Here is a 111423-nt window from a genome sequence, read left to right as displayed (position 1 = left end):
GAGAAGGCCAAGACCGAGCTGAGTTCGGTGACCCAGACGCAGGTCAGCCTGCCGTTCATCACCGCCGACGCCTCGGGCCCCAAGCACCTGACCGACTCGATCATGCGGTCCACCTTCGAGCAGATCACCGCTGACCTGGTGGAGCGTTGCCTGGGTCCGGTGCAGCAGGCGATGGCCGACGCCAAGGTCGGCGAGAGCGACATCGACGAGGTGATCCTCGTCGGCGGTTCCACCCGCATCCCCGCCGTCCAGGCCTTGGTCCGCCGGCTGACCGGCGGCAAGGAGCCCAACATGAGCGTCAACCCCGACGAGGTCGTGGCGCTGGGCGCCGCGATCCAGGCCGGGGTGCTCAAGGGCGAGGTCAAGGACGTGCTGCTGCTCGACGTCACACCCCTGTCGCTGGGCCTGGAGACACGCGGTGGAGTCATGACGAAGATCATCGAGCGGAACACCACCATCCCGGTGCGCCGCAGCGAGACCTTCTCCACCGCCGAGGACAACCAGCCGGCCGTCGACGTGGTGGTCCTCCAGGGCGAGCGCGAGCGGGCCGCCGACAACCGTGTGCTGGGCCGGTTCCAGCTCACCGACATCCGCCCGGCGCCGCGGGGCGAACCGCAGATCGAGGTCACCTTCGACATCGACGCCAACGGCATCCTCAACGTCAAGGCCCGCGACCGGGACACCGGCAAGGAACAGGGCATCACCATCAGCGAGAGCTCCAACCTGGACCGCAGTGAGGTCGAACGCATGGTCCAGGAGGCCGAGCGCAACCAGGGCCAGGACCAGGCACTGCGCGAGGCAGTCGACGCCCGCAACGAACTCGACGCCGTCGCCTACCAGGTCGAGAAGCGTCTCGCCGAACTGGGCGACGCGGCGCCCGCGCACGAGAAGGCACGCGCCGAGATGCTCGTGTCCGACGCCCGGGCAGCGGTCAAGGAAGAGGCGGGCGTGGAGCGCGTGCGGCCCCTGACCTCCGAACTCCAGCAGGTGCTCGCCGGGCTGGCGGCCCACCAGGGCGGCTCCGCCACGGGCGGCGGCCCCGGCCAGGACACGGCGGCGGACGGTCCCCCGAGCGGCAGCGGCAGCGGCGGTGACGATGACGTCATAGACGCCGAGTTCGACAAGGGCTGAGGCACGCCATGCCCAGCCACCCCCAGGAACCCGGCCGGGCCGCCTCGGATCCGGGCGCACAGGTCCCGCAAGGCGCCGGACCCGGTCCTCGCGGGGACCTGCCCCCGCCGGAGCCGCCCCGGCCCGAGGCGGCGGACGGCGGACCGGGGCCCGACGCCGCCGGCCCCGCGTCTGCCGAGGACGAGTACACGACCGCGATCCAGGAACTGGAGGACCGCTGGCGGCGCGCGCTCGCCGACCTCGACAACCTTCGCAAGCGTCACGCCAGGGAACTGGAGCGCGAGCGGATGGTCGAACGGTCCCGCACGGCGGCCGCCTTCCTGCCCGTCCTCGACAACCTCGACCTCGCCCTGACCCACGCGGGCGCCGATCCGGGCCCGATCGTGGCGGGCGTCCGGGCGGTACGCGACCAGGCGGTGAACGTCCTCGAACTGCTCGGCTACCCGCGGCACGCGGAGACCGGGGTCCCCTTCGACCCGGCCCGGCACGAGGTGGTCGGCGTCGTCCAGGACCCCGACGCCGCACCGGGCACCGTCGTAGAGGTGCTGCGCCCCGGCTACGGGGACGGCGAACGGCAGCTCAGGCCCGCTGCCGTGACCGTCGCGAAGCGGGAGTGACCGGCCATGGCACAGGACTTCTACGAGGTGCTGGGCGTGCCGCGGACCGCGAGCCAGGACGAGATCCAGCAGGCGTATCGCAAGCTCGCCCGCAAGTACCACCCCGACGTCAACAAGGACCCCGGGGCGGAGGAACGCTTCAAGGACCTCAACGAGGCGCACAGCGTCCTGTCCGATCCCAGGAGCCGGGCCCGCTACGACCGCTTCGGCGAGGACTTCCGCCAGATCCCCGAGGACTTCGACGAACGGGTGGCGGCCGGAGCGGGCGGCGGCTTCCGCGGCCGGAGGACCGCGGGCGCGGGCGGCCCCCGGGTCCGCTACAGCACCGGCTTCGGCGACGACCTCGGGGCGGAGGGCATCGACATCGAGGACCTGTTCGGCTCCATGTTCGGAGCCGGCGCCGCCCGAGGCGGTGTCCCCGGAGCGGACCAGGAGGCCGAACTGCCGCTCACCGTCGAGGAGGCGTACCGGGGCGGCCGTCGCACCGTCACCCTGGCGGGCCCCGCCGGGCAGCCGCGGCGTTACGAGGTCGACGTGCCGGCGGGCGTCACCGACGGTCAGCGCATCCGGCTGGCGGGTGAGGGTGGTCAGGGCCGCGGAGACGCAGCCGCCGGCGATCTGTACCTGCGGGTGCGCGTCCAGCCCCACCCCCGGTTCCGGCTGGACGGCCGTGACGTGCACGTCCAGGTCCCGGTCACCCCCTGGGAGGCGGCCCTGGGTGCGACCGTGCCGGTGCCCACGCCCGGCGGCGGCACGGCGAAGGTCACGGTCCCCGCGGGCTCGTCCAGCGGTCGGCGGCTCCGGCTGCGCGGCGAGGGCATGCCGAACCCGCGGGGCGCGAACGGCGACCTGTACGCCGAACTCCGCGTCATGGTGCCGCCCAAGCTCAGCGAACGGGAGCGCGAGCTGTTCGAGGAGCTCGCCGCCACTTCCTCGTTCGACCCCAGGAGGACGCGATGAACGACCGACCCGCGGGAGCGGGAGGCATCGGCCGGACCGGTGTGGGCGGCCGTCCGGCAGGAACGGGCACCGACATCACCGCCTCGACGGCTGTCCGGTACGCGCTCGTCCCCGTGCCCAGGCTCTCCCTGGCCACCGTGGCCCGTCGCTCGGGCATCCACCCCGAGCTGATTCGCCGGTTCGTCGCCCTCGGCCTGGTCGACGCCGAGCGCGACTCCGCGGGGCACCTGGTGTTCGATCCCACGGCCCCGGCGGTGCTGGCCCGTGTCCAGCGGCTGCGCACCGGGCTCTGCCTCAACTACGCATCCATCGGCCTGGTGCTCGATCTGCTGGACCGCATCAGCCTGCTCGAATCAGCCCTGCGCGGCCGCGGCACGAGGAGGGAAACACCCCCATGGACATGAACCGTCTCACCCAGAAGTCCCAGGAAGCCCTCCAGGAGGCCCAGAGCGTGGCCGTCGGCATGGGGCAGACCGAGGTCGACGGGGAACACCTGCTGCTCGCGCTTCTCGATCAGGAGGACGGTCTCGTCCCACGGCTGCTGCAACAGGCCGGCGCCGAGCCGGAGGAACTGCGCGCCGCCGTGCGCGGGGAACTCTCCCGCCGCCCGAAGGTCACCGGCCCCGGCGCGGCCCCCGGCCAGGTCTTCGTCACCCAGCGCCTGTCCCGCCTGCTCGACGCCGCCGAACGCGAGGCCAAACGCCTCAAGGACGAGTACGTGTCCGTGGAGCACCTCCTTCTCGCCCTGGCAGAGGAGGGCTCGGCGACCGCCGCAGGACGCCTGCTCAAGGAGCGCGGCGTGACCCGGGACTCGTTCCTGGGCGTCCTCACCCAGGTCCGCGGCAACCAGCGCGTCACCTCCGCCAACCCCGAAGTGGCCTACGAGGCACTGGAGAAGTACGGCCGCGATCTCGTCATCGAAGCCCGGTCCGGACGGCTGGACCCGGTCATCGGCCGGGACGCCGAGATCCGCCGCGTCACCCAGATCCTCAGCCGCAAGACCAAGAACAACCCCGTCCTCATCGGCGATCCCGGCGTCGGCAAGACCGCCATCGTCGAGGGCCTGGCCCAGCGCATCGTCCGCGGCGACGTCCCCGAAGGACTGCGCGACAAGACGGTGTTCGCCCTCGACATGGGCTCCCTGGTCGCCGGCGCCAAGTACCGCGGCGAGTTCGAGGAACGCCTCAAGGCCGTGCTGTCCGAGGTGAAGGCCGCCCAGGGGCGCATCCTGCTCTTCGTCGACGAACTGCACACCGTCGTCGGCGCGGGCGCCGCCGAAGGGGCCATGGACGCGGGCAACATGCTCAAGCCGATGCTCGCGCGCGGCGAACTCCACATGATCGGCGCCACCACCCTCGACGAGTACCGCAAGCACATCGAGAAGGACGCCGCCCTCGAACGCCGCTTCCAGCAGGTCCTGGTCGAGGAGCCGAGCGTGGAGGACACCATCTCCATCCTGCGCGGACTGCGCGAACGCCTGGAGGTCTTCCACGGCGTGAAGATCCAGGACACCGCACTGGTCTCCGCGGCCACCCTCAGCCACCGCTACATCACCGACCGGTTCCTGCCCGACAAGGCCATCGACCTCGTCGACGAGGCGTGCGCCCGGCTGCGCACCGAGATCGACTCCATGCCCGCCGAACTCGACGAGATCACCCGCCGGGTGACCCGCCTGGAGATCGAGGACGCGGCCCTGTCCAAGGAGACCGACGCCGCCAGCAGAGCCCGCCTGGAGGAACTGCGCAGGGAACTGGCCGACCTGCGCGGCGAGGCCGACGCCAAGCACGCCCAGTGGGAGGCCGAACGGCAGGCCATCCGACGGGTGCAGGACCTGCGCCAGGAACTGGAGCAGGTCCGCCACGAGGCGGAGGAGGCCGAACGCGTCTACGACCTCAACCGTGCCGCCGAACTCCGCTACGGCCGCCTCCAGGACCTGGAGCGCCGACTGGAGGCCGAGGAGGAGCAACTGGCCGCCAAACAAGGGCAGAACCGGCTGCTGCGCGAGGTCGTCACCGAGGAGGAGATCGCCGAGATCGTGGCCGCCTGGACCGGCGTCCCCGTCGCCCGTCTCCAGGAGGGCGAACGCGAGAAGCTGCTGCGCCTCGACGAGATCCTGCGGGAGCGGGTCATCGGCCAGGACGAGGCCGTCAAACTCGTCGCCGACGCCATCATCCGCGCCCGCTCCGGCATCCGCGACCCGCGCCGTCCCATCGGCTCGTTCATCTTCCTCGGCCCCACCGGTGTCGGGAAGACCGAACTGGCCAAGACCCTCGCCGCCGCCCTGTTCGACTCCGAGGAGAACATGGTCCGCCTCGACATGAGCGAGTACCAGGAGCGGCACACCGTCAGCCGGCTCATGGGGGCCCCGCCCGGATACGTCGGCTACGAGGAAGGCGGCCAGCTCACCGAGGCCGTACGCCGCAAGCCGTACTCGGTCGTCCTGTTCGACGAGATCGAGAAGGCGCACACCGATGTCTTCAACACCCTCCTCCAGGTCCTCGACGACGGCCGCATCACCGACTCCCATGGCCGTACTGTCGACTTCCGCAACACCGTGATCATCATGACGTCGAACATCGGCTCCGAGCACCTCCTGGACGGCGCCACCGCCGACGGCGAGATCAAGCCGGACGCCCGCGCCCTGGTGACGGGCGAGCTGCGGGGGCACTTCCGCCCGGAGTTCCTCAACCGCGTCGACGACATCGTGCTGTTCAAGCCGCTCGGCGAGCGGCAGATCGAGCGGATCGTGGAGCTTCAGTTCGACGAACTCCGCCGCCGCCTCGCCGAACGTCGTATCGCCGTCGAACTCACCGAAGCCGCACGTGAGGTGATCGCCCACCAGGGCTACGACCCGGTCTACGGGGCCCGGCCGCTGCGCCGGTACATCTCCCACGAGGTCGAGACGATGGTCGGACGCGCCCTGCTGCGCGGGGACGTCCAGGACGGCGCGACGGTCCGCGTCGACGCCGAACACGGAGAGCTGGTGGTCACCTACGACCGGCCCGAGGACGTGAAGGGAGCGCGGGCGGCATGAACACCACGCAGGCGACGACCGTCAGTTGCCCGAACTGCGGGCGCGTCAACCGGGTGCCCGCGGCCGCTGAGGGCAGCCCCAGGTGCGGCCACTGCAAGCAGCCCCTGCCGTGGATGGTGGACGCGGGCGACGACGACTTCACCGAGGTCGCCGAGCGGGCCGACATCCCCGTCGTGGTCGACCTGTGGGCCACCTGGTGCGGCCCCTGCCGCATGGTCAGCCCGGCACTGGAGAAGGTCGCCACCGATCTCGCCGGCCGCATCAAACTCGTCAAGGTCGACACGGACAAGAACCCACGGCTGTCCCGGCGTTTCGAGGTCCAGGCCGTACCGACACTGCTGGTCCTCGACCGGGGCGAGACGGTCGCCCGGCAGGCGGGGGCGGCACCCGCCCCCGCTCTGCGCCGGTGGGTGGAACAGTCGATCACCACCCCGAAAGGGTGATCCGGATGACCCTGCACGCAGACCCCCACCTCGCGCTCGTCCGGCCGGTGCAGCCGCTGACCCCGGAAGGGTGTCAGGAGTGTCTGATGACCGGCTCCCCGTGGGTCCACCTCAGGCTCTGCCTGACCTGCGGGCACGTCGGCTGCTGCGACTCCTCGCCGAACAGGCACGCGCGCAGGCACGCCGCCGCCGAAGCCCATCCGATCGTGCAATCCTTCCAGCCCGGCGAGGAATGGCGCTGGTGCTACGTCCACGAGGCGTTCGTCTGATGTCCGGCGACCGGCCGCCGCCCGGCGAGGAACCGATACCGGAGATATCGGAGATATCGGAGAAACCAGAGAAAGCGGACGAGGTCGCCTTCTGGGAGACCCCTGACCTCTACGGCGCGTACCCGCGCCTCACGGAGGACCAGACAGCACGTCTCGCGGAGCACGGGCGACGGCGGACCATGGTCCCGGACGAGGTGCTGATCCAGGAGGGCGAGCCCTGCGAGGCGTTCTTCGTCGTCCTCGGCGGATCCGTCGCCGTCGTCGAGAACCACGGCACACCCGAGGAGCACGTGCTGCGCGTGCACGGCCCCGGTCGCTTCATCGGCGAACTCGGCCTGCTGCACGGACAAGTGGCCTTCTACACCGCTGTCGCCAGGGAACCCGGCGAGGTCCTCGTCGTCTCCCTGGACCGGCTGCGCCACCTGGTGTCCCAGGACCCCGCCATCGGGGACACCGTGCTGCGCGCCTGTCTGTGCCGTCGCGCGCTGCTCGTCGGACAGGGCGCCGGCTTCCGCATCATCGGCTCGCGCTACTCGCCCGACACCAGACGGCTGCGCGAGTTCGCCGTCCGCAACCGGCTGCCGCACCGCTGGATCGACCTGGAGACCGACGGGGAGGCCGAGGAACTGCTGCGCCGCTTCGGCGTCGGCCCGGAGGAGACACCACTCGTCATCTGGCGGGACACCACCCTGCTGCGCAACCCCAGCAACGCGGAACTGGCCCGGCTCATCGGCCTGCCGTCACTGCCGGGCGGAAACCGTCACGGCGACGTCCTCATCGTGGGCTCCGGGCCCGCCGGCCTCGCCGCCGCGGTCTACGCCGCCTCCGAGGGCCTGAGCACCACCGTGGTGGAGGCGATGGCAACCGGCGGCCAGGCCGGCACGTCGTCCCGCATCGAGAACCTGCTCGGCTTCCCGTCCGGCATCTCCGGCGCCGAACTCACCGAACGCGCCGTGCTCCAGGCCGACAAGTTCGGCGCAGGGATCAGCCTTCCGCTGGAGGCGACCGGCCTCCACGCCAAGGACGAGGACCACTACGTGGTGGCGTTCGCCGACGGCGGCGAGATCGCCGCCCGCGCCGTCGTCCTGGCCATGGGTGCCCGCTACCGCCGGCTCCAGGTACCCGGCATCGCACGCCTGGAGGGAACGAGCGTGCACTACTCGGCGACCGTCTACGAGGCCCAGCAGTGCCGCACCGACCCGGTGGCCGTCGTCGGCGGAGGCAACTCGGCGGGCCAGGCGGTGCTGTTCCTCGCCGGGTACGCGCCGAAGGTGTACCTGCTGGTCCGAGGAGGCGACCTCGGGGCGAGCATGTCCCGTTACCTGGTCGACCAGGTCGAGCGCCATCCGCGGGTGGAGGTCATGCTGCACACCGAGGTCACCGAGGTCATCGGCCGGGAAGTCCTGGAGGAGCTCGACGTGGTCGACAACCGCACGGGCGTGCACCGCCGCCTCGGGGCACGGAGCCTGTTCGTCTTCACCGGCGCCGAACCGCACACCGAGTGGCTCGCAGGCACCGTCGCCCTCGACTCCCGCGGCTTCGTCGTCACCGGTCCGGAGGCCCAGGAAGCCTGCGCCCACCCCGAGGTGTGGCACGGCCGCGGCCGCTCGTGCATGACCCTGGAGGCCGGCCTGCCCGGGGTCTTCGCGGTGGGGGACGTCCGCAGCGGCTCGGTGAAGAGGGTGGCCTCCGCGGCCGGCGAGGGCGCGATGGCCATCCACTCCGTGCACCGGCACCTGGGACACGCGGCCGTACCCGGCACCCCGGGCACCCCGACGGTCACGGGCCGCTCGGACGTCTCCCCGCGGCTGCGGCACAGGGAGTCCGCGTGGCTCGCGTGAAGACCGACTCCCAGAGGGATTTCCGGGCGGAGGCGAGATTCCTCACCATGACGCCGTCGCGTGTCCGTATGTAGAGTGCAGACCGCCCTTGACCTGCAAAAGCAGGCAGGGAGCCGTCTTTCAGGAGTTCGACATGCTGCGCACCATGTTCAAGTCCAAGATCCACCGTGCCACCGTCACCCAGGCCGACCTGCACTACGTGGGATCGGTGACCATCGACGCGGATCTTCTCGACGCCGCCGATCTGCTGCCCGGTGAGCTCGTCCACATCGTCGACATCACCAACGGCGCCCGGTTGGAGACGTACGTCATCGAAGGCGAGCGCGGTTCCGGTGTCATCGGGATCAACGGGGCCGCCGCCCATCTCGTGCATCCCGGAGATCTGGTGATCATCATCAGTTACGCTCAGGTGACCGACGCCGAGGCGCGGGCACTCGAACCCCGGGTCGTGCACGTGGACCGGGACAACCGCATCATCGCGCTCGGGGCCGATCCGTCCGAGCCGGTGCCGGGGTCGGACCAGGAGCGCAGCCCGCAGGCGGTGTCGGTCTGACCCGCCCCACGACCTTCGGACCAGGAGCGTGCCCATGAGCGACATCGAGATCCGCGACGACCGACAGGCCGGGCGCCTGGAGGCGTTCGGTTCCGGGGGAGGCGAAGTCGTGGGCCACATCCAGTACTTCGTCCTCGAGTCTCCCGAGCGCGCCCTGGTCCCGGTCCACACCATCGTCGAGCCGGCCCACGAGGGACAGGGCATCGCCGGCTCCCTGGCCCGCGAGCTGTACGCCATCGCGGCCCGCGAGGGTGTACCCGTGGCCCCGCTGTGCCCGTACGTCGTCAAGTGGGCCGAGCGCCACCCCGACGAGGCCCCCGCCGCGGACCCGGACCTGCTCCGAGCCGCGAAGGACTGGCTGAAGGCGAACCCCGAGGGCTTCTGAGGGCCACGGCCCCCATGGGGCGGTGACGTGGCCGACTCCCGTGCCGAGGACCGCGGCTCCGGTCGCCTCATGGGGCGCGGCCCTGCCTCTCCGGCACTCCCGCCGGCCCGTCGGCCGCGGCCCGCTTGGTCCGCGAGCGGGGTCCTGCCGCCTGTGGCGTCGAAGCCGCACCGACGTCGAGCGGTTGTCTCGCCGCTTCGTGAGCATCGCCGCTCCGCCGCTCCGCCGCTCCGCCGGCCCGCCGTGCATCAGCACCCCGGCCCGAACCCCGCCCCACCACCCGGCCCCCACCCCTCACACTCCCGAGTGACTGCCAGGAAGGCTCGCGGGTACGTGGGGAGTAGTCCAGAGACGGCGGCACACGAAACCGTGCCGGCGTCGACCGACTGGCTGGAGGACCTGATGACCAACCCGTACCCCGACCCCGTCCCCCCGGGTCCCACCCCGGGCCCCGGGCCGGTCCCCACACCGGGTCCCGCCCCGGAACCCCCGTCACCCCCGAGCCCGACCCCGACCCCGGGCCCCGGGCCGAGCCCGGCTCCCGACCCGGCGCCGTCCCCGGTCCCGCCGGGCCCCGACCCCGTTCCGCCCGGCCCCGAGCCCGTGCCGAACCCCGAGCCGGGACCGCCGCTCAGCTGACGGAGACCACGGACAAGAGGGGGACCACCGCCAGGTGGTCCCCCTCTCTCGTCCGCGCGATGCTCAGCCCGTCACCTCGGACCGGTCCCCGCCCCACAGCGTGTGGAACGAGCCGTCGCGGTCCGTGCGCCGGTAGGTGTGCGCACCGAAGAAGTCACGCTGCCCCTGCGTGAGGGCCGCGGGCAGCCGCTCGGCGCGCAGCGCGTCGTAGTAGGCCAGCGCCGCCGAGAACCCGGGCACCGGAACCCCCTGCCGCGTCGCCGCGATGATCACGTCACGCCAGTCGTCCTGCGCGTCGGCGATCTCCTGCGCGAACGTGTCGTCGGAGAGCAGGCTCGGCAGGTCCGCGCGGGTGTCGTACGCCGAGCGGATCCGGTCCAGGAAGGCCGCCCGGATGATGCAGCCACCGCGCCAGATCGCGGAGACGGCGCCCAGGTCGATGTCCCAGTCGTACTCCTCACGCGCGGCCGCGATCTCGTGGAAGCCCTGCGTGTACGACACGATCTTCGAGGCGTACAGCGCCTGCTCGACCCGGTCCGCGAAGGCACCCGCCTCGGACTCGGACAGGGGCGACGCCTTGGGCCCGGCGAGTCCACGGGACGCCTCCCGCAGCTCCGCGTGGCCGGACAGCGAGCGCGCGAAGACGGCCTCCGCGATACCGGAGACCGGGACACCCAGGTCCAGCGCGATCTGCACGGTCCAGCGGCCCGTGCCCTTCTGCTCGGCCTGGTCCACCACGACGTCCACGAACGGCTTGCCGGTCGCCGCGTCCACGTGGGAGAGCACCTCGGCGGTGATCTCGATCAGGTACGAGTCGAGCCGACCCGTGTTCCAGGTGCGGAAGATGTCGGCGATCTGGGCGGGGGAGTACCCGGCGACATCGCGCAGCAGCTGGTACGCCTCGCCGATCAGCTGCATGTCGGCGTACTCGATGCCGTTGTGCACCATCTTCACGAAGTGCCCGGCCCCGTCGGGACCGACGTGGGTCACGCACGGCGAGCCGTCCGCCGCCTTCGCGGAGATCTTCTCCAGCATCGGGCCGAGCGAGTCGTACGACTCCTTCGGGCCGCCCGGCATGATGCTCGGGCCGTTGAGCGCGCCCTCCTCGCCGCCGGAGACGCCCATGCCGACGAAGTGGATGCCCTGCTCCCGCAGTTCACGCTCCCGGCGCCGGGTGTCCGCGAAGTGGGCGTTGCCGCCGTCGATGATCATGTCGCCGGGCTCGAGCAGCGGTGCGAACTCCTGGATCACCGCGTCGGTCGGCTCCCCGGCCTTCACCATGATGACCAGCCGGCGCGGCCGCTCCAGGGCCGCCACGAACTCCTTGGCGGTCTCGGCCGCGATGAAGTCGCCCTCGCTCCCGAACTCCTCGACCAGGGCGTGCGTACGCGACGCGGTCCGGTTGTGCAGGGCGACCGTATAGCCGTTGCGGGCGAAGTTGCGGGCCAGGTTGCGGCCCATGACCGCGAGGCCCGTGACGCCGATCTGCGCTGTAGTGCTCATACGGTGTGGCTCCTAAAGCATCCGTTATCGGTGGTGCCGGTCGTCCGACCAGTATCGACCCTGGCCATCCTGACGTGCCGGTACGGCGTGCGCACGTCCGGGGTGTGCAGCGTTACGCAGGCACATACGCACGGAACCCCCCACCCGCCTCAGCCGTCTCCCAACTCGGCGGGGAAGCCGCCCGCTTGAGCCGCGGCTCGGCTGGTTGCCGTCTTGTCATGGCCTGTTCGCCGCGCTTACTTTTGCCCCTCCTGGCGCAGGACCCATGTCGTAGGGGGAGGCCTCCATGGCCGTACGAGGCCGGCACCGCCGGTACCAGCCCAACAGGATCAACCGCGCCTCGCTCACCGTCACGGCGGGCGGGGTCGGGATCGCGGTCCCGCTCATCGGCACCGGCACGGCCCACGCGGCCGACGTGGACACCTGGAACAAGGTCGCCGCGTGCGAGTCCAGCAACAACTGGAGCATCAACACCGGCAACGGCTACTACGGCGGGCTCCAGTTCACCCGGTCCACCTGGGAGGCGTACGGCGGCACGCGCTACGCGGCCCGTGCGGATCTGGCCACCAAGGAGCAGCAGATCGCGGTGGCCGAGAAGGTGCTGGACGGACAGGGGCCGGGCGCCTGGCCGACGTGCTCGGTGCGGGCCGGGCTGACCCGGGGCGGCGGCACCCCGGACATCGAGCCCCTCGGCGAGACGTCGGCCGCCGTGCGCGACGTCCGGCCGCAGACCACCCCGCAGTCCCGCGCCGGTACCGCCCGGATGTACACCGTGGTCCGCGGCGACTCGCTCTCCGGGATCGCCGACGCCCACAAGGTCCGCGGCGGCTGGCGGCAGCTCTACGACACCAACCGGCAGACCGTCGGGGCCGATCCCGACCTCATCCTGCCCGGGCAGCGGCTGAAGCTGCGGGCCCCCGCCGGTACGACCACCACCGCCGACCCCGTCTCCTCCAAGAAGACGTCCTCCAAGAAGGCGTCCCCCTCGAAGGCGTCCCCCTCGCGGACCACGGAGAAGAGGGAGAAGACCGAGGAGAAGGCGCACGGCACCGGGCTGGTCGCCCCTGTGAACGCCTCCCTCGGAACCCCCTACCACAAGGCGGGTTCCGCCTGGTCGAAGGGCTACCACACCGGTGTCGACTTCGCGGTGCCCACCGGGACCACGGTGAAGGCGGTCGCGGCCGGCAAGGTGGTCGCCTCCGGCTGGGGCGGCTCCTTCGGCTACCAGGTGGTCATCCGGCACGGCGACGGCCGCTACACCCAGTACGCCCACCTGTCCGCGATCTCCGTGAAGGCCGGGCAGACGGTCGGCGCCGGACAGCGCATCGGCCGCTCCGGGTCCACCGGCAACAGCACGGGCCCGCATCTGCACTTCGAGGTGCGCAGCGGGCCCGGCTTCGGTTCCGACATCGACCCGGTGGCGTACCTCCGGGCCGGCGGCGTCAGGATTTGACCCGGGTGCGGTGCCGGTCGAGCACGGGCACCGGGATGTATGCGGCGCCGTAGAACGGGCCGTAGTACGTCGGCGGTTCGGCGCCCGGCACCGGATGCCCGCCCGACGGGCCGTCCGCCAGGACCGCCTTCGGGGCCGCGGGGGCCGGCACGAGCAGCTCCTCGCGCAGGGCGGCGACCTGTTCGACGAGCACGCCCTCGCGCACCAGCGCGTCGGCCGGTGCCTCCGCCGGTGACTCGGCGGGCGCGGGCAGGAACACCTTGTCCTGCCCGGCCGCCACGGGCTCCGCCTCGGCGTGGGTGCGCTGGATCCGCTCCGTGGTGAGCAGGATCAGACCGCCGGCCGCCACCACACCGCAGCTCAGGGCGAGCGCGGTGCCGGTGGTGCCGTAGCGGAAGGTCTCGCCGAACATCGTGATGCCGACCGCGGCCGCCACCACCGGGTTCACGACCGTCAGGGTGGCCAGCGGCGCCGCGAGGCCCGCACCGCGGTAGGAGGCCTGCGACAGCATCAGACCGGCCGTGGCCAGCGCGCCGATCGCGGCCAGCGAGGGCAGGTCCGCCGTCGCGATGCCGCCGCTCCAGTCCACGGCGACCGTCTTGGTGAACACCGAGGACATGCCGAACGCTATGCCCGACGCGGTCGCCAGCAGCACACTGCGCACCACCGGGTGCCGGTGCGCGGCCCGGCCCGCGATCATCAGCGCGACCACCGCGGCGGCCGTGACCAGCGCGGCGAACACCCGCTGGGTGGTGCCCAGCGACTGCGCGTCGGACGCGCCCACCAGGGAGAGCAGACCGGCCAGACCGACCGTCGCCATGATCGCGCCCCGCCAGGCGGTGGCCCCGGCCCTGCGGCCCACGAACAGCGCGGCCATCGGCAGCGCGAACACGATCGTCAGGGCGCCCAGCGGCTGGACCAGGCTCAGGGGACCGTACGCGAGCGCCACCACGTGCAGCAGTCCGCCCAGGCCGTTCAGCGCGACCGCCGCCCACCAGCTCGGCCGGCGCAGCGGCGCGTACTGCTCGTCGGGGTGCGACACGGCGACCTGCTCCTGCACGATCGCGCCGCCCGCGTAGGCGACGGCGGAGACGAGGGACAGAAGCACGGACAACGCGAGGGCACTCATGAGCAGCTCCTCTGCGTGAGGCGTGGGCGGTGTGCCCGGCGCGACGAACGGTCGTCTTCCATGACCAACACGATGCCCGTAAAAGTTCTTCCCGTCGTCGTACCTGAGCAGGCAATGGGTCCTACTGCCGATGGAGTACAAAACGGTCCGTGTCCTCCCCTGGGCGGGTGACACGGGGTGGAGGGCCCCTGCTGGGTACCCCTAGGGGCCTTGGTACTACTGCTGGTCGTGGACCTCGACCCGGAACTCGCGGCGCTGCGACCGCTCGGCGCCTTCTTCGTCCTACGCACGATCGGCGACCCCGCCGCGACCCCGCGCCCGGCGCTGCCGACCCTCGCACAAGTCTACGAGAACGTGTCGTCGGATGTTTACGGAAATGTGCTGACTTTTCGTATCCGGAAGGTCGCCGACGCCCTGGACGCCCCCGAGCCCCGGATCGCGGCCTCCATCGCCCACCTGGGCCTCGCGGCCCGACTGTGGTCCGTGGCGCTGGGCTGCGCGGTGGTCTACGGCCGGATTCCCGACCTGTCGCCCGGGCGCCTGCTCTGGGACCCCGACGGCAGCGCGCCCGACGACCTCCGGCTCGCTCCCCAGGGACTGGGGGAGTCCCTGCCGGGCGACGCACGGACCCTCGCCGACGTCGTCCTGCACGGCCACCTCGAACCCCTCGCGGCCGCCCTGCGCACCCCGTACCGGCCGGCCGGCGGACTGCTGTGGGGCAACGCGGCCTCGGCGCTCGTCGGAGCCGTCCGGCAGCTGGGCCCCCACGGCACCGGCGCCCGCGCCCTCGCGGCCGAGCTCCTCGCCCATCCGCTGCTCGAAGGCACCCTCGACCCCCGCACCCTCCGCCGGCGCAGCTGCTGTCTGTACTACAGGTTGCCGGGAGGCGGCGTGTGCGGTGACTGTTGCTTCACACGAGCCCCGCGCTCTTCCCCGCGCGGCACATCTGGGTGACCATGAAAGCCGACCAGCCGCAAAGACAGGGGGTTCCGGGTGCGAGTGGGCCTGCTGACCCGGGAGTACCCGCCGGACGTGTACGGCGGCGCGGGTGTCCATGTCGAGTTCCTCGCCCGGGAGTTGAGGTCCCTCGTCGACCTGGACGTGCACTGCTGGGGCGAGGGCCGCGCCGACGGCGTGATCCGGCACCGGCCCTGGTCCGGGCTGGACGCCGCCAACGACGCGCTGCGCACCTTCTCCGTGGACCTGTCCATGGCGGCCGGCCTCGAGGACCGTGAACTGGTCCACTCGCACACTTGGTACGCGAACCTCGCCGGTCACCTCGGCAAGCTGCTGCACGGCATCCCGCACGTGATGACCGCCCACTCCCTGGAGCCGCTGCGGCCCTGGAAGGCCGAACAGCTCGGCGGCGGGTACGCCCTGTCCAGCTGGGCGGAGCGCACCGCGATCGAGACCGCCGACGCGGTGATCGCCGTGTCCGGGGCGATGCGCGAGGACATCCTCGGCTGCTACCCGGAGCTGGATCCGGCCAAGGTCCACATCGTGCACAACGGCATCGACACCGCCCTGTACCGGCCGGACCACGGCACCGACGTACTGGACCGCATAGGGCTGGACCGCGACCGTCCCTTCGTGCTGTTCGTCGGCCGCATCACCCGCCAGAAGGGCGTGCCGCACCTGCTGCGCGCGGTACGGGACATCGACCCGGCGGCGCAGGTCGTGCTGTGTGCGGGCGCCCCGGACACGCCCGAGATCGACCGGGAGTTCCGCGAGCTCTTCGAGGAGCTGAGCCGGGTCCGCGAGGGTGTGCACTGGATCCCGCAGATGCTGCCGCGCCCCGAGGTGATCCAGCTCCTCACCCATGCCGCCGTGTTCGTCTGCCCCTCGGTGTACGAACCCCTGGGGATCGTCAACCTGGAGGCGATGGCCTGCGGGACCCCCGTGGTCGCCTCACAGGTCGGCGGGATCCCCGAGGTCGTGGACGATGGAAGGACCGGTCTGCTCGTTCCTGTCGACGACGCGTTCGAGCCGGCCCTCGCGCGGGCACTCGACTCCGTGATCGGAGATCCGGAGACGGCCCGCCGGATGGGCGAGGCGGGCCGGGAGCGCGCGGTGGGCGAGTTCGGCTGGGACGCCGTCGCCCGGCGCACGGTCCGGCTCTACGAGGAGATCGTCAAACAGGCGTACTAAGCCCCGCACAAGGGCAGGCATGGTTCAAACCAGGGTGAGGGGAGCGGCCATGCGTCGTGGTGGACCTTCGGTGCTCGGCATCGTACTGGCGGGCGGAGAAGGCAAACGCCTCATGCCCCTGACCACTGACCGCGCGAAACCGGCGGTCACGTTCGGAGGCACGTACCGCCTCGTCGACTTCGTGCTCTCCAACCTCGTCAACGGCGACATCCTGCGCATCTGCGTGCTCACGCAGTACAAGTCGCACTCGCTGGACCGGCACATCACCACCACCTGGCGGATGTCGAGCCTGCTCGGCAACTACATCACGCCGGTGCCCGCCCAGCAGCGCCTCGGTCCGCGCTGGTACCTGGGCAGCGCGGACGCGATCCTCCAGTCCCTGAACCTGATCTACGACGAGCGGCCGGAGTACGTCGCGGTCTTCGGCGCCGACCACGTGTACCGGATGGACCCGCGCCAGATGCTCACGCAGCACATCGAGTCCGGTGCGGGCGTCACGGTGGCCGGGATCCGGGTCCCGCGCTCGGAGTCCTCGTCGTTCGGGGTGATCTCCCCGGGCTCGGACGGCCTCACGGTGGAGCGCTTCCTGGAGAAGCCCGCCGATCCGCCCGGTCTCGCGGACGACCCGGAGACCGTGTTCGCCTCGATGGGCAACTACATCTTCACCACCAAGGCCCTGATCGAGGCGCTCCAGCGGGACTACGAGGACGAGAACTCCGTCCACGACATGGGCGGCTCGATCCTCCCGCAGCTCACCGACCGCGGCGAGGCCCAGCTCTACGACTTCAGCGCCAACCACGTCCCCGGCGAGACCAGCCGCGACCGCGGCTACTGGCGGGACGTGGGCACCATGGACGCCTACTACGACGCCCACATGGACCTGATCGCCGAGCGCCCCGCCTTCAACCTCTACAACCGGCAGTGGCCCATCTACACCCACTCCGGCCAGCTCTCCCCGGCCCGGTTCAACGCGGGCGGCATCGCGAGCGAGTCCATCATCAGCGCCGGCTGCCTCATCCGCGGCCAGGTCACCCGCTCTGTCCTGTCGCCCGGCGTCCTGGTCGACCCGGGCGCGGTGGTCCAGGGCTCGGTGCTGCACGACAACGTCAAGATCGGCCGGGGTGCGGTGGTCCGGGGCGCGGTCATCGACAAGAACGTCGAGGTCCCGCCGGGCGCCACGATCGGAGTGAACCCGGAGCGGGACGCGGAGCTGTACACGGTGTCCAAGGGCGGGGTGATCGCCCTGGGGAAGGGCCAGCTGGTGTCATAGGCGGATGCGGAGCAGCAGCGAGGTGACGGTCCGCGCGGTGGGGCAGGCCGACGCGGACGACGTCCTCCGCCTGCTCCGCGCCTTCACCACGAGCCACGTCCCGGAACCGGGCCGCTTCACGTCGGTCACCTTCCCCGCGGTCCTCGCATCCGCGGCGGCCGGCAGGGCCGAGTTCCTGGCGGCCGAGGAGGGCGGGCGCGTGGTCGGGTACGTGTACGCCGTCCGGGTGCCCACGTTGTTCGCCGGGGGCACGGTCCTCGAACTCCTGGAACTCACCGTCGCAGCGGACCGGCGCGGCCGTGGGCTCGGCTCACGGCTGGTCCGCGCGGCGCTGGAGGCCGCCGAGCGGGCCGCCGACGCGGAGGTGTGCGTGCCGACGCGCAGGGCCGCCGCCTTCTACCGCCGACTGGGCTTCACCGAGACGGCCACCTACCTCAAGCGGACCCCCGGCGGCTGAGCGCTGTGCTGTAACCGGCGGCCGATCGCATCCGCCACTTGTGTCCCACCTCATCGATCCATGCCTGTGAAACGGCGGTGAGCGGGTCCCGAAACACAGGAGCGCCCACCACCGGATGTATCAACGTCGGAAGAAGATCAGCGAGTACCTGAGCGAGTTCGGGAGCGGATTCCCTGTTGGCAGCTGTGGTGGCGAGCACCTGGGGCGTCACGTCGCAGCTGAGTTCCGCGAGCGAGACCACCTCGCCGCGTCCTACCTCTAACTGGCCTGCCCCCGTGTCCACACAGCCGGCTACACGACGCCCCTCGTCGGCACACAGATCCGCCATGAGAAGACCGCCGGGTGGCGCGCGGAATGCCGCCGCGCCTGGGGTCCGTTGCGAAAGTCGATCTTGGCCCTGAAATGGGTTAGAGAGACAGCGATCGATCGACCGATCTGTCAGTTGGCCGGATAGAACTGCGCGTACCAGCGGCGCAGCGCCTTGATGCCCTTCTCGTGCGGAAGCAGGACCGGGCGCGCCTGGTGGATTTTGTGGTCCCAGATTCCGACCTCATCGCGGACCTCGCCCAAAGCCTCCGTGCGGAAGACGAGCTTGGCCAGAGGGGTGAGAAACGGCAGCCGGGCCGGTTTGCGGATGTAGTACAGCATCCGCAGTTCGCTGGTGCGGTCATCGACGGGAGTGCTGAGGGCGACGGCGGTCACCGACAGTACGGGGCCATGGGTACGAACCACCATGACGCCGGGCCCGTACATGAACGCGTCGAAGGTGTTGTCGATGACCCGGCCGAGGACGCGGCGCGAGATCCGGCCCCTGACCTCGGCGAACGGGCCTTCCGCCCGCCAGTCCTGGACAGGGGGCTCGCTCTGGCCGTGGATGAAGTGGAAGTGGGACTCATCGACGATGTTCTCGCGCATCTCCTGGATGTGGATCCGTGCCCGGCAGGTGTCATCGATGGGCGCGGCGAACTCTTTCGATCCTGTCTCGGGGATCTCCGGCACCTCCCACGACGGCTCGCCCGGCCCGGCGTGGACGAAGACCAGCCCGCTGTGCTCGCGGACCGGGAACCCGTCGAGGGAGACCTTGGGAGTGCGCACCGCGAACGGTGCCTCCACACACCGGCCGTCGGCATCGAACCGCCACCCGTGGAACGGACACTCCACCGTGCCGGCCACGAGCCTTCCGCCCGCGCCGAGATGCGCGCCGTAGTGCGGGCAGTGCGCGTCCCGTACAGCAGCCCGGCCGTCGGCTCCCCGGAAGGCGATGAGCGCCCGCCCGAAATAGTGCAGGCTGACGACCTTGCCCGGCCGCAGTTCGCGGCTCCGCAGCACGGCGTACCAGCCGTACGGCACGGTCGGCATCGGATACTGGTCGGCTCGGGGATCGCGCGGCAGGGCGGCGAGTTTGTCATGACTGCGACGTAAAGGCATGCGCAGATGCTAGGGGGTGTTTCTAACGTCCGGTGCGGTGCCCGCGGTGTTCGGTGCGTGCCGGGCGCCGTGGGTGCTGAGCGGGACTTTCGAGACACCGCCCGGAGCGCCTGCCTCCAGCGCCACAGAGACCGGGGCGCCCGCCCTTCTCGCCGACCGAATCCACTGCATCGCGCTGTGGGGGCAGGGCGGTTACCTCGTCCGGGAAGTCGCCCGATCAGTCAACCGCGTCCGCGCCGTCGTCCAGCCAGGCCGTGCCGTGGACCAGCCAGCCGAGCCCGCGCACCTCAAGGTTGTCCCGCAATCTCTGGCCGGTGCTTCCAGAAGGCGCCTTATGGTGCGACGGCGGGCATGCCTCTTGGGTCGGGGGGTGTAGTTGCCTCGCTCGGCGTGTCCAGCCATGCACTGATGCGGGTGAGCGCGTATTCCACGGTGGCGCGCGGGGCGCCGGAGGCTTCCAGTGAGGTGCGGGCCACGGCGGCGAGTTGGTGGTCGGTGAGGGATAGTGCGGTGCGGGCTGTTTCGTATTCCTGCAGCAGTCCCGGACCGAACAGCAGAGGGTCGTCGGCGTTGAGGGTGCACTGGACGCCTGCTTGTAGCAGCAGCGGTAGGGGGTGCGCTGACAGGGAGGTGACGACCCCGAGGGCAACGTTTGAGGTGGGGCAGACGTCGAGGACGATGCCTTCCGCGGCCAGGCGGGCAAGAAGAGGCGGGTCTTCGATGGCCCGTACTCCGTGGGCGATCCGTCGGGCGCCGAGTACGTCGAGTGCGGCGCGCACGCCGGCCGGGCCGGCGAGTTCCCCTGCGTGCGGGGCGGGAATAAGCCCGGCATCGCGGGCGATGGCGAACGCCTCGGCGAACGGCTCAGGGCCATGGCGGGCCTCGTCTCCGGCCAGGCCGAAGGAAACCACCCCGTTCTCTGATCGTCTTGCCGCGAGGCGGGCGGTCTCGACCGCTTGCGACGGGTCCGCGTTGCGCCGGGCGAACATCAGGATGCCGAAGCCGACGCCCAGCCGGGCGCCCGTGCGGCGGCCCTCGTCTATCACCTCGTCCAGCAGGTCGAGTGCGGCGTCCGGATCGTCCTCGTAGGTCAGGGGGTTAAGGTGCGGCTCGATCCAGACCGCTCCGTCCGCGGCAGCGTCCTCGACCACCTCGCGTACCAGCCGCAGCAGGTTCCTGCGCGGGCCCTCGCGCACCAGCCGGGCAGCGGCCCCATACAGGGCTCCGAAGTCCTCGAACGAGGTGAAGCCACCTGAATCCGGTGGTCTTTCGCCACGTTCGCCCGCCAGTTCCGCGAGCGTGGCAGGACGCATCGCACCTTCGAGATGAAGATGGAGATGGGCCTTCGGCAGACGGTCCAGGCTTCGCATGGCGCCTCACTCTATGGCCGCCCCCGGCACGGCTGTTGGGAGATGCCACCATCACGGCGTGAGCCTGGCCGACAAGAAGCTCGGCAAGCGTAGGCGTCCGAAAATGAAGCCGTGGTCTGTGCGCGAGTGCAGCACTTCATCCTCGGTCTGGAGGGGGACCGCTGGGAGGCTCGCTCGGCCCGAGGCCGACCGAGGTCGGCGGGTTGCGGTGGGAGTACCTGGATCTGAGGCTCGCCACTCTGGAGATCGCCGTAACCCGGACGATGGCCGGCAACCGGAAGGTCGTGGAGAAGGACGCGAAGACAGAGGCGGGCGAGAGGGTCCTGCCGGTGCCGCTGCCGCTCACGTTCCCGCTGAAAAAGCTCCGTCATCAGCAGATCCCGGAGAAGCTCGCCGCAGGTGAGGCCTACGAGGACACCGGCTGGGCCGTGGTCGACGAGCTCGGCCGGCCGGTCAACACGCGGCAACTGCGCGAACAGGTGTACCGCCTTATGGCGGAACTCAACAGGCGTCAGTTCTGCCTCTGCGGTGCGCGGCACTCATGCTTGAGCTACCTCAAGAACAACGGGGTCCCGGACCACATCCTCGCGGCGGTGCACGGTGACATTTTGTGAGAGAGGCGGACCTCACGAGCCGCCGACTGGGTCGCCGGCCAGGGCGTATGGCGAAACCCGTAGATAACCTGCTGTTAACTGTGCGTAGCTTGATCGTACTTGACCGTAATCGCCGGAGGGCGATTGACTGCTGGTCCACCCGTCGTCGACGCGAGGCAAGCCATTGACTTCAGACCTGCTCGCCCCTCTCGACCTGGCGTTCTGGAACATGGAAACCGCCGAGCACCCGATGCACCTGGGAGCCCTCGGCGTCTTCACGGCGCACTCACCCACCGCGGGCGCCCACGCGGCCGATCTGCTCGCGGTCCGGGCCGCCGCCGTGCCCGGCCTGAGGATGCGCATCCGGGACGCGTGGCCGCTCGGCCTCCCCTACGCCTTCGGGGGCGCCGCGCGCGTGCCCGACCCCGACTTCGACCCGCTCCGGCACGTCCTGCTGCACGCTCCCACCTCCGACTTCCACACCGAGGCGGGCCGGCTCATGCAGCGGCCGCTCGACCGTGACCGCCCGCCCTGGGAGGCACACGTGCTGCCGGGCGAGGACGGTGTCTCCTTCGCCGTGCTCTTCAAGTTCCACCACGCCCTGGCCGACGGACTGCGCGCGCTGACGCTCGCCGCCGCCGTCCTGGACCCGATGGACCTGCCCGAGCGCAGGCCACGCCCCGAGGAGCCGGCCAAGAGCCTGCTGCCGGACGTCCGCAAACTGCCGGGCCTCGTCCGGGGCGCCGTCTCCGATCTCGGCCGCGCCCTCGACATCGGCGCCTGCGTCGCCCTGTCCTCCGTGGCCGTGCGCTCCTCCCAGGCGCTCACCGCAGAGCCGAGCGGCACCCGCCGCACCGCGGGAGTCGTCGTCGACCTCGACGACGTGCACCACGTCCGCAAGTCCCGCGGCGGCACCGTCAACGACGTCCTGATCGCCGTCGTCGCGGGCGCCCTGCGCCGCTGGCTGGACGAACGCGGCGACGGCAGTGCGGGCGTGGCACCCCGCGCGCTGATCCCCGTCTCCAAGCGCCGTCCGCGTACCGCGCACCCACAGGGCAACCGGCTCTCCGGCTACCTGATACGGCTTCCGGTCTGCGACCCCGACCCGCTGGGCCGCCTCGACACGGTCCGCAGGGCCATGGACCGCAACAAGGACGCGGGCTCCAACCGGGGCGCGGGCGCGGTCGCCCTGCTCGCCGACCACGTCCCGGCCCTGGGCCACCGGCTCGGCGGCCCGCTGGTCAGCCAGGGCGCCCGGCTCTGGTTCGACATCCTGGTCACCAGCGTGCCCCTGCCGAGCATCGGCCTGAAGCTCGGCGGCAACCCGGTCACGGAGGTCTACCCCTTCGCCCCGCTCGCCCGCGGCCAGTCCCTCGCCGTCGCGATCTCGACGTACCGGGGACAGGTCCACTACGGCCTGGTCGCGGACGCGGAAGCGGTGCCCGACCTGGACCTGCTCGCCCGGTCCCTGTCCGAGGAGGTGGCCGGACTCCTGTCCGCCTGCGGCTCTTGATCGTTTCCGGATTGCGGGCCCGGCCCGGCGCTGAAGTAAAATTCCGCGTTCGACCAGTGGACGCGGCCCGGGTGCCGCACGGGTGACCAGGGAAACGGCAGCGCGATGACGGTGACAGACGACGGCTCGGCGACCACGCACGAGCCCGGTGACGAGGTCGTGCACGGCCCCGGCATCGACCCGGAGCGGCTGGCCGTCTGCCTGAGCGTGCTCGACGAACTCGACAAGCTGGACGTCGACCACCCCGACGCGATCGCCGTGCGCCGGGCCACCGCCGGGATCTACCGCACCGTCAAGCAGCGCCGCCGGCAGGAGCGCCGGGCTGCCAAGACCGCGCACGACAAGGCGGTCACGGAGGCCACGGCGACCGGCTCCGCCCAGCGCATCGACGACGAGACCGAGGGCATCCTGCCGTCGTCGATCACCGAGGAGGGCAGGATCGCGGGGATACTCCAGCGCCCCCGCTCCTGCTACACCTGCAAGACCCGGTACGTCGAGGTCGACTACTTCTACCACCAGCTCTGTCCGGACTGCGCCGCCCTGAACCGGGCCAAGCGCGACGTCCGCGCCGACCTCACCGGCAAGCGCGCCCTGCTCACCGGCGGCCGCGCCAAGATCGGCATGTACATCGCGCTGAGGCTGCTGCGCGACGGCGCCCACACCACGATCACCACGCGGTTCCCGAAGGACGCCATCCGCCGCTTCAAGGCCATGGACGACTCCGCCGACTGGCTGCACCGGCTGGAGGTCGTCGGCATCGACCTGCGCGACCCGGCCCAGTCCGTGGCCCTCGCGGAGCAGGTCGCCGAGGCTGGCCCGCTCGACATCCTCGTCAACAACGCGACCCAGACCGTACGGCGGCTGCCGTCCGCGTACGCGGCCCTGGTCGAGGGCGAGAGCGCCCCGCTGCCCGCCGGCGAGCTCCCCTCCCACCACGTCATCGGCGCCTTCGGCTCCGGCGCGGTCGACGGGCTGGCCTCGCTGCCCGCCGGCATCTCCGGCATCGACGCCCAGCAGGTCGCCGACCTCGCCCTGGTCGCGGGCAACGCCAGCGTGGCCCGGCACCTCGACGGCACCGCCATCGACGCGGGCGGCCTGGTCCCGGACGTCGTCGACAGCAACACCTGGGTCCAGACCATCGACCAGATCTCCCCGGTGGAGCTCCTGGAGACCCAGCTCTGCAACTACACCTCGCCGTTCATCCTGATCAGCGCCCTGCGCCCGGCCATGGCCGACGCGGCGAAGAAGGCGCGCAGCGGCCGTGCCTACGTCGTGAACGTCTCCGCGATGGAGGGTGTCTTCGGCCGCGGCTACAAGGGCGCGGGCCACCCCAACACCAACGCCGCCAAGGCAGCGATGAACATGGTCACCCGCACCAGCGCGCAGGAGATGTTCCAGAGCGACGGCATCCTCATGACCTCGGTCGACACCGGCTGGATCACCGACGAGCGCCCCCACTACGACAAGCTCCGCCTCGCCGAGGAGGGCTTCCACGCACCCCTCGACCTGGTCGACGGCGCGGCCCGCGTCTACGACCCGATCGTGCGCGGCGAGGACGGCGAGGACGTCTACGGGGTCTTCCTGAAGGACTACGCGCCCGGCAAGTGGTGAGCCGCGGCCGCCGTCGGCCCTGACGTGTGGGCCGACGGCGGCGGGGAACCCGGACCACGGTCAGTTCCCTGCCAGGAGTTGTCATGGCACGTCCACACAGCATCGATCCGCGGGCGTTCGACGACCCGCGCAACCGTTACCCGACCGACGAGGAGTTCTACGCGAGCGACCGCCCGGTCCAGCGCGAGCTCCCCGAGGACCGGCCCCGCGGCGGTGCCTCCGACCGGCTCAGGCACCCGTGGAGCTGGGGCATGATCGCGCTCGTCGTCTTCGTGTGCCTGATCGTCCTCGTGGGCATCGCCCTGTTCCCGTGACTCCCTCATGAGCGCGGCGGGGCGGACGACCGCAGCCGGTCATGGACGGCGTACCCGCCCGGGCGCGCCGCCCGCACCCGGGTGCCCCCGTCCACCAGCAGATCCGCCCCGGTGATCCACCCGGCGGCGTCGGACGCCAGCCACACCACGGCCCGCGCCACGTCCTCGGGCTCGCCGATCCGCCCGAGCGGCAGCTCGACGGGCCCCTGCTCCCACACGAACCGCGCCATCTCGGTGCGGACGAGCCCGGGGGAGACGGAGTTGACCCGCACCCGGGGAGCCAGCTCGCCCGCCAGCTGCTGGGTGAGATGCAGCAGCGCCGCCTTGCTGGTGCCGTAGGCGCCGACGTTCGGCCCGACATGCGCGGCACCCTCCGTGCAGATGTTCACCACCGAGCCGCCGTGCTCCCGCAGCCATGCCCGCCACGCCTCGCGCACCAGCCGCAGTGGAGCCTCCACGTTGACGGTGAACGCCTCGCGCCACGCGTCCGGGTCGACCTCCATGAGGGGGCCGTACGGCTGGTTCGTCGCCGCGTTGTTGACCAGCACGTCGAGACGGCCGAACTCGCGCAGGACGAGGTCCACGGCCGCGCGCGGATGGTCCGGATCGGCGACGCTGCCCGCCAGCCCGATGCCGCCCAGTTCGCCGGCGGCCCTGCGGACGTCCTCCCGGTCCCTGGCCGTGACGCACACCAGCGCCCCGGCTTCGGCCAGTTGCCGCGCGACCTCGAACCCGATCCCGCGGGTGCCGCCGGTCACCAGGGCTGCCCTGCCGTTGAGTCCGTACGACGACGTCATCGCCGTACCGTCTCATGACGAACCGTCAGTCGACAGACTCCAGGCGGGAGTTGTGTGCGGCGACCAGTTCCAGGACGGCCCGCCAGTCCTCCAGGACGCCCGCGTCGAAACGGGCCGTCAGGCCGTCCTCGCCGGCCAGCCGGAGCAGGTCGTCGTCGGTGGTGGGGCCGTGGTGGCGCAGCAGCCGGTGGACCCGGTCGCCGAGCAGGCCGCGGAACGCCTCGGCCGCCGGTCCGAGGCCCAGCAGCAGGCCGGCCACCTGGAGCTCCTTGTCGGCGGGCCGGCTGCGACGCAGCAGCGCGGCGGTCCGCAGGGCGTGTTCGCTGCCGCAGGCGTGCAGCAGATCCATCAGCTCGTCGACACTGCGCAGTTCCATACGTCAGACCTCCCGCCGGGCCGGCCGTTGCCACGGGCCAGCACAGCATGGGCGCCTTGCGATTCGGCCAACGGGACCTGAACTGCGCGACCGCGGGGCTCGCAGGCCCGGACGATCCCTAGGCCGAACGGGTGACTTCAGGAAGGGGTATTGAATGACAAATCGGCCGGAAAAAGGCCGAAAGAACACAGTCGAATTGCAATGGTTACACCTTGTTTTCGGCCCCTATCGAGCGCGCCCCCGCTCATCTGGTTAGTCTGTAGCGGACGGACGGCAGCACGGGGTCCCACCCACACCCACAGTCCGTCCCGGGACAAGCCGTTCACCATGGCCTGCTCTCACCTGAGTTGCCGGCGCCACCGCGTCCGAACCCGATCTCGACCCAGACCCGAGCGGACGTCCAGGCACCGGACCGTAGGTTGACAGGTACCCGTCCCGAGGGTGAGCCCGACACATAAGGAGTGCGCGGTGACACCGGAGAAGACGAATCGCGAACAGCGCCCCAAGGAACGCCCGGAGCGCGCGGGCCGACGGCCCGGGGACATCGGCAGTCTCGACGTGTGGGCGCGCTCCGCCCCCATCCGTCTCGCGGGGTACGAGGACGACCTCGCCGAGCCCCACATCCTGCCCAGCGTGGACTGACCGCAGGACCCTCGCGATCGCCGACGGCATGGGCGTGGAAGACTCGCGCCCATGCTGATCAGAGAAGCCGCGGCCGACGACTGGCCGCGGATCTGGCCTTTCTGGCACCGGATCGTGGCCGCCGGCGAGACCTACGCCTGGGACCCCGGCACCTCCGAGGAAGCCGCCCGCGCCCTGTGGATGAACCCGGCCAAGCGCGTCTTCGTCGTCGAGGACGAGACCGGCGCGATCGTCGCCTCGGCCTACGTCACCCCCAACTACGGCGGTCCCGCGGCCCGGATCGCCAACGCCGGCTTCATGGTCGACCCCGACCGGAGCGGCCGCGGCTACGGCCGTGCCCTCGCCGAGCACATCCTGGCGGCCGCCGCGGCCGACGGCTACCGGGGCATGGTGTTCAACGCCGTCGTCGAGACCAACCCCGCCGTAAGGCTCTGGACCTCGCTCGGCTTCACCGTCCTCGGCACCGTCCCGGACGCCTTCGAACACCCCCGGCACGGCCGGGTCGGCCTGCACATCATGCACAGGGCTCTCTGAGGTCACCTGACACGGGCGGGCCGGCCACGGAGGTATACAACCGGGCGGCCACACTGTTGCCTTGGTGGTACGACAGGTGCCGGACCCCCTCCCGGTCCGAAAGCCCAGGAGTGATCACGGAGTTCAGGCCAGGGAGGGCGGGGCCGCACGGCGAACGATGTGGCCCCGCCCCGGGTGGCACCGGTCAGTCGACCGGCGCGGTCCGCCGCCACGGCTGCCGTCGCTCCAGCTCCTCCGCCACCTCCAGCAGCACGGTCTCCGACCCGGGCCGCGCCACCAGTTGTACGGCGGTGGGGGCGCCCGAGGGCAGGGTGCCGAGCGGGACCGACATGGCCGGCCAGCCGGTGAGGTTCCACGGCGGAGTGAGCGGCGAGTAGGCGGTGTTGGCGAGGACGTTGCGCAGCCAGCCCCGCTCGTGCCAGGCCTCCGCCTTGGGGGAGCGGCGGGCCAGCGCCGGGAGCAGCAGGACGTCGTGCTCGGCGAAGAACGGCTCGAGCCGGTCGCGCAGTGCCTGCCGTGCCTTCCCCGTCCGCACGCCCCCGACGAAGCGCCGGCCGATCGCCGCGTGCACCCGGGTGCGCCGGGCCAGCAGCCGCGGATCCAGCCCCTGCGCGTCCACCGACGTGCCCGCCGTCCAGGTGGCCAGCGAGGTGACGCCCAGCGACATCGGGTACGGCGGGTCGGCGCGCCGCACCTGGTGCCCCGCCTTGATCAGCAGTCCGGCCGCCTCCCGGACCGCGTCCTTGTAGGGCGCCGCGACGGTGACCCCGGCGAGCGGGCTGCGCAGGGACACGGCCACGTCGAGGGCGGCGGGCGCGACCCGGCGTGCGAACTCGGTGTCGGCGATGACCGAGAGCAGCAGGCGGGCGTCCTCGACGGTGGTCGCGAGCGGGCCGTTCTCGGACATGCCGAACCAGTCGCCGTCGCTGATGCCCGCCGGGACCACCCCGAAGCCCGGCTTCAGGGTGACCAGGCCGCAGTTGGCCGCCGGGATGCGCAGCGAGCCCATGCCGTCGTTGCCGAGGGCGAGCGGGACGAGTCCGGCGGCGACCGCGGTCGCGCTGCCGCCGGAAGAGCCGCCCGCCGTGCGCGAGGTGTCCCACGGGTTGCGGGAGGTGCCGTGGACGCCCTCCGTGGTGCCGAAGACGCACAGTTCCGGCACGTTCGTCAGGCCCACCACCACCGCGCCGGCCGCCCGCAGCCGGGCCACCACGAGATGGTCGGCCTCGGCCGGGGTGTCCGGGGTCGCGGCGGTGCCGACGCGGTTGCTCTCGCCCCGCACGGAGAGGTTGTCCTTGACCGCCACCGGTACCCCGGCCAGGGGCAGTTCGCCGAGGTCGTCCCGGGAACCCACCTCGTCGGCCTCCGCGAGCGCCGCCTCGGCCCGCACCACCCGGAACGCCCCGAGGCGCCCGTCCAGTTTCCCGATCCGGTCGAGGTGTTCGGCCACCACCTCGCGCGGGGTGACCCGCTTCTCGCGGACGGCGGCGGCGATCTCGGCGGCGGTGCGGCCGACCCAGCTGGTCACGTGCGCTCCTCGGGCTACTGGCGAGTACGTGAGGAGAACTCTGCCGTGCGGCGGACCTCACGTCGAGAGCGCTCGCGCGGTTCGCCGTAGGGCGTTCGGCACAGGTGCCGTGTGAGGAGGACCCGCACCCACGGGCCCTGTGTCACGCCCCGAGCTGTGCCCGCAGCCACTGCTCCACCTCGCCCACGTGCGCGGCCGCCGCCGCCCGGGCCGCCTCCGGGTCGTGGGCGACCAGGGCGCGGTGGATCGCCGCGTGCTCGCGCCGGGTGCGGGCGAAGGCGCCCTCCTCCTGGTAGCCGCGCCAGACCCGGGCCCGGAAGGTGCGGGAGGACAGGCCGTCCAGGATCGCCGCCATCGTCTCGTTGCCGGCCGCTCCCGCGATCTCGCGGTGGAAGGCGAGGTCGTGGGCGAGGATCTCCTCCGGGTCCTCGGTGGCGTTCATCGCGGTGAGGTGCTTCTCGACCTCGGCCAGCTGGTCGGGCGTGATCCGGGCGGCGGCCAGCGCGGTCGCCGTCGACTCCAGGATGCGCCGGACCTCCAGGAGCTCCACCAGACGCGGTCCCCGGGACAGGTCGGCGACCACACCGAAGGTCTCCAGCAGGTCGCCGGCCTCCAGCTGGGTGACGTAGATGCCCGAACCGTGCCGGGCCTCCAGCACGCCCATGACGGTCAGCGCGCGGATCGCCTCGCGCATCGAACTGCGCGAGATGCCCAGCTGGGCCGCCAGATCCCGTTCGGTCGGCAGCCGCTGGCCCGGCTCCAGCCTGCCCTCGCCGATCATCGCCTTGATCTGCTCGATGGCGCGCTGCGTCACGGTGCCCTTCTGCGGGGCTGTCTCGTCCACGCCATTCCTCCACTCGCCGGATGCGCCGCAGTCTAACCGGCCGGGTGGTCGGACCACTATGGCGGAGATGCGGGAAAAAGTGGCCTCGGAGGGTATTGCAGAGGCTGATTGGTCTGATAAATATGCCGTCATCTGCTCGACCACGCTCAACGAGGAGCCATCAGATGCCAGGCAGAACAGCGGGGAAGCGCACCAGGGTCCGGATCATCGGCGCGGTGGCCGTGGCCGCGAGCGCCTCACTGGCGCTCGCCGCGTGCGGCAGCACCAAGGACACCGCGGGCAGCACCGGTGAGGGCGGCGGCACCGGCAAGGTGGGCGTGGTCCTGCCGCTGCTGACCTCGCCGTTCTGGCAGTCGTACAACGACTACGTGCCCAGGATGGCCACGTCGCAGGGGGTGGACGCGCTGAAGACGGTCAACTCCAACAGCGATCCCTCCCAGCAGATCACCGACATCAACAACGAGCTGAACCAGGGAGTCAAGGGCCTGGTCGTGGCCCCGCTGGACAGCGCCGCCATCGAAGCCGGCCTCGACCAGGCGGAACGCAAGGGCGTCCCGGTCGTCGCGGTCGACGTGGCCCCCGACAAGGGCAAGGTCGCCATGGTCGTCCGGGCGAACAACGTGTCGTACGGCGAGAAGGCCTGCCAGTACCTCGGTGAGCACATCACCTCCGGCAAGGTCGTGCAGATCATGGGCGACCTGGCCTCCGTCAACGGCCGTGACCGCTCCGAGGCCTTCCGGGCCTGCGTGAAGAAGAACTTCCCGAAGCTGAAGGTCCTGGAGATCCCCGCCAAGTGGGAGTCCGACACGGCCGCCTCGCAGCTCAGCACCCTCCTGAACGCCAATCCCGACCTCAAGGGCATCTACATGCAGGCCGGCGGCGTCTACCTCGCGCCGACGCTCCAGACGCTCAAGTCCAAGGGGATGCTGAAGAAGGCGGGCACCGCGGGCCACATCGCGATCGTCTCCAACGACGGCATCCCGCAGGAGTTCGACGCCATCCGCAAGGGCGAGATCGACGCGACCGTCTCCCAGCCCGCCGACCTGTACGCCCGGTACGGCATGTACTACATCAAGGCGGCGATGGAGGGGAAGACCTTCAAGCCCGGCCCGACCGACCACGACTCCACGATCGTCAAGCTGCCCAACGGCCTCCTCGAGGACCAGCTGCCCGCGCCCCTGGTCACCAAGGACAACGTCGACGACCCGAAGCTGTGGGGCAACACGGTCAAATGAGCATCCCACTCGTCGAAGCCCAGGGGGTCGTCAAGCGGTACGGCCCCACGACCGCCCTCGCCGACGGCCGGCTCACCGTCCTGCCCGGCGAGTCCCACGCCCTCGTCGGCCGCAACGGCGCGGGCAAGTCCACCCTCGTCAGCATCCTCACCGGCCTCCAGGCCCCCGACGAGGGCACCGTCCGCTTCGACGGCGAGCCCGCACCCCCGCTCGCCGACCGGGACGCCTGGCGCAGCAAGGTCGCCTGCGTCTACCAGAAACCCACCGTCGTACCGGAGTTGACGGTCGCCGAGAACCTCTTCATCAACCGGCAGCCCCTCAAGCGCAGTCTCATCAGCTGGCGGGCGCTGCGCGCGCAGGCCGCCGAACTCCTCGACACCTGGGACGTACGCGTCGACCCGGACGCCCGCACCGCCGACCTCAAGGTCGAGGACCGGCAAATGGTCGAGATCGCACGGGCGTTGAGCTTCGGCGCCCGCTTCATTGTCCTCGACGAGCCGACCGCGCAGCTCGACAACCGGGAGATCGAGCGGCTCTTCGACCGGATGCGCGCGCTCCAGGACTCCGGTGTCACCTTCCTGTTCATCTCGCACCACCTCCAGGAGGTGTACGAGGTGTGCCAGACCGTCACCGTCCTCAGGGACGCCCGCTGGATCACCACGGCGCCCGTGGCCGACATGCCCCGGGCCGCCCTGGTCGAGGCGATGGCCGGCGAGACCGTCGCCGAACAGCAACAGGCCGTGCGCGCACGGGAGACCGACGCCCCCGTCCTCCTCGACGCCCGTGGCCTGACCTCCGACGCCTACCAGGACATCGACCTCACCGTCCGCCGCGGGGAGGTCGTCGGCCTCGCCGGCATCAGCGGCAGCGGCAAGATCGAGCTGGCCGAGACCTTCACCGGACTGCACATCCCCTCCGGCGGCACGGCCCGACTCGACGGCACGCCGCTGCCGTTCGGCGACGTGCAGGCCTCGCTCAAGGCCGGCGTGGGCTTCGTGCCGCGCGACCGGCACGCCCAGGGCCTGGTCTTCGGCATGACCATCGGCGACAACGCCACCCTCAGCGTCCTGGACCGGCTCGGCCGCCGAGGCTTCGTGCGCACCCAGCGCAAACGCGGCTTCGCCACCGAGCTCATCGACCGCCTCGACATCCACGCCGAGGGACCCGACCAGCCCGTCTCCGACCTGTCCGGCGGCAACGCGCAGAAGGTCGTCATGGCCCGCGCCCTCGCCTCCGACCCCCGGCTGCTGGTCCTCATCAACCCGACCGCGGGCGTCGACGTCAAGTCGAAGGAATCCCTGCTCTCACGCGTGGACACCGCCCGCGAGGACGGCACCGCGGTCCTCGTCGTCTCCGACGAACTCGACGACCTGCGGCGCTGCGACCGCGTACTCGTCCTCTTCCACGGCCGCGTGGTCGCCGAGCACCCGGCGGGCTGGCGCGACCACGAGCTGATCGCCTCCATAGAAGGAGTGGACCATGGCTGACACCAAGGCCCGCCCGCTCGCGCCCGCACGCGCTCTCACCCCCGGCACGGCCCGGACGGTGCTGCTGCGCCGAGCCCGCGAACTCGCCCTCGTCCCTGCCCTGTTGCTCCTGATGGTGCTCGGCGCGTTCGTCAACGACTCGTTCCTCACCGAACGCAACCTGATCTCGATCCTCGGCGCCTCCGCGGCCCTTGCGATGGTCGTCCTGGCCGAGTCCCTCGTGCTGATCACCGGCAAGTTCGACCTGTCCCTGGAGTCGGTCGTCGGTATCGCGCCCGCCGTCGGGGCGCTTCTCGTCCTGCCGGCCGCCCAGTCCGGCTGGGGGTCCGAGTTCCCGGCCGCCCTCGCCCTGGCGGCGGTCCTCGTGGCCGGCGCGGTGGTGGGCGCCTTCAACGGCGTCCTGGTCGTGAAGTTCAAGCTCAACGCGTTCATCGTGACGCTCGCGATGCTGATCGTGCTGCGCGGACTGCTCGTCGGCGCGACCAAGGGCAAGACCCTCTTCGGCATGCCGGACAGCTTCTACTCCCTGGCCACCACCACCTTCCTGACCATCCCGATGTCGGTGTGGCTCGCCGCCGTCGCCTTCGCCGTCGCCGGCCTGGTGCTCAAGTACCACCGCGTCGGCCGCGCCCTGTACGCCATCGGCGGCAACGCCGACGCGGCCCGCGCCGCCGGCATCCGGGTCGAGCGCGTGATGCTCGGCGTGTTCGTCGTCGCCGGTGTGCTCGCCGCCGTCGGCGGCATCATGCAGACCGGGTACGTCGGCGCGATCAGCGCCAACCAGGGCCAGAACATGATCTTCACCGTGTTCGCGGCCGCGGTCATCGGCGGCATCAGCCTCGACGGCGGCAAGGGCACCATGTTCGGCGCCCTGACCGGTGTGCTCCTGCTGGGTGTCGTACAGAACCTGCTCACCCTCGCCCAGGTGCCGTCCTTCTGGATCCAGGCCATCTACGGCGGAATCATCCTGGTCGCCCTCATGATCGCCCGTGTCACGACGGGCCGGGCCCAGGACTGACCCCCCGCACCCAACCGAAAGGCACTCCGTGTCCCCGACCACCGGCCGCATCACCGCGGTAGACACCTACGACATCCGCTTCCCCACCTCGCGGGAGCTCGACGGCTCCGACGCGATGAACCCGGACCCCGACTACTCGGCGGCCTACGTCGTGCTGCGCACCGACGCGTCCGACCGGCACGAGGGGCACGGCTTCACCTTCACCATCGGGCGTGGCAACGATGTCCAGGTCGCCGCGATCCAGGCGCTGCGCGGCCATGTGGTCGGACGGTCCGTCGACGACCTGTGCGCGGACCCGGGCACGTTGTACCGCGACCTCGTCGGCGACAGTCAACTGCGCTGGCTCGGGCCCGAGAAGGGCGTGATGCACATGGCGATCGGCGCGGTCGTCAACGCCGTGTGGGACCTGGCGGCCAAGCGCGCCGACAAGCCCCTGTGGCGGCTGCTCGCCGAGAGCGATCCCGAGTGGCTGGTCCGTCAGATCGACTTCCGGTACCTCACGGACGCGCTGACCCCAGAGGAGGCGCTGGAGATTCTCCGCCGGGGCCGGGAAGGAGCAGCCCGGAGAAGCGAGACCCTTCTCGAGAAGGGCTACCCCGCCTACACCACGTCCCCCGGCTGGCTCGGCTACGACGACGAGAAGCTCACCCGGCTCGCCGCCCAGGCCGTCGCCGACGGCTTCCGGCAGATCAAGCTGAAGGTCGGCGCGGACCTGGACGACGACGTACGGCGCTGCCGGGTCGCCCGCCGGGTCGTCGGCCCCGACATCCGCATGGCGATCGACGCCAACCAGCGCTGGGACGTCGACGAGGCGATCCGCTGGACCCGGGCCCTCGCCGAGTTCGACCCGTACTGGATCGAGGAGCCCACCAGCCCCGACGACGTCCTCGGCCACGCGGCCGTCCGCAGGGCCGTCGCCCCGGTCAAGGTCGCCACCGGCGAGCACGTCCAGAACCGGGTCGTCTTCAAGCAGCTCCTCCAGGCCGGGGCCGTGGACGTCGTCCAGATCGACGCGGCCCGGGTCGGCGGCGTCAACGAGAACCTCGCCGTCCTGCTGCTCGCCGCCAAGTTCGGCGTCCCGGTCTGCCCGCACGCGGGCGGCGTCGGCCTGTGCGAACTCGTCCAGCACCTCTCGATGTTCGACTACGTGGCCGTCACCGGCACCACCGAGGACCGGGTCATCGAGTACGTCGACCATCTGCACGACCACTTCCAGGACCCCGTGGTGATCAGGGACGGCCACTACACGGCACCCACCGCCCCCGGTCTCTCCGCCGAGATGTACCCGGAGTCCATCGCGCGTTACACGTTCCCGGACGGCGCGTTCTGGGCAGAAGATCTCGCCGACGACACACAGAAGAAGGGGCAGGCGGCATGAGCGACTTCGAGGGTCTCAAGGCCCTGGTGACCGGCGGGGCCTCCGGCATCGGCCGGGCCACAGCCGAACTCCTGGCCGCGCGCGGTGCGCAGGTCGCCGTCCTCGACCTGGATCCGTCCTCGGTCGGCAAGCCCCTGCTGGCCTACCGCGCCGACGTCACCGACGACGCATCCGTGCGCGCGGCCGTCGCGGCCGCCGCCGCCGACCTCGGCGGCCTCGACGTCCTGGTCAACAACGCGGGCATCGGCGCCCAGGGCACCGTCGCCGACAACGACGACGCGGAATGGCACCGCGTGTACGACGTCAACGTGGTCGGCATGGTCCGGGTGACCCGCGCCGCCCTGCCCCATCTGCGGGGGTCCGCGCACCCGGCGATCGTGAACACCTCCTCCATCGCGGCCACCGCGGGCCTGCCGCAGCGGGCGCTGTACAGCGCGACCAAGGGTGCCGTGCAGGCCCTGACCCTCGCGATGGCCGCCGACCACGTCCGTGAGGGCATCCGCGTGAACTGCGTCAACCCCGGCACGGTGGACACCCCGTGGGTCGGCCGCCTGCTCGCGAGCGCCGCCGACCCGGCCGCCGAACGCGCCGCACTGGAGGCCCGTCAGCCCACCGGCCGACTCGTCTCGGCAGACGAGGTCGCCGGGGCCGTCGCCTACCTGGCGAGCCCCCTGTCCGGCGCCACCACCGGCACCTCGCTGGCCGTCGACGGCGGCATGCAGGGCCTGCGGCTGCGCCCGGTGGGCCAGTGAGCACCCTCGGCCGCAGCGCAGTCGCGGTCAGCCGACTGGCCTTCGGCGGGGCGGCCGTCGGCAACCTCTTCACCGAGGTGAGCGACGAGCAGGCCCACGAGGCGGTGACCGCCGCCTGGGAGCGCGGCATCCGCTACTTCGACACCGCCCCGCACTACGGCCTAGGCCTGTCGGAACAGCGGCTGGGCGAGGCCCTGAAGGCGTACCCGCGCACGGAGTTCACCCTCTCCACCAAGGTCGGCCGCCGCCTGGAGCCCTCCGGTGCGGGCGGCGACGACCTCGCCAACGGCTTCGCGGTCCCGGCGGCACGGCGCCGCGTCTGGGACTTCAGCGAGGACGGCGTACGACGCACCCTCGAGGCGAGCCTCGAACGGCTGGGCCTGGACCGGGTGGACGTCGTCTACCTGCACGACCCAGACGACCATGCCGAATCGGCCTTCCGGGAGGGCTACCCGGCCCTGGAGAAGCTCCGCTCGGAGGGTGTGGTCGGGGCGATCGGCGCCGGGATGAACCAGGTCGAGATGCTCACCCGCTTCGTCCGCGACACCGACGTGGACGTGGTGCTGTGCGCGGGCCGCTACACCCTGCTCGACCGGAGCGCGCTCGGCGGACTCCTGCCCGCGGCCGTCGAGCGGGGCGTGTCGGTGGTCGTCGGGGGCGCCTTCAACTCCGGTCTGCTGGCCGATCCGCAGCCGGGAGCCACGTACAACTACACCGCGGCGCCGGCCGAGTTGCTGGACAAGGCACTGCGCATGAAGGAGATCGCCGGCCGGCACGGCATCAGCCTGCGGGCCGCCGCCCTCGCCTTCTGCGCGGCCCACCCGGCCGTCGCGAGCGTCCTGGTGGGCGCCCGCTCGGCGGCCGAAGTGCACGACTGCGCCGACCAGTTCGCGGTGCCGGTGCCGGAGGCCTTCTGGCAGGAACTGCGGGACACCGGACTACTGGAGGACCACGCATGAGAGTCGCCCTGCACACCACGGTCCGCGCGGACCGCGTCGACGAGTACGAGGCCGCCCACCGCGAGGTCCCCGTCGAACTCACCGACGCCATCCGCGCGGCCGGGGCCTCCTCCTGGACGATCTGGCGCAGCGGCACCGACCTCTTCCACGTCCTGGAGTGCGAGGACTACGGCCGTCTCCTCGCCGAACTGGAGAAGCTGCCGGTGAACGTCACCTGGCAGGCCCGGATGGCGGAACTCCTCGACGTGGTGCACGACTACTCGGACGAGGGCGCGGCCGCCGGCCTGCCGGTGGTGTGGGAGCTTCCGTGACGGTCGTGGACGCCCGCCACCACGTGGGGGACCTGGCGGTGCGCGACCAGGACCGGATCGCCGCGGACAGCGCGCTGCGAGGACCTTCACCGTCGAGGGCTCCTTCCTCAAGGGCGTCCGCCATCAGGCCCAGGGCGAACCGGACCCGCGCTGGCTGCTGCGCCCCTACGCCGAAACGGTCCTGGACGCCTTCGGCCCGGACCGCGTGATGTACGGCTCGGACTGGCCGGTGTGCACGTCGGCGGCGACCTATGACGATGTCCTGGTCACCGCCCGGGAGCTGATCGGTCCGGGCGCTGCCGACCAGGTCCTCGCCGCCACCGCCACTCGCGTCTACGGGCTCTGAGCCGTCCCCGCCACCCGCGTCTACGGCCTCTGAGCCACCGCCGCCAGCCGTGTCGGGGGCAGGAAATCCCGTACATACGTCCGCTCCCAGTACGCCCCCGTCTCCCTCCGCTCCCGCCACGTCGTGAACCGGTAGCGGAACAGGCGGGCGCGGACGTAGCGGGGCGGGGCGTCGGCCGGGAACGGGGAGCGGTGCAGGAGCCGCAGGGTGGCGGGGTCGTTCTCCAGGAGCCGTTCGACCAGGGTGCCGAACCACGCGTCGGCGTAGGCGGGGGAGAGCGCCGCGAACCACATCATCCAGTCCAGGCGCAGATGGTAGGGCGCGAACTGGCGCGGCCGGCGGTGCGGATCACCCGGCTTGCCCTTGAACTCGTACTCCTTCCACTCCGAGTCCCGGCGCGGTACGTCGTCCGTCGTGCCCTCCACGATCACCTCGTGGCGGATCCGGCTGACGCTGCCGAACGCGCCGTAGGTGTTGACCAGATGGAGCGGGTCGAAGGAGCGGTTCATGATCTGTCCGCGGGAGAGCATGTTGCGGACGGGGTGGTAGCTCAGGCCGAGGAGAAGTGCGGCGACGGCGATGACCACGACCTCGTACCAGAGCGGCGCGTCGGGCACCTCCGGTGCTTCGCCCGGGAGGTGCAGCGCCGGTACCGCCAGCACGACCGTGATCCAGTTCAGCCAGGCGAAGTTGCCCGAGAGCACCAGCCACAGCTGGGTCACGATCATCAGCGAGGCGGCGGCCGTGGCGATCGGCTGCGGGGCGAACAGGAGGAACGGCACGGCGAGTTGCGTGACGTGGTTCGCGGCCGCCTCCACCCGGTGCAGGGGGCGGGGGAGATGGTGGAACCACCAGCTCAGCGGGCCCGGCATCGGCTGGGTCTCGTGGTGGTGGTAGAGACAGGTGAGCTTGCGCCAGCAGGCGTCACCCCGCATCTTGATCAGCCCGGCGCCGAACTCGACCCGGAACAGGATCCAGCGCAGCAGGAACAACACCACGATGGGTGGGGCGACTTCGTCGTTGCCGAGGAACACCGCGAGGAATCCGACCTCCAGCAACAGCGACTCCCAGCCGAAGCCGTACCAGGTCTGGCCCACGTTGACGATCGAGAGGTACAGCAGCCACGGCACGAGCCAGAGCAGCATCCCGGCCCACAGCGGCAGCCACGAGTCGAGCCCCGCCGCGAGCGCGAGGGCCACTCCGCAGCCCGTCCCCGCGCAGCCCGCGAAGAACCGGTCCGAGTAGTGCAGTCGGAACAGGCTCGGCGCCTTCCGGAAGGGCACCCGGGCGACGAAACGCCGGACCGGCAGCATGCCGCGTTCCCCGATGAGCGCCCTGAACTGGAGGGCCGCCGTCAGGAACGCGACGAAGTACAGCCCGGCCAGAGCCCGCTGGAAGACCAGCCGGCTCAGCCAGTAGTCGGGTGCGGTGAACCAGTCCACGCGTGTCGCTCCTGCCTCCATTGTCCGCCGGACCCCCATGGTGACCCTCCGTGTACCTCCTCTCCCGCCTGCGCAACCCGAACGCCTGCGCGAGGCGGCGCGGGGAAGGTGCCACGACGGCCCCCTCCGGCCCGGCAGCCCGGACGAGCGCGTCCTCGACAGCCTCGCCGCCCCGGTCGAATAATCGGGCGATTCCTGGCAAGGTGGGCCCATGGTTGATCGGGGAGCGAGCGCCCTGGCACTCCCGGACGACTGGCCCGCCCACCCGGATCCGATCCTGGCGCTCAACCGCATGGGCAGCTTCGACTGGGACCTCGACAGCGGTCTGCTCCACATGGACGCCCAGGCCCACGAGGTCTTCGACGTGCGCCCCGACGAATACGACGGCAACCCGATGAGCCTCGCCGTACGGGTGCCCAGGGCCGAGGCGCACCGGCTCGACGTCCTGGTCGCCCAGGCGATCAAGGACGGCAGCGAGAACTACGGCACCTACTTCCGGCTGCGCTGCCGCGACGGCTCCCTGCGCTGGACGCACACCCAGGGCTACATCCGACGGGACGAGACGGGCCGTCCACGCCGGATCATCGGCATCGTGCGCGACGCCACCCAGGAGATGGGCGAGCTGGAGGCACGCCGGGAACAGGCCGCCCAGGACGAGGCCCTGCGCCGCCAGACCAACGTCGTACAGCTCACCACCGCCGCCCTGGCCCACGCCCGGACCGTCCAGGACGTCATCGACGTGCTCAAGGACACCCACGGCCTCACCCACCTCGGCGCCACCAGCCTGGTCATGGGGCTCGTCGAGGCGGGCCGGATCCGGCTGATCGCCGAGGGCCCGGCCGGCAGCTTCGTGCCCGGCACCGACATCACCCGGATCGACGAGCCGTACCCGATGAGCGAGGCCGTTCGCACCCTCACCCCGCGGTTCATCGAGTCGCCGGAGGAGTTCGCCGACCGCTACCCGATCCTGTGGCCGCACATCACCGGCCTCAACATCACCTCCGCCGCCTACCTCCCGCTCATCGCCGAGGCCCGTCCCATCGGCGCCATGGGCCTGCTCTACAGCGACCGCCACGGCTTCACCCCCGAAGACCGCAACGTCCTCATCGCCCTCGGCAGCAGCATCGCCCAGAGCCTGATGCGGGCCATGCTCTACGAGCAGGAGAAGGACCTCGCCACCGGCCTCCAGCAGGCCATGCTGCCCCGCACCATCCCCAGCGTCCCCGGCACCGACGTCGCCGTCCGCTACCGCGCCGCCTCCGCCGAGGGCTCGCTCGGCCGGGACATCGGCGGCGACTGGTACGACCTGATCCCGCTGCCCGGCGGCCGGGTCGGCGCCGTCATCGGGGACGTCCAGGGCCACGACACGCACGCGGCGGCCGTCATGGGCCAGCTGCGGATCGTCCTGAGGGCCTACGCCGCCGAGGGCCACACCCCGGCCACCGTGATGGCCCGGGCCTCCGTCTTCCTCCACGAACTCGACACCGACCGCTTCGCGACCTGCCTGTACGCCGAGGCCGACCTGGACACCGGAGTGGTCCAGGTGGTCCGGGCGGGCCACATCGACCCGCTCGTCCGGCAGGCCGGGGGCGGCTGCCGCCGGGTGACCGTGGACGGGGGGCTGCCGCTCGGCCTGTCCGCCGAGTTCGGGCAGCTCGACTACCCCGTGGCCACCCTCGAACTCGAACCGGGGGACACCCTGCTGCTGTGCACCGACGGACTGGTCGAAACACCGGGCACCGACCTCGACGACGGCATGCGGACCCTCACCGGACTCATCGCCATGGGCCCCGAGGACGTGTGGGAACTCGCCGACAAGCTCATCGACGTGGCCGAGGAACGCGGCGGTGACGACGACGTGGCGCTGCTCCTGCTGCGCCGCCGCGCCGCGGACGCCTCGCAGTCCGGCGGCCGGCTCCGGCAGCATGTGGCGTCCGGGGACCCCGAGGCCCTCATGCAGGCCCGGCACATGATCCGGGCCGCGGTCGCCGCCTGGGGCGCGCGGGAGCGCTCCGACGAGATCGAACTGGTCGCCGACGAGCTGATCACCAACGCCCTGATGCACACCGAGGGCTCCGCGATCGTCACCCTGCGGGCGCTGACCGGCCCCGACCGGCGGATGCGCGTCGAGGTGGAGGACTCCTCCAGCGCCCTGCCGCGGCGCCGGGACGCGGGCGAGTCGGGGGTCTCCGGCCGCGGGCTGCTCCTGGTCGACCTGCTCAGCGACGTGTGGGGCGTGGAGGCGCGGGGCCGCGGCAAGTGCGTGTGGTGCGAGTTCGTCGTACGGGACCGGGGCTGACCTGACCCCCGCCGTCACCGGTGGCACTCTGGACGTATGCCGGAACTCCCCGAGGTCGAAGCGCTCAAGGACTTCCTCACCGAGAACCTGGTCGGCCACGAGATCGTGCGCGTGCTGCCGGTCGCCATCAGCGTTCTGAAGACGTACGACCCCCCGCCCACCGCCGTCGAGGGCCGCGAGGTCGTCGCCGTGCACCGCCACGGCAAGTTCCTCGACCTGGAGACCGACGGCGGCCCGCACTTCGTCACCCATCTGGCCCGGGCGGGCTGGCTGCACTGGAAGGACCGGCTCCCGAGCGGCATGCCCCGCCCCGGAAAGGGCCCCCTCGCCCTGCGCGTGGCCCTGGAGACCGGTGCCGGCTTCGACCTGACGGAGGCGGGCACCCAGAAACGGCTCGCGGTGTACGTCGTGGCCGACCCGCAGGAGGTCCCCGGCATCGCCCGGCTCGGCCCCGATCCCCTCGCCGACGACTTCGACGAGGCCCGTCTGGCGGCACTGCTGAAGGGGGAACGGCGGCAGATCAAGGGCGCCCTGCGCGACCAGGGCCTGATCGCGGGGGTCGGCAACGCGTACAGCGACGAGATCCTGCACGCCGCGAAAATGTCCCCCTTCAAGCCCACCGCGACCCTCACCGCCGAGGAGACCGGCAGGCTCCACGAGGCGCTGCGGACCACCCTCACCGAGGCGGTCGAGCGTTCCCGGGGTGTCGCGGCGGGGCGTCTGAAGGCGGAGAAGAAGTCGGGCCTGCGGGTCCACGGCCGCACCGGTGAACCCTGTCCCGTGTGCGGCGACACCATCCGCGAGGTCTCCTTCAGTGATTCCTCGCTCCAGTACTGCCCGACCTGCCAGACCGGCGGCAAGCCGCTCGCGGACCGCAGACTGTCCCGGCTGCTGAAGTGACCTGAACTCACTCCGGCCGGGCGTCCGTCAGCTGGGGTCGAGGGTCACCAGGTGCTCGCCGCCCGCCGTGCGGACCTCGTAGCGGTCGATCTGGTCGGCGTGGAAGGTGGAGCTGCCCATCATGGTGTTGTCCCCGGAGGCGTGCCCGGTGGCGTTCCAGCCGGTCACGGTCTCCTCCGTGCCGTCGCGGCTGATCGCGACGAGGTGACAGGAGCGGGGGCCGGACTCGTCCTTGACCTTCAGCTCCACCGCGGTGCCCCAGTCCTCGTCCTCGGTGACGACCTGGGCCCACACACCGGACTTGGTGTCGGTGGCCTCGACGCTGGTGGTCCGCGGGGCGGCCTCGGCCTGTGAGGAGTCGCCGCCGGCCGTCAGGGCCAGCGTGGGGCCGCCCACGGCCAGGACCACCGAAGCGGCCAGGGCGAACACCAGCCGCCTGCGGCGCGCCCGCTGCCGGGTGGCGACCTCGCCGAGGAGCCGGTTGAGCAGCTGGGGGCCCGGCTGCGCCATCGGGTGCACGACCCGGGGCGTCGCCCGGCGGTACAGCATCATCTGCCGGGTCACCGGACCGAACTCCGTCACGTGTGCCGCGCACCGGGGGCACTCCATGAGGTGGTCCTCGAAGCGGAAGGCCTCCGCCTCGTCCAGCACGCCGAGCGCGTACGCGCCGACGTCGCGATGCCTCTCCAAGGACCTCATGCGGAAACCTCGTGCCGTTGGGTGTGGGTGGGGTTACTCGTTGCTCCCACCGGTACGCACCAGCCCGCCGAATCACTCAAGGCGTACGCAGAATCGTGACCAAGGGATTCGGAGCGGTCGGCCCCGCGGATTGGTCCGAATCGAAAAGAATCCGGAACGCCTAGAACAGGTGGATGGCCAGGTGGCCGAGCGGCAGGCCCAGTTGCCACGCGGGCGTCCAGACCTTCGGCCCCTCGTCCTCACCGAGCCCCGCCCCGCCGCCCGGAACGGCGTTGAGATCGGGGGCGAGCAGTTCGGTCTCCTCCAGCCAGCGCCAGGCCGACGCCGCGAGTTCCAGGTCCGGCACCGGCTCGCCGGAGGCCACCGCGTCGGCGGTCAGCGCGGCCATCCGTTCACAGACCCAGTCCTGCCACGGCTGGTCGTACGCGGTCAGCGACAGCCAGTTCTCCAGCTGGGAGACCACCTGGATGCCGGAGAGCTCCTTCTCGGTGTCGGCGAGGAACACGGTCAGCGCGAGCGCGTCCCGCCCGGCCCGGAACTCGAAGGACGTCGGCGGCATCAGATCGCCTGAACGCAGCAGCTCGTCGGCGATGTACTCGGCGTACAACCAGGCCATGGGGACGACGAGTTCGCCGCCGCCGGTGCCGTCCGTGCTCTGTTGACCTCTGTGCAGCATCCTTGCCTGCCTTCCTCCGGTGCGTGCGCGTCGCCCGTCGCCGGGCCTCTGCGAGAGGCCCATCCGGAACACGGATGAGGACAGCCGATTACTCAACCGGGGTCCTCAGCAAGGCGCTTTACGGAGGTTTGACTTTCCCGTTGGTTTCACCGCAGGTCGGCCGCGTATCCCGGAAGCACCCGGCGCAGGGCGCGCAGCGCGTAGTACGCGCGGGACTTCACCGTACCGGGCGGGATTCCGAGGATTTCGGCGGCTTCCGCCACACTTGCCCCCTGGAAGTACACCAGCACCAGGACTTCACGGTGTTCCGGAGTGAGTGTCTTCACAGCCTCGCGTACGTCGAGGGCGGCGGCCGCGCGCTCCGCGTGGTCGGCGCACACGCGCGCGTTCTCCAGCACCGCGTCGCCGACCTCGGCCGGACGCGCCTGCCGGGCCCGCCGTGCGTCGATCGCCAGCCGCCGTCCCACCGTCAGGAGCCAGGGCCGTACGGAGTCGAAGTCGTCGGCGCGCAACGCCTCGGGATGCTGCCAGGCGCGGACGAGGGTCTCCTGCACGAGGTCCTCGGCGCGTTGCCGGTCGCCGTCACTGAGCCGGAGCAGAAGCGCGAAGAGGGGTCGGCCGTGCTCCCGCTGCAGTGCGGCGAGCTCGTGCTCGGCGGTCGTCCCGTTCGTGAGCGTGGTCCCGGCCGTCATGGCCGTATGGCACCTCAGTGCGGGGCCGGGGGACAGGCCACGCACAAGGATCTGCGGCGGACGGTCGATCGCGTCGACGAACGGTTCGATGAACGGTTCGTTCCGCCCTCTGTCCGGCCCCGGACGGGTCAAGAAGACCGTCAGGCCGTTTGCGGACACAGGCCAGTTCATACCTATTCGTCAGTAAATATGACCTCGATGGGGTGAGCTGATGATTGCACGCAGACAGCAGGTTGCCCTGGCCCTGACCGTCCTTCTCGCCGGAGGAGCGGCCTGCCAGGCGCACGACCACGCGGCATCCGGGCGTCCCGCCCCGGCCGCCGCCGCACCGCGCGGCTTCACGCTCGTCGCCTCCGGCGACGTCCTGCCGCACAGCTCGATCATCGACCGGGCCCGTTTCGACGCGGGCGGCAACGGCTACGACTTCCGCCCGATGCTGGCCGGGATCCGGTCCGTCGTCTCCCGCGCGGATCTGGCGCTGTGTCACATGGAGACCGTCTACGGCGCGAACGGGGACTACACCGGCTACCCGACCTTCAAGTCCCCGCCCGAGGTGGCCCAGGCGCTCGCCGCCACCGGCTACGACGGCTGCTCGACCGCTTCCAACCACAGCCTCGACGACGGCGCCGACGGCATCCGCCGTACCCTCGACGCGCTCGACCGCGCGGGCGTACGGCACGCCGGATCGGCCCGCGACGAGGCGGAGGCGCGCACGGTCACCGTGCTGCGCGCCGGGGCGGCCAAGGTCGCCCACCTCGCCTACACCTACGACACCAACGGATTCCCGATGCCCCAGGGGCAGCCCTGGGCGGTCAACCTGATGGACGAGAACAAGATCCTCGCGGACGCCCGGGCCGCCCGGAAGGCGGGCGCCGACGTGGTCGTCGTATCGTTGCACTGGGGCACCGAATGGCAGGACGCGCCCGACGAGCAGCAGAAGGCGCTGGCCCGCGACCTCACCGCGGCCCGCGCCGGCCAACGCCCCGACATCGACCTGATCCTCGGCACCCACGCGCATGTCCCGCAGGCGTACGAGAAGGTCAACGGCACCTGGGTGGTCTACGGCATGGGCGACCAGATCGCCGGCGAGATGTTCAACCACGAGGGCGCCCAGGACCCGCGCGGCAACCAGTCCACCCTCGGCCGCTTCACCTTCGCCCCGCCGGCCCGGCCGGGTGGGCGCTGGCGGGTCACCAGGGCGGAGTTCGTGCCGCAGATGTTCGACGTGGACGCGGGGCGGGTGGTGAACCTGAACCGCGCGATCGCGCAGGGCGCCGATCTGGACGGCGTGCGCGACCGCATCCGGGAGGTGGTGCTGAGCCGGGGCGCGGCGAAGGCGGGGCTCACCATGGGGCAGTAGGTCAGTCCATGTCCACGTGGTCGAAGGTCTTCAGCATCTGCTTCAACACGCGTACGCACGAACGGAGTTCGGCGTCGGTCAGCTCGCCGCCGCCGACCTGCCGGTTGAGGGCGTGCTCGCGCGCCAGGATCGCGGTGATGACGTCCGTGCCCTCGTCCGTGATCCGGATCAGTGAAGACCGCTGGTGTGCGGGGTTGGGTGTGGCCTCCGTCCAGCCCCGCTCGATCGCGTCATTGGTCATGCGCTGCACGAACTGCCGGGTCAGCGCCATGATCCGGGCCATCTGAGGAACCGTCATGGGTCCGTACCTGTGCAGCAGGACGAGGACGGACCGCACGCCGACGGACACTCCGCCGATCGCCTCGTCCTGCTCCAGCTTGCGCAGGCCGCGCCGGTAGAGCGCGCCGACGAGGTCGAACACCTCGGAGACGCGGTGGCCGAGTTCGTCGGGCGGCAGGGGTGCGTCGATGTCGTTCACCCGCTCATCATGCCCCGGGTCATCATGACAACCAGGTTGTCAAAATCATCCGAAGGTGACACCTTGGTTGTCATGACGGTTGCTTCGGAACTGACCTTCTTCCCGTCCACCGACGGGGACATCGCCTACCTCGACACCGGAAGCGGTGACCTCGTGGTCCTGCTGCACGCCGGCTATGTCGACCACCGCCTCTTCGAGGCCCAGATCCCGGCCCTCGCCGCCGGGCACCGCGTGGTCGCCGTGGACATCCGCGGCCACGGCTGGACCGCCAACGCGACCGAGCCCTTCCGCTGGGCGGACGACCTCGCCTGTCTGCTGCGGCACCTGGACGCGGGCCCCGCGGTCCTGGCCGGCGTCTCGATGGGCGGGGCGGTCGCGGGGGACACCGCGATGGAATACCCGGAACTGGTCCGGGGGATCGTCCTGAGCGGGGCCACCGTCAGCGACTTCCAGTACACCCACGAGACCACCCGGCGGGTCGTCGCCGAGTCCCAGCGGACGCTGCACTCGGGCGACATCGACGGCTGGCTGAAGGTGTTCCTCGGCTCCGCGGCCGGCCCCTTCCGCTCGGCGGAGGACCTGGACCCGCGCATCCTCGACCACCTGCGCGAGATGGCCCTGCACACCATCGCCAAGCACACCCCGGGCGAGCAGAACTGGCATGTGCCCATGACGGACACCTGGGCCCGGGTGCCCAGGATCGACGTCCCGGTGCTCACCGTCAACGGCACACTGGACTCACCGGACCTGCTCGCCGACGCCGAGCGCTTCGCGAACACCGCCCGCAACGGCCGCTCGGTCCTGGTGGAGGGCACCTCGCACTTCCCCAACCTGGAGAAGCCCGAGGAGTTCAACGCGATCCTGCTGGACTTCCTGCGCGAGCTCTGACGCTCCGCCGGTGCCGACCGCCTCGCCGTGCCGTACGACACGGCGAGGAAGGAGACGAGGACTGCGGGCCCCGTCGTACCGTTCGCCACCGTCCCGGCCGGAGGGAAGGCGCCCGCACCGATGAGGCCGCCTACGCCGATTGCGGTCAGCCTCCACAGCCCGAGCGACCGTTCCAGGCCGGTGCGGGCGCCGGATTCCGTCTCCTCGCCGCCTTCGGTCGGTTTGCGGCGGAGAACCCCCTCGCCCATCCGGAACCGGGCCGTGCGCCTCACCTCTTCGCGTTCGGAGAACGGGTGGCGGCAGATCATGACGACCCCGGGACGCCTGGGGCGGAAGACACCGCGCAGATACGTGGCGGAAGCAAGTGAACTGAACGGCCGTTCAGTTCGTGGGTCGGAGTAGTTTGCCCAGCAACCACTGAGCGGAGTTCTCGGAGGTTCCAGAATGACCACTGACCCACAGGCCCCGGCGCCCCTGCGGACGTTCCGGCTGCCGGCCGCCGTCGACGGCACGGACGCCGACCGGGCCCTCGGCCGGGAGCTCGTCGCCGCCTGGCAGTCCGACGGCATCTTCCAGGTCCACGCCACCCCCGCCCAGCAGGAAGCCACCGACAGGGCACTGGAGGCATCCCGGGCCTTCTGCCGCAGACCCCTCGAGGAGAAGGCAGGGTACGTCTCGGACCTCACCTACAGCGGCTACGTGGCCTCCGGCGAGGAGGAGACGGCGGGGGAGCGGGACGGCTCGGAGATCTTCACGGTGTGCCCCGACATCCCGGCCGACGACCCCCGCGTCATCGACCAATGGCCCTGCCACGGCCCGGCACCCTGGCCCTCACCCGGCTACGCCCGCGCCATGAAGGACTACATGACGGCCGTCGGCGAGGTGGGCCACCGCCTGCTCCGGCTCACGGCTCTCGGCCTCGGCCTGGGCGACCCCGACCACTTCACCCGGCTCACCGCGGACGGCTGGCACCACATGCGGGTCCTGCGGTTCCCGCCCGCCGGCGCCGGCTCCGAACGCGGCATCGGCGCCCACACCGACTACGGCCTGCTCGTCATCGCGGCCCAGGACGACGTCGGCGGCCTCTACGTCCGGCCACCCGTCCCCGGCGAGGAACGCGGCCGCAACTGGCTGCCCGGCGAGTCCATGGCCGGCCGTCACGAACACGAGGAGCCGTGGACCTACGTCACCCCGGTCCCGGCCGTCCTCACCGTCTTCCCCGGCGACATCATGCAGTTCATGACCGGTGGCGCCCTCCTGTCGACCCCGCACAAGGTCCGGCTGGCCGACCGCGAGCGCTACACCCTCGCCTATTTCCACGAACCGGCCTTCAACGCGGTGGCCCGACCGCTCGACACCGCGGACCCCACCGAGTACATCCACTACGGCACCCACTTCACCCGGATGTTCATGCGCTGCTATCCGGAGCGCGTGACCACCACCCGCATCGAGACGGAGGGCCGGCTGAAGGTGCTGGACCGGCTGCGCGAGGAGGCCCTGACCTGAACCGGCCTGCGTGCGCCCGACCTGGGAGACCTCCCACCGGGCTGCCGCCCCGCCCCGCCCCGACCCCGGCTACGGCACCACCGTCACCGGCCACCGCCCCGCCTTCACCAGACGCACCGCGACCGAACCGACGATCCGGTGCCCGGCCTGCTCCGAGGCGCCCACCACGACCGCGTCGGCCTTGAGTTCGTCCGCGGCCTTCGTCAGCCCGCTGTAGGGGTCGCCACGGAAGGTGTGGAACTCCCAGCGCACATCGAATATCCCCTTGTTCTGCTCGGTCGCCTGCCGGATCTGGGCGACCAGGTCCTCGGCGATCTCGTCCGTCGTCTCGGCCACCGGAGCACCGAGCGCCGCGCCCGACGCGAGCACCGGCTGGACGTACACGACGGCGAGCAGCGCGTGCTGCCGCCGGGCCAGACCTCCGGCGTACGCGGCGGCGCGGAGCGAGGAATCGGAGCCGTCCACGCCGACCACGATCACCTTGGGCCCGTCCGTGCCCCGTTCGAACTGGTGCGAATGCTGTTCCGTCACGGCTGCGAGGCTATCGGAAGCCGCAGGTCCGGACGGCCGGCGGTACCGGCCACAACGGGTGTGCGGACGCGGCCTTGTCGGGTGTGCGGACGCGGCCGAACGGGGCACCCGTGGGGGCGGGCGCGACCGGGCCGCCGCCGGACCCGCCGCCGCCCTCGGCACCCGGCCTCGACGGAGGGGACGAGGCCGGGGCCGACACACCCTCCAGGGGCCTGCCCTGACACACCCTCCAAGGGCCCGCCCTGACGCGCCGTCATGGCCGGCAGGGGTGTTTCCGCTGGGCCGGGCGGGTGCTTTCGTGCCGCCGCACCGGTGTTGCTGAGGTGCGTCGGCGCTCCGCCGGGCGACTGATGAGTCATGACGAAGGATCAGTTGCTCACACGACTGTCGGCGACGAAGGCGGCGGTCCTCACCCGGCGCCGGGCCCTGGTGGCCGGAGTCGCCGCGGCAGGAGCCGCCGGTACGGCCGGGGTGTTCGCGGCGATCGGCGACGAGAAGCCGGTCCGGCCGGCCCTCCCCGCCGCCGGCCCGCCGGCCGCGGCCCGTCCGCTCCAGCCCTCGGCCTACCGCCTCCAGCCCCTCACCGGGTACGGCCCGCCGCAGGCCGCGCCCCACCGCACACCCGTACGCCACGAGCCGATGCTGAAGGTGTCCGGACGCGGCCGGACCATGGTGCTGACCTTCGACGACGGACCCGACCCCCGCTACACCCCGCACATCCTGGACACCCTGGCCGAGTACGACGTCCGCGCGATGTTCTTCGTGTGCGGCGAGATGGCGGTGGACAACAAGGACCTGCTGGCCCGGATGGCCGACGAGGGACACGTCGTCGGCAACCACACCTGGTCGCACCCGCTGCTCACCCGGCTGACCCGCTCCCGTATCCGCTCCGAGATGGAACGCACCTGCGATGTCATCGAGGACGGTTACGGCGAGCGGCCCGAGTGGTTCCGCGCCCCCTACGGCGCCTGGAACCGCGCCGCCTTCCAACTCGGCGCGGAACTCGGCATGGACCCCCTCGCCTGGACGGTCGACACCCTCGACTGGACCAGACCCGGCACCCGCAGGATCGTCGGCCGGGTGGAGAACGGCGCCGCCCCCGGCGTCGTGGTGCTCTCGCACGACGCCGGGGGCGACCGCACCCAGAGTGTCCGGGCGCTGCGCGACTATCTCCCGCGGCTGCTCGACTCGGGCTATCACATCACCGTTCCGCGACGGCAGTACGCGTAACGGTGGCGCTTGTCGGATGACGCGGCCCGCCCGGCCGGGGAACGCTCAGCGGACCTCGGCCAGGCGGGCGAACGCGACGACGTTCCCGGCATAACCGCTCTGCTTCGAGAAACCGCCCCCGCAGGTGATGACCCGCAATTCCGGGGTGCCCTTGGAACCGTAGACGCGGTCGCCGGGGAAATTGCTCTTCTCGAAGACCTCGATGCCGTAGATCTCGAAGATCGCCGTCTTTCCGTCCTTGCGCCTGATCTCGATGCGATTTCCCTTCTTGAGGGCCCCGAGTCCGTAGAACACGGCGGGGCCCTGTTTGTTGTCGACATGGCCGACGACGACGGCGGTGCCCTTCTCGCCGGGGGAGACCGCGCCGGTGAACCAGCCGGCCAGGTTCGGGTCCTCCGGCGGCGGTGCGGCGACCCAGCCGTCCGGGTCCAGGCCGACCGGCAGCACCGGCGCGTCCACCCGGATCGCCGGGATCAGGACCCGGTCGGGCGCGGCGAACGGCAGAGCGGCGGGGGAGTTGCCGAACGTGCTGCCGTGCGCCCGGGTGTCCGCCGCGGCCGCCGAGGCGGGCTGGGGCGGGCCGACGTCGAATTCCCCCGAACCGTTCCGGATGAGCGCGAGGCCGGTCAGCAGAACAAGCGCTATCACGCCCCAGGGAGCGCGCTTCTTCCGCTGCTCCTCCACTTCGGCCAGATCGGCCAGCTCGGACGCAGACATTGACTTCCCCTCTCGACGCGGCCGTCGCCACGTCATTCGCGCATACGAGAACGCTAAGTGCCGCGCGCGCAACCGGCGACGGGGCGGAGGCGAACGGGTGGCCCCCGAATGCGGGTGGTGCGCCATCCGAGTTGCCGTGAACAGGAATTTTCTGACGGTCCGTGACCTGCGGAGATATCCGATTGTGCGCTTTTCGTTCGGCGTGTTGGCTCACCAGGACGGACCATTGTCGAAATGCGGGGCGGCGCAAGGCATCTGAGGGTCTGTCTGGGAGGCGCTTTCTCGCCGATCAACCGGGGACCGTTCCCCGGGCGTCTCCCGCGGAGGATCACATGCGTACCACTCGTGCCCTGGCGGCCGCCGGCGCCGCCGTCGCGGTTCTCGGTCTCGCCACCCCGGCCGCCGTCGCCAAGGACGGCATGAACCTGAGCCCCAGCAACGTCGTCGCGCTGCCCAACGTCATCGCCCGGGGCGGTCAGCTCACCATCACCGTCAACAACTGCACCGGCCCGGCCACCGCCAGCTCGGACGCCTTCCCGACGACCACGCTGCGCGTGGGGCAGGGCAACGTGGCGACGGGACGGGCGACCGTCAACCAGAACGCGCGGACGGGGTCGCACAGCATCAGCGTCGTGTGCCGGAACGGCACCGTCATCAACCCCACGGCCTTCACCGTCATCGGCGGTGTCCGCGGTGGTCTCGGTGGCAGCAGCTCCACCGGCGCCACCCCGACCGACGTGGCCATCGGCGGCGGCCTCGTGGCGCTGGCGGTCATCGGCGGCGGCGTGTTCTGGATGCGCCGCAGGTCGGAGCGGCACATCTGAGCCCGGCCGCCTTCGGAGCCCGCTGATCCCCACCCCCTTCGGAGATCACCGCCCCTCCGCCCCGCCTCGCTTCCGAGTGCGGGGCGGCGGGCTTTGAGGCGTGGGGCGGGGGCTGCCGGCGGACTCGCGGCCTTCAGGTGTGGTGGCGGACTCGTGGCCTTTCAGGTGTGGTGGGTGGCGCAGTCAGGCTTCCTCGCGGGCCGGAGGCCGGGGCGGCCAGGCCCCCGCGCGCCGGGGAGCGGTCACGCGCTGTCCTCGCTGCTGCCGCGGCGGCGGGAGAGGTGGTAGGCCGTGCCGACCGAGCCCACGATGAGCGCGGCGCCCATGCCGATCTGCTTGAGGTCGAACCCGGCGAGGCTGCCGCCCTCACCGGCCTGGACCCCCCGGCCCGGGTAGAGCGGCACCGGTGTGGGCTCGACCGGCCGGACCCCGGCGATGGTCAGGGACGTGGATCCGCTGACGCCGTCACAGGTGAAGGTCACCCGGTGGACCGCCCCGGGCCGCGCGTCCCAGTCGACGACGGCCGTCGCCTGGCTCCGGTGCGAGGGGATGGTGATGGTGTCGAAGACCGCCGAGGTGACCGTCGCCGAGCCCTTGCAGCCGCCGTGGTCCCGTTCCAGCAGCAGCGTCACCTGCCCGCCCGGCGCGACGGTCGAGGGCAGCACGCTGAACCCGAAGGGCGTGATGTTGTTGTCGCTCTTCGCCACGGCGGCCGGTGCGGCGAAGGTCAGGGCGGCCAGGCCCAGCAGTGCGGCCGAAGCGACGCGTATCGCGCGCATGGTGGTTCCTCCGGTCCCCGAGGAGCAGCTGCGGACCTTTTCCGCCTACGTCTGACATGCACCTCGATGACCGAAACGCTAGGAACACGTGTACGTCCGCGCGATCCCGGTCGCGCCGAATGGGGCACAGCACTGGGCCGGTCAGGGGACACCGACGGCGTGTCGCATGCCGAGCGCCCCCGACCGGCCCGTGGTGAGCGTCAGCCCTTGACGCCCGGGAAGAGCGAGAGGAACGGCTCGGCCGAGGCCGTGATGCCCCGGCTGTAGGGGGCGTCGAAGTCCCAGATCAGGAAGAGCAGGAAGGCGATCAGCGCCGAGAACAGCCCGGCGAGGACCAGCTCACGCGCCGTACGCCTGATCTGGAGCGCGAACACCATCCCGATGGTGATCGCCGCCCCGCCCAGCAGCCCGAACCACACCACCCCGGGCATGGTGGGCTCGACCGAGTCCGCGCGCGCGTTGCGGGCCTGGTCCACGGCGGCCACCTGGTCGACGAGCGGCTGGTAGGCCTGGGCCTCGAAGTCGGTCGCCGGCTGGTAGGAGGTGACGTCCGTGCGGATCCGGTCGAGCAGCTCGGTGCCGCGCGCGGTCGTCCGGTCGTGGTCGGCCATCTCCTTCCACTCGACGGTGACGACGTGTCCGACATAGGCGTTGACATCGGCCCGAATGCGGTCACGGACACCGGCCGGATACACCTGGACCCGCTCCGAGATCTCGTGCAGCGCCTGCGCCTCCGCCTGGACGTGGTCCTGTGCGGAGCTGCGGGCCTCCCACACCCCCGCGATGGCCAGACCCAGCACGATGGCGTAGACCACCCCGATCCACATCGTCATGTACTCGATGACGTCCGGGGTCTCGCTGGGATCCTCGTCCACGGGTGCCGCCTTGTGGCGGATGAGCGTGATGGCGACCACCACGGCGCACGCCGCCAGCATCGCGAGGATGAGAACAAGCCATTCCGGCAAGGGATGCCTCCAGGATCGGCACTAGCGGGGCCGCAGGGCGGCCACGGCGACCACCGCGGGCGCGGTGATGAGCAGGACGTAGATCACGGGCGAGGTCGTGCTGTGCGTGGTCCGGTCGGGCGCCTTCGCGTGGTGGTACGCCGGATAGGTCACCGGGCTCGCGGAGGGACCCGGGGCCGGCTTCGGCGGCGTCCGTGTCGGGGTCGGGGTGGGAGTCGGGGTCGGGGCGGGCTCGGGGGGCGGGGTGGGCCGCGGCCGCGGTGGGGCCGGCTGCGCGGCCGGTGCGGGCGGCGGAGGCGGGGGCTTCGGCGCCGGGGGCTCGGGGGCCGGGGGCGGCGGTGGGGTCGGCTTCGGCGGCCTCCGGGTCGGAGGCGGCGTCGGCGTCGGGTCGGGGGAGGGTGTCGGAGTGCAAGGAGGCTCGGGGGGAGTCGGGGTCGGGGTGGGCGGCGGCGGTTTCGGTTTCGGGCACGGCGGCAGGGTGGGCCAGTTCAGGCTCCCGGCGACCGCCACGACCTCGGCGCCGTCGGGGCCGACGGAGGCGTAGGCGCAGGCATCCGCCTCGGCCACCCCGGCCGTCGGGGCGACGAGCGCCCACGTCAATGCCAGCAGGGCCAACACCCGTATGGCGGAGGCAGATTGGGGCGATTCGGGTCGATGCACGACGGAGATCATGAGGCCTGTCACGCCGCCTCACGCGCGGGCGCGAAGAGATTGCTCCGAAGGAGGGAAAAAGGCCACCCGATGTTTGAATCCGGGACGTTCGTGCGTCCGATCAGGCGTACGTCTGTGCGGGCTGAGGAGGGTGTGGTCACAGCGTCCGGAAAGAAATTTGCGGAACGGTTGAACACAACCCCTGCCCCGATGCGTACCCATTGTCGTGCGGCGGCGCAGCAGGGCGCTGCAACACCCTTTTTAATTATGGGGAGTTGACGATGAAGACCTCCTGGCGGAACGCCTCACTCGTGGCAAGCGCCGCGGCGGTGCTCGCCCTCACGACGGCGTGCGGTCAGGACAGCGGCGCCTCGTCCGTGGGGAGCCAGCAGAATGTCGGCGCCACCGCGGCCGCGGGCGGTTACGGCGGCCTGGGCTCCGGTATCGGGACCGGCACCGAGACCAGCCCCAGCGCGAGCTCGACCTCCGCGGTCGGCCAGGGCAACCTGGGCGCCCAGTCGGCCTCGGCCGGCAAGTTGCAGGTGTCCGCGAACCCCGAGCTCGGGGACGTGCTGACCGATGCCACCGGCCTCACCCTCTACCGCTTCGACGAGGACACCGCCGAGCCGCCGAAGTCGAACTGCAACGGCGACTGCGCGACGGCCTGGCCGCCGGTGCCCGCGGACGACGCCTCGGCCGGTGCCGGCATCGACAAGGCGCTGCTCGGCGAGGTCACCCGCGCCGACGGCAGCAAGCAGCTGACCATCGGCGGCTGGCCTGCCTACCGTTACGCCAAGGACACCAAGGCCGGCGACCTGACCGGTCAGGGCGTGGGCGGCAAGTGGTACGCGCTGGCGCCCACCGGCAAGAAGGCGTCCGTCGCGAGCCTTCCCGGACTGTCCACCCGCAACGACCCCAACCTGGGCGAGATCGTCGTCGACAAGAACGGCATGACGGTCTACCGCTTCGCCAAGGACAAGGCGTGGCCCAAGCCGGTCTCGAACTGCAACGGCGCCTGCCTGGAGAAGTGGCCGGTCGTGGGCCCGGTGCAGGCGAACGACACCAAGGGCGTCCAGAAGAAGGGCCTCATGAACTTCACCCGCGGCGACGGTGTGAGGCAGCAGACGGTCAACTGCTCGCCGATCTACACCTTCTCGGGCGACAAGGAGCCCGGCGACACCAACGGCCAGGGCGTCGGCGGCACGTGGTACGCCGTCCGTCCGAACGGAGAGATGGTCGGCGTCTCCGACAAGTGACGGCCCTCTCACCAGGGCCTCGCCCGACCACCGGTCCGACCCCTCCGCGCCGCATGGAGGGGTCGGACCGGTTTCCCGTCATTCTCCCCAACTCCCCGCGAGTCGGCGCCCGCTCCGGAACTCTCCGGAGTGCGGCGCCTACGTTTCGTGGTGATGCGGCGGCCGTGCACCGGCGGCACGTGCCGCAGGCAGTGACCGGGAACGGATGGTCAATTTCCGTTTCCACTCGCTCCATTGGCGGGCGATCAGTAGCCTCAGCTCGAACACCGGATCGCCTACGCCTTGGAGAGATACATGGAGCGTCCCGCCTGGGCTCCCCGGAGCATCGACATCTCGGTGCCTAGCGTGGCGCGCATCTACGACTTCTACCTGGGCGGTTCGCACAACTTCGAGGCCGACCGGGCGGCGGCCCGCAAGGCCATGGAGCATGTACCGGGACTGCCGAAGATCATGCAGGCGAACCGGGCGTTCATGCGGCGGGCGGTGCGGTTCGCGGTCGAGCAGGGCATCACCCAGTTCCTCGACATCGGCTCCGGCATCCCCACCTTCGGCAACGTCCACGAGGTCGCCCAGAGCGCCAGCCCCGGCGCCCGCGTCGTCTACGTCGACCACGATCCGGTGGCCGTCGCGCACAGCCGGGCGGTCATCGCGGAGAACCCCGACGCGGGCGTCGTCGCGGCCGACCTCCGCAAGCCGCAGGAGATCCTCGACAGCCCCGAGGTCCAGCGGCTGCTCGACCTGAAGCGTCCGGTGGCGCTGCTCCTCGTTGCCATACTGCACTTCGTGGAAGACGCGGACGACCCCTACAAGGCGGTGGCCGAACTGCGCGACGCGCTCGCGCCCGGCAGCCTGCTGGTGCTGACGCACGCCGCGTTCGAGGGGATCCCGCTGTCGCAGGAGCAGGTGCAGGGCGCGGTGGACGTGTACAAGGACATCCGCAACCCGCTGATCATGCGTTCGCACAACGAGATCGCACGGTTCTTCGAGGGGTACGACATGGTGGAACCCGGGCTGGTGCCGATGCCGCGGTGGCGGCCGGAGTCGGAGAACTGGGACCCCGACGCAGAGGATCCCTGGGCTTTCTCGCAGTTCGGCGGCGTGGGGCGGACGGCGTGAGCGCGGAGCCGGACGGGCCGGAGGACAGACTGCGCCGGTTCGCCACGATCTGGAGCCGGGCCGTGTTCCCGGTGACCTCGACCTCGCTGACCCGCGTGGAGTTCGAGGAACAACTGCTGCCGCTGGCACGCCGGTTGAGCCAGGCGCTGCTGGCCAGGGTTGTCGACACGGACGAGGGCCGGGCGGTGGGCGCCGCCCTCGTCGCCGCGCACTGCACCGACCCCGACGCGCTGACCCGCTCCCTGGACTGCGTCGACGCCTATCTGGTCCTGTACTGCGGCGGCGACGGCGACCGGGAGGACCTGCGCAGCCGGTCCGCCCGACTCCAGCACGCGATGGCCGCCGGATTCGCCCAGGCGCTGCGCGAGCGCACCCTGGCCGAGCAGGAAGCCATCGCGCAGGCCGCCCTGGAGGCCCAGGGCGTGGTGGCCCAGGCGCTGCACGCGACCGAGGCCCGCTTCCGCGCGGTGTTCGAAGGCGCGGCCATAGGGATCGGCATCGCGGACCTCGACGGTCACGTCCTCCAGGTCAACGACGCGCTGCTGCGCATGTTCGGCATCACCGACCAGACGATGCGCGGCCGCAACGTCCGGGAGTGGATCCATCCCGAGGACGCACCGCAGACCTGGACGCTCTACGACGAGCTCGTCCGCGGCGAGCGCGAGCACTACCACGTCGAAAAGGCATTCTCCCGCCCCGACGGCACGGTCCTGTGGACCAATCTGACGGTCTCCCTGCTGCGGGACGCCGACGGCACCCCGCAGTACCAGCTCGCCCTCATGGAGGACACCACCGAGCGCCGGCTGCTCAACCTCCGGCTGCGCTACGAGGCCACCCACGACGCCCTCACCGGGCTGCCCAACCGCACCCTGTTCTTCGAGCGCCTGGAGAAGGCCCTGAGCGCCGGCGAGGGCCAGCGGTTCGGCCTGTGCTACCTCGACCTCGACGGGTTCAAGACCATCAACGACAGCCTCGGCCACGCGGCCGGCGACCGGCTGCTCGTCGAGGTCGCCGACCGGTTGCAGTCCTGCGCGACCGCGCCGGGCGAGATGGTGGCCCGGCTCGGCGGCGACGAGTTCGTGGCGCTGACCACCGGCCCCGACACCGAGAGCGAGGTCGACGAGCTCGCCACGCGCATCATGAACGTCCTGCTCGCCCCGGTCCGCATCGACGGCCGGGAGCTGACCGTGCGGGGCAGCATCGGCATCGTCGAGGGCCCGGCGGGGGAGCGGGGCCCGGCGGAGGTGCTGCGCAGCGCCGACATCACGATGTACCGGGCCAAGTCGGCGGGCGGCAACCGCTTCGAGCTGGCCGACCCGGAGGCCGACGCCCGCGCGATCACCCGGCACGGTCTGACCACGCAGCTGCCGGCGGCCCTGGAACGCGGCGAGTTCTTCATCGAGTACCAGCCGCTGGTCCACCTCGGCGACGGCAGTGTGCGCGGCGCCGAGGCGCTGGTGCGCTGGCTGCACCCGCAGCACGGCGTCCTCGGCCCGGACCGGTTCATCCCGCTCGCCGAGCACACCGGGCTGATCGTGCCGCTCGGCCGCTGGGTCCTGGAGCAGTCGGTGCGCCAGGCCCGGGAATGGCGAGAACGCTACGGCGAGGACACGGCGGGCGGTCCGCTCCGGATCAACGTCAACCTGTCGCCGTGCCAGCTCACCCACCCCGGCCTGGTCCAGGACACCGTGGACATCCTGGAGCGCACGGGTGTCGCTCCGGACGCCCTCTGCCTGGAGGTCACCGAGTCGGCCCTCATCGGCGCCGACGACGACCTGCTCAAGCCGCTGCGCCGACTCGCCGAGATGGGCGTCGACATCGCCCTGGACGACTTCGGCACCGGCTACTCGAACCTGGCGAACCTGCGCCGCCTCCCGGTCAGCGTCCTCAAGCTGGACCGCTCCTTCACGCAGAGCATGCAGCAGTTCCCCGCCGACCCCGTCGACCTCAAGATCGTCGAGGGAATCGTCTCGCTCGCCCACGGTCTGAACCTCGCGGTGACCGTCGAGGGCGTCGAAACCGGCGCCCAGGCCGAGCAGTTGCGGATACTGGGCTGCGACACCGCCCAGGGCTGGTACTACGCCCGCCCGGGCCCGCCGGAGCGCCTGCACGAGCTGGCGCTGGTGGACGCGACGGGCTGAGCCCAGCCCGGCTCCTAGGGCAGCGGAAGCGACCGCAGCGAACCGTGGGTGCGGGCCATCACCACGACGTGGCCCGTGTCCCCGCCCGGCACGACGAGTTGGGGATGTTCACCGTCCCTGGTCTGCGCGTACGCCGGTGACATGCGGGGCGCGGCGCTTCCGGTGCCGTGCGGGCCGGCGTGCAGGTCGATCGTGAGCACGCGGCCCCGCGCGGCGAAGTCGTTGACGGGAGTGAAGGTCACGAACCGCCCCCCGGCCACGCCGGCGCCGTCCGTCCTGGTGGCGTACGTGCTCCACAGCCTGCGGTCGTTCACGAGGTCGTACGCGTACCAGTCACCCGCGCTGGTGTCCTCGGCGCCGGCCTCGTACAGCACCAGGATCCCGTCGTCGGAGATCACTCCCTGCACGGGCTTGTCGATCGTTTTCCGCGGGGTCGGCAGCGCTTTCAGCGTCGCCGGATCCAGGCGCCGCATGGGCGGGAAGACGTCCCCGGCCGAGAACGGGCTGCCGGTGCAGACCAGGTAGTGGCCGCCGGTGACGAGGTGCCGGCACTCGACGCCCGCGGGACTGCTCGCCACGGTGGCGCCGGTGCGGGCGTCGCGGGCGGTGACCCGGGTGACGCCGTCGGCCGTGTAGACGCGGCCCCGGAAGGCGGCGAGGGGCTCGCCGGTGCTCCAGGCGACGTTCCGGTGCCAGAGAGGCGTGCCGTCGGAAGCGCGGACGGCGTCGAGGACGGCGCCGGTGCGAACGTAGGGCTCCGGTGCGTGCAGGGCGTAGACGATCCCGTCCGTGGCGGCGAGGGCGACGTAGGCGCGGCCGGCGGGCAGTCGACGGGTCCACGCCTGCTCACCCGTCCGCAGGTCCGCCGCGCGGAGCACACCCCCGACCCCGGCCACGGCCCGTGCGTCGGCCGCGTCGACGAGAAGCCGGGCGGTCCTGGCGTGGGCGTCGCCGGGCACCGTCCAGGTGACCCGGCCGTCGGCCCGCGAACGCCCCACGAGTGCACCGGTGTCGGTCGCACACACCACCTGGTGCGTGGTCGCGCCGCAACTGCCGTGGGCCTCCGGGCGGGTGACGGACGCCGTCCACGCCCGCCACGGGCCCGAGACCGACGTCGAGGTCGTCTCCACCGTCGGCCCCGAGGCGCGGGACGACGGGACGGCCGGGCTCTTCGGTCCGCCGGACGCGGCGCACCCCACCAGCACCAGCAGTGCAGCGCCCACCGCAACGATCCGGCGCTTCATCCCCGCCCACCCCCGTCCGGGAAACCCTCATGCTACGACCGCTCACCGCTCCAGCAGCATCCGCTGCAACTCCCGTGCCGCCCGCGGCGGAGCCACATCGCTGCGGTGGGCCAGCGCGATCGTCCGGTGCAGGCCCGGCCGGGCGAGAGGGGTGACCCGCAGCCCGCGGCCCGCCCGTGTGGCGACCATGCGCGGTACGACGGCCACGCCCAGCCCCGCCCGCACGAAGCCGAGCACCGCGTCCATCTCGCCGCCCTCCACCGCGAAGTCCGGCTCGAACCCCTCGGCACGGCACGCGGCCACGGTCAGTTCGCGCAGGTCGTAGCCGTGCCGGAACATCACCAGGGGCGCGCTCTCCAGATCGGCGACGCGGACCGTACGGCGACCGGGACCGCCCGGCGCCGGCCCCTCCGGCGAGGAGACCACGACCAGGTCCTCGCGCAGCAGCTCCACCGTGGTCAGCGCCGGGGACGGCGTGGGCAGCGGCAGGACCACCAGGGCCAGGTCGAGGGCACCGCGCGCGAGCAGCCGTACGAGGTCGTGGGAACCGCCCTCCTCGATCATCAGCCGGATGCCCGGATAGCGGTCGTGGAAGGCACGCAGCACGTCCGGCAGCAGACCGGTGCACAGGCTCGGGGTCGCGCCCAGCCGGATCCGGCCGCCGCGCAGCTGCACCAGCTCCTGCACCTCGTGCCGGGCGGTGTCCGCGTCGGCCAGGATGCGACGGGCCAGCGGCAGCAGCGCCTCGCCCGCGTCGGTGAGCGTGATGTTGCCGCGGGCGCGCAGGAAGAGATCCGCTCCCAGCTCCCGCTCCAGCGCCCTGATCTGCTGGGACAGCGAGGGCTGGGCGACATGGACCGTCTCGGCGGCACGGGTGAAGTGGCGGGTCTCGGCGACCGCCACGAAGTACTGGAGCTGCTGGAACTGCACCCTCGTACGATAGCCGCTGACTATGGAATCAAGCCGGACCATGTCTTGGACCGATCGGGACGGACGGTTCTAACGTCTTGACCCATGGCTCTGGCAACGCGGACGGACCGACGGCCGTCCATGGCACGCACCGTGTGGGACAGCTCCGTCGGCAAGAAGACCGTGATGGCCGTCAGCGGGCTGATCATGCTGCTGTACCTGGTCGTCCACATGATCGGCAACCTGAAGATCTTCTTCGGCGCGGGCGAGTTCAACCACTACGCGCACTGGCTGCGCACGGTCGGCGAGCCGTTCATGCACTACGAGTGGACCCTCTGGCTGATCCGCGTGGTGCTCGTCGTCGCCGTGGTCGCGCACGCCACGTCCGCCTACCAGCTCAGCCGACGTGACCTCCGGGCCCGGCCCGGCAAGTACGTCCACAAGAAGGCGCGGGCGAGCTACGCGACCCGCACCATGCGCTGGGGCGGGATCATCCTCGCCCTGTTCATCGTGTGGCACATCCTCGACCTGACGACCGGCACCGTGCACTCCGGCGGCTTCCAGGAGGGCCACCCGTACCAGAACGTCGTGGACACCTTCTCCACCTGGTACGGCAACGTCATCTACATCGTCGCGATGTTCGCCCTCGGCCTGCACGTCCGGCACGGCTTCTGGAGTGCCGCCCAGACCCTCGGCGTCGGCAGCCGCAGCCGCGACCGCGCCCTCAAGGCCGTCGCGAACGTCCTCGCACTGCTGCTCACGGCCGGCTTCATCGCCGTACCCGTGGGCGTCATGACCGGAGTGGTGAGCTGAACATGACGTACACCGACTACGTGACCGGCGAATCCGTCGTCGACACCAAGGCCCCGCAAGGTCCCGTCAACGAGCGCTGGGACAAACGCCGGTTCGAGGCCAAGCTGGTCAACCCCGCCAACCGGCGCAAGCACACCGTCATTGTCGTCGGCACGGGACTCGCGGGCGGCTCGGCCGGTGCCACGCTCGCCGAACAGGGCTACCACGTCGTCCAGTTCTGCTACCAGGACTCGCCGCGCCGCGCCCACTCCATCGCCGCGCAGGGCGGCATCAACGCGGCCAAGAACTACCGCAACGACGGCGACTCGATCCACCGCCTGTTCTACGACACCGTCAAGGGCGGCGACTTCAGGGCCCGTGAGTCCAACGTCCACCGGCTCGCGCAGATCTCCGTCGAGATCATCGACCAGTGCGTGGCGCAGGGCGTCCCCTTCGCGCGGGAGTACGGCGGTCTGCTCGACACCCGCTCCTTCGGCGGGGTGCAGGTCTCGCGGACCTTCTACGCCCGCGGCCAGACCGGCCAGCAACTGCTGCTCGGCGCCTACCAGGCCCTCAGCCGGCAGATCGCCGCCGGGAACATCGAGATGCATCCGCGCACCGAGATGCTCGACCTGATCGTCGTCGACGGGAAGGCCCGCGGGATCGTGGCGCGGGACCTCGTCAGCGGGCGCATCGACACGTACTTCGCGGACGCCGTGGTCCTGGCCTCCGGCGGCTACGGCAACGTCTTCTACCTGTCGACGAACGCCATGAACTCCAACGCGACGGCGATCTGGCGGGCCCACCGCCGGGGCGCCCTGTTCGCCAACCCCTGCTTCACGCAGATCCATCCGACGTGCATCCCGCGCACCGGCGACCACCAGTCCAAGCTGACGCTGATGAGCGAGTCGCTGCGCAACGACGGCCGGATCTGGGTGCCGAAGGCCAAGGGCGACGACCGGCCGCCGAACCGGATCCCCGAGGAGGAGCGCGACTACTACCTGGAGCGCATCTACCCCTCCTTCGGCAACCTCGTCCCGCGGGACATCGCCTCCCGCGCCGCGAAGAACGTCTGCGACGAGGGGCGCGGGGTCGGCCCCGGCGGACAGGGCGTCTACCTCGACTTCGCCGACGCCGTCCGGCGCATGGGACGGTCGGCCGTCGAGGCCAAGTACGGCAACCTCTTCGACATGTACCAGCGGATCACCGACGAGGATCCGTACGAGGTGCCGATGCGGATCTACCCGGCCGTGCACTACACGATGGGCGGACTGTGGGTCGACTACGACCTCCAGACCACGATCCCCGGCCTGTTCGCGATCGGCGAGGCCAACTTCTCCGACCACGGGGCGAACCGCCTCGGCGCCTCGGCACTGATGCAGGGCCTGGCCGACGGCTACTTCGTCCTCCCGGCGACCATCAACGACTACCTCGCCCGCAACCCGCACCAGGACGCGGTCACTGACGAACACCCCGCCGTCCAGGAGGCGTTGGCCGAGACCGAGGACCGCGTCAACCTGCTCCTCGCCGTCGGCGGAGACCGCACGCCCGACTCCTTCCACCGCGAACTCGGTGAAATCATGTGGGAGTTCTGCGGGATGGCCCGCACGGACGCCGGTCTGCGCAAGGCGCTGGAGCGCATCCCGCAGATCCGTGAGGAGTTCTGGCGGCGCATCAAGGTGCCGGGCACCGGCGAGGAGTTCAACCAGTCGCTGGAGAAGGCGAACCGGATCGTCGACTACCTCGAACTCGCCGAGCTGATGTGCCTCGACGCGCTGCACCGCGCCGAGTCCTGCGGCGGCCACTTCCGCGAGGAGTCCCAGACCCCGGACGGTGAAGCGGCCCGTAAGGACGACGAGTTCGGCTACGCGGCGGCCTGGGAGTTCACCGGCACCGGCGAGGCTCCCGTCCTGCACAAGGAAGACCTGGTCTTCGAGTACGTCCACCCCACCCAGCGGAGCTACGCATGAAGCTCACCCTGCGCGTCTGGCGGCAGAAGAACGCCGACGCCGACGGAGCGATGTCCACGTACGAGGTGGACGGCATCTCGTCCGACATGTCCTTCCTGGAGATGCTGGACACCCTCAACGAGGAGCTCATCCTGCGCGGTGAGGACCCCGTCGCCTTCGACCACGACTGCCGCGAGGGCATCTGCGGCGCGTGCTCGCTGGTCATCAACGGCGACGCGCACGGACCCGAGCGGACCACCACCTGTCAGCTGCACATGCGGTCCTTCTCCGACGGCGACACGATCGACATCGAGCCGTGGCGGGCCTCCGCCTTCCCGGTGATCAAGGACCTGGTCGTGGACCGGTCGGCCTTCGACCGGATCATCCAGGCCGGCGGCTACATCACGGCGCCCACGGGAGCGGCTCCCGAGGCCCATGCCACGCCGGTGCCCAAGCCCGACGCGGACTCCGCCTTCGAGCACGCCGAGTGCATCGGCTGCGGGGCGTGCGTCGCGGCCTGCCCCAACGGGGCCGCGATGCTCTTCACCTCGGCCAAGGTGAACCACCTGAACGTGCTCCCGCAGGGAGCGCCGGAGCGAGAGACCAGGGTCCTCGACATGGTGGAGCAGATGGACGCGGAGGGCTTCGGCGGCTGCACCCTGACCGGCGAGTGCGCGACGGCCTGCCCCAAGGGGATTCCGCTGATGTCCATCACGAGCATGAACAAGGAGTGGCTCCGGGCGACCAGGAAGGCCGCCAGGCGCTGAGAGACGTTCGCCGATCAGTGCGGACGGGTGGGGCCGGGCGTGGTGCTCGTGCCCGGCCCCACCACGCCTGACCGCTCTCCGGCCATCGGCCCGACACCGTCCCGTCGGTGGAGCCGGACGTCCCGGACACCTTGTCCGAGGCGTTCAGACTCCGCACATCCACGCTCCGGCAACCGGTCACGCAGGCGCCAACCGGCCTCGGGAGAACAGGGACAGCGGCACCGCTCGCCGCCTCCGCCTGTGACCTGGAGAGTGCCATGACCGGCGTTTCCACCCTGGACCGTCCCCCGCAGAGCGTCGCCCCCACCCGCTACACCGTCGGCCTGGCCCGCGACGAGGACGACGTACGGGCCGCGCAGCGGCTGCGGCACGACGTGTTCGCCGGCGAGATGGGGGCCCTCCTGACCACTCCGCAACCCGGCCTCGACATCGACGGCTTCGACGCCCACTGCGACCACCTGCTCGTCCGCGACACCCTGACCGGGCAGGTCGTCGGCACTTACCGGCTGCTGCCCCCGGAGCGGGCGGCGATCGCCGGACGCCTGTACTCCGAGGCCGAGTTCGACCTGACGCCGCTCGACGCGATCCGCCCCGGGCTCGTCGAGGTGGGCCGTTCCTGCGTGCACCCCGACCACCGTGACGGCGCGGTCATCGGCCTCATCTGGGCCGGGATCGCCCGCTACATGGTGGACCGCGGACACGAATGGCTCGCCGGCTGCTGCTCGATCCCGCTCGCCGACGGCGGTGCGCTCGCGACCGGCACCTGGGACCGGGTGAGCTCCAAGTACCTGGCTCCCGAGGAGTTCCGGGTAGGGCCCCTGCTGCCCTGGGAGCCGACGGGCGCGGCGCCCGCCGGGCACACCGAGCTGCCCCCGCTGCTGCGCGGCTACCTCCGCCTCGGCGCCTGGGTGTGCGGCCGGCCCGCCCACGACCCGGACTTCGGGGTCGCCGACCTGTTCGTGCTGCTCTCGATGCGCCGGGTCAACGCCCGCTATCTGCGGCACTTCCTCTCGCTCGTCCCGGCCTGATGAGCGTCTGGCTGCCCAGCGCGCCCTGCACCCCCGGGGCGTGCCTGGAGCGGACGGGGCCGGTCACGGCCCTGCCCCGTGCCGCGGGGCGGCTGCTCGCCGTGACGGCCCTGCTGCTCGCCGGGATCGCGCTGCTGCCGGCCGGACGGCTGATCCCGGCCGGCGCGGTCAGGTGGTGGTGCCGGGCGGTGGTGCGGGCCTCGGGCGTCCGGGTCCGCGTGTCCGGCGCCGCCGTACCCACCGGCGGGGTGCTCCTGGTCGCCAACCACATCTCCTGGCTGGACATCCCGCTGCTGGCCGCCGTACGCCCCGCCCGCATGCTCGCCAAGTCGGAGATCCGGCGGTGGCCGGTGGCGGGATGGCTGACGGCCCGCAGCGGGGCCCTGTTCATCGAGCGGGACCGGCTGCGGGCCCTCCCGGACACGGTCGCAGGCATCGCCGGCGCACTGCGCGGGGGCGCCGCGGTGGCCGTCTTCCCCGAGGGCAGCACCTGGTGCGGCCGCGCCCAGGGCCACTTCCGCCGCGCGGTGTTCCAGGCGGCCCTGGACGCCGGGGTCCCGGTGCAGCCGGTGCGCCTGCGGTACCGGGTCAGCGGGGGAGAGGCCAGCACGGCCCCCGCCTTCATCGGGGACGACTCCCTGCTCACCTCGGTGTGGCGGGTGGTGTCGGCACGGGGGCTGGTGGCCGAGGTGGGAGTCCCGGAGCCGGTGGCACCGGGCTGCCACACCGACCGAAGGACGCTGGCCGCGACCGCGCAGGCGCAGGTGTGGGGCGAACACACGGCGGAGAGGCACCCGGTGGAGCCCTGCGGTGAGAACGGCCCGCTCCCCGCGCAGGCGGCCCGGGACGTCGTACGGCCCCGTCGTCCGCGTCGCCGCCTCCCGCTGCTCGCCACTCAGCCGCCCGGCGTCAGCGCCCGCGCCAGATAGGGCGCCGTGGCACTCCCCGCAGCCCCCGCCACCGCTTCCGGCACCCCCGTCGCCACGATCCGTCCGCCCGCGTCCCCACCGCCCGGGCCCAGGTCGATCACCCAGTCCGCCCCGGCCACGACCGACATGTCGTGCTCGACGACGATCACCGTGTGCCCGGCGTCCACGAGGCCGTGCAACTGGCGCATCAGCACCTCGACATCGGCCGGGTGGAGTCCGGTGGTGGGTTCGTCGAGAAGGTAGACGGTGTGCGCGCGGTGCACGCGCTGGAGTTCGCTCGCCAGCTTGATGCGCTGGGCCTCGCCGCCGGAGAGCTCGGTGGCGGGCTGCCCCAGCCGCAGGTAGCCGAGGCCGACGTCCAGGAGGGTGGCGAGACTGCGGGCCACGGGCGGGGAGTCCGCGAAGAAGTCCGCGGCCGACTCCACCGTGAGGTCGAGCACCTCGGCGATGGTCCGCCCCCGGTAGGTCACTTCGAGCGTCCCGGGGTTGTAGCGGGCCCCGCCGCAGTCCGGGCAGGGCGCGTACGTGCTCGGCAGGAAGAGCAGCTCCACACTGACGAACCCCTCGCCCTGGCAGGTCTCGCAGCGTCCTCCCGCCACGTTGAAGGAGAACCGGCTCACACCGAAGCCGCGTTCGCGTGCCCCCTCGGTCCCGGCGAACACCTTGCGCACGACGTCGAACAGGCCCGTGTAGGTCGCCAGGTTGGAGCGCGGGGTCCGGCCGATCGGCTTCTGGTCGACGGAGACCACCCGGCCCACCCCGGACGGCTCGTCCGTGATCTCGCCGACCAGCGTGGACTTGCCCGACCCCGACACCCCGGTCACCGCCGTGAACACACCCAGGGGGAACTCGGCCGTGACCCCGCGCAGGTTGTGCCGGGTGACCGGGCCGACCTTCAAGTGGCCACGGGGCTCACGGACTTGACGCGTCGGGGCGGGTGAGCGGTGGAACAGGTACCGTGCCGTGGCCGACTCCTCGACCGCCGCGAGATCCGCCACCGGCCCGCTGTGCAGCACCCGACCGCCGTGCTCGCCCGCCAGCGGTCCGACGTCCACCAGCCAGTCCGCGCCGCGCATCACGTCCAGGTGGTGCTCCACCACGAACACCGAGTTGCCGGCCGCCTTCAGCCGGGCCAGCACGGTGAGCAGCGCTTCGGTGTCCGCGGGGTGCAGTCCGGCGGAGGGTTCGTCGAGGACGTAGACGACTCCGAACAGCCCGGACCGCAACTGGGTGGCGAGGCGCAGCCGTTGGAGTTCGCCGGCGGACAGGGTGGGGGTGGCGCGATCCAGGCTGAGGTAGCCGAGACCGAGCTCGACCACGGGCGCGATACGGGACCTGAGGTCCTCGGTGAGGACCCGCGCGGGTTCGCCGTCGGCGACCAGGGAGGCGGCCAGCTCGGTCAGCGGCAGGGCCGCCAGGTCGGCGATGGTACGGCCCGCGAAGGTGACCGCCAGGGCCTCCGGGCGCAGCCGGCTGCCGCCGCAGACCGGGCAGGGCGAGGCGACCAGGAACCGCTCCGCCTTCGCCCTGAGGGTCTGGCTCCTGGAGTCCGCGAAGGTCTTCAGGACATAGCGGCGGGCGCTCATGTACGTGCCCTGGTAGGGGCGTTGGATCCGGTCCGCGTCCCGCACCGGGTGCACGGTCACCACCGGCTGCTCGTCCGTGAACAGGATCCACTCCCGCTGCTCCGCGGGCAGCTCGCGCCACGGCCGGTCCACGTCGTAGCCCAGCGTGTCGAGGATGTCCCGCAGGTTCTTGCCCTGCCAGGCGCCGGGCCAGGCGGCGATGGCGCCCTCCCGGATCGACAGCGACGGATCGGGCACCAGTGACTGCTCGGTCGTCCGGTGCACCCGGCCGAGCCCGTGGCACTCCGGGCAGGCGCCGACGGCCGTGTTCGGGGAGAAGGAGTCCGAGTCGAGCCGCTCGGCCCCCGGCGGGTAGTCCCCGGCGCGGGAGAACAGCATCCGCAGGGAGTTCGAGAGGTTGGTGACCGTGCCGACCGAGGAACGGGACGTCGGCGCGGCCCGCCGCTGCTGGAGCGAGACCGCGGGCGGCAGCCCGGTGATCTCCCCGACCTTCGGCGCCCCCACCTGGTGGATCAGCCGACGCGCGTAGGGCGCCACCGACTCGAAGTACCGCCGCTGGGCCTCCGCGTAGATCGTCCCGAACGCCAGCGACGACTTCCCCGACCCGGACACCCCCGTGAACACCGCCAGCACATCCCGCGGGACGTCGACGTCCACCCCCTGGAGATTGTGCTCACGGGCACCGCGCACGCGGACGTAAGGGTCGTGGGGGCCACTTCGGTCGTACATGAGAACGACTCTAACCGGAGGTGATCGACGCCAGCCTTCGGTAGGAGTCCAGCAGGGCCGAGCGGTCGTATGTGCTGGTCGTGACCAGGATCTCCTGCGCCCCTGTCTCCTTCAGCACGGTCTCCAGCTCGTGGGCGACCTGCTCCTCGGTGCCCGCGATGTGGCCCGTGAGCCCCGACTCGTAGAAGCCGCGCTCCTTCGCCGTCATCGTGAGGCTCTCGACGCGCTCGACGGGCGGCAGGGGCGGGAAGGTGCCGTGGGTGCGGGAGTACGCCATCGACCACGCCTCCGGGATCAGCAGGCGCCGCGCCTCCTCCTCGGTGGCGGCGACCGCGACCGTGCCGGAGACGACGACGTACGGCTCCCGCGCCCAGGGGGAGGGGCGGAAGTGCGCGCGGTAGTGGTCGATGCCGCGCCGCATCTTCTCGCGGTTTCTCAGGTCACCGATGACCATCGGCAGGCCCGCGCCGGCCGCGATCCCGGCGCCCTCGCCCATGGCCAGCACGAAGGGCGGCACGGTCAGGCCCTCCGCGGGCCGGGCCCGCACTCGCGTCGGCGAGGTGCCGCGGAACCAGCCCAGCAGCTCCTGAAGCTGTGCGGCGAAGTCGTCGGCGTCGTCCTTGCCGCGTCCCAGCGCCTTGCGCACGCCGTCGGTGAAGCCGACCGAGCGGCCCAGGCCCATGTCGATCCGGCCGGGGAAGAGCGACTCCAGCACCCCGAACTGCTCGGCGACGACCAGCGGTTGGTGGTTCGGCAGCATCACCCCGCCGGTGCCGACCCGGATCGAGTCGGTGGCCGAGGCCACGGCGGCCGCGAGAACCGTCGGCGCGGAACCCGCCACACCCGGCACGCCGTGGTGCTCCGAGACCCAGAACCGGTGGTAGCCGAGTCCCTCCAGCTCCCGCGCCAGCCGCACGGTGTCCTGGAGCGCCTGCGCGTTCGTGCCGCCCTCGCGGGTGCGGGAGCGGTCGAGGACGGAGAAGCGGGTGGCGGCGATCAGGGAGCTCACACAGGGTTCAACGCGTGACGGAGTCCGGCATTCCCGGCCCGGTCCGCCGGAAAACCGGGTGACCCGCATCCGCGCAGGTCAGCACAATGGCCGGGTGACCGTCCAGAACATCCTGCTCTCCGGCATCGTCGGCTCGACCGCGTACGGACTCGCCCGCGAGGGCTCCGACACGGACCGGCTCGGCATGTTCGCCGCGCCCACCGCGTCCCTGCTCGGCCTGCACACGCCGCGGGAGTCCCACGTGACCACGGCCCCGGACCGCACCCTGCACGAGGCGGCGAAGTGGTGCCGGCTCGCCCTCGGCGGCAACCCGACCGTGATGGAGCTGGTGTGGCTGCCGGACGAGCTGTACGAGGTGCGCACCCCGCTCGGTGACGAACTCATCGGCATGCGCGGGGCGTTCCTGAGCGCGCAGCGGGTCAGGGACGCCTATCTCGGGTACGCCGCCCAGCAGTTCAGGAAACTGGAGAGCCGCGCGGGCGACCACCGCACCGCCAAGCACGCCCGGCACCTGAAGCGGCTCTGCCACCAGGGCCTGGAGCTGTACACCAGCGGACGGCTCACCGTACGGGTCGAGGACCCCGAGGAGTACCACCGCTTCGGGGACTCCGTCGCCGCCGATCCCTCCTGCGCGCGGTCGCTGCTCGCCCACTACGAGCACGCCTTCGCCGAGACCCGCAGCGCGCTGCCCGACCGGCCGGACGAGACGCCGGTCGAGGCGTGGCTGCTGCGTGTGCGCGCGGAGTTCTACGCCACGGCGGCGTGAGCGCGCAGCAGGCCGCGCTCGTACGCCTTGACGAGGTTCTGCGGGACGAGACGGGTCACCCCGTCGACGGTGACCGGCACCAGCTGGGCGGTGGTGGCCTTCCACTGCGAGCGGCGGTGGCGGGTGTTGCTGCGGGACATCTTCCGCTTGGGGACAGCCATGACGGGATCCTCCTCGGTGCCGGGATGAGCATCGAGGACGCTACATGAAAATGGATCCCATTAACAGTCAGCGGCGGCGCCGGGACCGGACCCTCGCCTCCCGGGGCGGCTCGATGAACTGGAGCTCCAGCGTCAGCGGCGGCTCGGCGACCCCGGGGCCGCCCGCCGCCGCCCACCGAACGACCTCCTCGGTGGCCTCGTCGTCCGTCACGAACCCGATCCACGCAGCCTTGGCGCCCGCCCGGCGCCCGGCGGCGGACGGCCGTACGACGATCACGTTCGCCTGGTCGCAGGGGCCCAGGCAGTCGGTCGTCCGGACCTGGAAGCCGTGCTCGGCGGCCCCCGCCCGCAACAGCTCCAGCTGCCAGGCGTGGTCGGTGCCGGGGTTCTTGCGGGCGTCCCCGCAGCAGCAGCCCCGGCACACGACGAGCGTGCAGGGGGCGGAGCCGGTCAGGAACGTACGGGGCGTCGAGGACATGGGAGAAGCATGCGGCCTGCACCGATCACGGGGTGCGGGCGGGGTGGCCGGAACTCCGGTCGCAGGGGCGACCGTCGGCGGTGAGCAGGAGGGCGGCCGGGGCTAGGGTGAGTCTGTGACCGACCGTGACAGGCGCCCCGTCGCCGTGTTCGACCTCGACAACACCCTGGCCGACACCGCCCACCGGCAGCGGTTCCTGGAGCGCAGGCCGCGCGACTGGGACGCCTTCTTCGCCGCCGCGCCCGAGGACCCGCCGATCCCGGAGGGCATCGCGCTGGTGCTGGCCAGTGCCGAGGAGTGCGAGATCGTCTACCTCACCGGCCGCCCCGAGCGCTGCCGCCGTGACACGCTCGCCTGGCTCGTCGCGCAGGGGCTGCCCGAGGGGCGGGTGCACATGCGGCGCAACGACGACCGGCGGCCCGCCCGGCTCACCAAGCTGGAGACCCTCAAGCGCCTCGCGCGGACCCGGGAGATCCGGGTGCTGGTCGACGACGACGAACTGGTCTGCGCGGACGCGGAACGGGCCGGGTTCTCCGTCGTACGGGCACGCTGGACCGCCCCTTCCGCGGCGCTGAAGTCGGCGCAGGAGCGGGAGGGGCGGACCTGAGCGCCGTCAGTCGGATTCCTCGAGGCGGAAACCGACCTTGAGGCCGACCTGCCAGTGCTGGACCTGTCCGTCCTCGATCTGCCCCCGCACCTGGGTCACCTCGAACCAGTCCAGGTTGCGCAAGGTCTGCGAGGCGCGGCTGATGCCGTTGCGGATCGCCTGGTCCACGCCGTCGGGCGAGGTGCCCACGATCTCGGTGACCCGGTAGGTGTGGTTCGACATACGGATGCTCCTCTCCGCCGTGACAGCGGCGTCACGCGTCACTCCACGGTGCCCCAGCCCGCGCGGTAACGCGAGCGGTCCGGGGGTTGGGGCGGGCGCGGGTGCGTTGTGGCTTGCCGCGCAGGGTCGGACACGGACCCAGCCATGTCGGCGGGACCCACAGGCACCCTTCGTCGCCGACCGGCACCTGCGGGTCCCCTTCCTCGCCGACCGCTACCGCACCACGCTCAGCGACAGCGCGAACCGGCCCTCGCCGTCCGTCCACCAGTGCGCCAACTCCAGCCCGGCGGCGGAGAGTTCGTCGCGGACGCCCTCCTTGCGGAACTTCGCCGAGATCTCGGTGTGCAGCTCCTCGCCCTCCGCGAAGTCCACGGCCAGGTCGAGCGCGGGCACCTTCACGGTCTGGTCCGTGCGGGACCGCAGCCGCATCTCGATCCACTCGTTCCCGGCGTCCCACAGGGCCACGTGGTCGAAGGCGCCGGGATCGAAGTCGGCGTCCAGTTCACGGTTGACGACCGTCAGGACGTTCTTGTTGAACGCGGCCGTCACCCCGGCCGCGTCGTCGTACGCCCGGACCAGCACGTCCTCGTCCTTGACCAGGTCCGTGCCGAGCAGCAGCGCGTCACCCGGCGAGAGCAGGGCGCGCACCGAGGAGAGGAACGCGGCGCGCTCGACCGGCAGCAGATTGCCGATCGTGCCGCCGAGGAAGGCCAGCAGGCGCGGACCCGGCGTGCCGGGCAGGGCCAGACCGGCCGTGAAGTCGGCGATCAGCGCGTGCACGCTCAGCCCGGGCCGCTGGGCGATGAGCGCGTGCCCGGCCTGGGTGAGCGCGCTCTCGCTGACGTCGACCGGGACGTACGTGTGCAGCCCGGTCAGCGCGTCGAGCAGGTACCGGGTCTTCTCCGAGGAGCCCGAGCCCAGCTCGACCAGGGTGCGGGCACCGGTCGCCGCGGCGATCTCACCGGACCGCGCGACGAGGATCTCCCGTTCGGCGCGGGTCGGGTAGTACTCGGGCAACTCGGTGATCCGCTCGAAGAGTTCACTGCCGTGGGCGTCGTAGAACCACTTCGGCGGCAGGGTCTTGGGCGTGTGCGTCAGGCCCTTGAGGACGTCGGCGCGCAGGGCGGCCTCGGTGGCGTCCTCGGGCAGGGTGCGGGTCAGAAGGAACGGACTCACGTGCGGGGCTCCTTGAGTGGTTCCAGGGACTTCAGTGGGGTCAGCAGGACGTCGGTGCGGCTCGCCGCGAGCAGCGTCCGGTCGGGGACCTCCTGCCAGTGCGGATCGTCGTCGTACGGCTCGGAGGCGACGACCGTGCCGAGGCCGGGCCGCTGGAGGTACCAGAGGGTGTCGCCCCAGGCGGTCGCGGCGATGGACTCGCCGTTGGTCAGCAGCAGGTTGAGCCGGGAGCCGGGGGCCGCCTCGGCGACCTCCAGGACCGTGTCGGCGAGCGCCTGTCCCTCCTCGTCGCCGCCGCGCAGCCGGTTCAGCACCAGGGCCCACACGAACGCCGAGTCGTTGCGGGCCTCCATCGACAGCAGGTCCGCCGGGGGCAGGGTCCCGGTCAGGGGCGCCAGGGAGTCCGGCCAGCCCTTCACCGCGCCGTTGTGGCTGAACAGCCAGGGCCCGGAGGAGTACGGCGCCGCGGCGGCCTCGGCGTCGGCTCCCGCCAGTGTCGCGTCCCGTACGGCGGCCAGCATCGCCGGACTGCGCACCACCCGGGCGAGGTCGGCGAACGACAGGTCGGCCCAGATGGGCCCGGCCCGCCGGTACCGTGCCGGGACCGGGTCGCCCTCGGCGTACCAACCGACCCCGAAACCATCGGCGTTGACCGTGCCGTACCGCTGTCGGCGCGGCGCCCAGGACTGCCGGTACAGGCTGTGCGGGGGCTCCACGAGGAGCCGGCCGAGCGGCTCCCCGGGTCCCAGGTAGGCCAGATGACGGCACATCAGACGGATTCCGCGGAACGGGCGGTGCGGAAGCCGGAGAAGATCTGCCGCCGGATCGGGTAGTCCCAGTTGCGGAACGTGCCCCGGCAGGCGACCGCGTCCACCGCGAACGAGCCGCCGCGCAGCACCTTGTGGTCGGGGCCGAAGAACACCTCCGAGTACTCCTTGTACGGGAACGCCTGGAACCCCGGGTAGGCCTCGAAGTCGCTCGCCGTCCACTCCCACACGTCACCGATCAACTGCCGCACCCCGAGCGGCGACTCGCCCTCCGGGTAGCTGCCGGCCGGGGCGGGGCGCAGGTGCCGCTGGCCCAGGTTGGCGTGCTCGGGCCGAGGGTCGGCGTCGCCCCACGGGTAGCGTGTCGAGCGGTTCCCGGCCGGGTCGTGGCGAGCCGCCTTCTCCCACTCCGCCTCGGTGGGCAGCCGCCGTCCGGCCCAGCGGGCGTAGGCGTCGGCCTCGTGCCAGGACACGTGGACGACTGGCTCGTCGGCCGGCACGACCTCGGTGACGCCGAAGCGCCGGCGCAGCCACTGCTTGCCGTCCCGGCTCCAGAACAGCGGGGCGTGGATGGAGTGCTGCCGGATGTGCGCCCAGCCGGCCGGCGCCCACCAGCGCTCGGTGTCGTAGCCGCCGTCCGCGATGAACGCCTGGTACTCGGCGTTCGTCACCGGAGTGGTGTCGATCCAGAAGGCGTCCACCTCCCGCCGGTGCGCGGGGCGTTCGTTGTCCAGCGCCCACGGTTCGTCGGAGGTGCCCATGGTGAACGGGCCGCCGGGGACCAGGACTTCGGCCGGGCCGGTGAACAGCGGGGCCGGCTCCGGGTCCGGGGCGGTCAGGGCCGCGGGGCCCTTGCGGAGCTGATGGGTGATCAGCATCGTCTCGTCGTGCTGCTGTTCGTGCTGCGCGATCATCCCGAAGGCGAACCCGGCCTCGGTGAGCCGGGTCCCGTGCAGCGCGGTGCCCTCCAGGATGTCGAGGACCCGCCCGCGCACCTCGGCCGCGTAGCGCCGGGACTCCGCGGGGGACAGCAGGGGCAGCGTGGGGCGTTCGGAGCGCGGGTGCTCGAAGGCGTCGTAGATGCCGTCGATCTCGGGCCGTATCGCCTCCTGCCCGCCGACCGTCCGCAGCAGCCACTGCTCCTCCTGGTTGCCGATGTGGGCGAGGTCCCACACGAGCGGCGACATCAGCGGCGAGTGCTGGGCGGTCAGGTCGGGTTCCTCGACGCAGCTGGTGAGGAGCGTCGTGCGGTCCCGGGCGGTGACCAGGGTCGACACCGCCCGCTCACGGAAGGACTCGGGGTCGTCGACCGCGGGGGCGGTGGTGGGGTCGGTCATGTGCGGATTTCCTTCCCGAGCGAACCGTGGGTGCGGTCCAGCAGATCGTCGGCGGGGCAGCGGCCCCGGATCACATAGCGATGCAGATACGTTTCGACGGCGCTGATGACCTCGGGGCCCGCGCCCAGTCGGGGCAGGCCCTCCAGGGCCGCCGTGAAGCACACGACGGCCGCCTCCCGCAGCTCCGGGTCGGTGAGCCCGTGCCGGGCCGCGTCGATCCACAGCGGATTGTGCGGGGCGGGCAGCGACAGGGTGCGCTCGGCGAGCGGCTTGACCGCCCGGTACGCCGTCTCGGCGGTCTCCGGGTCGTCGAAGAGCGCCGCCGTCACCGCGAGCGGGACGATCCAGCCGTCCTCGCCGGGCTGCGCGTCGATCATGCGCAGTTCGAGATGGCCCCGCGGCCTGACCGGCGGGAACAGCGTCGAGACGTGGTAGTCGAGATCCTCCCGGGTCGGCTGCCGGGGCACACCGGACCTGGCCCACTGCCGGAAGGTGAGCCCCTCGGGGACGTCCCAGGGGCCGCTGTCCCGCCGTATGCACATCACCGGCGCGTCCAGGACGTGCCGGGCCCAGGCCGCACGGGGGTCGGCGTCCAGGTCGGGGCCGCCCGCCCGGCCCTTGCCGATCTCGGTCCACAGCAGCTGCCGGGTGGAGAGCCAGCCAGTGGGCTCGGAAACGGCCAGGGGCGAGTTCGCGAAGGCGGCCACCAGGACGGCGCCCAGCTGGTGCGCCAGCCACCAGCGGCGCCCCAGGCCCAGGGGGCCGGGCTCCTCGTGGCCGGCGTCCACGCAGACCTGCACGGAGGCCGAGGTGCACATCATGGCTCGGCCCGCCGGACCGGTGCGGTCCAGACAGGTCTCCATCGCGTCGTAGCGCGGTTCGAGGAGGTATCTGCGGGGCGGGTGCCAGGGGTCGTGGCCGAAGCCGACGATGCCGAGACCCTGTGCGGCGAGGGTCGCGCGGACGGTGGCGAGGTCCGCGGAGACGGCGCCGATGCACTCCGTCAGGGAGTCCGCGGGCTGGGAACTCAGCTCCAGCTGGCCGCCCGGTTCGACGGTGAGCGCCGACTTCAGGGGCACGGTCCGCAGTGCGGCGTAGGCGGCCGTGAGTCGTTCGGTGGTGACGGGGAGCTGCGGGCCGCGCAGCTCGTGGACGAGCCATTCCAGTTCCACCCCGATGCGGCGGGGCGGGCCGGTCTTGAAGCAGATGCCGCGGACCAGGGCCTCGAGCTCTGCTTCGCGGAGCGATGTACGAGGGCTCGTACAGTCGCCTATCGAGTCGGACATGTCGGGATCCTCCTGAGATTCCACCATGCCACCGGCCCGGGATCAGGTGGGTCGGACCGGCAACGCTCGTCCCACCCAAAACCTTCTTCCCGTTCCGCACAAGGGGGCACATCCGCGCATTAGGGGCCGTGGATCTCTGTTCTCCCTGGGTTCTCGAGGCGTTTTCCGGCTGTGGCGGGCGTCGGAAACTCTGTTGCACCGCCACCCCAGCATCACCCACGATTCCCGCATGAGCACGACGGGGGAGACCGCACGGCGTGCGGTCATGGCGTCCACGGGGGTGGCGCCATGAGCGCACGGCTGCGCGGTGTCGCGCGGGAGACGGAACAGATCGTCGCGGCGGGACGCTACCGGGCGCCGGACGGGCGCGAGGTGCTCCTGGCCGAACAGATCGAGGCGGCGCGCGCGGGGACACGGATGCTCGGCCCCGGGCCGGTGGAGGTGCCGGATTTCGCTCCGGCGGCGGGCGGCGCTCCCGTGGACACGTTCGTCGAGGTCACGGGGGAGAGCAGTCTGGAGGCGGCCCGTCGACTGGGCGAGGCTTCTGCCGCAAGGCCGGCCGCCCCGCCCGCCGGGGGCGTGGCGGTGCTGAACTTCGCCTCGGCACGCAACCCTGGTGGCGGCTTCCTGAACGGTGCCCAGGCCCAGGAAGAGGCCCTGTGCCGGGCTTCCGCCCTGTACACCTGCCTGCTCCGGGTCCCTGAGTTCTACGACCACCACCGCGCCCACCGCGACCCGTTCTACTCGGACCGGGTCATCCACTCGCCTGCCGTGCCCGTCTTCCGGGACGACCGGGGCGGTCTGCTGGACTCGGCGCCCCTCGTGGGCTTCCTGACGGCGGCCGCTCCGAACGCCGGGGTGGTGCGGCGGACGGCACCCGAGCGGGTGGCCGAGCTGCCGCGGGCCCTCGCGGTGCGCGCCGAGCTGGTGCTGTCGGTCGCCGTCGCCGAGGGCTACCGGCGCCTGGTGCTGGGTGCCTGGGGCTGCGGGGTGTTCCAGAACGACCCCGCGCAGGTGGCGGGGGCGTTCCGGACCCTGCTCGCCCCGGGCGGCCGGTTCGCGGGGGCCTTCGAGCACGTGGTGTTCGGGGTGCTCGACCGCACCCCGGGCGCGGTGGTCCGGGAGGCGTTCGTACGGGCGTTCGCCGAGCGGCAGCCGGCGCGGAGCTGACCGTCAGGTCCAGCCGTACCGCTCGTGCAGCCGCTGCCTGACCAGGTTGAAGCGGCCCCGGTCCAGGGCGCAGGCCTCTCGGCGCATGCCCTCCTCGTGCAGGCGCAGGACGCGGTCGACGTCCACCCAGGAGTCCCGCCCGGTGCGGTCCCAGGGGCCGCTGCCGATGGCGACCCACTCCCGGTCGCCGTCGTGCCGCTTGCTCGACAGCTGGACGGCGAGCACGGTGCCGGCCGCCTCGCGGGCGACCACGAGCACGGGCCGGTCCTTGCCGCGGCCGTCGTTCTCCTCGAAGGGCACCCAGGTCCACACGATCTCCCCGGGGTCCGGGTCGCCGTCGTGCGCGGGGGAGTACTCGGTGCGCACCGGACCGACCTCGCGCGGGTCGGCCTCGGTGGTGGCGGTGGCGCCGAAGCGGCCGGGGACGTTCTCATCGGTAGACGCAGTCACGGGGGCACCTTATGGCGTCCGCGGGACTGGGGGAGCAGTGCGGTCCGCCGGACGGACGAAGCGGCGGCCCGGGACCCTTTGTTCCAAAGGCCCCGGGCCACCAGTCTCTTACTCCTGCACCGGAACCTTCTGCACGGGCGGTGTGGCGACACCGTTCAGCGAAGTGCCGTTGACGGGCTGTCCGTTCTGGTTCATCGACGCCAGCAGCTGACGGGCGAGACCCAGCCCCGTGCCACCCATGGTGAGCGCCTTGGCGAACATGTCCGCCATGCCGTCGGCGCCGTTGAGCACCACCATGTTGTCCACGTTGCCGAACGCGGACGCGCCCGCCTTGACGATCTCCGGCCAGTTCTCGGCGAGTTGCTGGGCGACGACCGCCTCCTGGTTCTCGGCGAGGGCGGCGGCACGGGCCTTGATGGCCTCCGCCTCCGCGAGACCCTTCGCCCTCGCGGCCTCCGCCTCGGCCAGACCCCTGGCCTGAGCCGCCGCGGCCTCCGCCTCACCCGTGGCGCGGGTGGACGCCGCCATGGCCGTACCGCGGGCCTTGGTCGCCTCGGCCTCGGCACTCGCGGCCGCCTTGACCCGGGTGGCCTCGGCCGCCGCGGCCAGTTCGGTCTCCTTCGCCTTGGCCTCGGCCCCGGAGATCCGCGCGTCACGCTCGGCCTCGGCGAGCGTGCGCTTCTCGTAGGCCTTGGCGTCCGCCGGCTTGCGGACGTCCGCCTGGAGCTGCTGCTCCCGCCGGTGCGCCTCGAGTTCGGCGACCCGGGTCTCCTGGACCACGACCTCCTGCCGGGCCCCGGCATCCGCGAGCGGACCGGCCTGACGCGCCTTCGCGGCCGCCTTGTCCCGCTCGGCCTGGTAGCCGGCCTGGAGGATCTCGCTGTCCCGGGTGGCCTCCGCCATCCGTGCGAACGACTGCTGCTCGGCCTCGGTGGCCAGCCGGTTCGCCTCGGCCTGCGCGATACGGGCATCGCGCTGGACGGCCGCCGCGTGCGGCATCGCCAGGTTCTGGATGTACCCGGTCGGGTCCTCGATCTCATGGATCTGAAGGGAGTCGACGATGAGCCCCAGCTTCTCCATCTCCGTGCCGCAGGCGGCCCGGGTCTGCCCTGTGAGCTTCTCCCGGTCGCGGATCATGTCCTCGACGGTCAACCCGCCGACGATGGACCGCAGATGACCGGCGAACACGTTGTGCACCCGCTCCGACATCAGCTTCTGCTGGTCGAGGAAACGCCGCCCCGCGTTGGCGATCGACACGAAGTCGTCGCCCACCTTGAAGATGACCACGCCCCGCACCTTGAGCGGAATGCCCTGGTGGGTCACGCAGTCCACATGCAGTTCGGTCTCGTTCAGGTCGAGCGACAGCTTGCGCACCGCCTGCACACCGGGCAGCACCAGCGTGCCGCGCCCGGTGACGATGCGGAAGCCCATGCCCGCCTCGAGGCCCTCGGTCTTGTGGTTCGACCCCGAGATGATCAGTGCCTCGTTGGGCTCCGCGACACGCCACATCAGTTTGAACAGACCGATCACAACGGCGATGGCAGCGACTGCCACCCCCGCAACGACGCCGACAACCATCGGCATACGCCCCCTTTTGATGGTGCCCTTTCGGCACCGAACGAAGGGAGTGTGCGCCTCTTGGAGGCCAGGGTGAAGACGCCGGGGAATCCTTGTCGAAACCTTGATACAAACGCCTCTCACCTGCGCATTGGCAGGCTCAACTGTCGTAGGCGGGCTGTACGTAGACCGTCCTCGGCGGCAGGTGCTCCACCACCATCACCACGGTGCCCCGCTCGATCCGCTCCGTGCCGGTGGCCGGGTAGGCGAGGAAGTGCTCGGCACCGCCCCGTACCCGGACGATCACCTCGCCGACGAGCCCCGGCCCGACCGTCCCCGTGACCCGCCCCATGAGCCCGACCATCGACGCATCGTCCATGGTCACAGGGTACGGGCGGGCGCCGTCACGCGGCGGGCGAATCCGCCGTCGCCCGTTCCGGCGGCCACACCTCGTGCCAGCGCAGCTCCGCCTCCAACTGCCCCGCGAGCGACAGCAGAAGCGGCTCGCTGTGCGCGGGCCCGAGCAACTGCGCCCCGACGGGCAGCCCGCCGTCGACGAACCCGGCGGGGACATTGACCCCGGGCCAGCCCAGCACGTTCCACGGCCACGCGTACGGACAGGCCGCGATCATCGCCCGGTCGGTGGCAAGCCCGCCCAGCTCCAGCATCGCCCCGACACGGGGCGGGGGAGCGGCGGTGGTCGGGGCGAGGACGACGTCGTACGACGTGAAGAAGCCGCCGATACGGCGGTGCAGGACCGCCTCCGCGCGCCGCGCCGCCCGGAGCGGCACCCCGCCGAGCAGCCCGCCCAGCCGGGCCGCGTCCCGGGTGCGGCGGTCGAGGAGCGCGGGGAAGGGCGCCTCCCGCACCCGCTCGGCGAGCCCGGCCGTGGCGCGCGGCACGAAGGTGAGCCCGATCTGCCCGTACGGCGGATCGGCCTCCTCGACGATGTGCCCCGACGCGGCGAGTTTCTCGGCGAGTTCGAGGACTCGCGCCCGTACCTCCGGCCGGAGCCGGGCGGGCAGTGCGGTGAACGGCGGCTTCAGGGCGAGTGCGATGCGCAGCCGTCCGGGGTCGCGGCCGACCGCAGCGGAGGCGTCGACGGCGGGCGGCCGGTGCGGGTCCAGGGGGTGGTTGCCGCTCGCGGCGTCGAGGAGCAGGGCCGCGTCGGCGACCGTGCGGGCGAGCGTGCCGTTGACGGTGATGCCCTGGAAGGACTCGCCGCGCGGCCAGGTGGAGACGCGGCCGCGCTGCGGCTTGATGCCGACCAGGTGGGTCCAGGAGGCGGGGATGCGGACCGAACCGGCCCCGTCGGAGCCGAGGGCGGCCGGCACGAGACCGGCGGCCACGGCAGCGGCGGAGCCGCCGGAGGAGCCGCCCGGGGTGTGCTCCGGGCTCCACGGGTTGCGGGTCGCGCCGAAGGCGGGGCCCTCGGTGAAGGGCCACTGCCCGAACTCGCAGGTGTTTGTCTTGCCGACGATCACGGCCCCGGCCGCGCGCAGCCGCCGTACCGCCTCACCGTCCCGGGCGACCGCGGGGAACTCCCCCCGGCAGCCGAACGCCGTCGGTTCGCCTGCCACGTCCATGTCGTCCTTGACGGCGACGGGCACGCCGAGCAGCGGTTTGCGCACCCCGGCGGCGAGGTCCCGGTCCGCCGCCTCGGCCTCGGCCAGGGCCGCCTCGGTCCGTACGATCCGGAAGGCGTTGAGGGTGTCCTGGGAGGCCCCGATCCGGGCCAGGGTCCGTTCGACGAGGGACACGGAGGTGAGCTCGCCGTCGGCCAGCGCCCGGGCGGTCTCCGCCAGCCCGGCGGAACGCTCGTACGTCATACGGGACACCTCCGGGTCGAGGACGGGCGGGCGCCGTCTACCGAACGGTAACGTCGGAAAGCGCTTCGCCGGAACGGGGGTTGTGCACGACAGGGGTCACCCAGGGGATTGACGCGTCCTGATCACGCTCTTACCGTCTGATCGACTTCCCGAACTCCGTTCGGGATATCGGACGTCAGTGCTGCGTCCCCGTGCAGCGTCGCGTCCTTGCCCAAGGGAGAGCCGCCCGTGACCACACGTCCCCCCACGCCGTCCCGCCGCACCCTGCTCCGCGCGATGGCCGCCCTGCCCGCCTCGGCCGTCCTGGTGGGCGAACTGCCCGGCACGGCCCTCGCCGCCGCCCCGCCCAGCGGCTCCGCCACCCGCTACACGATCGTGCCGTTCCTCAACAGCAGCGACGGCACGGTGAACGTCTACCAGTCCGACGACGCCACCGACTTCCGGCTGCTGAAGTCCTCCGCCTACACGCCGCCGAGCAACAGGATCCGGGACGCGAGCGTCCTCAAGCACACCGACGGTTTCTACTACCTCACCTACACCACCCACACCTGGCAGGACGTCAGCACCACCATCGGATTCGCCCGCAGCTCCGACCGGGCCAACTGGACCTTCCTGTACGACTACCCGGTCCCGATCGCCGGCCTGTCCCGCGCGTGGGCCCCGGAGTGGTTCGTCGACAGCGACGGCAGCGTGAACGTCATCGTGTCCTGCTCCCTCACCAGCGACGAGTGGATCTTCACGCCGTACCGGCTCAGGGCGACGAACTCGGCCCTGACGGCCTGGAGTTCACCGGTGGCCCTGTCCGGCCTCGGCGCCAACCACATCGACACGTACCTCGTGAAGTCCGGCTCGACCTATCACGCGTTCACGAAGAACGAGACGACGAAGTACATCGAGTACGCGACCGCGTCCTCCCTCAACGGCCCCTACACCATCTCCAGAACCGGCGACTGGGCGGGCTGGGGCAGCTACCGCGAGGGCCCGTCGGTGATCCAGCTCGACAACGGCGGCTGGCGGATCTTCTTCGACGGCTACGGCGACGGCAGCTACTACTACAGCGACAGCTACGACGCCTTCGCCACCTGGTCGGCCCCCACGGCACTGCCCGTGATCTCGGGCACGGCCCGCCACTTCACGGTGGTCAAGGAGACGGTGTCCGGCGGCCCTTCGCTGACGAGGAACGTGACGCGCTCCTTCCGGTCGGCCAACTACACCACCCGCTACTGGCAGAACCAGTCCTCGCTGCTCAACCTCCCGGTGGTGACCGGCTCCAGCACGTCCGCCGAGAAGACGGCGTCCACCTTCACCGTGGTCGCGGGACTCGCCGACCCGAACGGCTACTCCTTCCGGGACTCCTCCGGCAACTACCTCCGCCACTGGGACTTCCGCGCCCGCTTCGACGCCCAGGACGGCACCTCGACCTTCGCCAGGGACGCGACGTTCATCGCCCGCACGGGCACGTCGTCGGGCTCGATCCGCTGGGAGTCGTACAACTACCCCGGCCGCTACCTCCGCCACTACGACTACCAGCTCCGCGTGGACCGCGCGGACGGGACGGAGCTGTTCCGGCAGGACAGTTCCTTTGTGCCGGTGAGTGCCTGGGCCTGAGCCGCACGGCTGCTGAAGTGATGTCGGCGCAGCCCGCCCGGTCTACGGAGCCGGGCTGATGTCGCCGTTGGTGTTCATGTCGAAGATGCCGTTGGACTTGCCGTCGACCTTCAGGTGCTTGAGCCAGTGCTTCGAGAGGTTGTGCACGTTCTTGTGCTGCCCCTCCCACACCACCGAATGGCCGGCGCAGTCCAGCTTGACCATCAGCTTGTGGTCGCCGGGGACGGAGTCGTAGAGCGCGGGGACCGAGAAGTTGAATTCCGGGTCTTCGCTCGACGTGTTCGCCTGCCTGTCGTACTCCCCGTACACGAGGAGGACCGGCACGCCGTCGCCGAGGACGCCACCCTGCGCCGCGGTGGTCCTGTTCCAGCCCCACCGGACGAAGTTCCTGATGCGATTGCGCCCTTCACCGACCGGTCCCCACGTGCTGCCCACGGGATCGCTTTTCATGATCGCGTCCCACACCTTGTCCTGCATCTCGTCTGAGCGCTGCCCCTCGCAGTGCACCTCGCTGCCCCACCCGTTCCAGGTTCCGGCTTTCGTGCTCACGAACGTCGGGAAGCCGGGCTGCGGCAGCGGGGCGGGGGCGTTCGACGTGCCCTCGGGCGGGAAGATCGGCGCCAGCAGGAACAGGCTCGACACCTTGTCGGCGTTCTTGACCGCGTACGGCCCCATGGTGAACGCGGCCGCGGACCAACCGATGAAGGCGACCTTGTTCACCCCCTGCTCGCGGATGATCCAGTTCACGACGGCGTTCAGGTCGTCCCGGTCGCTGATCGAGTTGGTCAGCTGGAACGGATAGTTGGGCGGGCCCGGCGTGAAACCCGGAGGCCGCGGCTTCAAAAGGTTCTGCTGGGCGGGGTTGACGTTGCGAGGGTCGTCCATCTTCGGCCGCGGCGACAGCCCCGACCCTTGGAGATCCATCATGAAGACGTCGTAACCGGCCCTGGCCAGTGCGTCGGCCCAGCTGTACGACTCGAAATCGAGATCGAAGCCCGCGAGCACCGGAACGCTGCGGCCGTGCAGCATCAGGACGGCCGTGCGCTCGTCGAGGTGGCCGAGGGACGTGCCGTCGCGCTCGCGCACGAAGAGTTCGACGACCTGGCCCAGGTTCGCGGGGACGGTGGACTCGTGGGGTACCAGATGGTCTGTCACGGTGACGGGCATGAGGGTCCTCCCAGAGCAGTGGATCTTCGTGGACAGGGGTGTCGGTGCACCGGCCGAAGGGCTGCGGAGCCGCCCTGACAGATGCGGTCACCCGGCGGAGCAGAGACCGTCCGTCGGGCAGAACATGGCCCACACGGCGTTGTAGCCGGACCGCACGGTCAGCGAGGCCGGGTCGGGGCCGCCGTTGACGGCGGAACCCGGGTCGGGCGTCGCGGTGAAGGTGACGGTCGTGCCGACCGGGAAGCTCGCCGAGCACGGGCCGGTGGAGTTCGGCGGCGGTTCTTCGGAGCTGTACGGGTCCCAGGCGGTCGTGTGGCAACTGATCCCGGCAGGTCTGCTGGTGACCGTGCCGCCGCCCCAGCCGTCGATCCACGCGTACACGGTGCTCGACTGGGTCGCCTGGAGAACCCGGGCGGGCTGCGCCCCGACCGGGGCGGCCGTCGCGAGTGCGGCCGCGGCGGAGAGTGCGGCGGCGGCCAGGACGGCATGGATTCGCGACGTCGTTCTCATCGGTGGCTCCTCGGTCGCTGCCCTCTGACGTGTGCTGATGCCTCCATGCTTGACCTGCTGGGGAGCGCGGCCCATCCCTGAAATGTGGGGAATCGCGACGTACGCTCGAATCATGGCCCTGCCTGTCGTCCCGTACGCGAGGTCGTACGAGCGGATCGTCCGTCTCTGCGAGGCGGGCGGCGACTCCCGGACCGTGCGCGAACGGCTCCTCGGTGAACTGAGGACCACCATTGGCTTCGAGGCCTACAGCTTCCTCCTGACCGACCCCGAGACCACGGTGGGCTCCTGCCCCGTCGCCGACGTGCCGTGGTCGCCGGAACTGCCGAGGACGACCCGTCTCGGATACCTGACCGCGGCCAACCGCTGGACGACACTCGACCGCGTGGCCCTGCTCAGCCGGCTCCCCGACCCCACCGTCAGCCGCCTGTGGCGTGAGGCGCTGCGCGACTACGGCATCCGGGACATCGCCTCGCTGGTCTTCAAGGACCGCTTCGGCTGCTGGGGTCACCTCGACCTGTACCGGCGCGACCGCCCCTTCACCGCCGCCGAGGCCGCCTGCCTGGCCCGCCTGACCGCTCCGGTGACGGCGGCCCTGCGCCGCGCCCAGGCGGAGACCTTCGTCGTACGACCGCCCCACGCGCGGCTCCAGAGTCCGCTGGCCCTGCTGCTCGACCACGATCTGCGGGTACTCGCCCAGACCCCGGCCACCTCCGCCTGTCTGAGGCGACTGGTGCCACCCGGACACGGCCGCGCGGCGATGCACGCGTGCGTGTACGACGTCGCCGCCCAGTTACTGGCCGCCGAGGCGGGCGTCGACACCCACCCCCCGCGCTCCCGGCTCCACCTCGCGGACGGCCTGTGGTTGACCCTGAGCGCCGCCCGCATCGCCGACGTGATGCCCACGGATCGCCGGCACAGCATCGCCGTCACGCTGGAGGAGACCTGCCCGGCGGAACGGCTCGCCCTCTTCGCCAGGTCCTTCGCCCTGAGCCCCCGTGAGGTGGACGTACTCCACCACCTGGCCAAGGGCGGCGACAGCCACATGGTGGCCCACCGCCTGTGCCTCTCCGAACACACCGTCCAGGACCACCTGAAGTCGATCTTCACCAAGACCTCGACGAACAACCGCGTGATGCTGCTGGCACGGGCACTGGGCGCGTGAGGGAGGCAAGGAGCCGCAGGCCTGTGCCGTCGCACCGTGTACCGCGCGCTGCCCCGGAAGTCGGTGAGCTCCTAGTTGGCGTGGTTGGCGTGAAGAGCACGTCGCTGTCCTGGCGGTGACCGGCGCGGTGGGCCGGGGGGCGGCTCAGAGGGGCGGCAGGTGCTTCCAGCGGGCCGCGGACATCGCGGCGGTCGCGGCCTCTCGTACGGCCCGAACGGCCGGGCGGTCCCGGTGTTCGGCCGGCCAGCCGAGGGCCGACACCGTCGGGGACAGGTCCACCACGTCGACGTAGCGCACACCCGGGCGTGGGAAGAGCTCGCGGGCCGCCGCGGGCAGAAAGCACATGCCCTGTCCCGAGGCGACCGTGTGCAGCAGCCCCTCCATGTCGCAGACGACGGGGCCGTAGCGCACCCGCCTGCCGTCCGGGCGCGGGTCCACCGCCCAGAAGTCCCACCACACACGGGGCACTTCAGGAGGGACGTCCACGAAGACCCGCTCGCCGAGATCGGCGAGCGACAGCGTGGGTCGTCGGGTCAGAGGGTCGTCGGCGGCCAGACAGGCTATGCGCGGCTCGGTGGCCAGTTCCAGGAGTTCGACGCCGGCGGGCACCGGGGGTCGGAGGAAGGCGATGTCGATGTCGCCGGAGAGCAACCGGACCAGGTGTTCGGCGAAGCTGAGGGTTCGGATCTCCACGGTGAGTGCCGGATGCAGTGTGCGCAGCTGCTCGAGGATTGCGTGGGTGTAGGGCATGGCGGCCTCCGCGCCGACCGTCCCCACGACCACATGCGCGGAGAGGGTGCGGGCCCACTGACCGGCGCCGACCCGCAGTCGTTCCATCGCTTCCACCGTCGCCCGCGCCTCGTCGGCCAGGGCACGGCCCGCGTCGGTGAGCGCGACACTGCGGCTGTCGCGTGAGAACAGCGGGACACCGAGCCGCTTCTCCAAGTCCTGGATCTGGCGGCTCAGCGTCGGCTGAGTCATGTGCAACCGCTCAGCGGCCCTGCCGAAGTGCAACTCCTCGCCCAGCGCCAGAAAGAGCCGCAGTTGATGCAGGCTCGGCTCCGATGTTCCCCCCGGATCACGCACCGCCCACGTCCTCGACCTGCGGCCATAGCGAATCCTGCATCGATCGGGCCCATACTCTCATCGCCCGCCCCCCGACGGGCGGATCTTCTCCATGCCACTCTGGGAAACCGCCGCACCGTCCGGAATGACCACCGGCACGGTCGGCGGTAGCCGTGGGAATCGGGGGATGAACAATGCTGCGTATTCACTTCACAGCCGCGGACCTGGCACGCGTTCACCTGGCGCGCGAGCCGGACCCGGTGTGGGAGACCTTGCTGAGCCTGCACCAGTTGAGCCCATCACGGCGAGGTCTGCCCGTCTACGGTCACTGGCGGCGCGCCGCTCGGGCCGGACTGTCCGAGAAGGGACTGGCGGGAACGGCCAGGATGCTTTCCGTCCTCGCCCCGGCTGCGGCGGGCTATTGGCCGGATTTCCTGACACCCGATGCCTCGGCAGGCGGTCTGGAGACCGCGATGGAGGAACTGCGGGCCACCCCCCGGTCACGGCTGCGCCGGGAACTGAACCGCTTGGCCGGGACCCACAGACTGCCGCGCTGGGCACACGGTCTCGGTGCGGGGGACCGGACGGCGATGGAGGAGGTCGCGACGGCGTTCCGGCTCGTGCATCGCACGATCGTGGCGCCGGACTGGGCCGGGACAGCCAGGACCACCGAGGCCGACCGGGCCCTGCGCACGCGCACGCTGCGCGACCGTGGAGTCCACGGACTGCTGGACTCCTTCCGCCCGTTGATGGTCTGGCGTCCTCCCGTGCTGCACGTGCGCTACCCGGAGGACCGGGACCTGCACCTCGGCGGATGCGGAGTGCGGCTGATCCCCTCGCACTTCTGCTGGAACACACCCATCGCGCTGGCCGATCCCACCCTGCCGCAGGTCCTCGCCTACCCCGTCGCTCATCCCGCGACCTGGGCGCCGCAGGTCACGCGTGACAGACGAGCCGAGGCCCTGGCCACCGTGATCGGACGCACCCGCGCCCGGGTACTGGCATGCCTGGAATCCACCGCGACCACGGGGGAAGTCGCCCGGCGCCTGGGCATCTCGGCCCCGTCGGCGAGCGAACACGTCGCCGCGCTGCGCGAGGTGGACCTCGCGCACAGCCGGCGCGTCGGCGCCCATGTCGTCCACACCCTCACCCCGTTGGGCGCCGCGCTGCTCAGTGGTGATGTGCCGGACCAGGCGTCGGTCGTTCCGGCCGGCCTCCGACCGGTTCCTGCGGCCGTTCGACGGTGACGTCCGCCGGCGGATTTCCGGGACGGAGGTGCGGGAATGCCGACTGCCGGTGAACCGGTGAACTGACTGGTTGCCGCGTACCCCCCAACGGGGCGCCGCGCGGGGGGACACTGACGGCTGCGGGGGTGTCGGATGCCGGGGGAAGTCGCCGGGGGCGTCGACTCCTACCGGCCAGGGCCGGCCCGGCCCTCCCGGTCAAGCCGGGACCGGCTGGTCCCGTGCCGGTCGGTCACAGCTCGCCGTCGTGGAGCGGGAAGCGGGCCGGTTCCGTGACGCCCACCCGCTTCAGGTCCTCGACCGTCGTCTCCATGGCACGGCGACGCGAGTGCAGGGCTTCGGCCTCGGCGCTGCCCGGCCGGGCACGCAACGCGAGATGGGCCACCGGGTGATGACCGTGCCCGTGGTCGTGGCCATGGCCGCCCTCGGGTCCGCTCCAGGGCGGGTCGAAGCTCCAAGGCACCGGCCCTTGCAGGTTGTTGGCGGCCATCCAGTCGTCGATCCGGGCGTCCACCCACCCGTGGATCCTCCAGAAGAGCGGGTTCACGTGGGAGGAGTAGGTGTCGCCGAGCCAGTTGTAGGCGGAGTCGTCCCACCGGGGGTCGACGTTGAACGCGTCCCCGCCGGGACGGTATTCGGGCATCTGCGACGACCAGCGCATGTGGAGCGAGTTGTGGATGAAGAACTCGACGAAGGCACCGAGGTGGCCGAGCGTGATCTGGCGCAGTACCGCCGGGTCGTTGACCTGGGTCTCCCGTGCGTGGATCTGGTCGTACGCCGCCTGCGACTTGACGTTCAGGAGACTCTGGGTGCCGCCGGGGTCGCCCGGCAGCTGATACGCGGGCGGGACCGGGAAGCCGGGGTCGTCCGGTGCCGGGATCGTCACCCACCCCTGCACCTGGGGATGCTGAGGGTCGCCCACCTCGGCCAGGATGTGGTTGACCTCGGTGATCATCACCCGGTGCATGTACAGGAAATCCTCGCCCGATCCGTTGTCGAGCTCCACCGGCCTGTTCCCGGTGGCCGGGTCCCTCGGCCCGCGGGACGGGCGGGGCGGCACCCAGCCGTGGTCGGTGAAGACTTCCTTCTCCGCCGGGGTCAGAACTGCCCAGGAGTCCCGTGTCAGGTGCCACAGCATGTGGTGCAGTCGCATGGCGCGGTCGGCCATGGCGTCGATCACTGGCTTGGGAAAGGCGTTCATGTGCGCTCGACCTTCCTGAATCGCCGAGGTCTGCGAGGTTGCCGACGCTGCGCTACGGCCGCCGGACGGAGGCACGTTCGGCAGCGCGGCACGGGAGGCGCGTACGGCGGCGCCGTAGGCGGGACTCGGTACGGCCGCACAGTGCGCCTCAGGCTTTTCCGCCCGCGAGGCGACCGTGGCCGGCAGACACAAGTGCGCTGGCGCTCGCATCGGTCTGGGAGAGACCGCGGAAGTGAGCTTGTCTGCTTCCACTGTGCGTCACACCGCGTGGTCATGCATCTGGGCCGGGCGGCGGAGCGAGGTTCGCGGCTGTTCGTGTTGCACGCCGGCAAGGCCTCCCGCTGTCCACGCAAGCAAGCGGAAGGCCTTGGGCAGGTCCAGAGTCACGCTCGCTCATTGGGGATCCCCGGGCCGCGGCTGGACTGGCGGGACTGACGCGTCGGGCCCTGCATCACCAGTGCGAACGATCGGAGCCCCGCTGGGCGGCGTCAGCAGCGCTCGACACCGTCGATCCAGTTGGTGGCGTTGTCGGTGTAGTAGCTGGCCATGTAGCCCCGGTGGCCGCTCGCGGTGAGCACCCAGACCCAGTAGGGGTTGTTGCCGACGCTCTGGGACCCCTCCTGCTGGCAGTACACATACACCTGGGCCGGGCTGCTCACTGTGGTCTGCACGTCCGGACAGTTGGCGGCCGACGGGTAGAGATAGCACTGTTCCCCGCCGCCGGCACGGACGTTGACGCCGGAGGCCCAGACGCCGTAGTAGCCCGGGCCGTGTCCCGTGGCGTGGGCGGAGCCAGCGGTGCCGAAGACGAGGCCGGCGGCGGCGATGACGGCAGACGCCATGGTCGCGGCGGTGGCTCTCACTGAGCGAATCATGAGTGTTTCCCCCTCGGGACAGTCGGACGGTCTGAGCGGCCCCAGGACTGACGCATCCTCGGCATCCGCGTTCTCGGCAAGGGTGGCTGCTGTCAGGAAGGGGGACCAACGCCTTTCGGCGAGAGCCGAAAAGGGCAGGCCGAGGGCTCCCCGCTGCTGGATTGCTCTCACTGGGCCAAGGTTCTCCAGTTGGGCTGACAACGTGGTGGAACCGGCGCGCAGTACTCCCCAGGCGCCGCAGCCACACTCCCGTCACGCGGGCGAGGCGCCGGCACCCGGAGGTCGACGCAGCATGTGCAGACAGATGACGGCGGCGACGACGGTGCGCCGATCGTCCGCCTCCAGGCGGGGGTCCAGGTCGACGACGTACTGCTGCAACCCGATCCACGAGTCGATGGTGCTCACCGTGACCCGGCCGAGAATCCCTTGTGTGGGCACTCCTTCCGGGGCGGTCTCGGTGAGATGCCATTGGGCGAACGGCAGCCCGGGCCGGGTGAGGAAGAGGTGGCGCCCCTGGTCCGTCCGGAGCCTGAGCTGGAGGGACTTGAAGAATCCGGGGGCGCACGCGTTGCCGACCTCCCGGTGCGCGGCGTCAGTGAAACGGAACTCCGCCGGCCCGGAGTGCTCGATGCGGACGATGACCTCGCCGGACGTGTGGGTGAGGACGTAGTGCGTGTCGTCGGTGCAGGTGAGCGAGGCCAGCGTGGTTCCCTGCCGGGTGGACACGGCCAGGGCGGGACCCAGGTATCTGCGCCACCGCGAGCGCTTCGGCTGCCCGACCACCACGGCATCCAGGTCGAACAGACCGGGCTCCGTCTTCGGTACTGCGTCCTCCGCCACGATTCCCCCCTCGACCGAGTGTGTTCACTGTGACGGAGAACCGGCCCAACTCCCATCCCCCGGGCAAGCATTGCCGAGCCCACCCGGCCGGAGGACCACGACGCCATCACCACTGAGCGTTTTCCATCCTGAGGGTCGCGATGGCCTGCTCGACGAGTGCGGCCGCGAAATCGGCTTGTCCGAATTCGAGAAGAATTCCTCGGAGATGGAGCTGCGGTCGCCTCAATAATAGAAATTCGAGGAAAGGAAGCAGTTTGACCAGGCGGTATGACCACTGCGGTCATACCGCCTTTCGTCAATCGGTCATTCCCTCGGCTTTCTTTTCCGTGCCCCTCGTCATAATTTAGTTTCCAGATACACGGAAACTGTGAAGCAAGGAGTGAGGAAAGCCATGACGGACCTCGCAGACACCGTCACCGGCCCCCTGAAGGGCATCCGGGTGATCGACCTGTCGACCGTGGTGATGGGCCCCTACGCCGCCCAGATCCTCGGCGACCTCGGCGCGGACGTGGTCAAGATCGAGTCGCCCGCCGACACCGTCCGCGTGGGCCACTACCGCACCACGCCGGGCATGACCCCGCTGAACCTCAACGTCAACCGCAACAAGCGCAGCGTCGCCCTCAACCTGAAGGACGACACCCAGCGCGAGCACGCGCTGAAGCTGATCGACGCCGCCGACGTGCTGATCACCAACATGCGGCCCGGCGCGCTGCACCGCCTGGGCCTGTCCTACGACGACATCGCCGCCCGCAACCCCGGCCTCGTCTACGCGCACGCCCAGGGATTCCGCGGCGACTCCGACCGCGCAGGGAACGCCGCGTACGACGAGACCGTGCAGGCCGCCTCCGGCCTCGTCGACATCGCCGACCGGGCGCTCGGCGAGCCCGTCTACCTGCCGACCATCATCGGCGACAAGGTCTCCTCGCTGACCATCGCCTACAGCGTGCTCGCCGCCCTGTTGCACCGGGGCCGCACCGGTCAGGGCCAGCTCGTCGAGATCCCCATGACGGACACGCTGATCGCGTTCAACCTGGTCGAGCACCTCGCCGGCCACACCCATGTCCCCGAGACCGGCCCCACCGGCTTCCCGCTGTCCATGCTCAAGGGTCACAAGGCGGTGCGCACCAAGGACGGGCTGGCCTGCGTCATGCCGTACAACCCGCTCAACTACCGGGACTTCTTCACGGCGGCCGGACGCCCCGACCTCGCCGAGGACCCGCGGGTCAACGGGGACGCCATCGACAGCGCGGACCACGAGGATCTCGCCGCGCTCCTGGCGGACTGCGCCCCCGCGCTGACCACCGAGGAGTGGGCGGAGGTGTGCGCCAAGCACAGCATCCCGATGGCCCCGGTGCTGGAACTGGACCGCGCGCACGAGGACCCGTACGTCCGTGACGGCCACCTCCTCGACACCGTCGAGCACCCCACCGAGGGCACGGTCCGCACCATCGGCATCCCGGTGCGGTTCTCCGCCACCCCCGGCTCGATCCGTCGCCTGGCACCGGTCGCGGGCCAGGACACCGAGGACGTCCTCGCCGAACTCGCCGCCACCGCCCGCTGATCGTCCCGGAAGGACCACCATGAGCACCCCCGCACCCCCCGTCGTCCGCACCGAACGCATCGACTCCACCCTGCTGATCACCCTCGACCGCCCCGAGGCCCGCAACGCCGTGAACGCCGCGGTCGCCCGCGCCCTGACCGAGGCACTCGACGCACTGGAGGCCGACCCCACCCTGCGGGCCGGCGTCCTGACCGGCGAGGGCGGCACGTTCAGCGCGGGCATGGACCTCAAGGCCGCGCTGCGCGGCGAGTCGCCCGAGGTCGAGGGCCGGGGCTTCGGCGGACTGACCGAGGCCGAACCCGCCAAGCCCCTCATCGCCGCCGTGGAGGGCTTCGCCATGGGCGGCGGCTTCGAACTCGCCCTGGCCTGCGACCTGATCGTCGCCGCCGAGGACGCCCGGTTCGGCCTGCCCGAGGTCAAGCGCGGCCTGATCGCCGCGGGCGGCGGAGTGATCCGCCTGCCCAAGCGCGTCCCGCACCACCTGGCCATGGAACTGCTGCTGACCGGCGAACCCGTCGACGGCCGCCGCGCCGGCGAACTCGGTCTGGCCAACCGGGTCACCGCCAAGGGCCAGGCCGTCCCCGAGGCCCTGCGCCTGGCCGAACAGCTCGCCGGGAACGCCCCGTTGGCGCTGGCCGCCGTCAAGCGGGTCGTCCGGGCCGCCGACGGTGCCCCCGACGCCGAGGCCTTCGCCTTCCAGCGCGGCGAGATGAAGACCCTGATGGCCTCGGACGACGTACGCGAGGGCATGACCGCCTTCGCCGAGCGCCGGCCCGCCCGGTGGACGGGGCGGTGAGGGCGGCATGCGGACCCAGGACGTACGACAGCGCCTGACCACCCCCCTCACCAGCCCGGCGTACCCGCCGACGGTCCCGCGGTTCACCGACCGCGAGTACCTCAACATCGTCTACCGCACCGACCCCGACGCCCTGCGGGCCGTCGTCCCCGAACCCCTGCGGATCGACGAGCCGTTGGTCCGGTTCGAGGTCATGAGGATGGGCGACGTCAGCGGCTACGGCCCCTACACGGAGGCCGGCCAGGCGATCCCGGTGAGCTTCGAGGGGGAGCGGGGCGAGTACCTGCACGCGATGTACCTCGACAACTTCCTGGCCACCGCCTCCGGACGCGAGGTCGCCGCCTATCCGAAGGCCATCGGCTCGCCGTCGCTGTACGTCGACTCCGGCGCTCTCGTGGGCACCCTCGACCACGGCAGTCTGCGGGTCGCCACCGCGACCATGGGCTACAAGCACCACGAGCTGGACCGGGCCGAGGCCGAGGCCCAGATCACCGTGCCGACCTTCATGCTCAAGACGATCCCCGGCTACGACGGTCTGCCGCGCGTGCAGGAACTCGTCCGCACCCGCATCACCGACGTCACCGTCAAGGGCGCCTGGACCGGCCCCGCCCGGCTCCAGCTCTTCCAGCACGTGCTCGCCCCGCTGGCCGACCTTCCGGTCCTCGAGGTCGTCTCCGCGAGCCACATCCTCACCGACCTGACGCTCGCGGGCGTCGAGCCGGTCCACGACTACCTGAAGGGAGGCGCTCCCAAGTGACCCGCCCCTTCCGTACGACCCGCCCCTTCCGTACGGCCGCCGTCATCGGCGCCGGGACCATCGGACTGTCCTGGACAGCGCTGTTCGCGGCCCACGGCCTGACCGTGCGGGTGAGCGACCCGCGCCCCGACCTCGCCGAGGCCGTGGACGGCTCCCTGGCCGCCTGCGCCCCGCACCTGGCCGCCCGCGGCCTGGACGTCACCGGCCTGGCCGACCGCGTGCACCTCATCCCCGAGGTGACCGAGGCGGTCCGGGACGTGGACGTCGTACAGGAGAACGGCCCCGAGCGCGTCGAGTTCAAGAAAGACCTGTTCGCCACCCTGGTGCGAGAGGCGCCCGCCCACGCGCTGCTGCTCAGCTCCTCGTCGGCGATCCCGTCGACCGCGTTCACGCAGGAACTGTCCGACGAGGACGCCGCCCGAGTCCTGATCGGCCACCCCTTCAACCCGCCGCACCTGGTCCCGCTCGTGGAGGTCGTCCCCGGCGAGCGCAGCGGCGAGGAGGCCGTCCGGGCAGCGGTCGACTTCTACACCTCGGTCGGCCGCACGCCGGTCGTCGAGCGCAAGGAGATCCCCGGCTTCGTCGGCAACCGCCTCCAGAACGCGCTCAGCCGCGAGGCCGCGTACCTCGTCCAGGAGGGCGTCGTGACCCCCGAGGACCTCGACAAGGTCGTGACCAACTCGCTGGGCCTGCGGTGGGCCACGGTCGGGCCGTTCCTCGGCGCGCACCTGGGCGGCGGACCCGGCGGCTACCGGCACCTGGTCGAGCACATCGGCAGGTCCATGCAGCGGACGGGGGCGGGGCTCGGCACCCCCGAGCAGCAGGAAGACCAGCAAGAACGGCTCATCCAAGCCGTCGAGAAGGCCTACGGCTCCTCCACGTACCCGGAACTCTCCGAGACGCGCGACCGCAGGCAACTCGCTGTCCTGGCAGCCCTGGACAGCGCGGACAAGGAGGAGAACTGAGATGACCACCACGCACGAACCGCTGCAGGCCCAACTGGTCGCGGACTTCTACGCCTTCGAGAGCCTGCTGTCCGACGACGAGCGCAAGCTCCTCCTCAAGGCCCGCGACCTCATGCGCGAGCAGGTCAAGCCGCTGGTCAACGAGAACTGGGCCAAGGGCGAGTTCCCGAAGGAGCTCATCGGCCTGTTCCGCGAGAGCGGCCTCGCCGGTCTCCCGTACGAGGGCTACGGCGAGTACGGCCCCGCCGTCAGCAACCTGCTCAGCGGCACCATGGCCATGGAGATGGCCCGCACCGACGCCTCGGTGTCCACCTTCTTCGGCGTCCACAACGGCCTCGCGATGTACTCGATCTACTCCGGCGGCGACCAGGAGCAGCGCGACCGCTGGCTGCCGGCGATGGCCGCGATGGACAGGATCGGCGCGTTCGCGATGACCGAGCCCCTCGGCGGTTCCGACGTCGCGGGCGGCATGCGCACCACCGCCCGCCGCGAGGGCGACACCTGGGTGCTCAACGGCGCCAAGAAGTGGATCGGCAACGCCACCTTCGCCGACTATGTCGTGGTCTGGGCCCGCGACGAGGACGACAACCACGTCAAGGGCTTCGTCGTCGAGAAGGACATGCCCGGCTTCGACCCGAAGAAGATCGAGAACAAGCTCGCCTTCCGCATCGTCGAGAACGCCGAGATCACCCTGACCGACGTCCGGGTCCCGGAGGCCAACCGCCTCCAGAACATCAACTCCTTCCGCGACGTCGCCGAGATCCTGCGCGCGACCCGCGCGGGCGTCGCCTGGCAAGCGCTCGGTGTCATGGTCGGCGCCTACGAACTCGCCCTCGACTACGCCCGGGAGCGCAGGCAGTTCGGCCGCCCCATCGGAGGCTTCCAGCTCGTCCAGGACCTCCTGGTCAAGAGCCTCGGCAACATCACCGCGTCCTGGGGCATGCTCGTGCAGCTCGCCCGGCTCCAGGACGCCGGCGTCTTCCGCGACGAACAGTCCTCGCTGGCCAAGGCGTTCGTCACCTCGCGGATGAGGGAAGTCGTCGGCTGGAGCCGCGAGATCTTCGGTGGCAACGGCATCCTCCTGGACCACGACATCGCCCGCTTCTTCGCCGACGCCGAGGCGATCTACTCCTTCGAGGGCACGCGCGAGATGAACACCCTGATCGTGGGCAAGTCGATCACCGGCCAGAGCGCGTTCGTGTGAGCGGCGAGGCCCGCCCGCCGAGGGTGGGCGGGCCCTGCTGAAGGGACAGTCCATGTGCCCCGGGACCGAGCGGTCCCGGGGCCTTTGTGCGGAAGCCCGGGCTACCGCTTCCCGACGGTGTACGTCAGATGGGTCACCCGGGACGACGCGTCCGCGCGGGACTGGGTCAGCGTCAGCCGGTCCGCGTCGACGTGGTCGAAGAGGCGGATGCCGGTGCCGAGGAGGACGGGGGCCAGGGTGATCGAGAACTCGTCGACCAGGGCCCCGTCCAGGTACTGCTGAATCGTCTCGGCACCGCCGGAGATGCGCACATCGCGGTCGCCGGCCGCCTCGCGGGCCTGGAGCAGGGCGCTCTCGATGCCGTCCTCGACGAAGTGGAAGGTGGTGCCGCCCGGCCGCTCCCACGGTTCGCGACCGGAGTGGGTGAGGACGAACACCGGGGTGTGGAACGGTGCTTCCTCCGGCCAGGACAGCTCGCCGGCGTCGAACATGCGCCGGCCCATGACGCTCGCACCGGTGCGCTCGTACGTCGCCCGCGCGAAGTCGTCGTCGAGGCCCTCCTCGCCCCCCTCGCCGAGGCCGAGGCTCTCCCGGAACCACCGCAGCGGGAACACCCACGCCTGGAGCTCCGACCACTTCGCCAGCCAGCGCCGGGCCCTCGGGTCGTCGCGGCCCTCGGGCGTGAAGACGACCTCGGCGGGCACGTCCTCCGGCGCCATGAAGCCGTCCAGCGACACCGTCACGCTGAAGAACACCTTCCCGGACATCAGCTCTCCGTTCCGTGGAGAAGGCCGGCGACGTAGGCGGCCAGGTTGCTCAACGTCTGCTCGCCGCCCTCCACCGCGTGGTACTTCTCCACCGCCTGGTCGCGGAGTTCCCTGGTCGGGAACACCGTCCGCATCGCGATCCGGGTCCGCTCGCCGGTGGACTCGAAGGTGAGGAAGGACTCGAAGGCGTCGGGGTCCGTACGCGACTCGCCGTGCAGCAGCGCGATCCGCTCCGGCGGGACGATCTCCCGCCAGGTGATCCACTCCTGGTAGTCGGTTCCGTCCGGCCCGTGCATCACGAAGTCCCACGCACCGCCCACGCGGAACTCGAAGGACCGTGTCGTGGTCGTGAACCCCTCGGGGCCCCACCAGCGCGACAGGTGCCGCACCTGTGTGAACGCCTCGAACACCAGCTCCCGCGGGGCGTCGATCTCCCGGGAGACCAGGATCTCGCGGTCCGCGGTCGCGGGATCGCCGTCACTGCTCGTCGTCGCCATGGTCCGGTCCTTCCTGGTGTGCCTGCTTCAACTCCCGCACGTAGTCGTCCAGTCGGTCGAAGCTCTCGTTCCAGAACTGCTCGAAGCCGCCCACCCACTCGTGGATCGGCCGCAACCCGCGGGCGTCCAGGCCGTACAGCCGCTGCTTGCCTGCCTCACGGACCTTCACCAGCCCGACCTCCCGCAGCACCCGCAGGTGCTTGGACGCCTGCGGCTGGGTCATCCCCAGGTCCCGCGCCAGCTCGGTCACCGGCCGCTCACCGCCCCGCAGCAGCACCAGGATGTCCCGCCGCTGCGGTTCGGCTATCGCGTTGAACGCGTCCGAGGTCGTCGCCGCTCGTGCCATGACGTCATCATATGCCTATATCGGCATGCGTCAAGGGCGGCATCCCGTGTAGCGTCGAGGCGCACCTACCGGACGCAGGAGAGCCATCTTGACCACGCACGCAACGGACGTCATCGAGCGTGAGCTCACAGAGCCCTGGCAAGGGTTCCTGGCTGCCCCGGCCCGGGGTACTTGCCGCGCCGGCGTGCTGGTCCTGGCGGGCTCCAGCGGCCGGGTGGAGCGCGAACGCGTCCGGCTCCTCGCCCGGCAGGGGCTGACCGCACTGTCGATCCGCTGGTTCGGCGGGCCGGGGCAGTCTCCCGGGATCTGCGAGATCCCCCTGGAGACCTTCACCACCGCCGTCGACCTCCTCCTGGCGCACGGCGCCGAGCGCGTCGGGATCCTGGGTACGTCCAAGGGGGCCGAGGCGGCTCTGCTCACGGCGGTGCACGACCCGCGCGTGGACGTGGCCGTGGCCCTGTCGCCCACCTCCCGCGTCTGGGGCAACGTGGGCCCGGGGCCGGACGGAGCGACGCACCCGTACCGGTCGTCCTGGACCTGGCGCCGGCAGCCGCTGCCCTTCGTGCCGATGGACGACTCCTGGACGCCGGCCGAGCCCGACGGCGACCCCGTCGCCATCCGCGGATGGTACGAACTCAGCGAGCGGACCCACGCCCACCGGCTCGCCGCGGCGGACATCCCCGTGGAGCGCGCACGGGCCGAGCTGCTGCTCGTCGCGGGCGGCGACGACGCGATGTGGCCGTCCCTGCCCTTCGCGGAACAACTCGCCGCACGCCGCCGTGCAGTCGGCGCCACCGTGCGCCTGGTCGCCCGCCCGGACGCCGGCCACCGTCCGCGACTGCCCGGCGAGGGCCCGGCGCCGGTGTCCCCGCGGTTCCGCTACGGCGGCACCCCCGAAGCCGACGCCCTCCTCGGGGCCGCCGCCTGGCCGCACCTTCTGGACCTGCTGCACGGCACCGGCGATCAGTAGAAGCACATGACGGACCGTGTATTCCCAGGCCGGCAGCCCTGGTTCCGGGGATGTCAGTGGGGGCGTCTACTGTGCCGACCATGGAGACGATCTACCGGACCTGGGCGGAGACGGTCGCGCTGTTCGAGCGCCGCGGCTTCCCGGAGGAGACCTACGGCAGCCTGGACGAAGACGAGTACATCCTGCATCCGGGGCCCGCGGCGCTGCCCGGCTCCCTCTGGCTGGACGATCACCAGTACCGGCACCGGAACCCCTGGATCAAGGCGGGTGGCCGACCCGAGTACGAGGGGATCGACGGCGCGGTCACCGGATACGTCATCGACGGCGACCTCCATGTCGACGGCAACATCCTCAACCTGGAGTACGGCGGCCCGTCGCTGATTGTGCTCGGCGATCTGAAGGCGGCCAACCTCGTCCTCGGCGGTTCGTCGCACGTCCTCGTCCAGGGGGACATCGACGTCGAGACCTTCGTCGGCACCTCCACCGACCAACTCGTCGACATCCGCGGTGACCTGCGCGCCACGCTGGCGATCCTCGGGGACGAGTTCGTCCCCGAGGTCGGTGGCCGGCTGTGTGGACGGGCCCTGGTCCCCGGCTATCTCGATCTGGCCGACCACGGCGTGGCCGTGGAGGACCCCGCCCCGCACGCAGGCCTCTCCGAACTGCTGGTGCCCGAGGTCCTCCTCGCCGACGGAGAGGACCTCGGCGACGACGACCACCTCGCCGAACAGGGCCTGCGCTACGAGCACATGATCGACCGGCTGGTGCGGGGCCTCCCCGCGATACGCGGCGGCCGCACGGTCGCCCCCCTGGAGGAACTCCCGCCGGTGCGGTAGGGCGCCGCGGCCACCAGGCCCGCGCAGTCGATGGTCAGCTGATGCAGAGCAGGTTGAGCACGCACAGTCCCGCCGGATCGGTCGCCGACGACGAGGAGGAAGTCGACCCCGACGTCTGCGAGGTGCCGGAACCCGTGCCGGTGTCGGTGCTCGACCCCGTGGTGGTCGTCGACGTGCCCGCGCCCGTGGACGTGGAACCGCCCGTCGCCGTGGACGACGGCGTCTGCGCCGTCGTCGAGCCGGACGCGCTCGTCGTGCCGCTGCCGCTGCCGCTGCCGCTGTCGGCGCCGACGGCCGCCGACGTCGAGAGCGTGGACTGTGACTGCGACTGTGAGCGCGCGGCGGTCTTCGCCGTGGGCGCCGGCGAGCCGACGGAGTCCGTGCGGACGGAGGAACGGCCCGTGGTGGACGCCGAGTCGGCCGTGCGCCGGTGCTTGGCGATCGTCGTGGCCGGCGTGTCCGAGGCGCTCCGGTGTGCGTCGCCCGAGGTCGTGTCCGGGAGGGAGCCGTCCGAGGTGGGCAGTTCCGACACGCCCATGGCCCGGTTGTCCGGCGCGGTGGCCGCCTGGGCGCGGGTGGCGGACCCCTGGCTCATCGCGGAGACGGTCAGGCCGCCGCCGACGAGGGCGACCGCGGTCGCGACCACAGCCTTGCGCTGGTTCTTCTTCCAGCGGACCCGCTGGCGCCGCCGTGCCGCCCGGCCCTCCGTGGTCACCGGCGCGTCGGACACGTCCTCGGAGCCGAGGCCCGGGTCGGTCCCGGCGGCGGGCTCCTCGTGGTGGCCGGCGTCGTGCCAGGCGGGTGCTTCGTCCCAGGCCGTTGCCGCCGTTCCCGTCGTCGCGTGGACGTAGGAGGGGGGAGCGATGTCGGGGGCGTAGGCGCCGCATCCGGGACACGCCAGGGCGCCGTTGAGATGCCGACGGCACGAGGAGCAGTAGTCCATCTGGTCTTCCTGAGTCGACTGCACCATCGGCCCAGTGGCCGTGGCCGGTCTCGTTCGCACGGAGGATCGAGCCGAGGTAAAAGTAGCGACGCTTTCGAAAGGCAGTGTGCAGCCTGTGTGATGCTCTTGCGCAGATGTCCGAGGGGTGCGGTGATCATGGGGCGTACTGCGCATTCGCGCCCCCTGTCCCCACCGCACGGCACCCTGTCGACGCCCTGTAGTGGGTCTTTCCCTCAACAACCCTCTTGCCAGGGCGAGTTGCCTGCGACGTCCGGTAGGCGGGAACGCCCCGACGCCCGCGCCGCCAGCGCCTCGAGGAGCAGTTCCACCGCCTCCTCGAACGAGCCCTCCGCCATTCCCGGCAGCTCCCGGCGGACGGCGGTGAGCGCCGGGTACGTCGACGGGTCGAGGTCCTGGTAGACGTCCCGCCAGGCCCGCTGGTCGGCCTCCCGTTGAGGGCGGGGGAGTGCCAGGAGGGCCGCGTCCGCGGCCGCGTGGCTGAGCACCGTGTCGATGAAGGCGAGGTAGAGCCGGGCGGCGGCGGACGGCTCGAAGCCCGCCTCCAGCAGCAGGCCGATGCCCATGTCCACCGCCCGGATCTCGTTCCTGCGCCGCGTCACCCGGTGCGCGGCCAGCGCGGCCGCGCGCGGATGGGCGAGGTATCCGGAGCGGACCCGCAGGGCCATCTCGCGCAGCGAGGCCACCCAGTCGTCCCCGGGCGTGAAGCCCTCCATCGCGTCGCCGATGATCCGGTCGGCGATGGCGAGGACCAGGTCGTCGGTGTCGTGGAAGTAGCGGTACAGCGCGGTCGGGTCGCAGCCGAGCGCCGCACCGAGCCGGCGCACGCTCAGCGCCTCGGGGCCGTGCTCGCCGATCAGCCGCAGCGCGGTCCCCACGATCAGCTCCTCGGACAGCAGGACTCCGGAACGGGTGGGCCGCCGACGCCGGCGCTCCGGCGGGACACGGGTGGTCATGGGCGGGGCTCCTCTCGACGCGGCCCGCACAGTGAACGACCCCCGGCCTCCTTACGTCAACAGGGTTGACCGAATGTGGACGGTGGCGGTTCCATCACCTCACCGCGCGGCTCTTCCTCCGTCTCCCGTCCCCGAGGAGCCCTCCATGTCGTCAGCACCGCCCGTGTCCTCCCCGCCCGGAACCACGCTGCGCCGTTCCCTGGGCGTCGTCGACGGCGTAGCCCTCGCCGCCTCCAGCACCGCGGCCACCACCAGCATCGCCATCGGCATGGGCACGATCGCGACCATCGTGGGCCTCCAGGCCCCGGCCCTGCTGCTCCTGGCCTTCCTGCCGGTGCTCGGCATCGCCACCGCCTACGCCCGCCTGAACCGCTCCGAGCCCAACATGGGCAACGGCTACGTCTGGGTCGGCAGATCCCTCGGCCCCTGGCCCGGCTTCCTGACCGGCTGGGTCACCCTGGTCGGCTCGATCATCTTCTGCGCCTACACCAGCGCGATCATGGGCTCGGTGGTGCTGATCTTCGCCAACAAGGCGGGCCTGCACAGCGTCGCCGGCATCGCCCTCGATCCGACGTCCACCGGTGTCACCACGGCGGTCGGCCTGGTGATCCTCGTCGGCCTGACCGTCCTCGCCGTCACCGGCATCCGGGCCGCCACCCGCTTCCAGTTCGCCCTCCTGGTCTTCGAGTACGCCGTCCTGCTGGCCTTCTGCGGCTGGGCCCTGATCACCGGCGACCACGGCTTCTCGCTCTCCTGGTTCAACCCCTTCGAGATCTCCAGCGGCAAGAACTTCGCCCAGGGCATGGTCCTCGCGGTGTTCTTCTTCTGGGGCTGGGACGCGGCCTTCAGCGTCAACGAGGAGACGAAGAGCCCGGGGGAGGCGGCCCGCGGCGGCCTCATCGCCCTGTTCGCCATGCTCGGCCTGTTCCTCTTCGCCTCGGTCGCCTTCCAGCGCGAGATGAGCCTCTCCGAACTCGTCAGGAACGGCCCCCAGGCCCTCCCGTACCTCGGCGCGAAGCTGGCCTCCGAACCCTGGGCCACCCTGCCCGTGGTCGCGCTGATGTTCTCCGCCGTCGCCTCCGTGCAGGCCACCCTGATCCCCACCGCCCGCGGACTCTTCGCCATGAGCCGCGACCGCACCATGGGACCGCTGTGGACCCGCATCCACCCCCGCTACGGCACCCCCGCCGCCGGCACCGCCGTCGTGATGGCCATCGCCGCGGTGATCGCCCTGCTCGCCGTCGCCATCCCCAAGCTCAGCGACATGCTCCTGGCAGCCGTCAACGCCATCGGCCTGATCGTCGCCCTCTACTACGGCCTCACCGCGCTCGCCTGCGCCGTGCGGTTCCGCTCCGCGCGTCACGAGGGCGCCCGGGAGGCGGTGCTCGCCATCGGCGTGCCCGCCGTGTCCGGACTGATCCTGCTCGGCCTCGGCGGCTACCTCGGATACTCCTACCTGACCATGAGCGACCACTTCGCCCTCAGCCCCGACAACGGCTGGTTCATGTTCTCGCTGCCCGCCGCGATCGTCCTCGCCGGCCTCGGCATGGCCGCCGTCGCCAAGTACGTGAGGCGCTCGCCGTACTTCACCACAGGGCGCGGCACCGACGCCGACGCCCTGACCCTGCCGATGGACCGCACGGCGGTCTGACCCCCACTGGAGCCACACCCATGTCACCCACCGCGGACCTCGTCCTGACCGGCGGTCCCGTGCACACCGTCGATCCCGCCCGCAGCCGCGCCACCTCCGTGGCCGTACGCGACGGGCGGATCGCCGCCGTCGGCCACGACGAGGTGCGCGAGCTGATCGGCCCGCACACCGAAGTCGTGGACCTCAAAGGCAAGTTGCTGCTCCCCGGCTTCCAGGACGCGCACGTCCACCCGCAGGGCGCCGGACTCGAACTCGGCCTGTGCCACCTCGCCGACACCGTCGACCCGGCCGAGTACCTGCGCCGGATCGGGGAGTACGCCGACCAGCACCCGGACGCCGAGTGGATCACCGGCGGCGGCTGGTCCCTGGAGGCGTTCCCCGGCGGTTCCCCCACCGCCGAGGCCCTCGACGCGATCGTCCCCGACCGCCCCGTCTTCCTGCCCAACCGCGACCACCACGGCGCCTGGGTCAACAGCCGCGCCCTGGAACGCGCCGGCATCGACGCCCGTACCCCCGACCCCGCCGACGGCCGCATCGAACGCGACGCCGACGGCAACCCCACCGGCATGCTCCAGGAGGGTGCCGTCCACCTGGTGGGCAGGCTGGTCCCGGAACCCACCCCCGAAGACCAGGTCGCCGCGCTGCTGCGGGCGCAGGCGGTACTGCACTCGTACGGCGTCACCGCCTGGCAGGACGCCATCGTGGGCGCCTACGCCAACATGACTGATCCGGCGCCCAGTTACCAGGCCGCCCTCGACCAGGGCCTGCTCACCGCCCGCGTGGTCGGCGCCCTGTGGTGGGACCGTGAGCGCGGTGCCGAGCAGATCCCCGAACTCGTCGCCCGCCGCGAGGAGTTGCACCGGGACCGGTTCCGGGCCGGCACCGTGAAGGTCATGCAGGACGGCATCGCCGAGAACCACACCGCCGCGATGCTCACCCCCTACCTGACCGGCTGCGGCTGCGCCTCCGGCAACAGCGGCATCAGCTTCGTCGAACCCGGCGAGCTGAAGAAGTACGTCACCGAACTCGACGCGTCCGGCTTCCAGGTCCACTTCCACGCGCTCGGCGACCGCGCGGTGCGCGAGGCCCTCGACGCCGTGGAGTCCGCCCGCACGGCCAACGGATGGCGGGACACCCGCCACCACCTGGCCCACCTCCAGGTCGTGCACCCCCACGACGTCCCCCGCTTCCGAGCCCTGGGCGCGAGCGCCAACCTCCAGATGCTGTGGGCCGCCCACGAACCCCAGATGGACGAACTGACCCTGCCCTTCCTGGGCGCGGAACGCGGCGCACGCCAGTACCCCTTCGGCGACCTGCTGCGGGCCGGCGCCACCCTGGCCGCCGGCAGCGACTGGCCGGTCAGCAGCCCCGACCCCTTCCAGGCCATCCACGTCGCCGTCAACCGCGTCTCCCCGGGCGCCCCCGAGGGCACCCCGGAGTTCCTCCCCGGCCAGCGCCTCGACCTCGGCACCGCCCTCGCCGCGTACACGGCCGGCAGCGCCCACGTGAACCACCTCGACGACATCACCGGCAGCATCACCGTCGGGAAGTCGGCCGATCTCGTCGTACTCGACCGGGATCCCTTCACGGCCCCGCCCGAGGAGATCGCCGCCACCCGGGTCCTCGAGACCTTCGTCGAAGGACGCCGGGTGCACACGGCCGACGACGCCTGAACCCGCCGTACACCCGGACGGGGCGGCTGATTCGGAAACGGGTCGACGGGGCACAGGAGTAGCTGGTCTGAAACCCGCCGACCCGAGGAACGCCATGGCACCCCACACCCCCCAGGTCCGCGGAGCGGCCCTGCTCGCCGATCCCCTCCTCAACAAGGGCACCGCCTTCACCCCCGACGAGCGGGCCGCACTCGGCCTGGACGGGTTGCTGCCACCGGCGACCGAGACCCTCGACGAACAGGCCGACCGGGCGTACCACGCATTCCTCGGCTACGACAAGCCGCTCCACCGGCACATCTACCTGCGCCAGCTCCAGGACACCAACGAGGTGCTCTTCTACGGCCTGCTCACCCGGCACCTGGAGGAGATGCTGCCGGTCGTCTACACCCCCACGGTCGGTGAGGCCTGCCGCAGGTTCAGCGAGATCTACCGCAGGCCCCGCGGCCTGTTCCTGACCTACGAGGACCGGCACCGCTTCCGGGAGATCCTGCGCAACCGGCCCGGCGGCGAGGTCGACGTCATCGTCGTCACCGACGGGCAGCGCATCCTCGGCCTCGGCGACCAGGGCGTCGGCGGCATGGGCATCCCGATCGGCAAGCTCAGCCTCTACACCGCCATCGGCGGCATCCGCCCCGCCCGCACCCTCCCGGTCCTCCTCGACGTCGGCACCGACAACGACGAGCTGCTGGCCAATGAGCACTACCTGGGCCGCCGGCAGCACCGGGTGACCGGCGAGGAGTACGACGAGATGATCGAGGCGTTCGTCTCCGCCGTGGAGGCCGAACTCCCCGGGACCCTGCTCCAGTGGGAGGACTTCGCGACCGCCCACGCCCGCCCGATCCTCACCCGCTACCAGGACCGCCTGCTCACCTTCAACGACGACATCCAGGGCACCGCCGCCGTGGCGCTGGGCGCGCTGTCGACCGCCACGAAGGTCGCCGGGTCGTCCCTGACCGACCACCGGATCGTGGTCCTGGGCGCGGGTTCGGCCGCGGTCGGCGTCGCCGACATGATCCGCACCGCCCTCGTGGAGGAGGGACTGTCCGAGCAGGAGGCGGCCGACCGGTTCTGGTTCGTCGACATCGACGGCCTCCTGGTGCGCTCCCGCACCGACCTCACCCCCGAGCAGCGGGTCTACGCGCGCGACGACGAGGAGGTACGGCAGTGGAGCGCGCGCGACCTGGGCGGCGTGGTCGGCGAGGTGAAGCCGACCGTGCTGATCGGGCTGTCCACGGCACACGGCGCCTTCACCGAGGACATCGTGCGCACCATGGCCGGCTCCTGCGACCGGCCGGTGATCCTGCCGCTGTCCAACCCGACCTCGAACGCCGAGGCCGATCCCGCCGACCTGGCCCGCTGGACCGACGGCCGGGCCCTGATCGCCGCGGGATCGCCCTTTCCGCCGCTGAAGGCGGACGGCCGCGAGGTCCCGGTCGCGCAGGCCAACAACGTGTACGTCTTCCCCGCCGTCGGCCTCGCGGTGACCGCGAGCCGGGCCACCCGGGTCACCGACCGCATGATGGTCGCCGCGGCCCGTGCCCTGGGCGACTGCGCGGTCCGGGCGGGCACCGACGGCGCCACCCCGCTGCTGCCGCCGCTGGCGGGCATGCGGGACGCGGCCCGGGACATCGCGCTCGCCGTGGCCCTGACGGCCGTCGAGGACGGCGTCGCCCCCGAGGCCGGCGAGGAGCAGCTGCGCGAGGCGATCGCGACGACCCAGTGGACACCGCGGTACGGGTCCTGACCGGGGGACCCCGTCGACGCGCCCGCCGCCCGCCGCCCCGCTCCGTGGCCTGTGGCAGGATCGGCGGCGGGCGCGGGACCGCCCGCGGGGGTTGAGGACAGAGGACGAGTGACATGGACCGGCCGCCAGGCATGATGGACGTGGCCCGCGAGGCCGGCGTCTCGCACATCACCGTCTCCCGTGTCGTCAACGGCCACCCCTCGGTCCGCCCGGAGACCCGCACCCGCGTCGAGGCGGCGATCCAGAAGCTGGGCTACCGCCGCAACAGCGTCGCCAGGGCCCTCAAGAGCCGCCGCTCCTCCACGATCGGGGTGGTGATCGTCGGGTCGGACCTCTTCGAGCTGCCGCGCATCCTCCTCGGCGTGGAGACCGCCGCCAAGACGGCCGGCTACTGGGTGAGTCTGGCCAGCCGGCAGGGCGAGAGCACCACGGGCGACCTCGTCGAGACACTTCAGCGGCTCACCGACCAGTCGGTGGAGGCGATCGCGGTCGTCACCGACCGGCCCGTCGCGGTGGAGGCGCTGTCCGGCCTCTCCTTCGAGGTGCCGGTGGCGGTGGTGATGTCCGGCGGCGGGTCCGACCCCGGCCTGAGCTTCGTCGAGGTCGACCAGGAACTCGGCGCCCGCCTCGCCGCCCGCCACCTCCTCGGCCTCGGACACCGGGACGTCGCCCATCTGACGGGCGCGCTGCGCACCTTCGACGCCCGGGCCCGCGTCGAGGGCTGGCGGGCCGAACTCGCCGCCGCCGGTGCCGAAGGAGCCCTGCTGGAGGGCGACTTCACCGCCGAGAGCGGCTTCCGCCTCGCCCATCGGCTCTGCGACGCCGACGCCGGCCCGCCCACCGCGGTCTTCGCCGGCAACGACCTGATGGCCATGGGCGTGCTGGCGGCCTTCGCCGAGCGGGGCGTCGGAGTGCCGCGGGACGTGTCCCTCGTCGGCTTCGACGACATGAAGGGCGCGGACTTCCTGGTGCCCGCCCTGACCACGGTCCGCCAGGACTTCGCCCACCTCGGCCGCAGCGCCATCGAGGAACTCGTGCGGATGCTGGGTGGGGAGCCCGCGCAGCGCCGGCGGCTCACCCCGGAACTCGTCGTACGGCACAGCACGGCCGCGCCCCGCGCGCGCTCCTGAGGTTCACCCCGCCGACGCCTCAGTCCTGGCCGGGGACGTACTCGAACCACCGCACCTGCGCCTCCCCGTCACCCGTGCCCGAGGTGCCGTACAGGCCCAGGTGGACGCCCACGAAGCCCCCGGCCCGTTCCGTGCTGAAGAAGGGCCGCTCGACACTGCCTACGGCCGACCCGGCGCCGTCCTCGACGTGGAAGGTGTAGGCGGCCTCGTCGCTGTCCACGGCCAGGACGCACTCGGTGCCGGTGACCGGAACGGCCCCGAGGCGGGTGGGGATTCCCGCTTCCACGGCGGTCAGGACGGCCTGCCGGGTGCCGTTGCTGTCGACGGTGAGGGCGAGGGTGGCGTGCCTGCGGTCGTTCTGGAAGACCACCAGCCCCGCTTCCTGCCCGGGCTCGGGGGCGACCAGACGGACGCGGGCGGCGGCACGCATCCGCAGGTGCTGCTGCGGGCGGGCGACGAACGCGGGCGTCCCGGTCGAGGTCAGGGGCTCGGGGGAGAGGCGGATGGTCAGGCCGCCCTCTCCGGGGCGAGGTGACACGAGGCCGTCGACCGGTCCGCGCAGGCCGGTCCACTCCGGGCCGAGCGCGGGGCCGGCGAAGTCGTCCCGCACCGGCCCGTCCTGGACCCCGGGTGCCGCGGTGACTCCCGCGGGCAGTCGCTCCGAGAGACCGACCCGGCCGGTGCCGGGGGCGAACACCGGGCCCCTGTCGGTCCATTCGACGGGGACGAGGAACACCTCGCGGCCCAGGGTGTGGGTGCCGTCGGTCGGTCGGACCCCCAGGACCACGGCCCACGTCTCACCGGCCGGGGTGTCGACGAGGTCGGCGTGACCGACGTGGTGGACCGGTTCGGCTGCCCCACGGTGGCGGTGGGTGAGCAACGGGCTTCTGGGATCGGTGGTGTAGGGGCCGGTGACGGACTCGGCGCGGGCCGCGGTGACGGCGTGATGGTGTTCGGTGCCGCCCTCCGCGGCGATCAGGTGGTACACCCCGTCCCGCTTGTACAGGTGCGGTGCCTCCACCCACGCGCCCCGCACCGCGCCGTACCAGAGCGGGTACGTGGGGCCGGTCAACTCCTGCTTGTGCAGGTCGAGTTCGCGCATCCACAGCTCGCCCGGGCCCGTCACCTCCGGCTCGGCGGCGTCGCGGCAGGCGGTGAACCAGCAGCGGCCGTCGTCGTCGAAGAAGAGCGACGGGTCGATGCCCTCGGCGTCCAGGGCGACCGGGTCCGACCACGGGCCGGCCGGGTCGGCGGCCGTGAAGAGGTGGGTGGTGCTGCCCCGGCGCCCCCGCGCCAGGGTCACGACCACGTAGAAGGTGCCCTCGTGATGGCGGATCGTGGCGGCCCACAAGCCGTCCGAGACGTCCAGCCCGGTCAGCGGCACCTGTGACGGCCGGTCGACGACGTGACCGAGCGGGGTCCAGTCCACCAGGTTGCGGCTGTGGTGGACGGGCAGCCCGGGGAAGTACGCGAACGACGACGTGACCAGGTAGTAGTCCGCCCCGACCCGGCAGATCGAGGGGTCCGGACGGCTGCCGGCGAGAACGGGGTTCGAGAAGGTCGGCACAGGGCGCACTCCGAGGCGGACGGGGGCGGGAACGGGGTTTCTCCGGGTGAGACCTTGACAGCTTGTTAACGTTAACATCACCGTGGATGTCGGCCGCAGTCCTCAGCATCCTCAGAAGGAATCCCGCATGCCGACAGACCAGTCCCCGTCCTTCCCCGCCCACTTCCTTCTCGGCTCCGCGACCGCCTCGTACCAGATAGAGGGCGCCGCCACCGAGGACGGGCGCGGTCCCTCCATCTGGGACACCTACTCCCACACGCCGGGCAAGACCTGGAACGGCGACACCGGTGACGTGGCCGCCGACCACTACCACCGCCTCGAAGCGGACCTCGACCTCATGGCCTCCCTGGGCCTGAAGGCGTACCGGTTCTCCCTCGCCTGGCCGCGCATCCAGCCCACCGGCCGCGGCCCGGCCAACCCCAAGGGGCTGGACTTCTACAGCCGCCTGGTCGACGGCCTGCTCGAGCGGAACATCGTCCCTGTCGCGACCCTCTACCACTGGGACCTGCCCCAGGCCCTGGAGGACGAGGGCGGCTGGACGAACCGGGCGACCGCCGAGGCCTTCGCCGAGTACGCCCGCATCGCCGGGGAGGCCCTCGGTGACCGGGTCGCGATCTGGACCACGCTGAACGAACCGTGGTGCTCCGCCTACCTCGGCTACGGCTCGGGCGCCCACGCCCCCGGCCGCACCGACGGCGCCGCGGCACTCACCGCGGTCCACCATCTCAACCTCGCCCACGGGCTGGCGGTCGAACAGCTCAGGGCGGTCACCACCAACGACCCGCAGTACTCGATCACCCTCAACTTCCATGTCCTGCGAGGCGAGGGCGACGGCGGCGACGAGGCCGTACGCCGTATCGACGCCCTCGCCAACCGTGCCTTCACGGAGCCCCTGCTGCGCGGTCACTACCCCAAGGACCTCATCGAGGACACCGCCGGCATCACCGACTGGTCGTTCGTGCGGGACGGCGACCTCGCCCGGATCCACCAGCCGCTGGACCTGCTCGGCGTCAACTACTACGCCACCACCAGGGTCCGGCTCTGGGACGGCGAGACGGAACGGCAGAACAACGACGGTCACAAGGGCATGGGCGGTTCGCCCTGGCCCGGCTCGCCCCAGGTCGAGTTCGTCGAGCAGGAGGGTCCGCGCACGACCATGGGCTGGAACATCGACCCGGACGGCCTCGAGGAACTGCTCCTGGACCTGCACACCCGGTTCCCGGAGCAGCCGCTGGTCATCACCGAGAACGGGGCGGCCTTCGAGGACCGGGTCACCGTCGGCCCCGACGGCACCCACGCGGTCCACGACCCCGAGCGGGTCGACTACCTCCACCGGCACATCACCGCGGCGCACCGGGCGCTGGCCGCGGGGGTCGATCTGCGCGGGTACTTCGTGTGGTCGCTGATGGACAACTTCGAGTGGGGCTACGGCTATTCGAAGCGCTTCGGCATCGTCCACGTGGACTACGACACCCAGCGGCGCACGCTCAAGGACAGTGCGCTGTGGTACCGGGAGCTGGCGAGGACGGGGACGGTGCCGCCGATCGGCGGGTGAGGAGGAATAGTCGTTCGAGGGGGCGTGTTGCGAGGGGGTGATTGAAGCGTCAACAAATGGAGACGCCAGAGCTCTCGGTGAGGGAGGAACCATGACCGACAACCTCAACGCCTACCCGGCGAGCGACGGCGTCGCCCCCGACCGCTGGGCCAGCGCGCTGCACCTCTTCGACAACGGCCCCGGCGGAGCGCGCGAGGAGAGCACGGCGGAGCGCTGGGAGCGGGCCCGGCTCCTGTTCGACGCGCGGGACTACAGCGCGGCCGCGAAGCTGCTCCCGGCCGTCGTCGAGGAGGCCCCGGAGCAGACCGGCCCGCGCCTGCTGCTGGCCCGCGCCTACTACCACTCCGCCCAACTCCGGCGCGCGGAGGAACAGTTGCGGCTGATCGTCGAGCGTGACCCGGTGGAGCACTACGCCCACCTGATGCTCGGCCGCACCCTGCAACGCCAGGGCCGCGAGACCGAGGCGACCCCCTGGCTCCGCATGGCGGACGCCTTCGCGGGGGAGTTCCCGGACGACGACGAGTAAGGGCAAGTGAGGGGGTGGGAGCCGGTGCGGGGTCAGGCCGGCTGCCACAGCTCGATCCGGTTGCCCTCAGGGTCCGTGACCCAGCCGAAGCGGCCCACGCCCTCCATGTCCTGGGTCGCCTCGGCCACGTCCGCTCCCCGCGCGCGCAGCTGGGCGAGCATCGCGTCCAGGTCGCGGACCCGGAAGTTGAGCATGGTCTGCTGGGTGCGGGACCCGAAGTAGTCGGTCCCGGCCTCGAACGCCGCGAAGACCGTGGGACCGGCCTCCGGACGCCACAGACCGTTCTCGTCGGCCTCCAGGCCCAGGCAGTCGCGGTACCAGGCGCTCAAAGCCGCGGGGTCGGTGGCCCGCAGGAAGTAACCGCCGATTCCAAGCACACGTTCCATGGCGTCATCCTGCCAGGACGGCGACGGGACGGGCCGTAACAGAGCCCGTCCCGTACAGGCGAACCCCCTCAGTCGTTCATGGCGTCGCGGACGAGCGCGGTGTCGACGAACTGTTCGAAGCGGACGATGAGTCCGCC

Annotated in this window: 108 protein-coding genes and 3 pseudogenes (1 of these 111 only partly in view); 63 read left to right on the top strand and 48 right to left on the bottom strand. The window is 71.6% G+C overall.

Features of this window, described 5'->3' with window-relative positions; translation table 11 throughout:
• From dnaK to H295_RS0110110, 10 genes are all read left to right on the top strand, one after another.
• Positions 1-1131 carry the 3' portion of a molecular chaperone DnaK gene (gene dnaK / locus H295_RS0110160; protein ID WP_020135251.1) on the top strand. The gene continues 777 nt to the left of window position 1, outside the view, so the window shows 1131 of its 1908 coding nt (coding positions 778-1908); the start codon falls outside the window, past its left edge; it ends in the stop codon at positions 1129-1131.
• 8 nt (positions 1132-1139) lie between these two features.
• Positions 1140-1748, top strand: a complete 609-nt coding sequence (locus H295_RS0110155; RefSeq protein WP_020135250.1) for a nucleotide exchange factor GrpE — start codon at positions 1140-1142, stop codon at positions 1746-1748.
• 6 nt (positions 1749-1754) lie between these two features.
• Positions 1755-2708: a DnaJ C-terminal domain-containing protein gene (locus H295_RS0110150; protein ID WP_020135249.1), complete on the top strand. Its 954-nt coding sequence runs from the start codon at positions 1755-1757 to the stop codon at positions 2706-2708.
• Positions 2705-3112, top strand: coding sequence for a chaperone modulator CbpM (locus H295_RS0110145; RefSeq protein ID WP_020135248.1), 408 nt, complete (start codon positions 2705-2707; stop codon positions 3110-3112). Before H295_RS0110150 ends, H295_RS0110145 begins: the two co-directional genes overlap by 4 nt.
• A complete protein-coding gene (clpB, locus tag H295_RS0110140; protein ID WP_020135247.1) occupies positions 3103-5742 on the top strand; it encodes an ATP-dependent chaperone ClpB in 2640 nt (879 codons plus the stop codon). Before H295_RS0110145 ends, clpB begins: the two co-directional genes overlap by 10 nt.
• Positions 5739-6185, top strand: coding sequence for a thioredoxin (trxA, locus tag H295_RS0110135; protein ID WP_020135246.1), 447 nt, complete (start codon positions 5739-5741; stop codon positions 6183-6185). Before clpB ends, trxA begins: the two co-directional genes overlap by 4 nt.
• A 5-nt stretch (positions 6186-6190) precedes the next feature.
• Complete coding sequence (locus H295_RS0110130) at positions 6191-6454, top strand: UBP-type zinc finger domain-containing protein (RefSeq protein ID WP_028809224.1); 264 nt, start codon at positions 6191-6193, stop codon at positions 6452-6454.
• Complete coding sequence (locus H295_RS0110125; protein WP_020135244.1) at positions 6454-8295, top strand: FAD-dependent oxidoreductase; 1842 nt, start codon at positions 6454-6456, stop codon at positions 8293-8295. Before H295_RS0110130 ends, H295_RS0110125 begins: the two co-directional genes overlap by 1 nt.
• A 133-nt stretch (positions 8296-8428) precedes the next feature.
• The gene (panD, locus tag H295_RS0110115) at positions 8429-8848 is read left to right on the top strand and encodes an aspartate 1-decarboxylase (protein WP_020135243.1); all 420 of its coding nucleotides are present in this window, start codon (positions 8429-8431) and stop codon (positions 8846-8848) included.
• A 34-nt stretch (positions 8849-8882) separates the two neighbouring features.
• A complete protein-coding gene (locus H295_RS0110110; RefSeq protein ID WP_020135242.1) occupies positions 8883-9233 on the top strand; it encodes a GNAT family N-acetyltransferase in 351 nt (116 codons plus the stop codon).
• 702 nt (positions 9234-9935) lie between these two features.
• On the opposite strand, the gene gndA is transcribed toward H295_RS0110110, so the two are convergent.
• Entirely contained in the window at positions 9936-11375 is a 1440-nt protein-coding gene (gndA, locus tag H295_RS0110105; RefSeq protein ID WP_020135241.1) for an NADP-dependent phosphogluconate dehydrogenase, read from the bottom strand.
• Between the two features lie 286 nt (positions 11376-11661).
• On the opposite strand from gndA, the gene H295_RS0110100 reads away from it, so the two are divergent.
• The gene (locus tag H295_RS0110100; protein WP_020135240.1) at positions 11662-12828 is read left to right on the top strand and encodes a transglycosylase family protein; all 1167 of its coding nucleotides are present in this window, start codon (positions 11662-11664) and stop codon (positions 12826-12828) included.
• Here H295_RS0110100 and H295_RS0110095 read toward each other — a convergent pair.
• On the bottom strand, positions 12818-13957 hold the full coding sequence (locus H295_RS0110095; RefSeq protein WP_020135239.1) for a DMT family transporter: 1140 nt from the start codon (positions 13955-13957) through the stop codon (positions 12818-12820). The two genes, H295_RS0110100 and H295_RS0110095, sit on opposite strands and share 11 nt — an antisense overlap.
• A 210-nt stretch (positions 13958-14167) precedes the next feature.
• Between H295_RS0110095 and H295_RS0110090 the strand changes: the two genes are divergently transcribed.
• The 4 genes from H295_RS0110090 to H295_RS43050 are packed head-to-tail and all read left to right on the top strand — an operon-like array spanning position 14168 to position 17832.
• On the top strand, positions 14168-14911 hold the full coding sequence (locus H295_RS0110090) for a (2Fe-2S)-binding protein (RefSeq protein WP_020135238.1): 744 nt from the start codon (positions 14168-14170) through the stop codon (positions 14909-14911).
• A gap of 39 nt (positions 14912-14950) precedes the next feature.
• Entirely contained in the window at positions 14951-16105 is a 1155-nt protein-coding gene (glgA, locus tag H295_RS0110085) for a glycogen synthase (RefSeq protein WP_020135237.1), read from the top strand.
• Positions 16106-16154: 49 nt separating this feature from the next.
• Positions 16155-17375 carry a glucose-1-phosphate adenylyltransferase gene (glgC, locus tag H295_RS0110080; protein ID WP_028809223.1) on the top strand — a complete coding sequence of 407 codons (1221 nt, stop codon included), beginning with the start codon at positions 16155-16157 and terminating at the stop codon, positions 17373-17375.
• A gap of 4 nt (positions 17376-17379) precedes the next feature.
• Positions 17380-17832, top strand: a complete 453-nt coding sequence (locus tag H295_RS43050) for a GNAT family N-acetyltransferase (RefSeq protein WP_020135235.1) — start codon at positions 17380-17382, stop codon at positions 17830-17832.
• Between the two features lie 438 nt (positions 17833-18270).
• Here H295_RS43050 and H295_RS0110065 read toward each other — a convergent pair whose 3' ends face one another.
• On the bottom strand, positions 18271-19260 hold the full coding sequence (locus H295_RS0110065) for a Rieske 2Fe-2S domain-containing protein (protein ID WP_106960808.1): 990 nt from the start codon (positions 19258-19260) through the stop codon (positions 18271-18273).
• A 332-nt stretch (positions 19261-19592) separates the two neighbouring features.
• Positions 19593-20630: an adenosine deaminase gene (gene add, locus H295_RS0110055; RefSeq protein WP_020135232.1), complete on the bottom strand. Its 1038-nt coding sequence runs from the start codon at positions 20628-20630 to the stop codon at positions 19593-19595.
• A gap of 203 nt (positions 20631-20833) precedes the next feature.
• Here add and H295_RS43045 point away from each other — a divergent pair, with 203 nt between their 5' ends.
• The 4 genes from H295_RS43045 to H295_RS0110035 all read left to right on the top strand — a co-directional run bounded on the left by H295_RS43045 (position 20834) and on the right by H295_RS0110035 (position 24661).
• Positions 20834-21244, top strand: a complete 411-nt coding sequence (locus H295_RS43045; RefSeq protein WP_020135231.1) for a hypothetical protein — start codon at positions 20834-20836, stop codon at positions 21242-21244.
• Positions 21245-21407: 163 nt separating this feature from the next.
• Complete coding sequence (locus H295_RS0110045; protein WP_028809222.1) at positions 21408-22736, top strand: wax ester/triacylglycerol synthase family O-acyltransferase; 1329 nt, start codon at positions 21408-21410, stop codon at positions 22734-22736.
• A 105-nt stretch (positions 22737-22841) separates the two neighbouring features.
• Positions 22842-24347, top strand: a complete 1506-nt coding sequence (locus H295_RS0110040; protein WP_020135229.1) for an SDR family NAD(P)-dependent oxidoreductase — start codon at positions 22842-22844, stop codon at positions 24345-24347.
• Positions 24348-24430: 83 nt separating this feature from the next.
• A complete protein-coding gene (locus tag H295_RS0110035; RefSeq protein WP_020135228.1) occupies positions 24431-24661 on the top strand; it encodes a hypothetical protein in 231 nt (76 codons plus the stop codon).
• A 5-nt stretch (positions 24662-24666) separates the two neighbouring features.
• Here H295_RS0110035 and H295_RS0110030 read toward each other — a convergent pair whose 3' ends face one another.
• A complete protein-coding gene (locus tag H295_RS0110030) occupies positions 24667-25458 on the bottom strand; it encodes an SDR family oxidoreductase (protein ID WP_020135227.1) in 792 nt (263 codons plus the stop codon).
• A gap of 25 nt (positions 25459-25483) precedes the next feature.
• Complete coding sequence (locus H295_RS0110025; RefSeq protein WP_020135226.1) at positions 25484-25834, bottom strand: hypothetical protein; 351 nt, start codon at positions 25832-25834, stop codon at positions 25484-25486.
• Positions 25835-26302: 468 nt separating this feature from the next.
• Between H295_RS0110025 and H295_RS46610 the strand changes: the two genes are divergently transcribed.
• Both H295_RS46610 and H295_RS0110015 read left to right on the top strand, forming a co-directional pair.
• Positions 26303-26476 (top strand): hypothetical protein, encoded by a 174-nt coding sequence (locus tag H295_RS46610; protein WP_007386357.1) that lies wholly within the window; start codon positions 26303-26305, stop codon positions 26474-26476.
• Between the two features lie 51 nt (positions 26477-26527).
• Entirely contained in the window at positions 26528-27010 is a 483-nt protein-coding gene (locus H295_RS0110015; RefSeq protein ID WP_020135225.1) for a GNAT family N-acetyltransferase, read from the top strand.
• Positions 27011-27194: 184 nt separating this feature from the next.
• Here H295_RS0110015 and H295_RS0110010 read toward each other — a convergent pair whose 3' ends face one another.
• Both H295_RS0110010 and H295_RS0110005 read right to left on the bottom strand, forming a co-directional pair.
• Entirely contained in the window at positions 27195-28538 is a 1344-nt protein-coding gene (locus H295_RS0110010; RefSeq protein ID WP_020135224.1) for an amidase, read from the bottom strand.
• Between the two features lie 142 nt (positions 28539-28680).
• Complete coding sequence (locus H295_RS0110005; protein ID WP_020135223.1) at positions 28681-29382, bottom strand: FadR/GntR family transcriptional regulator; 702 nt, start codon at positions 29380-29382, stop codon at positions 28681-28683.
• A 164-nt stretch (positions 29383-29546) separates the two neighbouring features.
• Between H295_RS0110005 and H295_RS0110000 the strand changes: the two genes are divergently transcribed.
• The 8 genes and pseudogenes from H295_RS0110000 to H295_RS45355 all read left to right on the top strand — a co-directional run.
• A complete protein-coding gene (locus H295_RS0110000; RefSeq protein ID WP_020135222.1) occupies positions 29547-30617 on the top strand; it encodes a sugar ABC transporter substrate-binding protein in 1071 nt (356 codons plus the stop codon).
• Positions 30614-32104: a sugar ABC transporter ATP-binding protein gene (locus H295_RS0109995; RefSeq protein WP_020135221.1), complete on the top strand. Its 1491-nt coding sequence runs from the start codon at positions 30614-30616 to the stop codon at positions 32102-32104. Before H295_RS0110000 ends, H295_RS0109995 begins: the two co-directional genes overlap by 4 nt.
• On the top strand, positions 32097-33122 hold the full coding sequence (locus tag H295_RS0109990; protein ID WP_020135220.1) for an ABC transporter permease: 1026 nt from the start codon (positions 32097-32099) through the stop codon (positions 33120-33122). The genes H295_RS0109995 and H295_RS0109990 overlap by 8 nt, the downstream gene beginning before the upstream one ends.
• A 28-nt stretch (positions 33123-33150) precedes the next feature.
• Positions 33151-34500: an enolase C-terminal domain-like protein gene (locus H295_RS0109985; protein ID WP_020135219.1), complete on the top strand. Its 1350-nt coding sequence runs from the start codon at positions 33151-33153 to the stop codon at positions 34498-34500.
• Complete coding sequence (locus tag H295_RS0109980; RefSeq protein ID WP_020135218.1) at positions 34497-35252, top strand: SDR family NAD(P)-dependent oxidoreductase; 756 nt, start codon at positions 34497-34499, stop codon at positions 35250-35252. Before H295_RS0109985 ends, H295_RS0109980 begins: the two co-directional genes overlap by 4 nt.
• The gene (locus H295_RS0109975; protein ID WP_020135217.1) at positions 35249-36211 is read left to right on the top strand and encodes an aldo/keto reductase; all 963 of its coding nucleotides are present in this window, start codon (positions 35249-35251) and stop codon (positions 36209-36211) included. The genes H295_RS0109980 and H295_RS0109975 overlap by 4 nt, the downstream gene beginning before the upstream one ends.
• Complete coding sequence (locus H295_RS0109970) at positions 36208-36522, top strand: L-rhamnose mutarotase (protein WP_020135216.1); 315 nt, start codon at positions 36208-36210, stop codon at positions 36520-36522. Before H295_RS0109975 ends, H295_RS0109970 begins: the two co-directional genes overlap by 4 nt.
• Before the next feature lie 157 nt (positions 36523-36679).
• A pseudogene (locus H295_RS45355) lies at positions 36680-36868 on the top strand (amidohydrolase family protein); the annotation flags it as partial.
• A 20-nt stretch (positions 36869-36888) separates the two neighbouring features.
• On the opposite strand, the gene H295_RS0109960 reads toward H295_RS45355, so the two are convergent.
• A complete protein-coding gene (locus tag H295_RS0109960) occupies positions 36889-38310 on the bottom strand; it encodes a lipase maturation factor family protein (protein ID WP_020135214.1) in 1422 nt (473 codons plus the stop codon).
• Positions 38311-38521: 211 nt separating this feature from the next.
• Here H295_RS0109960 and H295_RS0109955 point away from each other — a divergent pair, with 211 nt between their 5' ends.
• A complete protein-coding gene (locus H295_RS0109955) occupies positions 38522-40609 on the top strand; it encodes a SpoIIE family protein phosphatase (RefSeq protein ID WP_020135213.1) in 2088 nt (695 codons plus the stop codon).
• Between the two features lie 36 nt (positions 40610-40645).
• Positions 40646-41509, top strand: a complete 864-nt coding sequence (locus H295_RS0109950; RefSeq protein WP_020135212.1) for an Fpg/Nei family DNA glycosylase — start codon at positions 40646-40648, stop codon at positions 41507-41509.
• A 27-nt stretch (positions 41510-41536) separates the two neighbouring features.
• Here the strand turns inward: H295_RS0109950 and H295_RS0109945 are convergent, their stop codons facing one another.
• The 3 genes from H295_RS0109945 to H295_RS0109935 all read right to left on the bottom strand — a co-directional run bounded on the left by H295_RS0109945 (position 41537) and on the right by H295_RS0109935 (position 43576).
• Positions 41537-42208 (bottom strand): zf-HC2 domain-containing protein, encoded by a 672-nt coding sequence (locus H295_RS0109945; RefSeq protein ID WP_020135211.1) that lies wholly within the window; start codon positions 42206-42208, stop codon positions 41537-41539.
• Between the two features lie 160 nt (positions 42209-42368).
• Positions 42369-42884, bottom strand: coding sequence for a hypothetical protein (locus H295_RS0109940; RefSeq protein ID WP_020135210.1), 516 nt, complete (start codon positions 42882-42884; stop codon positions 42369-42371).
• Between the two features lie 146 nt (positions 42885-43030).
• Positions 43031-43576, bottom strand: a complete 546-nt coding sequence (locus H295_RS0109935) for a sigma-70 family RNA polymerase sigma factor (RefSeq protein WP_028809221.1) — start codon at positions 43574-43576, stop codon at positions 43031-43033.
• Between the two features lie 211 nt (positions 43577-43787).
• On the opposite strand from H295_RS0109935, the gene H295_RS0109930 reads away from it, so the two are divergent.
• Entirely contained in the window at positions 43788-44936 is a 1149-nt protein-coding gene (locus H295_RS0109930) for a CapA family protein (protein WP_020135208.1), read from the top strand.
• Position 44937: 1 nt separating this feature from the next.
• Here H295_RS0109930 and H295_RS0109925 read toward each other — a convergent pair whose 3' ends face one another.
• Positions 44938-45414, bottom strand: coding sequence for a MarR family winged helix-turn-helix transcriptional regulator (locus H295_RS0109925; protein ID WP_020135207.1), 477 nt, complete (start codon positions 45412-45414; stop codon positions 44938-44940).
• A gap of 72 nt (positions 45415-45486) precedes the next feature.
• Here H295_RS0109925 and H295_RS0109920 point away from each other — a divergent pair, with 72 nt between their 5' ends.
• Positions 45487-46302, top strand: coding sequence for an alpha/beta fold hydrolase (locus H295_RS0109920; RefSeq protein WP_020135206.1), 816 nt, complete (start codon positions 45487-45489; stop codon positions 46300-46302).
• A gap of 23 nt (positions 46303-46325) precedes the next feature.
• On the opposite strand, the pseudogene H295_RS47865 reads toward H295_RS0109920, so the two are convergent.
• Positions 46326-46610 (bottom strand): annotated as a pseudogene (locus H295_RS47865) (amino acid permease); the annotation flags it as partial.
• A 136-nt stretch (positions 46611-46746) separates the two neighbouring features.
• Here H295_RS47865 and H295_RS0109915 point away from each other — a divergent pair.
• A complete protein-coding gene (locus H295_RS0109915) occupies positions 46747-47808 on the top strand; it encodes an isopenicillin N synthase family dioxygenase (RefSeq protein ID WP_020135205.1) in 1062 nt (353 codons plus the stop codon).
• Positions 47809-47877: 69 nt separating this feature from the next.
• On the opposite strand, the gene H295_RS0109910 is transcribed toward H295_RS0109915, so the two are convergent.
• Positions 47878-48339, bottom strand: a complete 462-nt coding sequence (locus tag H295_RS0109910) for a universal stress protein (RefSeq protein ID WP_020135204.1) — start codon at positions 48337-48339, stop codon at positions 47878-47880.
• Positions 48340-48696: 357 nt separating this feature from the next.
• Between H295_RS0109910 and H295_RS0109905 the strand changes: the two genes are divergently transcribed.
• Entirely contained in the window at positions 48697-49569 is an 873-nt protein-coding gene (locus tag H295_RS0109905; RefSeq protein WP_020135203.1) for a polysaccharide deacetylase family protein, read from the top strand.
• 45 nt (positions 49570-49614) lie between these two features.
• Here H295_RS0109905 and H295_RS0109900 read toward each other — a convergent pair whose 3' ends face one another.
• Complete coding sequence (locus tag H295_RS0109900; protein ID WP_020135202.1) at positions 49615-50286, bottom strand: class F sortase; 672 nt, start codon at positions 50284-50286, stop codon at positions 49615-49617.
• A 332-nt stretch (positions 50287-50618) separates the two neighbouring features.
• Between H295_RS0109900 and H295_RS43035 the strand changes: the two genes are divergently transcribed.
• Positions 50619-51110 carry a hypothetical protein gene (locus tag H295_RS43035; protein ID WP_020135201.1) on the top strand — a complete coding sequence of 164 codons (492 nt, stop codon included), beginning with the start codon at positions 50619-50621 and terminating at the stop codon, positions 51108-51110.
• Positions 51111-51352: 242 nt separating this feature from the next.
• On the opposite strand, the gene H295_RS0109890 is transcribed toward H295_RS43035, so the two are convergent.
• From H295_RS0109890 to H295_RS48365, 3 genes are all read right to left on the bottom strand, one after another.
• On the bottom strand, positions 51353-51889 hold the full coding sequence (locus H295_RS0109890) for a hypothetical protein (protein WP_020135200.1): 537 nt from the start codon (positions 51887-51889) through the stop codon (positions 51353-51355).
• Between the two features lie 200 nt (positions 51890-52089).
• Positions 52090-52854, bottom strand: a complete 765-nt coding sequence (locus H295_RS0109885) for a DUF4239 domain-containing protein (RefSeq protein ID WP_078616614.1) — start codon at positions 52852-52854, stop codon at positions 52090-52092.
• A 21-nt stretch (positions 52855-52875) separates the two neighbouring features.
• Positions 52876-53007 carry a hypothetical protein gene (locus H295_RS48365; RefSeq protein WP_020135198.1) on the bottom strand — a complete coding sequence of 44 codons (132 nt, stop codon included), beginning with the start codon at positions 53005-53007 and terminating at the stop codon, positions 52876-52878.
• Between the two features lie 779 nt (positions 53008-53786).
• Between H295_RS48365 and H295_RS0109870 the strand changes: the two genes are divergently transcribed.
• The 3 genes from H295_RS0109870 to H295_RS0109860 all read left to right on the top strand — a co-directional run bounded on the left by H295_RS0109870 (position 53787) and on the right by H295_RS0109860 (position 58018).
• On the top strand, positions 53787-54761 hold the full coding sequence (locus H295_RS0109870) for an SCO0930 family lipoprotein (RefSeq protein ID WP_020135196.1): 975 nt from the start codon (positions 53787-53789) through the stop codon (positions 54759-54761).
• A 294-nt stretch (positions 54762-55055) separates the two neighbouring features.
• Positions 55056-55877: an SAM-dependent methyltransferase gene (locus H295_RS0109865; RefSeq protein ID WP_028809219.1), complete on the top strand. Its 822-nt coding sequence runs from the start codon at positions 55056-55058 to the stop codon at positions 55875-55877.
• Complete coding sequence (locus tag H295_RS0109860) at positions 55874-58018, top strand: putative bifunctional diguanylate cyclase/phosphodiesterase (RefSeq protein WP_020135194.1); 2145 nt, start codon at positions 55874-55876, stop codon at positions 58016-58018. The genes H295_RS0109865 and H295_RS0109860 overlap by 4 nt, the downstream gene beginning before the upstream one ends.
• 14 nt (positions 58019-58032) lie before the next feature.
• Here H295_RS0109860 and H295_RS0109855 read toward each other — a convergent pair whose 3' ends face one another.
• Entirely contained in the window at positions 58033-59262 is a 1230-nt protein-coding gene (locus H295_RS0109855) for a PQQ-binding-like beta-propeller repeat protein (protein ID WP_020135193.1), read from the bottom strand.
• A gap of 42 nt (positions 59263-59304) precedes the next feature.
• Positions 59305-60192, bottom strand: a complete 888-nt coding sequence (locus tag H295_RS0109850; protein WP_020135192.1) for a LysR family transcriptional regulator — start codon at positions 60190-60192, stop codon at positions 59305-59307.
• Positions 60193-60312: 120 nt separating this feature from the next.
• On the opposite strand from H295_RS0109850, the gene H295_RS0109845 reads away from it, so the two are divergent.
• From H295_RS0109845 to H295_RS0109825, 5 genes are all read left to right on the top strand, one after another.
• The gene (locus tag H295_RS0109845) at positions 60313-60984 is read left to right on the top strand and encodes a succinate dehydrogenase (RefSeq protein ID WP_020135191.1); all 672 of its coding nucleotides are present in this window, start codon (positions 60313-60315) and stop codon (positions 60982-60984) included.
• A 2-nt stretch (positions 60985-60986) separates the two neighbouring features.
• On the top strand, positions 60987-62933 hold the full coding sequence (locus H295_RS0109840) for a fumarate reductase/succinate dehydrogenase flavoprotein subunit (RefSeq protein ID WP_020135190.1): 1947 nt from the start codon (positions 60987-60989) through the stop codon (positions 62931-62933).
• The gene (locus H295_RS0109835) at positions 62930-63679 is read left to right on the top strand and encodes a succinate dehydrogenase/fumarate reductase iron-sulfur subunit (protein WP_020135189.1); all 750 of its coding nucleotides are present in this window, start codon (positions 62930-62932) and stop codon (positions 63677-63679) included. The genes H295_RS0109840 and H295_RS0109835 overlap by 4 nt, the downstream gene beginning before the upstream one ends.
• Before the next feature lie 257 nt (positions 63680-63936).
• On the top strand, positions 63937-64707 hold the full coding sequence (locus H295_RS0109830) for a GNAT family N-acetyltransferase (protein WP_020135188.1): 771 nt from the start codon (positions 63937-63939) through the stop codon (positions 64705-64707).
• Positions 64707-65636, top strand: coding sequence for a lysophospholipid acyltransferase family protein (locus H295_RS0109825; protein ID WP_020135187.1), 930 nt, complete (start codon positions 64707-64709; stop codon positions 65634-65636). Before H295_RS0109830 ends, H295_RS0109825 begins: the two co-directional genes overlap by 1 nt.
• Here the strand turns inward: H295_RS0109825 and H295_RS0109820 are convergent.
• Both H295_RS0109820 and H295_RS0109815 read right to left on the bottom strand, forming a co-directional pair.
• Complete coding sequence (locus tag H295_RS0109820) at positions 65603-67951, bottom strand: ATP-binding cassette domain-containing protein (protein WP_028809218.1); 2349 nt, start codon at positions 67949-67951, stop codon at positions 65603-65605. The genes H295_RS0109825 and H295_RS0109820 overlap by 34 nt on opposite strands.
• 10 nt (positions 67952-67961) lie before the next feature.
• Entirely contained in the window at positions 67962-68960 is a 999-nt protein-coding gene (locus H295_RS0109815; protein ID WP_020135185.1) for an LLM class flavin-dependent oxidoreductase, read from the bottom strand.
• A gap of 94 nt (positions 68961-69054) precedes the next feature.
• On the opposite strand from H295_RS0109815, the gene H295_RS0109810 reads away from it, so the two are divergent.
• Positions 69055-69726, top strand: a complete 672-nt coding sequence (locus tag H295_RS0109810) for a DNA polymerase beta superfamily protein (protein WP_043217370.1) — start codon at positions 69055-69057, stop codon at positions 69724-69726.
• On the opposite strand, the gene rpmF is transcribed toward H295_RS0109810, so the two are convergent.
• The gene (gene rpmF / locus H295_RS0109805) at positions 69708-69887 is read right to left on the bottom strand and encodes a 50S ribosomal protein L32 (protein ID WP_020135183.1); all 180 of its coding nucleotides are present in this window, start codon (positions 69885-69887) and stop codon (positions 69708-69710) included. The two genes, H295_RS0109810 and rpmF, sit on opposite strands and share 19 nt — an antisense overlap.
• Before the next feature lie 67 nt (positions 69888-69954).
• Positions 69955-70365: a hypothetical protein gene (locus H295_RS0109800; RefSeq protein WP_020135182.1), complete on the bottom strand. Its 411-nt coding sequence runs from the start codon at positions 70363-70365 to the stop codon at positions 69955-69957.
• A gap of 115 nt (positions 70366-70480) precedes the next feature.
• Here H295_RS0109800 and H295_RS0109795 point away from each other — a divergent pair, with 115 nt between their 5' ends.
• Positions 70481-70972 carry a nucleotidase gene (locus H295_RS0109795; protein WP_020135181.1) on the top strand — a complete coding sequence of 164 codons (492 nt, stop codon included), beginning with the start codon at positions 70481-70483 and terminating at the stop codon, positions 70970-70972.
• A gap of 6 nt (positions 70973-70978) precedes the next feature.
• Here the strand turns inward: H295_RS0109795 and H295_RS0109790 are convergent, their stop codons facing one another.
• The 5 genes from H295_RS0109790 to egtA all read right to left on the bottom strand — a co-directional run bounded on the left by H295_RS0109790 (position 70979) and on the right by egtA (position 75760).
• Positions 70979-71194 (bottom strand): dodecin, encoded by a 216-nt coding sequence (locus H295_RS0109790; RefSeq protein ID WP_020135180.1) that lies wholly within the window; start codon positions 71192-71194, stop codon positions 70979-70981.
• A gap of 213 nt (positions 71195-71407) precedes the next feature.
• Positions 71408-72370, bottom strand: coding sequence for an L-histidine N(alpha)-methyltransferase (egtD, locus tag H295_RS0109785; protein WP_020135179.1), 963 nt, complete (start codon positions 72368-72370; stop codon positions 71408-71410).
• Positions 72367-73140 carry an ergothioneine biosynthesis protein EgtC gene (gene egtC, locus H295_RS0109780; RefSeq protein WP_020135178.1) on the bottom strand — a complete coding sequence of 258 codons (774 nt, stop codon included), beginning with the start codon at positions 73138-73140 and terminating at the stop codon, positions 72367-72369. Before egtC ends, egtD begins: the two co-directional genes overlap by 4 nt.
• Complete coding sequence (gene egtB, locus H295_RS0109775; RefSeq protein ID WP_020135177.1) at positions 73140-74474, bottom strand: ergothioneine biosynthesis protein EgtB; 1335 nt, start codon at positions 74472-74474, stop codon at positions 73140-73142. Before egtB ends, egtC begins: the two co-directional genes overlap by 1 nt.
• A complete protein-coding gene (gene egtA, locus H295_RS0109770; RefSeq protein WP_020135176.1) occupies positions 74471-75760 on the bottom strand; it encodes an ergothioneine biosynthesis glutamate--cysteine ligase EgtA in 1290 nt (429 codons plus the stop codon). The genes egtB and egtA overlap by 4 nt, the downstream gene beginning before the upstream one ends.
• Positions 75761-76048: 288 nt before the next feature.
• Between egtA and H295_RS0109765 the strand changes: the two genes are divergently transcribed.
• A complete protein-coding gene (locus H295_RS0109765) occupies positions 76049-76930 on the top strand; it encodes a TIGR02452 family protein (protein WP_020135175.1) in 882 nt (293 codons plus the stop codon).
• A 3-nt stretch (positions 76931-76933) separates the two neighbouring features.
• On the opposite strand, the gene H295_RS0109760 is transcribed toward H295_RS0109765, so the two are convergent.
• The 4 genes from H295_RS0109760 to H295_RS0109745 all read right to left on the bottom strand — a co-directional run bounded on the left by H295_RS0109760 (position 76934) and on the right by H295_RS0109745 (position 80766).
• Positions 76934-77380, bottom strand: a complete 447-nt coding sequence (locus H295_RS0109760) for a type II toxin-antitoxin system PemK/MazF family toxin (protein WP_020135174.1) — start codon at positions 77378-77380, stop codon at positions 76934-76936.
• A 108-nt stretch (positions 77381-77488) separates the two neighbouring features.
• Positions 77489-78964, bottom strand: a complete 1476-nt coding sequence (locus H295_RS0109755) for an SPFH domain-containing protein (RefSeq protein ID WP_028809217.1) — start codon at positions 78962-78964, stop codon at positions 77489-77491.
• A gap of 133 nt (positions 78965-79097) precedes the next feature.
• The gene (locus tag H295_RS0109750) at positions 79098-79316 is read right to left on the bottom strand and encodes a hypothetical protein (RefSeq protein ID WP_028809216.1); all 219 of its coding nucleotides are present in this window, start codon (positions 79314-79316) and stop codon (positions 79098-79100) included.
• 25 nt (positions 79317-79341) lie between these two features.
• Positions 79342-80766 carry an amidase gene (locus tag H295_RS0109745; protein ID WP_020135171.1) on the bottom strand — a complete coding sequence of 475 codons (1425 nt, stop codon included), beginning with the start codon at positions 80764-80766 and terminating at the stop codon, positions 79342-79344.
• 228 nt (positions 80767-80994) lie between these two features.
• Between H295_RS0109745 and H295_RS0109740 the strand changes: the two genes are divergently transcribed.
• Positions 80995-82374 carry a glycoside hydrolase family 43 protein gene (locus tag H295_RS0109740; protein WP_020135170.1) on the top strand — a complete coding sequence of 460 codons (1380 nt, stop codon included), beginning with the start codon at positions 80995-80997 and terminating at the stop codon, positions 82372-82374.
• A gap of 42 nt (positions 82375-82416) precedes the next feature.
• On the opposite strand, the gene H295_RS0109735 is transcribed toward H295_RS0109740, so the two are convergent.
• Both H295_RS0109735 and H295_RS0109730 read right to left on the bottom strand, forming a co-directional pair.
• Positions 82417-83541, bottom strand: coding sequence for an alpha/beta fold hydrolase (locus H295_RS0109735; RefSeq protein WP_020135169.1), 1125 nt, complete (start codon positions 83539-83541; stop codon positions 82417-82419).
• Positions 83542-83628: 87 nt separating this feature from the next.
• Entirely contained in the window at positions 83629-84051 is a 423-nt protein-coding gene (locus H295_RS0109730) for a hypothetical protein (RefSeq protein WP_020135168.1), read from the bottom strand.
• 112 nt (positions 84052-84163) lie between these two features.
• Between H295_RS0109730 and H295_RS0109725 the strand changes: the two genes are divergently transcribed.
• Positions 84164-85213, top strand: coding sequence for a response regulator transcription factor (locus tag H295_RS0109725; RefSeq protein WP_020135167.1), 1050 nt, complete (start codon positions 84164-84166; stop codon positions 85211-85213).
• 144 nt (positions 85214-85357) lie between these two features.
• On the opposite strand, the gene H295_RS43025 is transcribed toward H295_RS0109725, so the two are convergent.
• A complete protein-coding gene (locus H295_RS43025; RefSeq protein ID WP_078616627.1) occupies positions 85358-86257 on the bottom strand; it encodes a LysR substrate-binding domain-containing protein in 900 nt (299 codons plus the stop codon).
• Between the two features lie 215 nt (positions 86258-86472).
• Between H295_RS43025 and H295_RS43020 the strand changes: the two genes are divergently transcribed.
• The gene (locus H295_RS43020) at positions 86473-87525 is read left to right on the top strand and encodes an ArsR/SmtB family transcription factor (RefSeq protein WP_051135530.1); all 1053 of its coding nucleotides are present in this window, start codon (positions 86473-86475) and stop codon (positions 87523-87525) included.
• 229 nt (positions 87526-87754) lie between these two features.
• On the opposite strand, the gene H295_RS43015 is transcribed toward H295_RS43020, so the two are convergent.
• The 3 genes from H295_RS43015 to H295_RS0109700 all read right to left on the bottom strand — a co-directional run bounded on the left by H295_RS43015 (position 87755) and on the right by H295_RS0109700 (position 90438).
• On the bottom strand, positions 87755-88723 hold the full coding sequence (locus H295_RS43015; protein WP_158691038.1) for a Tat pathway signal protein: 969 nt from the start codon (positions 88721-88723) through the stop codon (positions 87755-87757).
• Between the two features lie 488 nt (positions 88724-89211).
• The gene (locus H295_RS0109705; RefSeq protein ID WP_020135163.1) at positions 89212-89586 is read right to left on the bottom strand and encodes a hypothetical protein; all 375 of its coding nucleotides are present in this window, start codon (positions 89584-89586) and stop codon (positions 89212-89214) included.
• A 264-nt stretch (positions 89587-89850) separates the two neighbouring features.
• Positions 89851-90438: a hypothetical protein gene (locus H295_RS0109700; protein WP_020135162.1), complete on the bottom strand. Its 588-nt coding sequence runs from the start codon at positions 90436-90438 to the stop codon at positions 89851-89853.
• A gap of 391 nt (positions 90439-90829) precedes the next feature.
• On the opposite strand from H295_RS0109700, the gene H295_RS0109695 reads away from it, so the two are divergent.
• From H295_RS0109695 to H295_RS0109675, 5 genes are read left to right on the top strand one after another with little or no spacing between them, the layout of a single operon-like run.
• Positions 90830-91999, top strand: a complete 1170-nt coding sequence (locus H295_RS0109695) for a CaiB/BaiF CoA transferase family protein (RefSeq protein WP_020135161.1) — start codon at positions 90830-90832, stop codon at positions 91997-91999.
• Positions 92000-92018: 19 nt separating this feature from the next.
• Positions 92019-92795: a crotonase/enoyl-CoA hydratase family protein gene (locus H295_RS0109690; RefSeq protein ID WP_020135160.1), complete on the top strand. Its 777-nt coding sequence runs from the start codon at positions 92019-92021 to the stop codon at positions 92793-92795.
• Positions 92796-92802: 7 nt separating this feature from the next.
• Positions 92803-93552, top strand: a complete 750-nt coding sequence (locus tag H295_RS0109685; protein WP_020135159.1) for an acetoacetate decarboxylase — start codon at positions 92803-92805, stop codon at positions 93550-93552.
• Positions 93549-94517 carry a 3-hydroxyacyl-CoA dehydrogenase NAD-binding domain-containing protein gene (locus tag H295_RS0109680; RefSeq protein WP_020135158.1) on the top strand — a complete coding sequence of 323 codons (969 nt, stop codon included), beginning with the start codon at positions 93549-93551 and terminating at the stop codon, positions 94515-94517. Before H295_RS0109685 ends, H295_RS0109680 begins: the two co-directional genes overlap by 4 nt.
• 1 nt (position 94518) lies before the next feature.
• Complete coding sequence (locus H295_RS0109675) at positions 94519-95721, top strand: acyl-CoA dehydrogenase family protein (protein WP_020135157.1); 1203 nt, start codon at positions 94519-94521, stop codon at positions 95719-95721.
• Between the two features lie 101 nt (positions 95722-95822).
• Here the strand turns inward: H295_RS0109675 and H295_RS0109670 are convergent, their stop codons facing one another.
• From H295_RS0109670 to H295_RS0109660, 3 genes are read right to left on the bottom strand one after another with little or no spacing between them, the layout of a single operon-like run.
• Complete coding sequence (locus tag H295_RS0109670) at positions 95823-96488, bottom strand: dihydrofolate reductase family protein (RefSeq protein ID WP_020135156.1); 666 nt, start codon at positions 96486-96488, stop codon at positions 95823-95825.
• On the bottom strand, positions 96488-96985 hold the full coding sequence (locus H295_RS0109665; RefSeq protein WP_020135155.1) for an SRPBCC family protein: 498 nt from the start codon (positions 96983-96985) through the stop codon (positions 96488-96490). The genes H295_RS0109670 and H295_RS0109665 overlap by 1 nt, the downstream gene beginning before the upstream one ends.
• A complete protein-coding gene (locus H295_RS0109660) occupies positions 96966-97331 on the bottom strand; it encodes an ArsR/SmtB family transcription factor (RefSeq protein WP_020135154.1) in 366 nt (121 codons plus the stop codon). The genes H295_RS0109665 and H295_RS0109660 overlap by 20 nt, the downstream gene beginning before the upstream one ends.
• Positions 97332-97419: 88 nt before the next feature.
• Here H295_RS0109660 and H295_RS0109655 point away from each other — a divergent pair, with 88 nt between their 5' ends.
• Entirely contained in the window at positions 97420-98301 is an 882-nt protein-coding gene (locus tag H295_RS0109655) for an acyl-CoA thioester hydrolase/BAAT C-terminal domain-containing protein (protein WP_043217335.1), read from the top strand.
• Between the two features lie 80 nt (positions 98302-98381).
• On the top strand, positions 98382-99137 hold the full coding sequence (locus H295_RS0109650) for a hypothetical protein (protein WP_020135152.1): 756 nt from the start codon (positions 98382-98384) through the stop codon (positions 99135-99137).
• Between the two features lie 34 nt (positions 99138-99171).
• Here the strand turns inward: H295_RS0109650 and H295_RS47175 are convergent, their stop codons facing one another.
• Together H295_RS47175 and H295_RS0109640 are read right to left on the bottom strand one after the other, a co-directional pair.
• Positions 99172-100107: an SCO2400 family protein gene (locus H295_RS47175; RefSeq protein ID WP_158691037.1), complete on the bottom strand. Its 936-nt coding sequence runs from the start codon at positions 100105-100107 to the stop codon at positions 99172-99174.
• A 206-nt stretch (positions 100108-100313) separates the two neighbouring features.
• The gene (locus H295_RS0109640) at positions 100314-101054 is read right to left on the bottom strand and encodes a TetR/AcrR family transcriptional regulator (protein WP_020135150.1); all 741 of its coding nucleotides are present in this window, start codon (positions 101052-101054) and stop codon (positions 100314-100316) included.
• 145 nt (positions 101055-101199) lie between these two features.
• Between H295_RS0109640 and H295_RS0109635 the strand changes: the two genes are divergently transcribed.
• The 4 genes from H295_RS0109635 to H295_RS0109620 all read left to right on the top strand — a co-directional run bounded on the left by H295_RS0109635 (position 101200) and on the right by H295_RS0109620 (position 107252).
• Positions 101200-102705: an APC family permease gene (locus H295_RS0109635; protein WP_028809212.1), complete on the top strand. Its 1506-nt coding sequence runs from the start codon at positions 101200-101202 to the stop codon at positions 102703-102705.
• Positions 102706-102725: 20 nt separating this feature from the next.
• The gene (locus H295_RS0109630; RefSeq protein ID WP_020135148.1) at positions 102726-104378 is read left to right on the top strand and encodes an amidohydrolase; all 1653 of its coding nucleotides are present in this window, start codon (positions 102726-102728) and stop codon (positions 104376-104378) included.
• 94 nt (positions 104379-104472) lie between these two features.
• Positions 104473-106122 carry an NAD-dependent malic enzyme gene (locus H295_RS0109625; RefSeq protein WP_020135147.1) on the top strand — a complete coding sequence of 550 codons (1650 nt, stop codon included), beginning with the start codon at positions 104473-104475 and terminating at the stop codon, positions 106120-106122.
• Positions 106123-106235: 113 nt separating this feature from the next.
• Positions 106236-107252 carry a LacI family DNA-binding transcriptional regulator gene (locus tag H295_RS0109620; protein ID WP_028809211.1) on the top strand — a complete coding sequence of 339 codons (1017 nt, stop codon included), beginning with the start codon at positions 106236-106238 and terminating at the stop codon, positions 107250-107252.
• Between the two features lie 19 nt (positions 107253-107271).
• On the opposite strand, the gene H295_RS43010 is transcribed toward H295_RS0109620, so the two are convergent.
• On the bottom strand, positions 107272-108819 hold the full coding sequence (locus H295_RS43010) for a glycoside hydrolase family 43 protein (protein WP_020135145.1): 1548 nt from the start codon (positions 108817-108819) through the stop codon (positions 107272-107274).
• Positions 108820-108946: 127 nt separating this feature from the next.
• Between H295_RS43010 and H295_RS0109610 the strand changes: the two genes are divergently transcribed.
• Both H295_RS0109610 and H295_RS0109605 read left to right on the top strand, forming a co-directional pair.
• Entirely contained in the window at positions 108947-110374 is a 1428-nt protein-coding gene (locus H295_RS0109610; RefSeq protein WP_020135144.1) for a GH1 family beta-glucosidase, read from the top strand.
• A 91-nt stretch (positions 110375-110465) separates the two neighbouring features.
• Positions 110466-110900 (top strand): tetratricopeptide repeat protein, encoded by a 435-nt coding sequence (locus H295_RS0109605; protein ID WP_020135143.1) that lies wholly within the window; start codon positions 110466-110468, stop codon positions 110898-110900.
• Positions 110901-110932: 32 nt separating this feature from the next.
• Here H295_RS0109605 and H295_RS0109600 read toward each other — a convergent pair whose 3' ends face one another.
• Together H295_RS0109600 and H295_RS48560 are read right to left on the bottom strand one after the other, a co-directional pair.
• A complete protein-coding gene (locus tag H295_RS0109600; protein WP_020135142.1) occupies positions 110933-111286 on the bottom strand; it encodes a VOC family protein in 354 nt (117 codons plus the stop codon).
• 68 nt (positions 111287-111354) lie between these two features.
• A pseudogene (locus H295_RS48560) lies at positions 111355-111423 on the bottom strand (DUF4440 domain-containing protein); the annotation flags it as partial.

The organism is Streptomyces sp. 351MFTsu5.1, assembly GCF_000383655.1.
GTDB classification, from domain to species: domain Bacteria; phylum Actinomycetota; class Actinomycetes; order Streptomycetales; family Streptomycetaceae; genus Streptomyces; species Streptomyces griseorubiginosus.
Note: the sequence above shows the minus strand (reverse complement) of the source record. Positions and strands in the feature narration are given on the sequence as shown.

Excerpts from the sequence above, each read along its gene's own strand:
- H295_RS0110035 (WP_020135228.1), top strand. The coding sequence starts at position 24,431 with ATGGCACGTCCACACAGCATCGATCCGCGGGCGTTCGACGACCCGCGC.
- H295_RS0109995 (WP_020135221.1), top strand. The coding sequence starts at position 30,614 with ATGAGCATCCCACTCGTCGAAGCCCAGGGGGTCGTCAAGCGGTACGGC.
- H295_RS0109865 (WP_028809219.1), top strand. The coding sequence starts at position 55,056 with ATGGAGCGTCCCGCCTGGGCTCCCCGGAGCATCGACATCTCGGTGCCT.
- H295_RS0110125 (WP_020135244.1), top strand. The coding sequence starts at position 6,454 with ATGTCCGGCGACCGGCCGCCGCCCGGCGAGGAACCGATACCGGAGATA.
- H295_RS0109725 (WP_020135167.1), top strand. The coding sequence starts at position 84,164 with ATGGCCCTGCCTGTCGTCCCGTACGCGAGGTCGTACGAGCGGATCGTC.
- H295_RS0109970 (WP_020135216.1), top strand. The coding sequence starts at position 36,208 with ATGAGAGTCGCCCTGCACACCACGGTCCGCGCGGACCGCGTCGACGAG.
- H295_RS0110100 (WP_020135240.1), top strand. The coding sequence starts at position 11,662 with ATGGCCGTACGAGGCCGGCACCGCCGGTACCAGCCCAACAGGATCAAC.
- rpmF (WP_020135183.1), bottom strand. The coding sequence starts at position 69,887 with ATGGCTGTCCCCAAGCGGAAGATGTCCCGCAGCAACACCCGCCACCGC.
- H295_RS0109920 (WP_020135206.1), top strand. The coding sequence starts at position 45,487 with ATGACGGTTGCTTCGGAACTGACCTTCTTCCCGTCCACCGACGGGGAC.
- H295_RS0109890 (WP_020135200.1), bottom strand. The coding sequence starts at position 51,889 with ATGCGCGCGATACGCGTCGCTTCGGCCGCACTGCTGGGCCTGGCCGCC.
- panD (WP_020135243.1), top strand. The coding sequence starts at position 8,429 with ATGCTGCGCACCATGTTCAAGTCCAAGATCCACCGTGCCACCGTCACC.
- H295_RS0109935 (WP_028809221.1), bottom strand. The coding sequence starts at position 43,576 with ATGACGGCCGGGACCACGCTCACGAACGGGACGACCGCCGAGCACGAG.
- H295_RS0109685 (WP_020135159.1), top strand. The coding sequence starts at position 92,803 with ATGCGGACCCAGGACGTACGACAGCGCCTGACCACCCCCCTCACCAGC.
- H295_RS0109620 (WP_028809211.1), top strand. The coding sequence starts at position 106,236 with ATGGACCGGCCGCCAGGCATGATGGACGTGGCCCGCGAGGCCGGCGTC.
- H295_RS43035 (WP_020135201.1), top strand. The coding sequence starts at position 50,619 with ATGCGTACCACTCGTGCCCTGGCGGCCGCCGGCGCCGCCGTCGCGGTT.
- H295_RS0110130 (WP_028809224.1), top strand. The coding sequence starts at position 6,191 with ATGACCCTGCACGCAGACCCCCACCTCGCGCTCGTCCGGCCGGTGCAG.
- H295_RS0109635 (WP_028809212.1), top strand. The coding sequence starts at position 101,200 with ATGTCGTCAGCACCGCCCGTGTCCTCCCCGCCCGGAACCACGCTGCGC.
- H295_RS0109650 (WP_020135152.1), top strand. The coding sequence starts at position 98,382 with ATGGAGACGATCTACCGGACCTGGGCGGAGACGGTCGCGCTGTTCGAG.
- H295_RS0109950 (WP_020135212.1), top strand. The coding sequence starts at position 40,646 with ATGCCGGAACTCCCCGAGGTCGAAGCGCTCAAGGACTTCCTCACCGAG.
- H295_RS0109930 (WP_020135208.1), top strand. The coding sequence starts at position 43,788 with ATGATTGCACGCAGACAGCAGGTTGCCCTGGCCCTGACCGTCCTTCTC.
- H295_RS0109955 (WP_020135213.1), top strand. The coding sequence starts at position 38,522 with ATGGTTGATCGGGGAGCGAGCGCCCTGGCACTCCCGGACGACTGGCCC.
- trxA (WP_020135246.1), top strand. The coding sequence starts at position 5,739 with ATGAACACCACGCAGGCGACGACCGTCAGTTGCCCGAACTGCGGGCGC.
- gndA (WP_020135241.1), bottom strand. The coding sequence starts at position 11,375 with ATGAGCACTACAGCGCAGATCGGCGTCACGGGCCTCGCGGTCATGGGC.
- H295_RS0109735 (WP_020135169.1), bottom strand. The coding sequence starts at position 83,541 with ATGCCCGTCACCGTGACAGACCATCTGGTACCCCACGAGTCCACCGTC.
- H295_RS0109830 (WP_020135188.1), top strand. The coding sequence starts at position 63,937 with ATGACCGGCGTTTCCACCCTGGACCGTCCCCCGCAGAGCGTCGCCCCC.
- H295_RS0109660 (WP_020135154.1), bottom strand. The coding sequence starts at position 97,331 with ATGGCACGAGCGGCGACGACCTCGGACGCGTTCAACGCGATAGCCGAA.
- H295_RS0110155 (WP_020135250.1), top strand. The coding sequence starts at position 1,140 with ATGCCCAGCCACCCCCAGGAACCCGGCCGGGCCGCCTCGGATCCGGGC.
- H295_RS0109845 (WP_020135191.1), top strand. The coding sequence starts at position 60,313 with ATGGCACGCACCGTGTGGGACAGCTCCGTCGGCAAGAAGACCGTGATG.
- egtB (WP_020135177.1), bottom strand. The coding sequence starts at position 74,474 with ATGACCGACCCCACCACCGCCCCCGCGGTCGACGACCCCGAGTCCTTC.
- H295_RS0109820 (WP_028809218.1), bottom strand. The coding sequence starts at position 67,951 with ATGTACGACCGAAGTGGCCCCCACGACCCTTACGTCCGCGTGCGCGGT.
- H295_RS0109605 (WP_020135143.1), top strand. The coding sequence starts at position 110,466 with ATGACCGACAACCTCAACGCCTACCCGGCGAGCGACGGCGTCGCCCCC.
- H295_RS0109905 (WP_020135203.1), top strand. The coding sequence starts at position 48,697 with ATGACGAAGGATCAGTTGCTCACACGACTGTCGGCGACGAAGGCGGCG.
- H295_RS0110015 (WP_020135225.1), top strand. The coding sequence starts at position 26,528 with ATGCTGATCAGAGAAGCCGCGGCCGACGACTGGCCGCGGATCTGGCCT.
- H295_RS0109940 (WP_020135210.1), bottom strand. The coding sequence starts at position 42,884 with ATGCTGCACAGAGGTCAACAGAGCACGGACGGCACCGGCGGCGGCGAA.
- H295_RS0110095 (WP_020135239.1), bottom strand. The coding sequence starts at position 13,957 with ATGAGTGCCCTCGCGTTGTCCGTGCTTCTGTCCCTCGTCTCCGCCGTC.
- H295_RS0109625 (WP_020135147.1), top strand. The coding sequence starts at position 104,473 with ATGGCACCCCACACCCCCCAGGTCCGCGGAGCGGCCCTGCTCGCCGAT.
- H295_RS0110040 (WP_020135229.1), top strand. The coding sequence starts at position 22,842 with ATGACGGTGACAGACGACGGCTCGGCGACCACGCACGAGCCCGGTGAC.
- H295_RS0110110 (WP_020135242.1), top strand. The coding sequence starts at position 8,883 with ATGAGCGACATCGAGATCCGCGACGACCGACAGGCCGGGCGCCTGGAG.
- egtC (WP_020135178.1), bottom strand. The coding sequence starts at position 73,140 with ATGTGCCGTCATCTGGCCTACCTGGGACCCGGGGAGCCGCTCGGCCGG.
- egtA (WP_020135176.1), bottom strand. The coding sequence starts at position 75,760 with ATGTCCGACTCGATAGGCGACTGTACGAGCCCTCGTACATCGCTCCGC.
- H295_RS0109915 (WP_020135205.1), top strand. The coding sequence starts at position 46,747 with ATGACCACTGACCCACAGGCCCCGGCGCCCCTGCGGACGTTCCGGCTG.
- H295_RS0109690 (WP_020135160.1), top strand. The coding sequence starts at position 92,019 with ATGAGCACCCCCGCACCCCCCGTCGTCCGCACCGAACGCATCGACTCC.
- H295_RS0110000 (WP_020135222.1), top strand. The coding sequence starts at position 29,547 with ATGCCAGGCAGAACAGCGGGGAAGCGCACCAGGGTCCGGATCATCGGC.
- H295_RS0109990 (WP_020135220.1), top strand. The coding sequence starts at position 32,097 with ATGGCTGACACCAAGGCCCGCCCGCTCGCGCCCGCACGCGCTCTCACC.
- H295_RS0109835 (WP_020135189.1), top strand. The coding sequence starts at position 62,930 with ATGAAGCTCACCCTGCGCGTCTGGCGGCAGAAGAACGCCGACGCCGAC.
- H295_RS0109610 (WP_020135144.1), top strand. The coding sequence starts at position 108,947 with ATGCCGACAGACCAGTCCCCGTCCTTCCCCGCCCACTTCCTTCTCGGC.
- glgC (WP_028809223.1), top strand. The coding sequence starts at position 16,155 with ATGCGTCGTGGTGGACCTTCGGTGCTCGGCATCGTACTGGCGGGCGGA.
- H295_RS0109855 (WP_020135193.1), bottom strand. The coding sequence starts at position 59,262 with ATGAAGCGCCGGATCGTTGCGGTGGGCGCTGCACTGCTGGTGCTGGTG.
- H295_RS0110030 (WP_020135227.1), bottom strand. The coding sequence starts at position 25,458 with ATGACGTCGTCGTACGGACTCAACGGCAGGGCAGCCCTGGTGACCGGC.
- H295_RS0109840 (WP_020135190.1), top strand. The coding sequence starts at position 60,987 with ATGACGTACACCGACTACGTGACCGGCGAATCCGTCGTCGACACCAAG.
- H295_RS0109900 (WP_020135202.1), bottom strand. The coding sequence starts at position 50,286 with ATGTCTGCGTCCGAGCTGGCCGATCTGGCCGAAGTGGAGGAGCAGCGG.
- H295_RS43020 (WP_051135530.1), top strand. The coding sequence starts at position 86,473 with ATGCTGCGTATTCACTTCACAGCCGCGGACCTGGCACGCGTTCACCTG.
- H295_RS0109670 (WP_020135156.1), bottom strand. The coding sequence starts at position 96,488 with ATGTCCGGGAAGGTGTTCTTCAGCGTGACGGTGTCGCTGGACGGCTTC.
- H295_RS0109695 (WP_020135161.1), top strand. The coding sequence starts at position 90,830 with ATGACGGACCTCGCAGACACCGTCACCGGCCCCCTGAAGGGCATCCGG.
- H295_RS0109765 (WP_020135175.1), top strand. The coding sequence starts at position 76,049 with ATGAGCGCACGGCTGCGCGGTGTCGCGCGGGAGACGGAACAGATCGTC.
- H295_RS43050 (WP_020135235.1), top strand. The coding sequence starts at position 17,380 with ATGCGGAGCAGCAGCGAGGTGACGGTCCGCGCGGTGGGGCAGGCCGAC.
- H295_RS0109640 (WP_020135150.1), bottom strand. The coding sequence starts at position 101,054 with ATGACCACCCGTGTCCCGCCGGAGCGCCGGCGTCGGCGGCCCACCCGT.
- H295_RS0109665 (WP_020135155.1), bottom strand. The coding sequence starts at position 96,985 with ATGGCGACGACGAGCAGTGACGGCGATCCCGCGACCGCGGACCGCGAG.
- H295_RS0110150 (WP_020135249.1), top strand. The coding sequence starts at position 1,755 with ATGGCACAGGACTTCTACGAGGTGCTGGGCGTGCCGCGGACCGCGAGC.
- H295_RS0110025 (WP_020135226.1), bottom strand. The coding sequence starts at position 25,834 with ATGGAACTGCGCAGTGTCGACGAGCTGATGGATCTGCTGCACGCCTGC.
- H295_RS0109745 (WP_020135171.1), bottom strand. The coding sequence starts at position 80,766 with ATGACGTACGAGCGTTCCGCCGGGCTGGCGGAGACCGCCCGGGCGCTG.
- H295_RS0109980 (WP_020135218.1), top strand. The coding sequence starts at position 34,497 with ATGAGCGACTTCGAGGGTCTCAAGGCCCTGGTGACCGGCGGGGCCTCC.
- H295_RS0109675 (WP_020135157.1), top strand. The coding sequence starts at position 94,519 with ATGACCACCACGCACGAACCGCTGCAGGCCCAACTGGTCGCGGACTTC.
- H295_RS0109945 (WP_020135211.1), bottom strand. The coding sequence starts at position 42,208 with ATGAGGTCCTTGGAGAGGCATCGCGACGTCGGCGCGTACGCGCTCGGC.
- H295_RS0109870 (WP_020135196.1), top strand. The coding sequence starts at position 53,787 with ATGAAGACCTCCTGGCGGAACGCCTCACTCGTGGCAAGCGCCGCGGCG.
- H295_RS47175 (WP_158691037.1), bottom strand. The coding sequence starts at position 100,107 with ATGGTGCAGTCGACTCAGGAAGACCAGATGGACTACTGCTCCTCGTGC.
- H295_RS0109790 (WP_020135180.1), bottom strand. The coding sequence starts at position 71,194 with ATGTCGAACCACACCTACCGGGTCACCGAGATCGTGGGCACCTCGCCC.
- H295_RS0110065 (WP_106960808.1), bottom strand. The coding sequence starts at position 19,260 with ATGCCTTTACGTCGCAGTCATGACAAACTCGCCGCCCTGCCGCGCGAT.
- clpB (WP_020135247.1), top strand. The coding sequence starts at position 3,103 with ATGGACATGAACCGTCTCACCCAGAAGTCCCAGGAAGCCCTCCAGGAG.
- H295_RS0109825 (WP_020135187.1), top strand. The coding sequence starts at position 64,707 with ATGAGCGTCTGGCTGCCCAGCGCGCCCTGCACCCCCGGGGCGTGCCTG.
- add (WP_020135232.1), bottom strand. The coding sequence starts at position 20,630 with ATGCGAAGCCTGGACCGTCTGCCGAAGGCCCATCTCCATCTTCATCTC.
- H295_RS0109730 (WP_020135168.1), bottom strand. The coding sequence starts at position 84,051 with ATGAGAACGACGTCGCGAATCCATGCCGTCCTGGCCGCCGCCGCACTC.
- H295_RS0109750 (WP_028809216.1), bottom strand. The coding sequence starts at position 79,316 with ATGGACGATGCGTCGATGGTCGGGCTCATGGGGCGGGTCACGGGGACG.
- H295_RS0109755 (WP_028809217.1), bottom strand. The coding sequence starts at position 78,964 with ATGCCGATGGTTGTCGGCGTCGTTGCGGGGGTGGCAGTCGCTGCCATC.
- H295_RS0109800 (WP_020135182.1), bottom strand. The coding sequence starts at position 70,365 with ATGTCCTCGACGCCCCGTACGTTCCTGACCGGCTCCGCCCCCTGCACG.
- H295_RS0109600 (WP_020135142.1), bottom strand. The coding sequence starts at position 111,286 with ATGGAACGTGTGCTTGGAATCGGCGGTTACTTCCTGCGGGCCACCGAC.
- H295_RS0109630 (WP_020135148.1), top strand. The coding sequence starts at position 102,726 with ATGTCACCCACCGCGGACCTCGTCCTGACCGGCGGTCCCGTGCACACC.
- H295_RS43015 (WP_158691038.1), bottom strand. The coding sequence starts at position 88,723 with ATGAACGCCTTTCCCAAGCCAGTGATCGACGCCATGGCCGACCGCGCC.
- H295_RS0110145 (WP_020135248.1), top strand. The coding sequence starts at position 2,705 with ATGAACGACCGACCCGCGGGAGCGGGAGGCATCGGCCGGACCGGTGTG.